General features: G+C 70.3%; 111 protein-coding genes, 1 tRNA gene and 1 riboswitch (1 of these 113 only partly in view). Of the genes, 71 read left to right on the top strand and 41 right to left on the bottom strand.

Annotated features, from left to right (window positions below):
- The 6 genes from sdhA to AC07VM_RS00535 form a co-directional block, all read right to left on the bottom strand.
- Positions 1-1,306: the 5' portion of a succinate dehydrogenase flavoprotein subunit gene (gene sdhA / locus AC07VM_RS00560; RefSeq protein ID WP_267415263.1), read on the bottom strand. 521 nt of this gene lie to the left of the window's left edge; 1,306 of the gene's 1,827 nt are visible here — the first part of the coding sequence; the start codon lies at positions 1,304-1,306; its stop codon lies beyond the left edge, outside the window.
- 18 nt (positions 1,307-1,324) lie between these two features.
- A complete protein-coding gene (locus tag AC07VM_RS00555; RefSeq protein ID WP_267415262.1) occupies positions 1,325-1,774 on the bottom strand; it encodes a succinate dehydrogenase hydrophobic membrane anchor subunit in 450 nt (149 codons plus the stop codon).
- Positions 1,774-2,208 carry a succinate dehydrogenase, cytochrome b556 subunit gene (sdhC, locus tag AC07VM_RS00550; protein ID WP_074731658.1) on the bottom strand — a complete coding sequence of 145 codons (435 nt, stop codon included), beginning with the start codon at positions 2,206-2,208 and terminating at the stop codon, positions 1,774-1,776. The genes AC07VM_RS00555 and sdhC overlap by 1 nt, the downstream gene beginning before the upstream one ends.
- Positions 2,209-2,387: 179 nt before the next feature.
- A complete protein-coding gene (locus AC07VM_RS00545) occupies positions 2,388-3,065 on the bottom strand; it encodes a dienelactone hydrolase family protein (protein ID WP_494909573.1) in 678 nt (225 codons plus the stop codon).
- 55 nt (positions 3,066-3,120) lie between these two features.
- Positions 3,121-3,600, bottom strand: a complete 480-nt coding sequence (locus tag AC07VM_RS00540) for a hypothetical protein (RefSeq protein ID WP_494909572.1) — start codon at positions 3,598-3,600, stop codon at positions 3,121-3,123.
- 9 nt (positions 3,601-3,609) lie between these two features.
- The gene (locus AC07VM_RS00535; protein ID WP_494909570.1) at positions 3,610-3,936 is read right to left on the bottom strand and encodes a hypothetical protein; all 327 of its coding nucleotides are present in this window, start codon (positions 3,934-3,936) and stop codon (positions 3,610-3,612) included.
- A 322-nt stretch (positions 3,937-4,258) separates the two neighbouring features.
- On the opposite strand from AC07VM_RS00535, the gene AC07VM_RS00530 reads away from it, so the two are divergent.
- The 10 genes from AC07VM_RS00530 to AC07VM_RS00485 all read left to right on the top strand — a co-directional run bounded on the left by AC07VM_RS00530 (position 4,259) and on the right by AC07VM_RS00485 (position 15,753).
- Positions 4,259-5,374, top strand: coding sequence for a mannose-1-phosphate guanylyltransferase (locus AC07VM_RS00530; protein WP_267415258.1), 1,116 nt, complete (start codon positions 4,259-4,261; stop codon positions 5,372-5,374).
- A 160-nt stretch (positions 5,375-5,534) separates the two neighbouring features.
- Positions 5,535-6,656: a BMP family lipoprotein gene (locus AC07VM_RS00525; RefSeq protein WP_267415257.1), complete on the top strand. Its 1,122-nt coding sequence runs from the start codon at positions 5,535-5,537 to the stop codon at positions 6,654-6,656.
- Between the two features lie 108 nt (positions 6,657-6,764).
- Positions 6,765-8,279 (top strand): ABC transporter ATP-binding protein, encoded by a 1,515-nt coding sequence (locus tag AC07VM_RS00520; RefSeq protein WP_267415256.1) that lies wholly within the window; start codon positions 6,765-6,767, stop codon positions 8,277-8,279.
- Entirely contained in the window at positions 8,276-9,595 is a 1,320-nt protein-coding gene (locus AC07VM_RS00515) for an ABC transporter permease (protein ID WP_267415254.1), read from the top strand. Before AC07VM_RS00520 ends, AC07VM_RS00515 begins: the two co-directional genes overlap by 4 nt.
- The gene (locus AC07VM_RS00510; RefSeq protein WP_416383345.1) at positions 9,595-10,878 is read left to right on the top strand and encodes an ABC transporter permease; all 1,284 of its coding nucleotides are present in this window, start codon (positions 9,595-9,597) and stop codon (positions 10,876-10,878) included. The genes AC07VM_RS00515 and AC07VM_RS00510 overlap by 1 nt, the downstream gene beginning before the upstream one ends.
- Before the next feature lie 27 nt (positions 10,879-10,905).
- Positions 10,906-11,304 (top strand): cytidine deaminase, encoded by a 399-nt coding sequence (locus AC07VM_RS00505; RefSeq protein ID WP_017828470.1) that lies wholly within the window; start codon positions 10,906-10,908, stop codon positions 11,302-11,304.
- A complete protein-coding gene (locus AC07VM_RS00500; RefSeq protein WP_267415252.1) occupies positions 11,301-12,596 on the top strand; it encodes a thymidine phosphorylase in 1,296 nt (431 codons plus the stop codon). Before AC07VM_RS00505 ends, AC07VM_RS00500 begins: the two co-directional genes overlap by 4 nt.
- A 50-nt stretch (positions 12,597-12,646) precedes the next feature.
- A complete protein-coding gene (locus AC07VM_RS00495; RefSeq protein ID WP_267415251.1) occupies positions 12,647-13,762 on the top strand; it encodes an adenosine deaminase in 1,116 nt (371 codons plus the stop codon).
- Positions 13,763-13,764: 2 nt separating this feature from the next.
- Entirely contained in the window at positions 13,765-14,877 is a 1,113-nt protein-coding gene (locus AC07VM_RS00490) for a polysaccharide deacetylase family protein (protein WP_494909567.1), read from the top strand.
- 27 nt (positions 14,878-14,904) lie between these two features.
- Positions 14,905-15,753, top strand: coding sequence for a carbohydrate kinase family protein (locus tag AC07VM_RS00485; protein WP_494909565.1), 849 nt, complete (start codon positions 14,905-14,907; stop codon positions 15,751-15,753).
- 45 nt (positions 15,754-15,798) lie between these two features.
- Here the strand turns inward: AC07VM_RS00485 and AC07VM_RS00480 are convergent, their stop codons facing one another.
- The 10 genes from AC07VM_RS00480 to AC07VM_RS00435 all read right to left on the bottom strand — a co-directional run bounded on the left by AC07VM_RS00480 (position 15,799) and on the right by AC07VM_RS00435 (position 25,326).
- Complete coding sequence (locus tag AC07VM_RS00480) at positions 15,799-16,545, bottom strand: alpha/beta hydrolase (RefSeq protein WP_494909563.1); 747 nt, start codon at positions 16,543-16,545, stop codon at positions 15,799-15,801.
- 9 nt (positions 16,546-16,554) lie between these two features.
- The gene (locus AC07VM_RS00475; RefSeq protein ID WP_494909562.1) at positions 16,555-17,520 is read right to left on the bottom strand and encodes an SDR family oxidoreductase; all 966 of its coding nucleotides are present in this window, start codon (positions 17,518-17,520) and stop codon (positions 16,555-16,557) included.
- On the bottom strand, positions 17,520-18,470 hold the full coding sequence (locus tag AC07VM_RS00470) for a bile acid:sodium symporter family protein (RefSeq protein WP_494909561.1): 951 nt from the start codon (positions 18,468-18,470) through the stop codon (positions 17,520-17,522). Before AC07VM_RS00470 ends, AC07VM_RS00475 begins: the two co-directional genes overlap by 1 nt.
- Complete coding sequence (locus AC07VM_RS00465) at positions 18,467-19,759, bottom strand: flavin-containing monooxygenase (protein WP_494909560.1); 1,293 nt, start codon at positions 19,757-19,759, stop codon at positions 18,467-18,469. The genes AC07VM_RS00470 and AC07VM_RS00465 overlap by 4 nt, the downstream gene beginning before the upstream one ends.
- A gap of 85 nt (positions 19,760-19,844) precedes the next feature.
- The gene (locus AC07VM_RS00460; RefSeq protein WP_494909559.1) at positions 19,845-21,002 is read right to left on the bottom strand and encodes a mannitol-1-phosphate 5-dehydrogenase; all 1,158 of its coding nucleotides are present in this window, start codon (positions 21,000-21,002) and stop codon (positions 19,845-19,847) included.
- Positions 20,999-21,433: a PTS mannitol transporter subunit IIA gene (locus tag AC07VM_RS00455; protein ID WP_267415243.1), complete on the bottom strand. Its 435-nt coding sequence runs from the start codon at positions 21,431-21,433 to the stop codon at positions 20,999-21,001. Before AC07VM_RS00455 ends, AC07VM_RS00460 begins: the two co-directional genes overlap by 4 nt.
- Complete coding sequence (locus AC07VM_RS00450; RefSeq protein WP_494909558.1) at positions 21,430-23,052, bottom strand: PTS mannitol transporter subunit IIBC; 1,623 nt, start codon at positions 23,050-23,052, stop codon at positions 21,430-21,432. Before AC07VM_RS00450 ends, AC07VM_RS00455 begins: the two co-directional genes overlap by 4 nt.
- Positions 23,049-24,734: a phosphoenolpyruvate--protein phosphotransferase gene (gene ptsP / locus AC07VM_RS00445; protein ID WP_494909557.1), complete on the bottom strand. Its 1,686-nt coding sequence runs from the start codon at positions 24,732-24,734 to the stop codon at positions 23,049-23,051. The genes AC07VM_RS00450 and ptsP overlap by 4 nt, the downstream gene beginning before the upstream one ends.
- On the bottom strand, positions 24,731-25,012 hold the full coding sequence (locus AC07VM_RS00440; protein WP_267415239.1) for an HPr family phosphocarrier protein: 282 nt from the start codon (positions 25,010-25,012) through the stop codon (positions 24,731-24,733). Before AC07VM_RS00440 ends, ptsP begins: the two co-directional genes overlap by 4 nt.
- Positions 25,009-25,326 carry a PTS sugar transporter subunit IIB gene (locus AC07VM_RS00435; RefSeq protein ID WP_494909556.1) on the bottom strand — a complete coding sequence of 106 codons (318 nt, stop codon included), beginning with the start codon at positions 25,324-25,326 and terminating at the stop codon, positions 25,009-25,011. Before AC07VM_RS00435 ends, AC07VM_RS00440 begins: the two co-directional genes overlap by 4 nt.
- Before the next feature lie 168 nt (positions 25,327-25,494).
- On the opposite strand from AC07VM_RS00435, the gene AC07VM_RS00430 reads away from it, so the two are divergent.
- Positions 25,495-27,417, top strand: coding sequence for a BglG family transcription antiterminator (locus AC07VM_RS00430; protein ID WP_494909555.1), 1,923 nt, complete (start codon positions 25,495-25,497; stop codon positions 27,415-27,417).
- 9 nt (positions 27,418-27,426) lie between these two features.
- Here the strand turns inward: AC07VM_RS00430 and AC07VM_RS00425 are convergent, their stop codons facing one another.
- From AC07VM_RS00425 to AC07VM_RS00415, 3 genes are read right to left on the bottom strand one after another with little or no spacing between them, the layout of a single operon-like run.
- The gene (locus AC07VM_RS00425) at positions 27,427-27,690 is read right to left on the bottom strand and encodes an HPr family phosphocarrier protein (RefSeq protein WP_267415236.1); all 264 of its coding nucleotides are present in this window, start codon (positions 27,688-27,690) and stop codon (positions 27,427-27,429) included.
- Positions 27,691-27,692: 2 nt separating this feature from the next.
- The gene (locus AC07VM_RS00420; RefSeq protein WP_494909554.1) at positions 27,693-29,363 is read right to left on the bottom strand and encodes a phospho-sugar mutase; all 1,671 of its coding nucleotides are present in this window, start codon (positions 29,361-29,363) and stop codon (positions 27,693-27,695) included.
- The gene (locus AC07VM_RS00415) at positions 29,360-30,193 is read right to left on the bottom strand and encodes a purine-nucleoside phosphorylase (protein WP_267415234.1); all 834 of its coding nucleotides are present in this window, start codon (positions 30,191-30,193) and stop codon (positions 29,360-29,362) included. The genes AC07VM_RS00420 and AC07VM_RS00415 overlap by 4 nt, the downstream gene beginning before the upstream one ends.
- Before the next feature lie 48 nt (positions 30,194-30,241).
- Here AC07VM_RS00415 and AC07VM_RS00410 point away from each other — a divergent pair, with 48 nt between their 5' ends.
- The gene (locus AC07VM_RS00410) at positions 30,242-31,690 is read left to right on the top strand and encodes an NAD(P)H-quinone dehydrogenase (RefSeq protein WP_267415233.1); all 1,449 of its coding nucleotides are present in this window, start codon (positions 30,242-30,244) and stop codon (positions 31,688-31,690) included.
- A gap of 63 nt (positions 31,691-31,753) precedes the next feature.
- On the opposite strand, the gene AC07VM_RS00405 is transcribed toward AC07VM_RS00410, so the two are convergent.
- Both AC07VM_RS00405 and AC07VM_RS00400 read right to left on the bottom strand, forming a co-directional pair.
- On the bottom strand, positions 31,754-33,520 hold the full coding sequence (locus AC07VM_RS00405; RefSeq protein WP_267415232.1) for an acetyl/propionyl/methylcrotonyl-CoA carboxylase subunit alpha: 1,767 nt from the start codon (positions 33,518-33,520) through the stop codon (positions 31,754-31,756).
- A 78-nt stretch (positions 33,521-33,598) separates the two neighbouring features.
- Positions 33,599-34,237 carry a Maf family protein gene (locus tag AC07VM_RS00400; RefSeq protein ID WP_267418577.1) on the bottom strand — a complete coding sequence of 213 codons (639 nt, stop codon included), beginning with the start codon at positions 34,235-34,237 and terminating at the stop codon, positions 33,599-33,601.
- A gap of 23 nt (positions 34,238-34,260) precedes the next feature.
- Here AC07VM_RS00400 and AC07VM_RS00395 point away from each other — a divergent pair, with 23 nt between their 5' ends.
- From AC07VM_RS00395 to AC07VM_RS00370, 6 genes are all read left to right on the top strand, one after another.
- The gene (locus tag AC07VM_RS00395) at positions 34,261-35,508 is read left to right on the top strand and encodes a class I SAM-dependent RNA methyltransferase (protein ID WP_494909553.1); all 1,248 of its coding nucleotides are present in this window, start codon (positions 34,261-34,263) and stop codon (positions 35,506-35,508) included.
- Positions 35,509-35,549: 41 nt separating this feature from the next.
- Complete coding sequence (locus AC07VM_RS00390) at positions 35,550-36,209, top strand: response regulator transcription factor (protein WP_267415229.1); 660 nt, start codon at positions 35,550-35,552, stop codon at positions 36,207-36,209.
- Positions 36,199-37,434: a sensor histidine kinase gene (locus AC07VM_RS00385; RefSeq protein WP_494909552.1), complete on the top strand. Its 1,236-nt coding sequence runs from the start codon at positions 36,199-36,201 to the stop codon at positions 37,432-37,434. Before AC07VM_RS00390 ends, AC07VM_RS00385 begins: the two co-directional genes overlap by 11 nt.
- Positions 37,431-38,438 (top strand): hypothetical protein, encoded by a 1,008-nt coding sequence (locus AC07VM_RS00380; protein WP_267415227.1) that lies wholly within the window; start codon positions 37,431-37,433, stop codon positions 38,436-38,438. The genes AC07VM_RS00385 and AC07VM_RS00380 overlap by 4 nt, the downstream gene beginning before the upstream one ends.
- 316 nt (positions 38,439-38,754) lie before the next feature.
- A complete protein-coding gene (locus tag AC07VM_RS00375) occupies positions 38,755-39,954 on the top strand; it encodes an ROK family transcriptional regulator (protein ID WP_494910736.1) in 1,200 nt (399 codons plus the stop codon).
- Positions 39,955-40,054: 100 nt separating this feature from the next.
- A complete protein-coding gene (locus AC07VM_RS00370) occupies positions 40,055-43,084 on the top strand; it encodes an alpha-mannosidase (RefSeq protein WP_494909551.1) in 3,030 nt (1,009 codons plus the stop codon).
- A 7-nt stretch (positions 43,085-43,091) separates the two neighbouring features.
- Here the strand turns inward: AC07VM_RS00370 and AC07VM_RS00365 are convergent, their stop codons facing one another.
- The 5 genes from AC07VM_RS00365 to AC07VM_RS00345 all read right to left on the bottom strand — a co-directional run bounded on the left by AC07VM_RS00365 (position 43,092) and on the right by AC07VM_RS00345 (position 47,764).
- Positions 43,092-43,334 (bottom strand): acyl-CoA carboxylase subunit epsilon, encoded by a 243-nt coding sequence (locus AC07VM_RS00365; protein WP_494909550.1) that lies wholly within the window; start codon positions 43,332-43,334, stop codon positions 43,092-43,094.
- Positions 43,331-44,920 (bottom strand): acyl-CoA carboxylase subunit beta, encoded by a 1,590-nt coding sequence (locus tag AC07VM_RS00360; protein WP_416383316.1) that lies wholly within the window; start codon positions 44,918-44,920, stop codon positions 43,331-43,333. Before AC07VM_RS00360 ends, AC07VM_RS00365 begins: the two co-directional genes overlap by 4 nt.
- Before the next feature lie 90 nt (positions 44,921-45,010).
- The gene (locus AC07VM_RS00355; protein WP_494909549.1) at positions 45,011-45,949 is read right to left on the bottom strand and encodes a hypothetical protein; all 939 of its coding nucleotides are present in this window, start codon (positions 45,947-45,949) and stop codon (positions 45,011-45,013) included.
- Between the two features lie 78 nt (positions 45,950-46,027).
- Positions 46,028-46,720, bottom strand: coding sequence for a phosphocholine cytidylyltransferase family protein (locus tag AC07VM_RS00350; protein ID WP_267415223.1), 693 nt, complete (start codon positions 46,718-46,720; stop codon positions 46,028-46,030).
- A 348-nt stretch (positions 46,721-47,068) separates the two neighbouring features.
- Positions 47,069-47,764, bottom strand: coding sequence for a hypothetical protein (locus tag AC07VM_RS00345; protein ID WP_494909548.1), 696 nt, complete (start codon positions 47,762-47,764; stop codon positions 47,069-47,071).
- Between the two features lie 79 nt (positions 47,765-47,843).
- On the opposite strand from AC07VM_RS00345, the gene AC07VM_RS00340 reads away from it, so the two are divergent.
- The 3 genes from AC07VM_RS00340 to AC07VM_RS00330 are packed head-to-tail and all read left to right on the top strand — an operon-like array spanning position 47,844 to position 50,681.
- On the top strand, positions 47,844-48,833 hold the full coding sequence (locus AC07VM_RS00340; RefSeq protein WP_494909547.1) for an ABC transporter ATP-binding protein: 990 nt from the start codon (positions 47,844-47,846) through the stop codon (positions 48,831-48,833).
- A complete protein-coding gene (locus AC07VM_RS00335; protein ID WP_494909546.1) occupies positions 48,809-50,374 on the top strand; it encodes a hypothetical protein in 1,566 nt (521 codons plus the stop codon). Before AC07VM_RS00340 ends, AC07VM_RS00335 begins: the two co-directional genes overlap by 25 nt.
- A gap of 40 nt (positions 50,375-50,414) precedes the next feature.
- A complete protein-coding gene (locus tag AC07VM_RS00330) occupies positions 50,415-50,681 on the top strand; it encodes a DUF3039 domain-containing protein (protein ID WP_028503536.1) in 267 nt (88 codons plus the stop codon).
- A 2-nt stretch (positions 50,682-50,683) separates the two neighbouring features.
- On the opposite strand, the gene AC07VM_RS00325 is transcribed toward AC07VM_RS00330, so the two are convergent.
- Entirely contained in the window at positions 50,684-52,009 is a 1,326-nt protein-coding gene (locus tag AC07VM_RS00325; RefSeq protein ID WP_494909545.1) for a nicotinate phosphoribosyltransferase, read from the bottom strand.
- Positions 52,010-52,072: 63 nt separating this feature from the next.
- On the opposite strand from AC07VM_RS00325, the gene murI reads away from it, so the two are divergent.
- The 4 genes from murI (at position 52,073) to AC07VM_RS00305 (ending at position 55,338) form a co-directional block, all read left to right on the top strand.
- Positions 52,073-52,903 (top strand): glutamate racemase, encoded by an 831-nt coding sequence (gene murI, locus AC07VM_RS00320; protein ID WP_267415218.1) that lies wholly within the window; start codon positions 52,073-52,075, stop codon positions 52,901-52,903.
- Positions 52,904-52,981: 78 nt separating this feature from the next.
- Entirely contained in the window at positions 52,982-53,719 is a 738-nt protein-coding gene (gene rph, locus AC07VM_RS00315) for a ribonuclease PH (RefSeq protein ID WP_494909544.1), read from the top strand.
- A gap of 2 nt (positions 53,720-53,721) precedes the next feature.
- Complete coding sequence (gene rdgB / locus AC07VM_RS00310) at positions 53,722-54,315, top strand: RdgB/HAM1 family non-canonical purine NTP pyrophosphatase (protein WP_494909543.1); 594 nt, start codon at positions 53,722-53,724, stop codon at positions 54,313-54,315.
- A 102-nt stretch (positions 54,316-54,417) separates the two neighbouring features.
- Positions 54,418-55,338: a cation diffusion facilitator family transporter gene (locus AC07VM_RS00305; protein WP_494909542.1), complete on the top strand. Its 921-nt coding sequence runs from the start codon at positions 54,418-54,420 to the stop codon at positions 55,336-55,338.
- A gap of 51 nt (positions 55,339-55,389) precedes the next feature.
- On the opposite strand, the gene ligD is transcribed toward AC07VM_RS00305, so the two are convergent.
- Complete coding sequence (ligD, locus tag AC07VM_RS00300; protein ID WP_494909541.1) at positions 55,390-57,363, bottom strand: non-homologous end-joining DNA ligase; 1,974 nt, start codon at positions 57,361-57,363, stop codon at positions 55,390-55,392.
- 58 nt (positions 57,364-57,421) lie between these two features.
- Here ligD and ku point away from each other — a divergent pair, with 58 nt between their 5' ends.
- On the top strand, positions 57,422-58,231 hold the full coding sequence (gene ku, locus AC07VM_RS00295; RefSeq protein ID WP_267415213.1) for a non-homologous end joining protein Ku: 810 nt from the start codon (positions 57,422-57,424) through the stop codon (positions 58,229-58,231).
- Between the two features lie 38 nt (positions 58,232-58,269).
- Here the strand turns inward: ku and AC07VM_RS00290 are convergent, their stop codons facing one another.
- The 3 genes from AC07VM_RS00290 to AC07VM_RS00280 form a co-directional block, all read right to left on the bottom strand.
- Entirely contained in the window at positions 58,270-59,049 is a 780-nt protein-coding gene (locus AC07VM_RS00290; RefSeq protein ID WP_267418572.1) for a DedA family protein, read from the bottom strand.
- A gap of 96 nt (positions 59,050-59,145) precedes the next feature.
- Positions 59,146-59,227: transfer RNA gene (locus AC07VM_RS00285), tRNA-Leu, on the bottom strand.
- Positions 59,228-59,301: 74 nt separating this feature from the next.
- A complete protein-coding gene (locus AC07VM_RS00280) occupies positions 59,302-59,487 on the bottom strand; it encodes a hypothetical protein (protein ID WP_494909540.1) in 186 nt (61 codons plus the stop codon).
- Between the two features lie 178 nt (positions 59,488-59,665).
- Between AC07VM_RS00280 and AC07VM_RS00275 the strand changes: the two genes are divergently transcribed.
- The 7 genes from AC07VM_RS00275 (at position 59,666) to AC07VM_RS00245 (ending at position 64,130) form a co-directional block, all read left to right on the top strand.
- Positions 59,666-60,853 (top strand): TadA family conjugal transfer-associated ATPase, encoded by a 1,188-nt coding sequence (locus tag AC07VM_RS00275; RefSeq protein WP_267415211.1) that lies wholly within the window; start codon positions 59,666-59,668, stop codon positions 60,851-60,853.
- A complete protein-coding gene (locus AC07VM_RS00270) occupies positions 60,850-61,707 on the top strand; it encodes a type II secretion system F family protein (protein WP_494909539.1) in 858 nt (285 codons plus the stop codon). The genes AC07VM_RS00275 and AC07VM_RS00270 overlap by 4 nt, the downstream gene beginning before the upstream one ends.
- Positions 61,704-62,642 (top strand): type II secretion system F family protein, encoded by a 939-nt coding sequence (locus AC07VM_RS00265; RefSeq protein WP_494909538.1) that lies wholly within the window; start codon positions 61,704-61,706, stop codon positions 62,640-62,642. Before AC07VM_RS00270 ends, AC07VM_RS00265 begins: the two co-directional genes overlap by 4 nt.
- 71 nt (positions 62,643-62,713) lie before the next feature.
- Positions 62,714-62,893 (top strand): hypothetical protein, encoded by a 180-nt coding sequence (locus tag AC07VM_RS00260; RefSeq protein WP_494909537.1) that lies wholly within the window; start codon positions 62,714-62,716, stop codon positions 62,891-62,893.
- Position 62,894: 1 nt separating this feature from the next.
- The gene (locus AC07VM_RS00255) at positions 62,895-63,296 is read left to right on the top strand and encodes a TadE/TadG family type IV pilus assembly protein (RefSeq protein ID WP_494909536.1); all 402 of its coding nucleotides are present in this window, start codon (positions 62,895-62,897) and stop codon (positions 63,294-63,296) included.
- Complete coding sequence (locus AC07VM_RS00250) at positions 63,265-63,720, top strand: TadE family protein (RefSeq protein ID WP_494909535.1); 456 nt, start codon at positions 63,265-63,267, stop codon at positions 63,718-63,720. Before AC07VM_RS00255 ends, AC07VM_RS00250 begins: the two co-directional genes overlap by 32 nt.
- Entirely contained in the window at positions 63,717-64,130 is a 414-nt protein-coding gene (locus AC07VM_RS00245) for a pilus assembly protein TadG-related protein (protein ID WP_267415204.1), read from the top strand. The genes AC07VM_RS00250 and AC07VM_RS00245 overlap by 4 nt, the downstream gene beginning before the upstream one ends.
- A gap of 168 nt (positions 64,131-64,298) precedes the next feature.
- Here AC07VM_RS00245 and AC07VM_RS00240 read toward each other — a convergent pair whose 3' ends face one another.
- The gene (locus AC07VM_RS00240) at positions 64,299-65,024 is read right to left on the bottom strand and encodes a hypothetical protein (RefSeq protein WP_267415202.1); all 726 of its coding nucleotides are present in this window, start codon (positions 65,022-65,024) and stop codon (positions 64,299-64,301) included.
- 157 nt (positions 65,025-65,181) lie between these two features.
- The gene (locus AC07VM_RS00235) at positions 65,182-66,420 is read right to left on the bottom strand and encodes an MFS transporter (protein WP_494910735.1); all 1,239 of its coding nucleotides are present in this window, start codon (positions 66,418-66,420) and stop codon (positions 65,182-65,184) included.
- Between the two features lie 123 nt (positions 66,421-66,543).
- Here AC07VM_RS00235 and prfB point away from each other — a divergent pair, with 123 nt between their 5' ends.
- Positions 66,544-67,653, top strand: a complete 1,110-nt coding sequence (gene prfB, locus AC07VM_RS00230; RefSeq protein WP_267415201.1) for a peptide chain release factor 2 — start codon at positions 66,544-66,546, stop codon at positions 67,651-67,653.
- A gap of 48 nt (positions 67,654-67,701) precedes the next feature.
- On the opposite strand, the gene AC07VM_RS00225 is transcribed toward prfB, so the two are convergent.
- Positions 67,702-68,733, bottom strand: a complete 1,032-nt coding sequence (locus tag AC07VM_RS00225) for a DUF2510 domain-containing protein (protein ID WP_494909534.1) — start codon at positions 68,731-68,733, stop codon at positions 67,702-67,704.
- A 24-nt stretch (positions 68,734-68,757) separates the two neighbouring features.
- Positions 68,758-69,723 (bottom strand): DUF2510 domain-containing protein, encoded by a 966-nt coding sequence (locus AC07VM_RS00220; RefSeq protein ID WP_494909533.1) that lies wholly within the window; start codon positions 69,721-69,723, stop codon positions 68,758-68,760.
- A gap of 197 nt (positions 69,724-69,920) precedes the next feature.
- Here AC07VM_RS00220 and ftsE point away from each other — a divergent pair, with 197 nt between their 5' ends.
- The 3 genes from ftsE to smpB all read left to right on the top strand — a co-directional run bounded on the left by ftsE (position 69,921) and on the right by smpB (position 72,484).
- A complete protein-coding gene (ftsE, locus tag AC07VM_RS00215; protein WP_267415198.1) occupies positions 69,921-71,033 on the top strand; it encodes a cell division ATP-binding protein FtsE in 1,113 nt (370 codons plus the stop codon).
- Entirely contained in the window at positions 71,030-71,944 is a 915-nt protein-coding gene (gene ftsX, locus AC07VM_RS00210) for a permease-like cell division protein FtsX (RefSeq protein WP_267415197.1), read from the top strand. Before ftsE ends, ftsX begins: the two co-directional genes overlap by 4 nt.
- Positions 71,945-72,007: 63 nt before the next feature.
- On the top strand, positions 72,008-72,484 hold the full coding sequence (gene smpB / locus AC07VM_RS00205; RefSeq protein WP_021199784.1) for an SsrA-binding protein SmpB: 477 nt from the start codon (positions 72,008-72,010) through the stop codon (positions 72,482-72,484).
- A gap of 9 nt (positions 72,485-72,493) precedes the next feature.
- Here smpB and AC07VM_RS00200 read toward each other — a convergent pair whose 3' ends face one another.
- Together AC07VM_RS00200 and lexA are read right to left on the bottom strand one after the other, a co-directional pair.
- A complete protein-coding gene (locus AC07VM_RS00200) occupies positions 72,494-74,374 on the bottom strand; it encodes a S9 family peptidase (RefSeq protein WP_494909532.1) in 1,881 nt (626 codons plus the stop codon).
- A gap of 102 nt (positions 74,375-74,476) precedes the next feature.
- A complete protein-coding gene (gene lexA, locus AC07VM_RS00195; RefSeq protein WP_267415195.1) occupies positions 74,477-75,163 on the bottom strand; it encodes a transcriptional repressor LexA in 687 nt (228 codons plus the stop codon).
- 288 nt (positions 75,164-75,451) lie between these two features.
- Here lexA and AC07VM_RS00190 point away from each other — a divergent pair, with 288 nt between their 5' ends.
- From AC07VM_RS00190 to AC07VM_RS00165, 6 genes are all read left to right on the top strand, one after another.
- Positions 75,452-75,820 carry a LysM peptidoglycan-binding domain-containing protein gene (locus AC07VM_RS00190; protein WP_267415194.1) on the top strand — a complete coding sequence of 123 codons (369 nt, stop codon included), beginning with the start codon at positions 75,452-75,454 and terminating at the stop codon, positions 75,818-75,820.
- Between the two features lie 46 nt (positions 75,821-75,866).
- The gene (locus AC07VM_RS00185; protein WP_494909531.1) at positions 75,867-76,961 is read left to right on the top strand and encodes a histidinol-phosphate transaminase; all 1,095 of its coding nucleotides are present in this window, start codon (positions 75,867-75,869) and stop codon (positions 76,959-76,961) included.
- Complete coding sequence (gene hisB, locus AC07VM_RS00180) at positions 76,958-77,575, top strand: imidazoleglycerol-phosphate dehydratase HisB (protein WP_494909530.1); 618 nt, start codon at positions 76,958-76,960, stop codon at positions 77,573-77,575. The genes AC07VM_RS00185 and hisB overlap by 4 nt, the downstream gene beginning before the upstream one ends.
- Positions 77,572-78,207 (top strand): imidazole glycerol phosphate synthase subunit HisH, encoded by a 636-nt coding sequence (hisH, locus tag AC07VM_RS00175; RefSeq protein WP_494909529.1) that lies wholly within the window; start codon positions 77,572-77,574, stop codon positions 78,205-78,207. The genes hisB and hisH overlap by 4 nt, the downstream gene beginning before the upstream one ends.
- A gap of 103 nt (positions 78,208-78,310) precedes the next feature.
- Positions 78,311-79,057: a bifunctional 1-(5-phosphoribosyl)-5-((5-phosphoribosylamino)methylideneamino)imidazole-4-carboxamide isomerase/phosphoribosylanthranilate isomerase PriA gene (gene priA, locus AC07VM_RS00170; RefSeq protein WP_091030386.1), complete on the top strand. Its 747-nt coding sequence runs from the start codon at positions 78,311-78,313 to the stop codon at positions 79,055-79,057.
- Positions 79,041-79,838, top strand: a complete 798-nt coding sequence (locus AC07VM_RS00165) for an SseB family protein (RefSeq protein ID WP_267415187.1) — start codon at positions 79,041-79,043, stop codon at positions 79,836-79,838. Before priA ends, AC07VM_RS00165 begins: the two co-directional genes overlap by 17 nt.
- Positions 79,839-79,995: 157 nt before the next feature.
- Here AC07VM_RS00165 and AC07VM_RS00160 read toward each other — a convergent pair whose 3' ends face one another.
- Complete coding sequence (locus AC07VM_RS00160) at positions 79,996-80,394, bottom strand: DUF1844 domain-containing protein (protein WP_267415186.1); 399 nt, start codon at positions 80,392-80,394, stop codon at positions 79,996-79,998.
- Positions 80,395-80,649: 255 nt separating this feature from the next.
- On the opposite strand from AC07VM_RS00160, the gene infC reads away from it, so the two are divergent.
- From infC to argH, 23 genes are all read left to right on the top strand, one after another.
- The gene (gene infC / locus AC07VM_RS00155) at positions 80,650-81,270 is read left to right on the top strand and encodes a translation initiation factor IF-3 (RefSeq protein ID WP_416383344.1); all 621 of its coding nucleotides are present in this window, start codon (positions 80,650-80,652) and stop codon (positions 81,268-81,270) included.
- A 73-nt stretch (positions 81,271-81,343) separates the two neighbouring features.
- Positions 81,344-81,538: a 50S ribosomal protein L35 gene (gene rpmI / locus AC07VM_RS00150; protein ID WP_017828564.1), complete on the top strand. Its 195-nt coding sequence runs from the start codon at positions 81,344-81,346 to the stop codon at positions 81,536-81,538.
- 32 nt (positions 81,539-81,570) lie between these two features.
- Positions 81,571-81,957: a 50S ribosomal protein L20 gene (rplT, locus tag AC07VM_RS00145; RefSeq protein ID WP_045252681.1), complete on the top strand. Its 387-nt coding sequence runs from the start codon at positions 81,571-81,573 to the stop codon at positions 81,955-81,957.
- Between the two features lie 84 nt (positions 81,958-82,041).
- Positions 82,042-82,854: a TrmH family RNA methyltransferase gene (locus AC07VM_RS00140; protein WP_267415183.1), complete on the top strand. Its 813-nt coding sequence runs from the start codon at positions 82,042-82,044 to the stop codon at positions 82,852-82,854.
- A gap of 36 nt (positions 82,855-82,890) precedes the next feature.
- Positions 82,891-83,562 (top strand): response regulator transcription factor, encoded by a 672-nt coding sequence (locus AC07VM_RS00135; protein ID WP_267415182.1) that lies wholly within the window; start codon positions 82,891-82,893, stop codon positions 83,560-83,562.
- Positions 83,563-83,565: 3 nt separating this feature from the next.
- Positions 83,566-84,939 (top strand): sensor histidine kinase, encoded by a 1,374-nt coding sequence (locus AC07VM_RS00130; protein ID WP_267415181.1) that lies wholly within the window; start codon positions 83,566-83,568, stop codon positions 84,937-84,939.
- Positions 84,936-85,898: a TAXI family TRAP transporter solute-binding subunit gene (locus tag AC07VM_RS00125; protein WP_267415180.1), complete on the top strand. Its 963-nt coding sequence runs from the start codon at positions 84,936-84,938 to the stop codon at positions 85,896-85,898. Before AC07VM_RS00130 ends, AC07VM_RS00125 begins: the two co-directional genes overlap by 4 nt.
- A 252-nt stretch (positions 85,899-86,150) precedes the next feature.
- The gene (locus AC07VM_RS00120) at positions 86,151-86,900 is read left to right on the top strand and encodes an amino acid ABC transporter ATP-binding protein (RefSeq protein WP_494909527.1); all 750 of its coding nucleotides are present in this window, start codon (positions 86,151-86,153) and stop codon (positions 86,898-86,900) included.
- A gap of 67 nt (positions 86,901-86,967) precedes the next feature.
- Complete coding sequence (locus tag AC07VM_RS00115) at positions 86,968-87,882, top strand: glutamate ABC transporter substrate-binding protein (protein ID WP_494909526.1); 915 nt, start codon at positions 86,968-86,970, stop codon at positions 87,880-87,882.
- A gap of 80 nt (positions 87,883-87,962) precedes the next feature.
- On the top strand, positions 87,963-88,610 hold the full coding sequence (locus AC07VM_RS00110) for an amino acid ABC transporter permease (RefSeq protein WP_494909525.1): 648 nt from the start codon (positions 87,963-87,965) through the stop codon (positions 88,608-88,610).
- Entirely contained in the window at positions 88,607-89,518 is a 912-nt protein-coding gene (locus tag AC07VM_RS00105; RefSeq protein WP_267415176.1) for an amino acid ABC transporter permease, read from the top strand. Before AC07VM_RS00110 ends, AC07VM_RS00105 begins: the two co-directional genes overlap by 4 nt.
- A gap of 42 nt (positions 89,519-89,560) precedes the next feature.
- On the top strand, positions 89,561-90,601 hold the full coding sequence (pheS, locus tag AC07VM_RS00100; RefSeq protein WP_267415175.1) for a phenylalanine--tRNA ligase subunit alpha: 1,041 nt from the start codon (positions 89,561-89,563) through the stop codon (positions 90,599-90,601).
- A complete protein-coding gene (gene pheT, locus AC07VM_RS00095; RefSeq protein ID WP_494909524.1) occupies positions 90,601-93,111 on the top strand; it encodes a phenylalanine--tRNA ligase subunit beta in 2,511 nt (836 codons plus the stop codon). The genes pheS and pheT overlap by 1 nt, the downstream gene beginning before the upstream one ends.
- Positions 93,112-93,177: 66 nt before the next feature.
- Positions 93,178-93,906, top strand: coding sequence for a DUF402 domain-containing protein (locus tag AC07VM_RS00090; RefSeq protein ID WP_494909523.1), 729 nt, complete (start codon positions 93,178-93,180; stop codon positions 93,904-93,906).
- 46 nt (positions 93,907-93,952) lie between these two features.
- Positions 93,953-94,957 (top strand): NAD-dependent epimerase/dehydratase family protein, encoded by a 1,005-nt coding sequence (locus AC07VM_RS00085; RefSeq protein WP_494910734.1) that lies wholly within the window; start codon positions 93,953-93,955, stop codon positions 94,955-94,957.
- Positions 94,958-94,963: 6 nt separating this feature from the next.
- A riboswitch (TPP riboswitch) is annotated at positions 94,964-95,058 on the top strand.
- Positions 95,049-95,897 (top strand): hydroxyethylthiazole kinase, encoded by an 849-nt coding sequence (gene thiM / locus AC07VM_RS00080; protein ID WP_494909522.1) that lies wholly within the window; start codon positions 95,049-95,051, stop codon positions 95,895-95,897. It overlaps the preceding riboswitch by 10 nt.
- On the top strand, positions 95,894-98,044 hold the full coding sequence (locus tag AC07VM_RS00075; protein ID WP_494909521.1) for a bifunctional hydroxymethylpyrimidine kinase/phosphomethylpyrimidine kinase: 2,151 nt from the start codon (positions 95,894-95,896) through the stop codon (positions 98,042-98,044). The genes thiM and AC07VM_RS00075 overlap by 4 nt, the downstream gene beginning before the upstream one ends.
- 239 nt (positions 98,045-98,283) lie before the next feature.
- On the top strand, positions 98,284-99,336 hold the full coding sequence (argC, locus tag AC07VM_RS00070; RefSeq protein ID WP_494909520.1) for an N-acetyl-gamma-glutamyl-phosphate reductase: 1,053 nt from the start codon (positions 98,284-98,286) through the stop codon (positions 99,334-99,336).
- Between the two features lie 16 nt (positions 99,337-99,352).
- A complete protein-coding gene (argJ, locus tag AC07VM_RS00065) occupies positions 99,353-100,510 on the top strand; it encodes a bifunctional glutamate N-acetyltransferase/amino-acid acetyltransferase ArgJ (RefSeq protein WP_494909519.1) in 1,158 nt (385 codons plus the stop codon).
- Positions 100,507-101,424: an acetylglutamate kinase gene (gene argB / locus AC07VM_RS00060; RefSeq protein WP_267415168.1), complete on the top strand. Its 918-nt coding sequence runs from the start codon at positions 100,507-100,509 to the stop codon at positions 101,422-101,424. The genes argJ and argB overlap by 4 nt, the downstream gene beginning before the upstream one ends.
- Positions 101,421-102,626, top strand: coding sequence for an acetylornithine transaminase (locus AC07VM_RS00055; protein ID WP_267415167.1), 1,206 nt, complete (start codon positions 101,421-101,423; stop codon positions 102,624-102,626). The genes argB and AC07VM_RS00055 overlap by 4 nt, the downstream gene beginning before the upstream one ends.
- Positions 102,623-103,552, top strand: a complete 930-nt coding sequence (gene argF / locus AC07VM_RS00050; RefSeq protein ID WP_267415165.1) for an ornithine carbamoyltransferase — start codon at positions 102,623-102,625, stop codon at positions 103,550-103,552. The genes AC07VM_RS00055 and argF overlap by 4 nt, the downstream gene beginning before the upstream one ends.
- Positions 103,552-104,982, top strand: coding sequence for an argininosuccinate lyase (gene argH / locus AC07VM_RS00045; RefSeq protein WP_267415164.1), 1,431 nt, complete (start codon positions 103,552-103,554; stop codon positions 104,980-104,982). Before argF ends, argH begins: the two co-directional genes overlap by 1 nt.
- A gap of 28 nt (positions 104,983-105,010) precedes the next feature.
- Here argH and AC07VM_RS00040 read toward each other — a convergent pair whose 3' ends face one another.
- Positions 105,011-105,595: a DUF1349 domain-containing protein gene (locus AC07VM_RS00040; RefSeq protein WP_494909518.1), complete on the bottom strand. Its 585-nt coding sequence runs from the start codon at positions 105,593-105,595 to the stop codon at positions 105,011-105,013.
- Positions 105,596-105,655: 60 nt separating this feature from the next.
- Here AC07VM_RS00040 and AC07VM_RS00035 point away from each other — a divergent pair, with 60 nt between their 5' ends.
- Both AC07VM_RS00035 and AC07VM_RS00030 read left to right on the top strand, forming a co-directional pair.
- A complete protein-coding gene (locus AC07VM_RS00035) occupies positions 105,656-106,300 on the top strand; it encodes a SatD family protein (protein WP_494909517.1) in 645 nt (214 codons plus the stop codon).
- A complete protein-coding gene (locus tag AC07VM_RS00030; protein ID WP_494909516.1) occupies positions 106,297-107,142 on the top strand; it encodes a hypothetical protein in 846 nt (281 codons plus the stop codon). Before AC07VM_RS00035 ends, AC07VM_RS00030 begins: the two co-directional genes overlap by 4 nt.
- A gap of 8 nt (positions 107,143-107,150) precedes the next feature.
- Here AC07VM_RS00030 and AC07VM_RS00025 read toward each other — a convergent pair whose 3' ends face one another.
- A complete protein-coding gene (locus AC07VM_RS00025; protein ID WP_494909514.1) occupies positions 107,151-107,507 on the bottom strand; it encodes a MerR family transcriptional regulator in 357 nt (118 codons plus the stop codon).
- 53 nt (positions 107,508-107,560) lie between these two features.
- Here AC07VM_RS00025 and AC07VM_RS00020 point away from each other — a divergent pair, with 53 nt between their 5' ends.
- From AC07VM_RS00020 to AC07VM_RS00010, 3 genes are read left to right on the top strand one after another with little or no spacing between them, the layout of a single operon-like run.
- Positions 107,561-108,514 carry an aldo/keto reductase gene (locus tag AC07VM_RS00020; RefSeq protein ID WP_494909513.1) on the top strand — a complete coding sequence of 318 codons (954 nt, stop codon included), beginning with the start codon at positions 107,561-107,563 and terminating at the stop codon, positions 108,512-108,514.
- Positions 108,515-108,553: 39 nt separating this feature from the next.
- On the top strand, positions 108,554-109,855 hold the full coding sequence (gene tyrS / locus AC07VM_RS00015) for a tyrosine--tRNA ligase (protein ID WP_494909512.1): 1,302 nt from the start codon (positions 108,554-108,556) through the stop codon (positions 109,853-109,855).
- Positions 109,856-109,865: 10 nt separating this feature from the next.
- A complete protein-coding gene (locus AC07VM_RS00010; protein WP_494909511.1) occupies positions 109,866-110,660 on the top strand; it encodes a DUF4184 family protein in 795 nt (264 codons plus the stop codon).
- Here the strand turns inward: AC07VM_RS00010 and AC07VM_RS00005 are convergent.
- Complete coding sequence (locus AC07VM_RS00005; protein ID WP_494909510.1) at positions 110,645-112,030, bottom strand: CoA transferase; 1,386 nt, start codon at positions 112,028-112,030, stop codon at positions 110,645-110,647. The two genes, AC07VM_RS00010 and AC07VM_RS00005, sit on opposite strands and share 16 nt — an antisense overlap.
- Between the last annotated feature and the right edge of the window lie 413 nt (positions 112,031-112,443).

Raw genomic sequence — 112,443 nt, 5'->3', positions numbered from 1 at the left:
CGGCGGTCTTGACGTACTCCACGGCGTTGCGGCCGCTGCGCTTGCCGAACACGTTGATGTCGAGCAGCGAGTTGGTGCCGAGGCGGTTGGCGCCGTGCACCGAGACGCAGGCGCACTCGCCGGCCGCGTAGAGGCCGGGGACGATGGTGTCGTTGTCCGCGAGGACCTCGCCGTTGTTGTTGGTGGGGATGCCGCCCATGGCGTAGTGCGCGGTCGGCATGACCGGGACCGGCTCGACGACCGGGTCGACGCCCAGGTACGTGCGGGCGAACTCGGTGATGTCGGGGAGCTTGGTCTCGAGGACCTCCGCGCCGAGGTGCGTGCAGTCCAAGAGGACGTAGTCCTTGTGGGGACCGGCGCCGCGGCCGTCGAGGACCTCCTGCACCATGCAGCGCGCGACGATGTCACGCGGAGCGAGGTCCTTGATGGTCGGGGCGTAGCGCTCCATGAAGCGCTCACCCGAGGCGTTGCGCAGGATCGCGCCCTCGCCTCGTGCGCCCTCGGTGAGGAGGATGCCGAGACCGGCGAGGCCGGTGGGATGGAACTGGAAGAACTCGAGGTCCTCCAGGGGGAGGCCCTTGCGCCAGACGATGCCGACGCCGTCGCCCGTGAGGGTGTGCGCGTTCGAGGTCGTCTTGAAGATCTTGCCGAAGCCGCCGGTCGCGAAGATGACGGCCTTGGCCTGGAAGACGTGCAGCTCGCCGGTGGCGAGGTCGTATGCGACCACACCGGAGACCTGCGTCTTGCCGTCGGCATCCTTCACCGTGAGCAGGTCGAGCACGTAGAACTCGTTGAAGAAGTTGATGCCGAGCTTGACGCAGTTCTGGAACAGCGTCTGCAGGATCATGTGGCCGGTGCGGTCGGCGGCGTAGCAGGCGCGGCGGACCGGGGTCTTGCCGTGCTCCGCCGTGTGCCCGCCGAAGCGACGCTGGTCGATCTTGCCCTCGGGCGTGCGGTTGAAGGGGAGGCCCATGTTCTCGAGGTCGATGACCGCGTCGATGGCCTCCTTCGCCAGGATCTCGGCCGCATCCTGGTCGACGAGGTAGTCGCCGCCCTTGACGGTGTCGAAGGTGTGCCACTCCCAGGAGTCCTCTTCGACGTTCGCGAGGGCCGCGGCCATACCGCCCTGTGCCGCACCGGTGTGCGAGCGGGTGGGGTAGAGCTTGGAGATCACGGCGGTCTTCGCGCCGGGACCGGCCTCGATCGCGGCGCGCATGCCGGCGCCGCCGGCACCCACGATGACGATGTCGAACTGGTGGTAGTGCACGCCGTCACGGACGACGGAATCCTGCGTCTCGGTAGTCACTTCTTCTTAGCCTTCTTCTCAGTTCCCGACCAGCGCGGCGCATTCGTTCCACAGGACGCTGCTCTCCGTCACACCCAGGCACGGGTCGAACGTGAACACGACGAGCGTGCCGAGCAGGATCAGCAGGCCGGCGGCGAGGCCGAGCGCCCAGGTGAGCGCCTTGCGGGCGGTGTTGTTCGTGACGTAGTCGTTCACGATCGTGCGCATGCCGTTCGCGCCGTGGATGAGTGCGAGCCACAGCATCAGCACGTCCCACCACTGCCAGAACGGCGTGGCGAACTTGCCGGCGATGAAGGCGAAGTCGAGGGCGTGGATGCCTTCGCCGACCATGAGGTTGACGAACAGGTGGCCGAAGATCAGCACGACGAGCACGACGCCCGAGACGCGCATGAAGACCCAGCCCCACTTCTCGAGGTTGACTCCGCGCCGACGGCGGACGGGGGTGGCGGCGATGGTCTGTGCGGACATCAGTGACCCCCTCCGAACCCGGCGAACGCGAGCATCAGGTGGCGGGGCACGAAGCCGGCCATGATGATGCCCCACACCAGCAGCACGCCCCAGAAGAGCTGACGCTGGTACTTGGCGCCCTTCGACCAGAAGTCGACCGCGATGATGCGCAGGCCGTTCATGGCATGGAACACGATGCCGGCGACGAGCACGACCTCGCCGAGCGCCATGACGGGGTTCTTGTACGTGCCGATCACGGCGTTGTACGCCTCCGGCGAGACCCTGATCAGTGCCGTGTCGAGCACGTGCACCAACAGGAAGAAGAAGATGGCGACTCCGGTGATGCGGTGAAGCACCCACGACCACATGCCTTCGCGACCCCTGTAAAGGGTGCCGCGGGGGGTCTTGGACGTGGTTTCCGAAATCGACGGTGTCAAGCGAGCGCTCGTGGACACGGTCGTCCTCCCTGATCGATGTGCGTCGGTCGCGTGCACTGCTCTCGTTCAAGTGTGAGCCTGTCGAAGTCTCAGGCACGCCCGATCGCTGTCCATCCTATTCCTGTCAGATCACTGGGAGCGACGAAGGGGAACCTAAGTATCTCGATGTCGAGAGTTCTTCCCGGACCAGCGCGGCCTCAAGGGTGAGGCGCTGGATCCTCCATGTTCTGGTTCGAGAAGCCGTCGCGGTGCTCGAGCCAGTCGGCTGCGCGGAGAGCCACGTCCTTCGCGGTCTCTTCGTTCCATTCAGGGCTCTGTGTGTCCAGCGCTTCATCGGCGACCTCCCCGTACACGACCACCTGGTGCAGGACCCCCGCATCGGACATCGCTTCGTGGACATCGTGATGGCTGTCGCTGGCGATTCGGTCAGTCTCCAAGTTCAGCGAGAGCGTCGCGACCGCCAGGCCTCGGTTGAAGTCCAAGTTAGGAATTCCGGGCACGTCGACGGTGACAGCGGCGACGAGGCCGTCAGGTGGAGAGGCCAGAACCCTCCAGACCTCCGCCGCGTCATGGCCGACAGCGAGGAGAGCGACAAGATGATCGCGTGTGGTGCGGTCCCGGTCGAGCGCCCGCATCGCCTCCTCGATGGATTCTCTGATCGTGGACGCATCGGCCGCGTCCCGGATCGGCACGATTCGCATGCCCCGGGATTCGATCTCTTCGATCATGTAGCCGATGTCGGCCGGTTTCTCCCCAGGGCCGTGCACGTTCGCCACGATGACAATGTGATTCGAACTGGCGACGGCGTGTTCTGTCTGCCCTTCTTTCGGGGAGGGACCGGCGGCGGTGCAGCCCGACAGGATCAGACCTGTCATGACTGCGGCTGCGGCAGCCGCACGAACGCGCGATGCGGACCGACGAAACCCCACGTCAATCCACCTCCTCGTCGTGCTCGGCGCGCTCGAAGCCGACCTGCACCGTGGGTGGAATGTTCCGGCGTTTGGCCGTTGTCCCGGCATGGACTGCAAGACCTACGACGACATTCCCGTCGGACCAGTTGGACCACACCTCGTCGGACGGGAGGGAGTCGAATCTACGAACCGTCAGAAGGTGGTTCAAGATCTGCTCTCGCAGCATCTCAGCCGCGGCGACGGTTGAAGCCTCGATGATGAGGCCGAGCTCGATCCCACGTTCCGGTGAGGATGTTGTCCACAGGGAGGCGCCGAGCGACCTCACGCCCGGCGCCTCCGGAGCTCTCCAATGCCGTTCCTCTTCGACACGGTCGGAACTGGTGGGGGCCGGTGTCCATCCGAGCGCAGTGAGCGTAGCGGACACGCGCTCCTGTCCCCGACGTTCTTCCGGGGCAAGGGCGAGGTCGAGGACGGGTTGCACGTCACGGAGAGTCAGCATGCGAATCCTCTACACGCCTTCAAGCGTCAAGAGGCGGCTGTCGCTGTCCTTGACGACCATGGTGCCGTTGACCACTCGATCAGTGCTGCAGAACCCGTACACGTACAGCCAGAAGCGTCCGTTGTCCTGCTTGACCGATGTGCACCAGTAGTTGTCGATATTGTGGCCCACGTCGCGAAGCCACTTCCCTCGGTTCTCGCACGTCTGCTTGCTGTAAAAGTGGTTCTCGTAGAGTCGGTACCCCGACGGCGGACGGCTGTTCGCCGGCACTCTGATCGATGCGGGGTCGACGACGGTCTGTGTGCCCGCCGGGACGAGGTTCGATTGGCTTGACACGATAGAAACCCCCGTCGAGGCGGGTGGCTTCTGATCGGCTGAGGCCGGTGTGGGTGTCGCGGGTCCGGTGAGGACTATCGCCGCGAGCACGAGGGCACCCGCTCCATGAGCTGTGACACTGCGAATACGCATTGCATTTCTCCTTTCGACCACGTCTGCGTGGCGTCGTGACAGCCGCCGTCATCGGCGGCTTGCGGGCGAGTGTGCGCGTTGTCGACGCGATTCGTGTTTTTTGGTCATATTGGTCTCGGGAGGACGGACGGTGGAGTGCGAGCCCCGGGCGGTCTGAGCCGGTCAGAACGGTGCGGGCTACCCTGGCAGGGTGAGCGCACCCATCAAGGATTTCTACGCAGTGATTCCCGCCGGCGGCATCGGCAGCCGGCTGTGGCCGCTGTCCCGTGCGGACGCCCCGAAGTTCCTGCACGACCTCACCGGCTCGGGCCACTCCCTGCTGCGCGACACCTGGGACCGTCTCGAACCGCTCACCGGCGCCGACCGGATCGCCGTCGTCACCGGACGCGCGCACCGCGCCGCCGTCGAGGCGGAGCTCCCCGGCATCGCCGACCTCAACGTCTTCCTCGAGTCCGAGCCGCGCGAGTCCGCTGCAGCCATCGGGCTCGCCGCTGCCATCCTCCATCGCCGCGAACCCGACGTGATCATCGGCTCCTTCAGCGCCGACCACGTGATCCGCAGCACCCGCGTTTTCGAGTTCGCCGTGCGCGACGCCGTCGAGGTCGCCCGCGAGGGATACATCTGCACCATCGGGATCACGCCGACCGAGCCCGCGATCGGCTTCGGCTACATCAAGAAGGGCCCGGAGCTCGTGGTCGACGGCGCACGCGAGGCCGCGCTCGTGGAGAGCTTCGTGGAGAAGCCCGACCTGGAGACGGCGAAGGAGTACCTCGCCGACCGCGGGTACCTCTGGAACGCGGGCATGTTCATCGCCCGGGCGAGCGTGCTGCTGGACGAGCTCGCCGCGAACGAGCCGGAGCTGCATGCCGGGCTCCTGGAACTCGCCGAGGCGTGGGACGACCGGGACCGCCGCGGACCCGCGGTCGATCGGATCTGGCCGCGGCTGAAGAAGATCGCCATCGACTACGCGGTCGCCGAGCCCGCGGCCCGTCGCGGACGCCTCGCCGTCGTCCCCGGTCACTTCGACTGGGACGACGTGGGCGACTTCGCCTCGCTGACCAAGCTCATCAACAATGGCAGGAAGAACGACCTCGCCGTCCTCGGCCCGAACGCGCGCGTGCTCACCGACGGCGCGAGCGGGATCCTGGTGAGCCAGACCTCGCGGGTCATCAGCCTCGTGGGGGTGCAGGACATCGTCGTGGTCGACACCCCGGACGCCCTGCTGGTGACCACCGTCGAGCACGCGCAGCGCGTGAAGGGCGTGGTGGAGTCGCTGAAGCTCACCGGTCGCGGCGACGTGCTCTGACACCTGCGCCGATGAGCACCGCCTCACGCTCATCGGCTGGCTTGATTTCAGCTTGGTAACCATTGGTCAGCACTCACGGCGCGAGCGTGCACAAAAGCCGAAACAGTAGGTAACTTTGAGCGATCCGCGATGGCCGCGGTTTCGTTGAGGGAGGCATCAGTTGACCATCTCCACCACCAAGAAGCTGCTCGGCGTCACCGTCGCCGCGGGCGTCATCTTCGCACTCGCCGGCTGCGGCCAGGCGCCGACCGACAAGCCCGCAGGCTCTGAGAAGCCGGTCGACTCCGACTTCCTCCCCTGCCTCGTCTCCGACGCGGGCGGCTGGAACGACAAGTCGTTCAACCAGTCGGCCAAGGAGGGCATGGACAGCGCCGCCAAGGAGCTGGGCATCAAGCCCCTCGAGTTCGAGTCCGCGAACGACAACGACTACGCGCCGAACCTCGAGACCGCGGTCTCCGAGGGCTGCTCGCTCATCGTCTCCGTCGGCTTCAAGCTCTCGGCCGCCACGGTCGAGTCCGCGCTCGCGAACCCCGACCTCGACTACGCGATCATCGACGACTGGGCCGACAACGACTTCGACGGCACGGTCGACGCTCCGAACATCAAGCCGCTGGTCTTCGACACGGCTCAGGCTGCTTACCTCGGTGGCTACGCCGCCGCGTCCTGGTCCGCCCAGAGCGGTGTGAACAAGGTCGGCACCTTCGGCGGAATGCAGATCCCGTCGGTCGCCGTGTTCATGGACGGCTACCAGCTCGGTGTCGAGAAGTACAACGAGGACAAGTCCGCATCGGTCCAGGTCTTCGGCTGGGACGAGGCGACGCAGAAGGGCTCCTTCACGGGTGGCTTCGACGCGAACGACACGGCCAAGCAGACCGCACAGGGCGTGCTCGACCAGGGCGTCGACGTGATCCTCCCGGTCGGCGGTCCCGTCTACCAGAGCGCGGCTGCGGCGATCGCCGACAGCGGCAAGGACACGCTGATGCTCGGCGTCGACAGCGACCTCGCGGTCGCCGACCCGAACGTCGCCGGCATCACGCTGGTCTCGATCATGAAGGCCATCGACGTGGCTGTGAAGGACGCGACCATGGCCGCGGCCAAGGGCGAGTTCGACCCGGCCCCGTACGTGGGCACGCTCGAGAACGAGGGCGTCAAGCTCTCCGGCTTCGGCGACTTCGAGTCGAAGCTCCCGGAGGGGCTGACCGACGAGCTCAAGACCCTGCAGGAGCAGATCATCTCGGGCGACATCAAGGTGGAGTCCCCGAACTCCCCGACCTCCAAGTAAATCCGTCGCAGTTCCCGCACGGGGCGAGTGGTGAGCAGGCTGCCACTCGCCCCGTGCCGTGGACGGACGATGATTCTCCTGGATGACTCTTCTGGATAAGGTGCAGATATGAAGCTCGAACTTCGCGGCATCACCAAGCGATTCGGCACCCTCGTTGCCAACGATCACATCGATCTGGTGGTCGAACCGGGTGAGATCCACGCGCTGCTCGGTGAGAACGGCGCAGGCAAGTCCACCCTCATGAACGTGCTCTACGGCCTGTATCAGGCCGACGAGGGCGAGATCCTCCTCGACGACGAGGTGCAGCGCTTCCGCGGTCCCGGTGACGCGATGGCTGCGGGGATCGGCATGGTCCACCAGCACTTCATGCTCGTCCCGGTGTTCACCGTGGCCGAGAACGTGATGCTGGGTCACGAGCAGACCAAGGCGCTCGGCACGCTCGACATCGCGAAGGCGCGAGAGCATGTGCGATCGGTCGCGGCCCGGTTCGGATTCGACATCGATCCCGACGCGCTCGTCGGCGATCTCCCCGTCGGCGTGCAGCAGCGCGTCGAGATCATCAAGGCGCTGTCGCGCGACGCGAAGGTGCTCGTGTTCGACGAGCCGACCGCGGTGCTCACGCCGCAGGAGACCGACGAGCTGATGGGCATCATGCGCCAGCTCCGCGACGAGGGCACGGCGATCGTGTTCATCACGCACAAGCTCCGCGAGGTCCGCGAGGTCGCCGACAAGATCACGATCGTCCGCCTCGGCAAGGTCGTGGGCGAGGCTTCCCCCACGGCGACGAACTCCGAACTGGCATCGCTCATGGTCGGCCGCGCGGTCGAGCTCACGGTGCACAAGGAGCCGCCCCGCCTGGGTGAGGGCGGTTTCGAGGTGAAGGACCTGCGCGTGCTGACTCCCGCGGGCGCGATCGTCGTCGACGGCGTCGACTTCGCCGTCCGCCCCGGAGAGGTGCTCGCGATCGCGGGCGTCCAGGGCAACGGCCAGACCGAGCTGGTGGAGGCCATCGTCGGTCTCGCCGCCCGTGTCGAGGGCAGCATCCAGCTCGACGGCAAGGAGCTCGTCGGCCGGAGCGTGCGCGCCATCCTCGACGCCGGTGTCGGCTTCGTCCCGGAGGACCGCACGGAAGACGGCCTCGTCGCCGGCTTCTCGGTGGCGGAGAACCTGATCCTCGACCGCTCCGACGACCCGGCGTTCAGCCGCGCGGGCACGCTGCGCCGCTCGGCGCTCGACGAGTTCGCCCGGGCGCGCATCGCGGAGTACGACATCCGCACGCAGGGTCCGGAGACTCCCGCGGGCACGCTGTCCGGCGGAAACCAGCAGAAGGTCGTGATCGCCCGCGAGATGAGCCGCGACCTGCGGCTGCTCGTCGCGGCGCAGCCGACCCGTGGAGTGGACGTCGGCTCGATCGAGTTCATCCACAAGCGGATCATCGAGACCCGGGATGCGGGCGTGCCCGTGATCGTCGTCTCCACGGAGCTCGACGAGGTCGCAGCTCTCGCCGATCGGATCGCGGTCATGTACCGCGGCACCATCGTCGGCATCGTCCCCGGCGACACGCCTCGGGAGACGCTCGGACTCATGATGGCCGGAGCGGCCGAAGGGGAGGTGGCCGCGTGAGCGGTACGACGCCCGGCGCAGGTGATGTGACCAAGGGGATCCCTCCGCAGGAGCTCGCGACGAGCACCGGAACGGTCCCGCGCGATCCCGCCGACGTGCCTCCGCCCCCGCGCGGCAACGTCATCCTCAAGGAGATCCTCCGCGGCAACGCGGTCACCACGATCCTCGCGATCGTGCTGGCGCTGATCGTCGGCGGCATCCTCATCGCCTTCACGAACGAAGACGTGCAGGCGGCATCCGTCTACTTCTTCGCGCAGCCCGGTGACACGTTCGTCGCCGCCTGGAACGCCGTGTACAACGGCTACGAGGCGCTCTTCCGCGGTGCGATCTTCAACGCCCGCGGCGCGGACTTCGCGGCGCAGATCCGCCCGCTGACCAACACGCTCGGCTTCGCGGCCCCGCTGATCGCGGCCGGCCTCGGCGTCGCGCTGGCGTTCCGCGTCGGCCTGTTCAACATCGGTGCGCGCGGCCAGATGCTCATCGGTGTCGCGGTCGCGGCGCTGCTGACGTTCTCGCTCGACCTGCCGATCTGGCTGCACATCCCGGTCACGCTGATCGCGGGCATCGCCGGCGGTGCGCTCTGGGGCGCCATCGCGGGACTCATCAAGGCGCGCACCGGCGCGCACGAGGTGATCCTCACGATCATGCTCAACTACATCGCGTACTACCTGCTGCTGTGGATGATCCGCACTCCGGGCCTGCTGCAGAAGCCGGGGACGAACCAGGCACTCGGCTCCGCGACGCCGCAGAGCGCGCAGTTCCCGACGCTGCTCGGACCGCAGTTCCCGCTGCTCGACCTGGGCTTCGTGATCGTGATCGTGGCGACCCTGTTCGTGTGGTGGCTCATCGAGCGGTCCTCGCTCGGCATGCGGATGCGCGCCGTGGGCGAGAACCCGCACGCCGCACGCGCCGCCGGCATCAGCGTGCAGCGCATCTACGTGTACGCGATGCTGTTCGCCGGTGGACTGGCGGGCCTCGCCGGGATGAACCAGATCCAGGGCGCGGTCACCACGGGTGTCACCGAGACCATCGACGCCGGCATCGGCTTCGACGCGATCACCGTCGCCCTCCTCGGACGCAGCCGCGCCTGGGGGACCTTCGCCGCCGGCATCCTGTTCGGCGCGCTCAAGGCGGGTTCCTTCTCGATGCAGGCGCAGAACATCCCGGTCGACATCGTGCTCGTGGTCCAGTCCCTCGTCGTGCTGTTCATCGCCGCGCCGCCGCTGCTGCGCTCGGTGTTCTTCCTTCCGAAGACCGACGTGGAGAAGGCGGCCAGGCTCAGAGCCAAGGCCGCGAAGAAGGCGGTGACGGCATGATGTCCCTCGTGCAGACCCAGGCGGCTGACGGCACCGTGCAGCTCGCCACCGTGAAGGAGCGTCACCTCAAGGCGCCGATCGTGCTCGCCGCGGCCGCCGCGCTGCTGGCGCTGCTCTTCCTCGCCGTGCCGCGTGACGGCATCAGCACCTTCCGGCTCTCCGACCCCTCGTCGGCGCTCGCGCTGCCGGACGTGGCGCTGCCGACGGCCTCGACCTTCTGGGTCGTGTTCGGCATCCTGGTGGTCCTGACGGTCGGAGCGTTCCTCCGGGCGTGGACCTACCGTGCACCCGGGCTCTGGCTGGTCATCGCCTACAGCGTCCTGGCCGTCTTCGCGTTCCTCGTGTGGGCCTCGGCCGGCGGACTCGTTCCCGTCACCAGCCTGCTGTTCGGTGCGGTGTCGCTGTCGGTGCCGCTCGTGTTCGGCGCCCTGGGCGGCGTCATCGGCGAACGTGCCGGTGTGGTCAACGTCGCGATCGAGGGGCAGCTGCTCCTCGGCGCGTTCTCCGCCGCACTGCTCTCCAGCATCACCGGCAACCCGTTCGTCGGCCTCGTCGGAGCGATGATCGGCGGTGTCCTGGTGGCCAGCGTGCTCGCCGCATTCGCGATCAAGTACCTCGTCGAGCAGGTCATCGTCGGTGTCGTGCTGAACGTCCTCGTCACCGGGCTCACCGGGTTCCTCTACGGCGCGCTGCTCGCGCCGAACGAGCAGACGCTGAACACCCCGGTGCGGTTCCCGCGCTTCGAGATCCCGCTGCTCAGCGACATCCCGATCATCGGACCGGTGCTGTTCAACCAGACGTTCATCGGGTACCTGATGTTCATCACCGTCGCCGTCGTGGCCTGGGGCCTGTACCGCACCCGCTGGGGTCTGCGGCTGCGTGCCGTCGGCGAGCACCCGCAGGCCGCCGACACGGTCGGCATCAAGGTCAACCCGACGCGCTTCTGGAACGTGCTGCTCGCCGGTGCGATCGCGGGCATGGGCGGCGCGTACTTCACGCTGGTCTCGGTGCCGCAGTTCGGCAAGGACATGACCGCCGGGCTCGGCTTCATCGCCCTCGCCGCGGTCATCTTCGGACGCTGGGACCCGATCCGTGCGACGCTCGCGGCACTGCTCTTCGGCTTCGCGACCAACCTGCAGAACCTGCTGTCGATCCTGAAGACGCCCATCCCCGGCGAGTTCATGCTGATGCTGCCCTACGTCGTGACGCTGCTCGCGGTCGCCGGGTTCGCCGGGCAGATCAAGGCCCCTGCCGCCGACGGCAAGCCGTACATCAAGTCCTAGGTCGGTCGGGAAGAGAGAAGCATCGCAATGACGGACATCGACTGGGACGAGCTGCGCCAGGTCGCCACGGATGCCATGACGAAGGCGTACGCGCCGTACTCGCGCTATCGCGTGGGGGCGGCGGCGCTCGTCGGCGACGGACGCATCGTGGCCGGCTGCAACGTGGAGAACGCGTCGTACGGCGTGACGCTCTGCGCCGAGTGCGCGCTGGTGGGCGACCTGCACATGTCCGGCGGCGGCCAGCTCGTCGCCTTCGTGTGCGTCAACAACGAGGGGCAGACGATCATGCCGTGCGGACGCTGTCGCCAGCTGCTGTTCGAGCATGCGATGCCCGGGATGCTCCTGGAGACGGTCTCCGGCATCCGCACGATCGACGAGGTGCTGCCCGATGCGTTCGGGCCGCGCGACCTGGAGGAAGCACGATGACGACGGTGGAGCCTTTCGACGCGGTGGACGTGATCCGCGCCAAGCGCGACGGCGGTGTCGTCCCCGAGGCGGCGCTGCGCTGGATGATCGACGCGTACACGCGCGGCTACGTCTCCGATGCGCAGATGGCCTCGTTCGCGATGGCGATCTTCCAGCGCGGCATGGAGCGCGACGAGATCCGCGTGCTGACCGACGCGATGATCGCGTCGGGGGAGCGGATGAGCTTCGCGTCCCTCGGCAAGCGCACGGTCGACAAGCACTCGACGGGCGGGGTCGGTGACAAGATCACCCTTCCGCTCGCTCCTCTGGTCGCGGCGTTCGGCGTGGCCGTGCCGCAGCTGAGCGGACGCGGCCTCGGTCACACCGGCGGCACGCTCGACAAGCTCGAGTCGATCCCGGGCTGGCGCGCGGCGCTCAGCAACGAGGAGATGTTCGCGCAGATGCAGGGCGACGTCGGCGCGGTCATCTGCGCCGCGGGTTCGGGCCTCGCCCCCGCGGACAAGAAGCTCTATGCGCTCCGCGACGTGACCGGCACGGTCGAGGCGATCCCGCTGATCGCGTCGAGCATCATGTCGAAGAAGATCGCGGAGGGCACCGACGCTCTGGTGCTGGACGTGAAGTTCGGCTCCGGCGCCTTCATGCAGGACATCGATCGCGCCCGCGAGCTCGCTCGCACCATGGTCGCGCTCGGCACCGACTCCGGCGTCGCGACGACCGCCCTCCTGACCGACATGAACGTCCCGCTCGGCCTCGCGATCGGCAACGCCAACGAGGTGCGCGAGTCGGTCGAGATCCTCGCCGGCGGCGGTCCCGCCGACGTGCGCGAGCTGACGCTGGCCCTCGCCCGGGAGATGCTCGCCCTCGCCGGACAGCCGGACGCCGATGTGGAGGCCGCGCTCGACGACGGCCGCGCCATGGACAGCTGGAAGGCCATGATCCGCGCGCAGGACGGCGACCCGGACGCGGCGCTGCCGACGGCGAGGGAGACGCACGTCGTGACGGCTCCGGCCGACGGCGTGATCACGCGCATGGACGCGCTCCCGTTCGGCGTGGCCGCATGGCGGCTCGGTGCCGGACGTGCCAGGGCCGAGGACCCGGTGGTCTTCGAGGCCGGCATCGACCTGCACGCGAAGCCGGGCGACCGCGTCGTCGCCGGGCAGCCGCTCTTCACGCTGTCCGCCGCGGATGAGGCGCGTTTCCCGCGTGCTATCGACGCGCTCGACGGCGCGTGGGAGATCGGCGACGAGGCACCGGAGACCGGTCCCATCGTGCGGGAGCGCATCACGGCGTGACGGCGGACCGCTAGCCTGAACTGAGCACATCCGCGACCGAGAGGATCACCATGTCGATCGATGCGAACGGCGACGTCACGCTGCAGGGCGTCTCCCTGCGGAGCCTCCCGAAGGTGTCGCTGCACGACCACCTCGACGGGGCTCTGCGCCCGGCGACGATCATCGAGCTCGCGGACGCGATCGGACTGGAGACCCCGGAGACCGATCCGGCCGCCCTCGGCACCTGGTTCGCGAAGCAGAGCGACTCGGGCTCGCTGGTGGAGTACCTCAAGACCTTCGACCTGACGACGGCCGTCATGCAGACGAAGGAGGGCCTGACCCGCGTCGCGCGCGAGTTCGTGCAGGACCTCGCTGCGGACGGCGTCGTGTACGGCGAGGTGCGCTGGGCGCCGGAGCAGCATCTGTCCCGTGGCCTCACGCTCGAGCAGACCGTCGAAGCCGTGCAGCAGGGGATCGAGGAGGGTGAGGACGCCGCCGACCGCGACGGCCGCAGCATCCGCGTCGGTCAGCTGATCACGGCCATGCGTCACACCGATCGTGCCCGGGAGATCGCGGAGCTCGCGGTCGGCTTCCGCGGACGCGGTGCGGTGGGCTTCGACATCGCCGGTCCCGAGGACGGCTTCCCGCCGTCGAACCACCGCGCGGCCTTCGACTACCTCGCCGAGAACTTCTTCCCCGTGACGGTGCATGCCGGTGAGGCGGCCGGGCTCGCCTCGATCCGCTCGGCGCTCCTGGACGGCCGCGCCCTCCGGCTCGGCCACGGCGTGCGCATCGCCGAAGACCTCCAGGTCGTCACGCAGGAGGGCGACGAGGTGCAGGTGCAGTTCGGCGACCTGGCCCGCTGGGTGCGCGACCGTGAGATCCCGCTGGAGCTGTCGCCGTCCTCGAACCTGCAGACCGGCGCGATCTCCGCGTGGGGCAACACGCTGGTCGATCACCCGTTCGATCTGCTGTACCAGCTCGGATTCGCGGTGACCGTGAACGTCGACAACCGCACGATGAGCGCCACGTCGCTCACGCGCGAGCTGGCCCTGCTCGTGGAGGCCTTCGAGTACGACCTCGACGACCTCGAGACCTTCCAGTTCAACGCCGCCGCGGCGGCGTTCCTCCCCGTGGAGGAGCGGGAGGAGCTCGTGGAGATGATCGCCGAGGGATTCGACATCTGATCGTGGCTTCCGGGGGGAGGCGACGCGGGGGCGTCATCGCGATCATCACGGCGGCGGTCGTCCTCGTCGGGGGCGGAGCCGCGGCGTTCGCATGGTTCCACCGTGCTCCCGCGGAGGCCGAGGCGAAGCCGACCCCGACGACGAGCCCCTCGCCGACCCCGCCGCCGCTGACCCCCGCGGAACAGCTCCTCGCGGACGCCGACGATCCGCTCGCGTGCGCCGTCACCTTCATGGGCGAGGGTGCCCCGGCCGACCCGCAGCTCCAGTCGCAGGCGGGCCTCTACCAGGCGCTCCCGATCCCGCTCGTGGACGGACGGGTGTTCGCCGGCTGGTACGCGAGCGCGGCGGACGCGACCGCCCTCACGGTCGCCGCCCGGGTGAACGGCGCCGATCCGGTCGTGTGCGACGACCAGCAGATCGAGCTGTTCGCCGCGTGGAAGACCCCGGAGCAGAATGTCGCCGACGGCGTGCACGTGCCGATCCTCATGTACCACCAGTTCACCGAGAATCCGGACGGCGAGAAGGGCTGGCTGCGCGGGAACTACGCGTACATCGGCGACTTCGACGCCCAGATGAACCACATCGCCACCACCGGCTTCTACCTGCCGACGTGGGACGAGCTCAGCGCCTTCATCGACGGTCGGCTCTCGCTCCCCGCCCGCAGCGTGATCATCACGGACGACGACGCCGACCAGACCTGGTTCGATCTCGCGGCGCCGGTCGTGGCGAAGCACAAGCTCCTCTCGACATCCTTCATGGTCACGGCCTACCGCTCCGACCCGCCTCCGTCGATGTACGTGCTTCGTCGCTCGCACACGCACGACATGCACCGCGCCGGCGACAACGGCGACGGACTGATGGTGAACTGGAGCGCCGACCAGATCGCCGCCGACCTGAACCTCTCGGGCGACACCCTGGGTGTGCGCGAGGTCATCGCCTATCCGTTCGGGCACTACAACGACACGGCGAAGCAGGGCGTCCGGCAGGCCGGCTATGAGATGGCGCGGACCATCGAGCCGGGCACGGTGCAGATCGGCACGGACAAGCTCGCACTCCCCGTCGTGCGCATCGACTACGGCATGGGGCTGGACGCTCTGGTGTCGCGCATCGGCTGACCCGGGCGGAGACGGCAGGATGGTCGCATGCCCGCCTCCGTCTTCCTCGCCGGTCCCGCCTCCTGGAACCGGATCGTCGTGCTCGATCATCTGCCCGAGCCCGTGCCGCACATGCAGTTCGCGGAGGAGAGCTGGGAGACGGTCGGCGGGACCAGCGCCGGCAAGGCGCTCAGCCTGACCGGGCTGGGCAGGTCGACGCAGCTCTACGCCCTGGCGGGGACGGATGCCGAGGGCGACGCGGTGCGCGCAGCCCTGCAGACGGCCGGGGTCCCGGTGCACTGGGGTTCAGGTGTCACGGAGCGGCACCTGAACCTGATGACCCGTGCGGGCGCCCGGGTGTCGCTGTACCTCTCGACGCCGGAGGCGACCACCGGCGAGGACGACGCCTGGGTGCGGGGCGCGATGGCGGCGGCCGATGCGATCGTGCTCGACCTCGCGGCGGAGCCCCTGCGCCTCCTGCCGCTCGCCGGGGAGACCGGCACACCCCTCTGGGTGGACGTGCACGACTACGACGGAGCGGCCGCGTTCCACCGGCCGTTCCTGGAGGCCGCGGACGCGGTGTTCTGCAATGCGGACCGCCTCGGCGATCCGATCGCCTTCCTGCGCTCGCGCATCGCGGCCGGCGCGCGGCTCGCGGTGTGCACGCTCGGTGCGGACGGCGCCGTCGCGATCGACGAGACGGGCGCCGAGTACCGGGTGCGTGCCGTGCCCGTCGAGGTGGTCGACACCAACGGCGCGGGGGACGCCTTCCTCGCCGGGGTGCTGGATGCGCGGCTGCACGGCACCGATGTCGCGACCGCGCTCGAAGCCGGGGCCCGCACGGCCGCGACGGTCCTCGGCTCACGGCACCTGCATCCGCTGCTGGACGCGCGCTGACGAACCTCCGCTGCCGGCGCGCTCGTACCGGTGCGGACCTACGGATCAGCGGGCGAGAGGCTCGAGGAAGGCATCGGCGAGGCGGGTGACCTCCGCATGCATGTCCTCGGTCGAGATCGTCGGAGTGCCGTCCCCGGCCTGGGGTCCGTAGTCCCCGAAGGACGCGTGCGAGGCACCGTCGATCTCGACCATCTCGGCGTCTGCGGGCAGCTGGTCCCGCGCGTCGGCGATCTTCTCCGGTGTGGACAGGCCGTCGTCGCTGCCGGACAGGCTGAGCACGGGAAGGCCGCTCTCCGAGAGATCGTTCGCGCAGTAGGACGCGAACAGCAGCAGCGCATCGGCGTCCTCCGCGAGCTGGCACGCGCGCACGCCGCCGAGCGAGTGCCCTCCCACGCCCCAGACGTCGATGTCGGGCGCGGCCGAGGTGAAGGCGTCGAGTCCGCGCGGGTCGAAGAATGCGAGGTTGAGCCACGGGCGGGTGATCACGACCGTGGTCCCGTCCTCCGCGAGTCCCTGGAGGATCGCGGCGTACGCCCACGGGTCGACCTTCGCGCCGGGGATGAACACCAGTCCGAGGTCGGATTCCCCATCGGCGGGAGCGAGCACGATGCCCTGCTCGGCGTCCGTCACCGTGATCGCCGGGTTCTCCCGCACGCTCGCGAGCGGGTCGGGCTCCGCGGCCATGACGCCGATCTGGGTGTAGGCCAGGGTGCCCCCGACCGCGAGGACGAGCACGATGGCGACAGCCCATAGCACCCGTCTCAGGATCCGGCCGCGACGCTTCTTCTGCACGGGTCAACGCTACTCGGTGATGCGGTCCTCGCGGACGACGCCGGGATGTGTGCGCAGGTACTCCTCGAACGCCTCGTGCGTCGTGCGACGCGGCGTCCATCCGAACTCCTCCTTCAGACGCCGATTCGCGAGCACCGGGCGGTACCGGAGGAACGGGACCTTCTCCGGCCCGTGCGGCGTCAGGCGCAGCGACCGTCCGATGCGCAGCGCGGTCGACAGCGCCCACGCCGGGAGGACGAGCTGCGGCTTGCCCAGACGCGCGGCGATCTCCGGAACGGTCATGCGCCCGTCACCGGCGACGTTGTAGATGCCGGGAGGGCCTTCGGTCGCGGCACGCACCATCGCCGCCGCGACGTCGTCGACCCAGATGAAGACGAAGGGGGACGCGGAGCCGGCGATGCGGAGGATCCGCCTCCCGTCCCAGAGCGCGGTGATCTGGTTGCGCACGGTCGGGCCGAGGATCGTGCCGATGCGGAAGATCACCTGCTCGAGCTCCGGATGCGCGACGCGGTGTTCGGCGAGCATCTCCTCGACCAGGCGCTTGTGGCGGGAGTACGGGAACGCGTCGTTGCCGCGCAGAGGCTGCGTCTCGTCGACCCAGTCCGGGTTGTCGGCGTGGTACCCGTAGGCGGCGCCGGAGCTGGAGACCACGATCCGGCGGACACCCGCGTCGACGCACGCGGCCAGCACGTTCGCCGTGCCGGTCACGTCGACGCGGTACTCCTGTGCGACGTCGCGGCCCGGATTCACGATCGCCGCGAGGTGCACCACCGTGTCGATGCGGTGCTGCCGGAGCAGGGGCGCGATCGCCGCGGCATCCGTCACGTCGAGGAGCGCGCCGGTCACGCCGTCGCCGGACGTCTCGGCGCGGAGGTCGGCCGCGACCACGAGCTCGACGTCGGTGCGGGCGGCCAGCGCCCGCGCCACGTGCGAGCCGAGGAAGCCGGCGCCGCCCGTGATCAGGATCCGCGGCATCACGCGGCCTCGACCGTGGTGCGGCCGCTGGCGTCGCCGGTCGACGATCCTGTGCGCCTCCGGGTGTGCCGTGCCCAGAGTCCGGCGAGGACGAGCCCGGCGATGATGTCCCAGATGCCCCACCATCCGGCGACGACGGCCATCCCGCCCAGCCCGTCGAAGAACAGGAACACCAGACCGAGCCCGAGCCCGGCGTTGCGGATGCCCACCTCGAAGGTCATGGCCTTGCGCTCCCGGGTGCCGAGGCCGCCGACGACGGCCGTGCCGTAGCCGAGGGCGAGGGCGACCGCGTCGTGCACCGCGACCACCAGGAGGATGATGCCGAGGACCTGCACGAACACCGCCCAGTTGCCGACCAGGGCGGCGATGATGAACCCGAGCAGCGCGAGGAGGCTGAACCATTTCACGAACGGCTGCACGCGGGCGCTGAAACCCGGGGCCTTCGCGCGCAGCAGGAGCCCGAGCGCGAACGGCAGGCCGACGATGAGCAGGATCTCGAGCAGCATCCGCCACGGGTCGACGGCGACATCGCGCAGCAGCGTGCGCGCGGTCGGGTGCAGCGAGCCCCAGAACGTGATGCTGAGCGGCATCGCGAAGATGTAGATGAGGTTTCCCACCGCGGTGAGCGAGACGGACAGGGCGACGTTGCCGCCCGCGCGATGGGTGAGCACCTGCGAGATGTTGCCCGGCGGGCAGCAGGCGACCAGCAGCATCCCCAGCGCCATCGACGGCGGGACCGGCAGCACCAGGGTCAGCAGGAACGTCGCGATCGGCAGCAGGAGCAGCTGCGCGAGGATCGCGATGGCGAACGGCTTCGGATGCTTCGCCACGACCCGGAAGTCGCTCGGCGAGGTGTCCAGAGCGATGCCGAACATGATCAGCCCGAGCACCACGTTGAGGATCGTCAGGGTGCCGGGCGTGAACGAGAGGACGACGTCGTCGACGTTCATGCCGACGCCTCCAGCGCGCTCTTCTCGCGCCGCACCGCGCCGCGGTACGCGTCTTTGTTCACGTAGTACGCCATCCGGTCCAGGCCGAGGTAGTGGTAGCCGCCGGTCACGTCGGGCCAGGCCGTCCCCGTCACACGGTCGCGGAAGCGCGCGGCGCGGGACGCGTCGTTCTCTGCGGCGTCCAGATACGCCGCGAGGAGCTCCGCCTGCTCGTACCGCCCCTGCCAGCCGATGCCGGACGCCTCGATCATGCCCATCACGTAGAGGCCGTTGAACGATGCGGGGAACACGTTCAGGAACAGCCGGGGAGAGGCGCCCTGCCAGTGCAGGTGCTCCCGGTCGACGAACGGGTAGTCAAGGGTGTAGCCGGTGGCGAGGAGCACGAGGTCGTAGTCGTCGGCGCTGCCGTCGCGGAAGTGCACGGTCGATCCGTCGAAGCGGTCGATGTCGGGGCGGATGCGCAGATCGCCCTGTCCGAGGTGGTTCAGGATCAGGGTGTTCACGATCGGGTGCGATTCGTAGATGCGGTAGTCGGGCTTCGGGAAGCCGAACCGCACGGGGTCGCCGGTGAACGCCCGCAGCACCCGGCTGTCGACCGCCTGCTTGATCCGCGCCGGGAGCGGACGGCCCTGGTTCAGGGTGTCGCTGGGCTTGCCGAACAGGTAGCGGGGCACGAAGTAGTACCCGCGGCGCACGCTCATGTCGACCGAGACGGCATGGTGCACGGCGTCCACCGCGATGTCGCAGCCGGAGTTGCCGGCGCCGATCAGCAGCACGCGCCTGCCACGGAGCTGCTCGGGGGACTTGTAGGCGCTGGTGTGCAGGAGCTCGCCGGTGAACGAGCCCCGGAACGTCGGCACGTTCGGCTCCGCGAGCGTCCCGTTCGCGAGGACGACGCCGGCGTACCAGCGGGTCTCCTCGCCTTCGGGGCCGACGCCGGTGAGATCCCAGCCGCCGTCCCGCGGCTCGAGGCGCGTGACCCTCGTGTCGAACCGGAACAGCGCGGTCAGTCCGAAGCGGGCGGCGTACTCCGCGAAGTACTCCCGCAGCACCCGGTGTCCGGGATAGTCGACCCGCGACCTCATCGGGAACTCGGCGAACTCGGTCGTCGTGCGCGACGAGATCAGGTGCGCCGACTCGTACATGGTGCTGCGCGGATTGGTGATGTCCCAGAGCCCGCCCACTCCGTGCGAGGCCTCGTAGCCGTCGACGACGATCCCGCGCTTGTGCAGCGCACGCGCCGCAGCCAACCCGGACGGACCCGCGCCGATCACGGCGTATCTGCTCATACTGCTCCCCGCACGTCGCTGTGCTCGAAAAACGCCCCCGCCCACCGATCGTATCGGGTGAGCGGGGGCGTCGACGTGTGCCGGATCAGGCGGTCCCGAGGTGCTGTCGCCGAGCCGCGACGGCCTCCCGGATCAGCGGGAACAGCGGATGCTCGGGGTCGAGCCCCGTCGCCCGGGCCGTGAACGCGGTCGGATCCTCCGCGCGGAGCAGCTCCTGCAGCTCGACCGACTGCTCGTCGGCCGGGTCGTCGAACTCGAGCGCTGCCGAGACCGCCGCGACGAGGGCCGCGGTGGGCAGTCCGCGCTCCGCCGCCATCGCGGCCGGGCCGATGAAGCGCTCGTGCCGCGAGATCTTGCGCAGCGGCTGACGGCCGACCCGCTGCACCGTGTCGACGAGAGCGGGGTTGCGGAACCGGTCCAGGATCGTGGCGCGGTACACCGCGAGGTCCGCCGGGTCCAGGCCGTGCTCGGCGACCAGCACCGCCGAGGTCTCCTCCAGCGCCGCGGACACGCTCGCCGCGATGCCCGGGTCCGCCAGCGCGTCCGAGATGCGTTCGATGCCCGCCCGGGCCCCGAAGTATGCGGTCGCGGCATGCCCCGTGTTCACCGTGAAGAGCTTGCGCTCGATGTAGGGCGCCAGGTCGTCGACGAAGTGCGCGCCGGGGATGTTCGGCAGGGCGCCACCGAACGGGCCGGACTCGATCGCCCATTCGAAGTAGGGCTCGACGGTGACGTCGACCCCCGCCCCCTCCGGTTGCGCGGGCACGATGCGGTCGACCGCGGTGTTGGCGAAGACCGCGCGGGCGAGCAGCTGCTCGGCATCCGCTCCCGCCGCCGCGACGATCTCGCGGCGCAGCTGATCGGTGGCGCCGATCGCGTTCTCGCACGCCATCACCTGGAGAGGCGCGGCGTCGGGGGAGCGGAGCGCGAGTCCGGCGACGATCGACGGTGCGACGAACCGCAGTACCGTCGGCCCGACGGCGGTGGTGACGACGTCCGCGGACGCGACCTCCTCCGCCACCGCCGCAGGGTCGGTCCGGCTGTTCACCGCCCGGAAGCCGGTGACGACGTGATCGGTCCCTCCGGGGCCGGCCTCGTGCACGGTGTACGAGTCGACCGCGTTGATCGCGTCGACCAGCGCATCCGCGACATCGGAGAACACCAGCTCGTACCCGCCCTGGCGCAGCAGCAGGCCGACGAACCCCCGTCCGATGTTGCCCGCCCCGAAGTGGACCGCCTTCATCCTTCGTTCACCTCCGACAGGAGGGCGTAGAGCTCCTCCGGGGTCTGCGCCGCCGCGAGCCGCGCCACGTCGTCCTCCTCCGAGAACAGGATGGCGATGCGGGAGAGGATCTCCAGGTGCTCGTCGCCGACGCCGGCGATGCCGATCACGAACGTGGCCGGTTCCCCCGCCCAGTCGACGCCGCCGTCGTAGCGGACGACCGAGAGGGCCGAGGCGAGGATCGTGTCCTTCGCGTCGTTCGTGCCGTGCGGGATCGCCAGGCCGTTGCCCATGAAGGTCGACACCGTCTCCTCGCGCTGACGCATGGCGTCGACGTAGGCGGGGGTGACCGCTCCCGCCGCGACGAGGATGTCCGTCGCCTCCTGGAGGGCGTCATCCCGCGTCGCACCTCCGGGGTGGATGCGGACCTGCTCGGGGGAGAGAACGCTCATTCTGTTTCCTTTCGCTGCGCTCGGACCATCTCGACGACCTCTTCGTACTTGGGCGAGTTCATGAAGTTGTCGACGGACACGTGGATCGAGTTCGGCGACTTCGAGGTCGCGCGCTCGGTGAGCTGCTGCTGCGTGATCACGACGTCGGCCGTTCCGTCGAGGTTCGCGATCGCCTGGTTGGTGACGTTCACGTCCTCGATGCCCGCCTTCTTGAGCTTGTTGCGCAGCACGCTGGCGCCCATCGCGGACGATCCCATGCCGGCATCGCACGCGAACACGATGCGCTCGATCGGCGTGGTGGCGATGGCCGTCGTGGCCGGTGCCGAGCCTTCCGGAGCGGCGCCCGCCGTCGACGTGCGCAGCGCGTCCATCGCGGCGGAGGACTTGCCCTTGTTGGCCTCGGTCTGCGCGATCGCGGCGCCGAACGTGTCACCCTCGGCCTCGAGGTCGCGCTTGTGGGAGGCCCGCAGGAACACGGCCGTCAGCAGGAACGTCACGGCAGCGGCCAGCACGACCGACAGGTACACGACGAGGAGGTTGCCGAGCCCGCCCGCCGCCGGTGCCACCGCCGCGGCGGTGACCGCGATGATGCTTCCCGGGGCGGCGGGGAAGGCGAGGCCGCCGTTGAGCAGCATGTTCGTCGTGACACCCGTGGCACCACCCGCGATGAGCGCGAGGATGGTGATCGGCTTGCTCAGCGCGTACGGGAAGTAGATCTCGTGGATGCCGCCGAAGAACTGGATGATCGCGGCGCCCGGCGCGGACGCCTTCGCGGCACCGACGCCGAAGAAGCTGAACGCGAGCAGCAGACCGATTCCGGGGCCGGGGTTCGCCTCGATGAGGAACAGGATCGACTTGCCGGCCTCCTCGACCTGCTGGAGACCCAGGGGAGTGAACACACCGTGGTTGATGGCGTTGTTGAGGAACAGCACCTTCGCCGGCTCGACGATGACCGAGAGCAGCGGCAGCAGCTGGTAGCTCACGAGCCAGTCCACGATCGTGCCGAGGAACGTGCTCACCGCGAGCATCACCGGGCCGAACACGAAGAACCCGACGATCGCGAGCAGCATGCCGAGGATGCCGGCGGAGAAGTTGTTCACCAGCATCTCGAAGCCGGGGCGGATCTTCCCGTCCCACAGCCTGTCCATCTGCTTGGTGATCCAGGCCGCGAGCGGGCCCATGATCATGGCGCCGAGGAACATCGGGATGTTGGTGCCGACGATCACGCCCATCGTGGCGATGACGGCGACCACGCCGCCGCGCTCGCCGTAGATCATGCGTCCGCCGGTGTTGGCGATCAGCAGCGGCAGCAGGTAGGTGACCATCGGTCCGACCAGACCGACGTACTGCGGGAAGGTGCCGCCGTCCTCGGCCTCGGCGAGGGCCGTCATGGCTCCCTGCCAGCCGACCACGTCGGCGTTGCCGAAGCCGCCGAGGAGGTCGGCGACCGGATGCCACCATCCCAGCCAGCCGACCGCGATGAACAGCATCGTGATGAAGCCCCAGGCGATGAAGGCTGCGATGTTCGGCATGACCATGCCGGAGAGGAACGTGCCGAATCGCTGCACGCCCACGCGGAGACCGCCGGGTTTCGTGGCGGCAGGTGACGTCGTCGTCATGATGTCGTCTCTTTCTTGTGAGGGGGGAGGTCCGCGGCGAGTGCCGCCACGGCGGTGCGGGCGGATGCCGCGCCGTCTGCGGCGAGGGCGACCTCGGCGAGACGTCGGGCACCGTCCAGGGTGTGTGCGGAGAGGGTGTGCCGCACATCGGCCAGGGCCGAGGGCGCCATCGAGAGGCTCGTCGCTCCGAGGCCGACGAGCACGACCGCGAGCAGCGGATCGGCCGCGGCCTCGCCGCAGATGCCGACCGGCTTGTCCAGACGTGCGCCGGCATCGCCGACCTCGCGCACCAGGCGGAGGACGGCGGGGTGCCAGGGGTCCTGGAACCCGGCGACGGAGCCGAGCATGCGGTCGGCCGCCATCGTGTACTGGGTGAGGTCGTTGGTGCCGATCGAGGCGAAGTCCGCGTGCGCGAGCACCCGGTCGGCGAGCAGGGCGCTCGCGGGGATCTCCACCATCACGCCCGCCGTCTTCAGCCCGTACTCCCGGGCGAGGGTCGTGAAGTACACGGTCTCCTCGACCGTGGCCACCATCGGCGCCATCACCCAGAGATCGGCCCCGGTCTCGGCATCCGCCTCCGCGAGCGCGGTGAGCTGCTCGCGCAGGATGTCCTCGCTGGCCCGCAGGGCACGGAGGCCGCGGAGTCCGAGCGCCGGGTTCTCCTCGTGCGCGTCGTTGAGGAACGCCAGCGGCTTGTCGGCACCGGCGTCCAGCAGCCGCACCACGACCTTCTTGCCCGGGAAGGCGGCCAGCAGCTCCCGGTAGGACTCGCGCTGCTGGGCGATCGTCGGCGCCTGGGCCGAGGAGAGGAACAGGAACTCGGTGCGGAACAGCCCGACGCCCTCGGCCCCCCGAGCGACCGCATCGGCGGCGTCTGCAGGCTTTCCCAGATTCGCGAGCAGCGCGACAGGCGTGCCGTCGGCGAGGGCGCCGGGAGTCAGGGGAGCGCTGTCCGCCGACCGGCGGGCGGCCGCGCGCTCGGTGGCGCGGGCCTTCTCGTCGTCGGTCGGCTCGCGCGTGACCACGCCCGCGGCAGCGTCGACGATCACGGTCTCGCCGGTGGCGAGCGCGCCGCCGTCGGTGACCCCGACGATCGCGACGATCCCCTTCTCCCTGGCGAGGATCGCGGTGTGCGAGGTGGGCCCGCCGTCGGTCGTGATGAGCGCGAGGACCTGATCCAGATCGAGCAGGGCGGTGTCGGCGGGAGCGAGGTCCCGCGCCACCAGGACGAAGGGATGCCCGGGATCGGGGACGCCGGGTGCGTCGACCCCGCGGAGGTGCGCGAGCACCCGCTGAGCGATGTCGTCGAGGTCGGCGGCGCGCTCGCCGAGGTAGCCGCCGACGGCTTCGAGCGTGGCCCGGAAGCCGGCGAACGCATCGTGCACGGCCCATTCGGCGGTCGCGCCGGCGTCGATCCGGGTGTCGACCTCGTCCTGCAGGGTCGGGTCCTCGGCGATCATGGCCTGCGCCTCGAGCACCTCCTGCGCCGATCCGCCCGCCGCTGCGCCGCGCTCGTTGAGTTCGCGTGCGACGATCTCGACGGCCGAGCGCACGCGGGTGCGCTCGGCTTCGGCGCCTGCCGTGCTCGGGGTGTTCTCCGGCGCGGGCATCGCCTCGGCCATGCGGACGATCGGCCCCTGTGCGACACCGAGACCGATCCCCACCCCGCGCAGCTCGCTCATCCGGCGGCGTCCTGATCGTGGTCGGTGGTGAGCAGCTCGGTGAGCGTGTCCAGCACGTTCTCCGCGCCGTCGCCGTCCGCCGTGAGAGTCACGTAGTCGCCGTACTCGATCGCGAGCGCGATGACGCCGAGGATGCTGGCCGCGTTGACCGGCTTGCCCGAGTCCTTGGCGATCGTGACGGCGATGCCGGAGTCCTTCGCCGCCTGCGCGAACAGCTTCGCGGGGCGGGCGTGCAATCCGTGCGAGGAGCCGATCCGGACGGTGCGGGTGGCGGTCATGATGTTCCTTTCGGGGTGTCGCCGGCGGCGGCGAGGATCGATCGGGCGAAGTCGAGCGTGCGGGATCCGTCACGGTCGGCGAAGACGTCGTCCGGCAGCACCGCGACGGGCGCGCCCGCGCTGCTGCGGATGGCGTCCAGGCGGTCGCTCAGGTGGGGGCCGACGAGGACGAGGTCGTGATCGGAGTCGGAGAGGGAGGCCTCCATGCCGGCCGCCGCGTCCCAGTCGAGACCGGCCGCTGCCGCCGCACGGCGGAGTCGTTGCGCGACGAACGTGCTCGACGCACCGGCGCCGCACACCACGAGGATCCTCATCGATGCCACCTTCCTGAGAACAGTCTGTGAACGGAGGGACCTCGTCCGCCAACACGTTCCTTTCCGCCCCCGCGGAACGGTGCTTTCCGCCTGAGCATCGCGGCATGCTGACATGATGGAGAGCACGTCGAGACAGCGCGGTCAGCACGCGGGGAAGTCGGAGGGATCATGTCGCGCCAGCGCCAGGACCAGCTCCTCTCGACCCTGCTGCGCCAGGAGGGGTGGGCGACGGCGTCGAGCCTCGCCGACCTGCTGGGAGTCACTCCTCGCAGCATCCGCTCCTACGTGGCCGCCCTGAACGCGCGCACACCGGGGGCCGCGGTGATCGAGTCCGGACCGGCCGGATACCGCGCGGGACCCGGTGCCCGCGGCGCGCTCCGCATGCGTCAGTCGGGGGAGTCGGCGCCCCGCGATCGCCTGCACGCTCTCGTGCGGCTGCTGCTGGACGAGCCGGCCGGGATCGATGTCTTCGACACCGCCGATGAGCTGCACGTCAGCGAGGCGACGGTGGAAGCCGACCTGGTGCGGGTGCGGGGGCTGCTCGACGGCACCGATCTCGCGCTCGAGCGCGACCGGGAGAACGTGCGCCTGCACGGCAACGAGGCGGCGCAGCGGCGCCTGCTCAGCCGTCTGGCGCACGATGAGATGGACGTCGCCTCCTTCCACCCGGAGACCTTCCGCCGCGCGCTCTCCGGCTCCGCCGTCGCCGCCAGCGCGGTCGGTCCGTTCAAGTCGGCGCTGGTGCGGGAGCTCGGCGAACTCGGCTACTACGTCAACGAACTGGCGATCGCGGACGTGCTGCTCCATATCGCCATCGCGGCGGAGCGGGTCGCGGCCGGACACGCGCTCGACTCCTCGCCTGCCGGCGCCCGCGAGGAGATCCCGCGCGTGGGGGCGGTCATCGCGCACCTGGCCAAGGAGCACTTCTCGGTCGTCCTCGGCGACGGTGACAGCGGGCACCTCGCCTCCTTGGTGCTGACCCGCATCGTCGCGCCCGGCGAGGCCGCCACCCGCGAGGTCGCGCGCAGCGGCGTGGACCCGGCGGTCGAGGCGGCGGTGCGCGCGGAGATCGCCCGTGCCGCCGAGGACTTCCAGGTCGATCTCGTCGACGAGACGTTCGTGCTCCGGCTCGCGCTGCACGTGCAGAACCTGCTGCGCCGGGCGGAGGAGAGCGCGCTGACGCGCAATCCGCTCACCCGCTCGCTCAAGACGACCTACCCGATGATCTTCGAGGTGGCCGTCTCGATCGCGAGCGGTCTGCACGATCGGGTGGGCACGCCCATCCACGACGACGAGATCGCCTACATCGCCATGCACGTGGGCGGGCGCCTGGAGCGCAGCCGCAAGGCCGAGTCGATCCTCACCGCCACGATCGTCTGCCCCGGCTACCACGAGCTGCACGAACTGCTCCGCTCCAGCGTCGACCGCTCCCTGGGGTCGGCCATCGAGGTCACGACCGTCGTCACGAACGTCGACCCCGACTGGGCGTCCTTCGACACCGATCTCGTGCTGAGCACGATCGAGCCGGGCGGTGCGGGCGACCGGTTCGTGCGCATCCAGCCGTTCCTCACCGACGCCGACGTCGACCGGATCCAGCAGGCGGCGGCGCGCGTCCGCCGGGGACGCCGGCTCACCCGTCTCCGCGGCGAGCTGGCGCGCTACTTCCTGGCGGACGCGTACGTCTTCCCGCTCCCGGACGAGGGGGAGGAGGCGATCATCCGCCGTCTCGGAGGGCTCCTGGTGCAGGCGGGCCTGATCGGCGAGGACTACATCGACAACACCATCGTGCGCGAGCAGATGTCGTCGACGGCGTTCACCGACGCCCTCGCGGTGCCGCACGCCCTCCAGATGACGGCCACCCGCACCGCGATCGCGATCGGCGTGGCCGACGGGTCGGCCGCGTGGGGCGGCGGGCGCGTGCAGGTCGTCGCCCTCGCCGCGTTCAGCGAGAGCGACCGCGCGGCGTTCCAGACTGTCTTCGAGCAGCTCGTCGAGGTGTTCAGCGAGCGCGACAGCGTGCAGCGGATCGTCCGCAGGGGAACGACCTTCGAGGCGTTCCTCGACGAGCTGGTCGCCGTGATCGACGGCTGACCGCCGACCTCACTCGCGCGGGTCGAGCACCTCGGCGAGCTGGTCGAGGACGGCCTCCGACGTGTCGGAGGCCGCCGTCTCGAGCACCACCGCGTCGCCGGAGGCGATCCCGAGGTCCATCACCGCCAGCACGCTGCTCAGATCGACCGTCGTGCCGTCGACCGTGCGCAGGGTCACCGGGGACCCGTGCGACTGCGCCAGGCGCACCAGCTCCGCCACCGGGCGGGCATGGGCGCCGTTGTGCGCGCTGACGACGACGCGACGGACCGGCATGATCAGGAGCGCTCGTCGAGCAGGGCACGCACCCCGGCCTCGAGCTCCGCCACGGCGGTCCGGGCGTCTGCGGCGGATTCGGCCCGTGCGTCGATGTACACCTTGAGCTTCGGCTCGGTGCCGCTCGGGCGCACGATCACGCGGGAGCCGTCGCCGAGCCGGTACCGGAGCACGTCGCCGGACGGCTGTCCCGGTGCCGCCTGCAGCAGATCCTCCGCCGAGGCGATCGAGCGCCCCGCGATGTGCGTCGGCGGCAGCGAGCGCAGCGCGAGCATGACGTTGCCGATGACCGAGAGGTCTTCGACGCGCACCGATACCTGGCCGCTGGCGAAGTGCCCGTACGTCTCGCCCAGTTCGTCGAGCAGGTCCACGAGCGTCGCTCCGCGGTCGCGGGCCTCGGCGGCGAGGCCGAGGATCGCGACGGCGGCCGAGACGCCGTCCTTGTCGCGGACGGTCTCCGGGTTGACGAGGTAGCCGAGGGCCTCCTCGAAGCCGAAGACGATCCCGGGAGCACGCGAGATCCACTTGAAGCCGGTGAGGGTCTCGTGGAAGTCCAGCCCGTGATGGGCCGCCACGGCGCCCAGGCCGGGGGAGGACACGAGCGAGCACGCGAGCGAGGCGCCGGGGGTTCCGGCAGCCGCGCGGGCGGCCCGCGCTCCGAGCAGGAGTCCGACCTCGTTGCCGGTCAGGCGGCGCCAGCCCTCCGGCGCGGATGCGTCCGGGACGGCGACGGCCAGGCGGTCCGCATCGGGGTCGTTGGCCAGGATGAAGTCGGCCTTCACCCGGCGGGCCTTGGCGAAGGAGAGATCCATCGCCCCCGGCTCCTCCGGGTTCGGGAACGACACCGTGCGGAAGGTGGCATCCGGGGTGAGCTGCTCGTCGACGACGAACGGCTGCGGGTAGCCGGCATCCCGGACGATGCGCGAGAGCGTCTCCCAGCCCACGCCGTGCATGGCCGTGTAGACCCATCGCATGCCCGAGGTCCCGGCGGGGGCGGGAGCGACGGCGGCGGTCGCGGCGATGTACGCCTCGACGACGTCCTCACCCGCGGTCTCGTAGTCCGTGGAGCGGGGCAGCGTCGCGACCGATCCGGCATCGGCCGTGCGCTGGATGTGCGCCGCGATCTCGGCGTCCGCCGGAGCGACGATCTGCGAGCCCTGGTCGGCACCGCCCAGATAGACCTTGTAGCCGTTGTCGTTGGGTGGGTTGTGACTCGCGGTCACCATCACGCCCGCGTCGGCGCCGAGGTGGCGCACGGCGAACGCGAGGACGGGGGTGGGCAGCAGTCGGGGCAGCAGGATCGCGCGCAGACCGGCGCCGGCGAAGAGCTCGGCGGAGTCCGTCGCGAACACCCGCGAGTTGCGGCGTCCGTCGTAGCCGATCACGACCGTGGGCGTCCCGCCGTGCGCCTTCTCGCGCAGGTAGGCGGCGAAGCCCGCGGCGGCCTGGGCGACGAGCACGCGGTTCATCCGGTTGCTGCCGGCACCGAGCTCGCCGCGGAGTCCGGCGGTGCCGAAGGCGAGACGCGTGCGGAAGCGGTCGTCGAGTTCGGCGACCGCGGCATCCTCCCCGGCGGCCGCGCGGGTGATCAGGCCGGCCAGCTCATCGCGGGTCTCGTGATCCGGGTCCTGTCGCAGCCAGGCGCGTGCCTGCGCGAGCCGCTCCTCGCTCACAGCGCCTCGACCACCCGGGCCAGGAGCGCGGAGATCACCGGCTCGGCCTCCCGTCCGGCTTCGATCACCTCGGCGTGGCTGAGCGGGGTCTGCTGGATGCCGGCGGCGAGGTTCGTGATCAGCGAGAAGCCGAGGATCTCCATGCCCGCCTCACGGGCGGCGATCGCCTCGAGCGCGGTCGACATGCCGACGATGTGACCGCCGATGTGCTTGGCCATCTGGACCTCGGCCGGGGTCTCGTAGTGCGGGCCGCGGAACTGCGTGTAGACGCCCTCGTCGAGCGAGGGGTCGATGCTGCGGGCGATGTCGCGCAGGCGCTTCGCGTACAGGTCGGTGAGGTCGATGAAGGTCGCGCCCTCGAGCGGGGAGTCGGCGGTGAGGTTGATGTGGTCGCTGATCAGGACCGGCTGGCCGGGCTTCCAAGTCTCGCGGATGCCGCCGGCACCGTTGGTGAGCACCATGATCTTGGCGCCCGTGGCCGCGGCGGTGCGGACGCTGTGCACGACGCGACGCACGCCGTGGTCCTCGTAGTAGTGGGTGCGCGCGCCGATGACGAGGACGTTCTTGCCGTCGGGGGTGCGGATGCTGCGGAGCGTGCCGACGTGGCCCTCGAGAGCGGGCTTGGAGAAGCCGGTCACCTCGGTGGCGGGGACGGTCGCGACGGTCTCGCCGATGATGTCGGCCGCCTTGCCCCAGCCGCTGCCGAGGGTGAGGGCGATGTCGTGCTTCTCGACTCCGGTCAGACGTGCGATGTCGGCGGCGGCCTGCGCGGCGACCTCGAACGGGTTCGCGGTCGGGTCGTCGAGGGGGTTGCTGTGCGTTTCGGGCATGGATCCACTCTAGGAAGGTGCAGGCTCGGGGGCCAGGATTGGGGAAGAATGGATTCCATGTCTTCCACCACTTTCGAGCGCACTCAGCGCGTCGCCGTCCTCGGCGGCGGTCCCGGCGGTTACGAGGCGGCCCTCGCGGCCGCTCAGCTCGGGGCCGAGGTCACCCTGGTCGAGCGGGTGGGAGTCGGCGGATCCGCCGTCCTCACCGACGTGGTGCCCTCCAAGAGCCTGATCGCCACCGCCGATGCCGCGGTCGCGATCTCCGAGGCGAGCGACCTCGGGGTGAACTTCTACGCCAAGGGGGAGAACGGCAAACCGCTCAAGCCCGAGATCGCGATCAACCTCGCCGCCGTCAACAAGCGTCTCCTGGCGCTCGCCGGGCAGCAGTCCGAGGACATGCGGGCGACGCTCCTCGAGGCCGGGGTGCGCATCCTCTCCGGACACGGGCGGCTCGAGGGTCCGACCGCGATCGTCGTGTCCACGGGCCAGGGGGGCACGGACTTCGACCGGGTCGAGGCCGACACGATCATCGTGGCCGTCGGCGCCTCGCCGCGCGAGCTCGACTCCGCCAAGCCCGACGGCAAGCGCATCCTGACCTGGACGCAGCTCTACGACATGAAGGCGCTCCCCGAGCACCTCATCGTGGTCGGCTCCGGGGTCACCGGCGCCGAGTTCGCCTCCGCCTACATGAACCTCGGAGCGAAGGTCACGCTCATCTCCAGCCGCGAGCAGGTGCTGCCGGGCGAGGACAAGGATGCCGCCGGCGTCCTGGAGAAGGTGTTCAAGCGCGGCGGGATGCAGGTGCTCTCGAAGTCCCGCGCCGACAAGGTCGAGGTCACGAAGGACGGCGTGACCGTCACGCTCTCCGACGGGCGTACGGTCGACGGCAGCCACTGCCTGATGGCGGTCGGCTCGATCCCGAACACCGCGGGGATCGGCCTCGAGGAGGCCGGCGTCGAGCTGGACGACTCGGGTCACGTGCGCGTGAACCGCGTCGCACGCACCGCGGTGCCGAACATCTACGCGGTCGGCGACTGCACGAACTTCTTCCCGCTGGCATCCGTCGCCTCCATGCAGGGGCGCACCGCGGTGTTCCACGCGCTCGGCGACATCGTGATCCCGCTGGAGCTCATCAAGATCACCTCCAACATCTTCACCGCCCCCGAGATCGCGACGGTCGGCTACGGCGAGAAGGATGTCGAGGACGGCGTGGCCGACGGTCTCGTCTACAAGCTCCCGCTGGCGGCGAACCCGCGGGCGAAGATGATGGGCATCAAGGACGGCTTCGTCAAGCTCATCGCGCGCAAGGGCTCGGGCACCGTCATCGGCGGCGTGATCGTGGCGCCGAAGGCCTCGGAGCTGATCTACCCGATCGCGGTCGCGGTCGAGCGCCGGCTCACGGTCGACCAGGTCTCGCGCGTGTTCGCGGCCTACCCGTCGCTGTCGAGCAGCATCACCGACGCGAGTCGCGCGATGCACCTCGTGAACATCTCCTGACCTCAGGAGAGATGCGAAAGGCGCCCCACCACGGTGGGGCGCCTTTCGCGTGTGCGGGGAGTGTCAGCTGATGGTGAGCAGCTGGTGCCCGGCCGACACGGTGGCTCCGGCGCTCGCGTTGATGTTGCCGATCACGCCGTCCTTGTGCGCCTGCAGCGGCTGCTCCATCTTCATGGCCTCGAGCACGACGACGAGGTCGCCCTTGACGACCTGCTGTCCGTCCTCGACCGCGATCTTGACGACGGTCGCCTGCATGGGCGACTTCACCGCATCGCCGGAGGCGCCGGCGTTGGCGGTGGTGGCGTGGCTGCGACGCGACGGCGGCACGGCGGCGGGGCGACCGGCGGTGCCGGCGGCGACCGCGACCCGGTCGGGCAGGCTCACCTCGAGGCGCTTGCCGGAGACCTCGACGACGACGGTGTGGCGCGAGTCGGCGGACGACGGTGCTTCGAGCTCGCCGTCCCACGCGGGGATGTCGTTGACGAACTCCGTCTCGATCCAGCGCGTGAAGATGCCGAACTCACCGTTCTCGGCCGTGAATGCGGGGTCGCGGACGACCTTGCGGTGGAACGGGATGACGGTGGGGAGACCGGCGACCTCGAACTCGTCGAGCGCGCGGCGCGAGCGCTCCAGGGCCTCGGCACGGTCCTTGCCGGTCACGATGATCTTCGCGAGTAGCGAGTCGAACGCGCCGGAGACCGCGTCACCGGCGGTCACGCCGGAGTCGAGGCGGATGCCGGGGCCGCCGAAGGTCTTGAAGACGTGGATGGGTCCGGGCTGGGGGAGGAAGCCGCGGCCGGGGTCCTCGCCGTTGATGCGGAACTCGATCGAGTGCCCCTGCGGCTTCGGGTCGTCGTAGTCGATGGTGCCGCCCGCGGCGATGCGGAACTGCTCGCGCACCAGGTCGATGCCGGTGACCTCTTCGGAGACCGGGTGCTCGACCTGGAGACGGGTGTTCACCTCGAGGAACGAGACCGTGCCGTCGGCGCCGATCAGGAACTCGCAGGTGCCCGCGCCGACGTAGCCGACCTCCTTGAGGATGGCCTTGGACGCCGAGTACAGCTGGTCGTTCTGCTCCTCCGTGAGGAAGGGCGCCGGCGCCTCCTCGACGAGCTTCTGGTGGCGGCGCTGCAGCGAGCAGTCGCGGGTGGAGATCACCACGACGTTGCCCTCGGCGTCCGCCAGGCACTGGGTCTCGACGTGACGCGGCTTGTCGAGGTACTTCTCGACGAAGCACTCGCCGCGGCCGAAGGCGGTGACCGCCTCGCGCGTGGCGGACTCGAAGAGCTCGGCGACCTCGTCGAGCTCACGGGCGACCTTGAGGCCGCGACCGCCGCCGCCGTAGGCCGCCTTGATGGCGATGGGCAGGCCGTACTCCTGCGCGAAGGCGATGACCTCGTCCGCTCCGGAGACCGGGCCGGGCGTTCCGGGAGCGAGCGGGGCGCCGACCTTCTCTGCCACGTGACGCGCGGTCACCTTGTCGCCGAGGGCCTCGATCGCCTCGGGCGACGGGCCGATCCAGATCATCCCCGCGTCGATGACGGCGCGGGCGAACTCGGCGTTCTCCGCGAGGAAGCCGTATCCGGGGTGCACGGCGTCGGCACCGGCGCGACGGGCGACCGACAGGATCTTCTCGATCTGCAGGTACGTCTCGGCGCTGGTCGAGCCGCCGAGCGCGTACGCCTCGTCGGCGAGACGCGAGTGCAGGGCGTCGCGGTCCTGGTCGGCGTAGACCGCGACCGAGGCGATTCCGGAGTCACGGGCGGCGCGGATGATGCGGACGGCGATCTCGCCGCGGTTGGCGATGAGCACCTTGGCGATAGCAGGCATGCTTGCCAGCCTAGCGAGAAGGGACCCGATCCCTTTGACGACTCCCCACAAGAAAGAGGCGAAAACGTGGAGGGGAGTCTACGACCACAGATCCGTCCAGCGGACGCCGAGCTCCGCCGCCAGGCGCCGCACGGTCGACAGCGACATCCCGACGACCGTCGAGGGATCGCCGTCGACGCGGGTGATGAAGGCGCCGCCCAGGCTGTCGACGGTGAAGGCCCCCGCCACGTGCAGCGGCTCCCCGGAGGCGACGTAGGCGGCGATCTCGTCGTCGGACACGTCCGCGGCGAAGGTGACGGCGGCCTCCGCGACGGCGGTCGCCTCGACGGGCTCTTCGCCGGGCGCGACCCGATACACGGAGTGCCCGGAGTGCAGGATGCCGGTGGCGCCTCGCATCTCCTGCCAGCGCCGCGTGGCCTCCTCCGGCGTGTAGGGCTTGCCGTAGACCCGCCCGCCGAGCGCGAACATCGAGTCTCCGCCGATGACGAGTCCGTCGAACTCGCCGGCGTCGGCCAGCTGCTGTGCGACGGCCGCGGCCTTCGCCCGGGCGAGCAGCAGCACCAGCTCGGCGGGGGCGAGCGGTGCACCCCGCTCCGCCTCGGCGGCCGCGGCGACCGCGTCCTCGTCCACGTCGGGCGACAGCGTCAGCGGCTCGATCCCGGCCTGCCGGAGCAGCATCAGTCGAGCGGGGGAGGTGGAGGCGAGGCAGACGCGCATGTCCACCACCGTATCCTCGAAGGATGACTTCCTCCCCAGCCGACGTGCTCGAGCTCGACATCACCGGCATCGCACACGGGGGCACGTTCATCGCCCGCCACGAGGGACGCGTGGTCTTCGTCTCCGATGCGATCCCCGGTGAGCGCGTGCGCGCCCGGGTGATCGCCCCGCAGGAGGGGGCGGACGCGTCGACGCGCAGCTTCTGGCGAGCCGAGACGATCGAGGTGCTGGACGCCTCGGAGCACCGGCGACCGCACCTGTGGCCCGAGGCCGATGTGTCGCGCGATCCCGCCGAGCGCCCGGGTGGTGCCGACCTCGGGCACATCGCGCTCGACCACCAGCGGGTGCTCAAGCGCCAGGTGCTGGCCGAGGCGCTCGACCGGTTCGCGGGCACGGGTCTCGTCGCGCCGGAGATCGAGCCCGTCGAGTCCGGAGACGGCAGCGGATGGCGCACCCGCGTCACGCTGCACGTCGACGACGCGGGTGTCGTCGGGCCGTTCGCGGCCCGCAGTCACCGTGTCGTCCCGGTGACCTCGTATCCGCTCGCCCGACCCGCGATCGCCGAGGCCGCGCTCGCCCTGCACGGAGAGGCGCCCGGTCGGATCGAGCTCGTGGAGCCCGCCGACGGCGACGTGCGCGTCATCCGGCGCGAGGAGACGGAGCGCCCGGCCCGGGTCGCCCGCGGCTTCCGCCGTCGCCCGACGCCCGAGGTCATCCACGAGGTGGTCAACGACCGCCGCTTCGAGGTGGACGCCACCGGATTCTGGCAGGTGCACCCGCGTGCGGCCTCCGTGCTGGACGCCGCGGTGTACGGCATCCTCGACGGACACGTCGACGACGAGAAGACGCACTACGACCTCTACGGCGGCGTCGGGCTCTTCGCCGCGACCCTCGCCGACCTCGGCGGCACCGACATCGTGACGGTGGAGTCGAGCGCCCGCGCCACCCAGCACGCCGCCGCGAACCTCGCTCCGCTCGAGGTGACGGCGGTGACCGCCCGCGTGGACCGGTTCCTGGCCGCGCAGAAGAGCACCGGTCGCACCGGTGCCGTGATCCTCGACCCGCCGCGCGCCGGTGCGGGTCGCCAGGTGGTCGAGGCGGTGCACGCGCTCGCTCCCGAGGTCATCGCGTACGTCGCGTGCGATCCGGTGGCACTCGCGCGCGACCTCGGCACCTTCCGGACGCTGGGCTGGAACGTGGACCGGCTCCGTGGATTCGACCTCTTCCCGCACTCGCATCATTTCGAGGTGGTCGCACTGCTCACCCGATGAGCCGGCCGCGTGTCGTAGAGGGGACTCACTAGGCTGGACGGATGAGCAGGGTCGCACTCATCGACGATCACGAGTCCGTTCGCCTCGGCCTCGAGGCCGCGTGCGCGCGCGACTCGCAGACGGTCGTGTTCTCCGGGAGCACCGTCGTCTCGTACCTCGAGTGGCGTGCGGCATCCGCCGAGCCGCCGGCCGACGTGGTGGTCCTCGACCTCACGCTGGGCGACGGCACCACCGTGACGGAGAACGTGACGTCCCTGGTGACGGATGGCGCGAGCGTCGTCATCCACAGCGTCGCCGACCGTCCCGCGGCCGTCCGCGAGGCGCTGTCGGCCGGTGCCGCCGGAGTCGTCAGCAAGTCGTCCGCCCTCGACGACGTGCTGGACGCGATCCGGACCGTCGCGCAGGGAGAGGCGCTCAACAACGTCGAATGGGCGAGTGCCGTCGACGGCGACCGCGCCTTCGCCGACGCGCAGCTGTCCACCCGTGAGCGCGAGGTGCTCCGGCTGTACGCCACGGGCCTGCCCCTGAAGGCCGTCGCCGAGCGGCTCGGCGTCGCCTACTCCACGGCCAAGGAGAACATCACCCGCATCCGCGTCAAGTACGTCGACGTCGGACGCCCCGCCCCGACCAAGGTCGACCTCCTGCGCCGAGCCATGGAGGACGGGATCGTCGCGGCCGACGGGGCGCCGAGTGCCCTCTGACCCGCTCAGCATCCGCGACGCCTGGAGCAAGATCCCTTCTCCCGGCAGCACGGAGACCGAGTTCGAGCGCTTCACCGGCAAGCGCATGGAGCGCATCCTCGCCATCGTCGTCGCGATCGGATCCGCGGTCCTCGGCGCACAGGCGCTCATCGCGGCGCTGAACTCGCTCTCTCGCGCCGACGCCGTGCACATCGTGATGCTCGTCGTGGTGTTCGTCCCGCTCGCGGCCATGCTGGTGGCGTGTCTGATCGGGCGCGGCGTGCGCACGTTCTCCGGTCTCTTCGCCGTGGTCTACGTGCTGGCGCTCGCGGCCTGGCCGATCGTCGCCGATCCCGCCGACAAGGCGGCCGGCGAGCAGCCCTGGATCTTCTTCCTGGTCAACGTGGGCGTCGTCGCGGCGATGCTCGCGTTCCCGCTGCGGCTCCAGTTCGCCTGGGCGGCCGGGATGCCGTTCGTCTACGGCTACGTGCGCCTCGTGCAGGGGGAGTTCTCCCGCGAGTTCTGGGTGACCACGGCTTTCGACGTGTCGTTCACCCTCATCCTCGGCGTCGTCATCATCTCCCTCGGCTGGATGTTCCGCTCCGTCGCCGCCGGAGTGGACGAGGCCAGGGGGCAGGCGGTCTCGTCGTACTCGACCGCGGCCGCGGCCGCCGCGGCCGAGGAGGAGCGGGTGGCCATGTCGGCGCTGATGCACGACAGCGTGCTCGCGGCGCTGATCGCCGCCGAGCGTGCCGAGGGCGACCGGGCGAAGGAGCTCGCCGTCGCGATGGCGCGCGAGGCGCTCACCCGTCTCGCGAACACCGAGGCCGCGGTCGCCCAGGAGGGCAGCGACGAGCCGGTCGGGACCGCGCAGATCGTGGTCGAGCTGCGCCGATCGCTGTCGGAGCTCGGCGCGGACGCCATCGTGGAGGAGCGCGGGGGCATCGGACTCATCCCCGGACGCGCGGCCCGGGCGCTGGTGCTCGCCGCACGACAGGCGATCGGCAACGCCGTGACCCACGCCAACGGGCGCGGGCTGCACATCATCGCCGAGGGGCACGGTGACGAGGGCATCGGCGTGACCGTGTCTGACACCGGGCCCGGCTTCGACATCGAGGCGATCGGGGCGGATCGCCTCGGCATCCGCGCGTCGATCTTCGCGCGCATGGCGGGCGTCGCCGGCACGGCCGACATCCGTTCCGACGAGCACGGCACCACCGTCACGCTGGGATGGGAGCGCTCGTGAACCGCACGGTCCGCAGTGTCGCCACCTCCCTCGCGGTGGGATTCGCGCTGTACTTCGTCGCGCGCGGCGTCTGGTGGATCGAGCAGCCGACCGCTCCGCTGCTGATGGTCCTCGCGATCGCGACGTACCTCGTCGTGATCAATCTCGCCATCCTCGGCGACTCGTCGTCCGTGCGGATGCCGCTCTGGTCGGCCGTCCTCGCACTGCTCGCGAGCATCCTCGTCCCGGTCCTGGTCACGCTCTCCCTCGAACCCGCCGATCGCACCGCTCCGTTCGCGACCTGGTACATCGGCGGTCTCGGGCTGCTCGGCGTGGTGTGCGTGGTCCGGCGTCGGTCCCTGTTCGGCTGGCTGGTGCTCGCCGTGCTCGTGGGGGCGTCCGCGGCTTTCCTGGGGTTCGGGGTGGCGCTCAACCTCGGCCTGGTCGGTTCGATCATGTGGGTCGCCGTCGCGCGACTCCTGGTGATGTTCTGGGACCGTGCCGTCCGCGACACCGAGCGTCTCGCCGAGATCCAGCAGGCGGTGTCCGCCTGGCACGCCACGCAGCGGGTGCGTCAGCGGGAACGGCGTCTGCGCACCCAGTTCGCGCTGGCCGTGGCCGGTCCGGTGCTGAGCCGGGTCGTGGCCTCACGCGGTGCTCTCGACGATCAGGAGCGTCTGGAGGCCCGTCTAGCAGAGGGTCGGCTCCGCGACGAACTGCGCGGTGCGGATCTGCTCAACGACGCGGTGCGCAACGCGATCGACGCCGCACGCCGACGAGGCGCCGTCGTCACCGTGTTCGACGAGGGCGGCTTCGACGGCATCGACGAGGCGCGTCGGGGCGAGATCCGGGATGAGCTCGCGGGCGTGCTCACGCGTGCCGAGAGCGGACGTCTGATCATCCGGTCCGCGCGGGACGGCGGCATCGCGGTCACGGTGGTCGGCCGTGCGGGCACCCGCGCGTCGGGGGACGACGACTCGGTCGATCTCTGGCACGAGATCACGCGGGACCGGATGGCGGACTGACGTCGACGCCGGCCTCGCGCGCTCGTCCTCGGCCCCGGTCGGGGGAGGGCGACCGGAGTCGAGGATGCTGAGAGTGGGCGAGGGGCGGCGAATCCGCCTGCCCCTCGCCATGCGGACAGTTACCCGAAAACCATCCGCTGGTGGCCGATCAGCGTCTGTCTACCCTGGGACAGAGAGACCAGCCGAACGCGAAGCGTCTCCCTCAGTCTGATCGGTCGCGCAAACATTGTCTGTAGGTATTTTGGGGGACACGATTTCTCCGTCGATGCGGGATCATTGGACGATGGGAACGCGTCGGGGCACCAACCTCCCGCGGATGGGCGACTTCAACCAGTCCGTGGTCCTGGAAGCCATCCGCCAGTCGGGTGACGGCCTGAGCCGGATCGAGCTCGTGACGGCGACCGGGCTCTCGGCGCAGACCGTCACGAACATCACGCGCCGGCTCCTCGACGACGGCTTCATCCGGGAGGCCGGGCGCACCATCAACGGTCCGGGCAAGCCGCGGGTCACGCTGCGTCTGATCCCGGACAGCCGCTTCTCCGTGGGCGTGCACCTCGACCCCGCCATCATGACGTTCGTGCTGCTCGACCTGTCCGGCGCGGTCGTGCGGCGCGTGAGCATGCGCACACCGGCGAAGGATCCTCGGCGGATCGTGGAGGCCATGGCGTCCACGATCGACGCCCTGATCACGGCCTCCGGCGTGGACAGGGCCCTGATCGCCGGCGTCGGGGTCGCCGCTCCCGGTCCGCTCGACGCGGACAAGGGCACGGTGATCGACCCGCCGAAGCTGGTCGGCTGGCACCGTGTCCCGCTCCGGGCCGTGCTCGCGGAGGCGACCGGGTTCCCCGTGGCGCTGGAGAAGGACACGACCTCCGCGGCGGTCGGCGAGCTGTGGCGGCGACGGGCTTCGGCGGACGACTCGTTCGTGTTCGTCTACCTGGGCACCGGGATCGGTGCGGCGCTGGCCCGCGACGGCGAAGCGGTCCACGGGAGCACGCACAACATCGGCGAGGTCGGGCACATCATCGTCGACCCGGACGGGCCCTCGTGCACGTGCGGCTCCCGCGGGTGCGTCGAGGTGGTGTGCACCCCGCAGGCGATCGTCGAGCAGGCCGAGCGCGCCGGGGTGTTCGACGACGACCGGGAGGTGAGCGACGTCGAGGCCGTCGACGCGCGTCTCACCGAGCTGTGCGAGCGCGCGGCGAACGGCCACGCGCCCGCGGTCGGGGTGCTGCGCCAGGCCGCGGCGCACATGGCGGTGCTGACCGCCGTGCTGACGAACATGCTGGACGTGGATCGCGTCGTGTTCGGCGGCCCGTTCTGGTCGCGCCTGGCCGACGTGTACCTGCGGGAGATCCCCGACCGCCTCGAGCGGGCGAGCGCGACCCGCGCGGTGCGATCGCTGCCGGTCGACGGCACGGTGGTGGGCGACGACGTCGGGGCGGTGGGGGCCGGCTGCGTGGTGCTCGACTCGGTCCTCGGGCCACGCGCCTCCGCACTGCTCCTGGATCACTGAGGGCTCGTCGGGCCGGCGGCACGGTCGGAGCACGGGGCTCGCGCAGATAAGTCGAATCGATGTATTATCTGTCTTTCCCCCCTTCAGCGATCGGATCCCGGTGCACGACGACTCCGCCCTCATCGAAGCGCGCATGGAGCGTTTCGTGGTGGAGCGACTTCGTCCGGCCCTCTACGCGAGCACGACCCCGGTCTCCCTGGAGGCGTGGACGGCCCCCGCCGAGCCGGTGCCGTTCGAGGAGGCTCGCGCTCAGGCCTATGCGCCCTTCGCCGTCGGCTCGCCCTGGGGACGCGCCTGGAGCACGATGTGGCTCCGGCTCACGGGGATGATCCCGGAGGTCGCGGAGGGACGACGGGCCGAGCTGCTGATCGATCCGGGGTTCGACGCCGCGGAGCCCGGTTTCCAGGCCGAGGGCACGGTGTACCGGCCCGACGGCTCGATCGTCAAGGCCGTCGAACCCCGCAACGCGCACGTCCCGCTCGAGGGCGCGGCCGGCACCGCGTTCGAGCTCTACCTCGAGGCCGCGGCGAATCCCGACATCGCCCAGGGCTTCCAGTACTTCCCACCGACCGCGCTGGGCGAGTGGCAGACGGCGGGGGACTCACCGCTGTACACGTTCCGCCAGGCGGACATCGGGATCCTGGACGAGACGGTGTGGGAGCTCCTGCAGGACGTGGCCGTGCTGCGCTCGCTGCACGCCGAGCTCCCCGTGCACTCGTCGCGCCGGGCGGAGATCCTCCGCGCGCTCGAGCGGATGATCGACGCCTGCGACCCGGACGACATCGCCGGCTCCGCATCCGCCGCGCGCGACGAACTCGTGGACGTGCTGTCGCGCCCGGCCGCGGCTTCGGCGCATCGCGTGCACGCCGTCGGCCACGCCCACATCGACTCCGCCTGGCTGTGGCCGGTGCGCGAGACCCAGCGCAAGGTCGCGCGGACCTTCTCGAACGTGCTCTCGCTCCAGCAGGAGGACCCCGACTTCGCCTTCGCCGCCTCCTCGGCGCAGCAGTACGCCTGGATGAAGCGCCATCAGCCCGAGCTCTTCGCCCGGATGCGGGTCGCGATCGCGGAGGGGCGGTTCGTGCCGGCAGGCGGCATGTGGGTCGAATCCGACACGAACCTGCCGGGTGGCGAGTCGCTGGCGAGACAGTTCCTCCGCGGGAAGAGGTTCTTCCTGGAGGAGTTCGGTGTCGAGCCGCTCGACGTGTGGCTGCCGGACTCGTTCGGATACTCCGCAGCGCTGCCGCAGATCGCCAGGAGCGCCGGGGCGCGCTGGATGCTGACGCAGAAGATGTCGTGGAACGAGACCAACCGGATGCCGCACCACACGTTCCAGTGGGAAGGGATCGACGGCACGCGGATCTTCACGCACTTCCCGCCGGTGGACACCTACAACGCGCAGCTCACCGGCGAGGAGCTGGCCCGCGCCGAGCGCCAGTACGCCGAGAAGGGACGGGCGAACACGTCGCTCGTGCCCTTCGGCTACGGGGACGGCGGCGGTGGGCCGAACCGGGAGATGCTGGCCGCGGCCGCACGGCTGCGGTCGCTCGAGGGATCGCCGACCGTGACCCTGTCGACGCCGCGCCGCTTCTTCGAGGCGGCCGAGGTCGAGTATCCGGAACCGCCCGTCTGGACCGGGGAGATGTACCTCGAGTTCCACCGCGGCACGTACACGTCGCAGGCGAGGACCAAGCGCGGGAACCGGCGCAGCGAGCACGCGCTGCGGGAAGCGGAGTTCTGGGCGACGGCCGCCGCGCTCCGTGGCGGCGCCTACCCGTACGACGAGCTCGACGGACTCTGGGAGACCGTCCTGCTGCAGCAGTTCCACGACATCCTCCCCGGCAGCTCCATCGGCTGGGTGCACCGGGAGGCGGAACGGCGCTACGACGAGGTGCTCGCCTCGACGGAGCGCATCATCGCGGGGGCGCTGGCGACCGTCGCCGGTTCGGGGGAATCCGAACTGGTGGCGAACGCGGGGCCCTTCGCAGGGGAGGGAGCGGCGGCGATGGGGATCGCCGCCGTGCAGGGCGCTGGGGTCCCTGCGACGGTCGCGCGGACGACGAGCGGCTTCGTGCTGGAGAACGAGCACCTCTCGGTGTCGGTCGACGGCTCGGGCCTGGTGACGTCGCTCGTCGCCCGCGCGACCGGGAGAGACGCGATCGCGGCGGGGGAGCGGGGGAACCTCCTCCAGCTGCATCGTGATACGCCGACTCGATGGGATGCCTGGGACATCGACGAGCACTACCGCCGTCACGTCATCGACGTGACGGACGTGGTCTCGATCGACATCGTCCCGCATCCCTCGTCGGCGATCGTCTGCGTGGTCCGTGATCCGGGGGGCTCACGGATCACGCAGACTCTGACTCTCGCGGCCGGATCCACGGCACTCGACATCGAGACCACGGTGGACTGGCACGAGCGCCAGAAGCTGCTGAAGCTGGCGTTCCCCTTCGACGTGCACGCCGACCGGGCGACCTCGGAGATCCAGTTCGGCCACGTGCACCGCCCGACGTACGCCAACACCTCCTGGGACGCCGCGCGGTTCGAGACGGTGGCGCATCGCTGGGTGCACGTCGGCGAACCGGGCTTCGGCGTCGCGGTGGCGAACGACGCCACGTACGGCCACGACATCACCCGGACGCCGCGGGCGGGAGGCGGCACCACGACGACGGTGCGCCTGTCCCTGCTCCGCGCGCCGCTGTACCCCGATCCGGAGGCCGACCAGGGCGAGCACACGTTCCGCGTCAGCGTGCGTCCGGCATCCTCCCTCGCCGATGCCGTCCGCGAGGGGTACCGGGTGAATCTGCCGGTGCGTCCGCTGCGCGGCACCGGCCCCGTCGAGCCTCTCCTCACGGTGTCCTCCGACGCCGTGGTGGTGGAGGCCGTGAAGCTCGCCGAGGACCGCAGCGGCGACGTCGTGGTGCGGCTCTACGAGGCGCACGGCGGGCGTGCCGCGGCGACTCTGCGCTCCGCGTTCGACTTCGACGCGGTCGTCGCGACCGACCTCCTCGAGCGTGAGACCGCGGAGTCCGCGATCCGCACGGTCACGCCGCAGGCCGTGCAGCTCGAGCTGCGGGCCTTCCAGCTGGTGACGCTCCGCTTCCGCCGGCCTTCGCTCCCCGGCGTCTGAGGCGCCGTCAGCCCGAGAACCGTCCCCAGGGGATGTCGCGGCGCAGCGGACGGCGCAGCGGGCGCTGCGTGCGCGTCCAGGCCGACACCGCGGGCTCGTCTGCGACGGCATCCGCGGCCTCGGTCGCATACGCCTCGCTGATCACGGCGATGAGGGCTGCGAGCTCCTCCTCGGTCGCCTCGCCGCGCGTGATCTCGAGCATCGGCGCGACCTGGTCCGCCGCGCCGGCCTGTGCGTCGTCCCCGGTCACAGCGGGATGTTCCCGTGCTTCTTCGGGGGCAGCTCGGCGCGCTTACCGCGCAGCGCGCGCAGTGCCTTCGCGATCGAGACGCGGGTGTTCGCCGGCTCGATGATGCCGTCGAGCTCGCCGCGCTCGGCCGCCAGGAAGGGCGACGCCACGTTGTAGGTGTACTCGTTCGCGAGGCGGGTGCGCACGGCCGCGACGTCCTCGCCGGCCTCCTCGGCCTTCTTGATCTCGCCGCGGTAGAGGATGTTGACGGCACCCTGGCCGCCCATGACCGCGATCTCGGCCGTCGGCCACGCGAGGTTGACATCCGCGCCGAGCTGCTTCGAGCCCATCACGATGTAGGCGCCGCCGTAGGCCTTGCGCAGGATGACGGTGACGAGCGGCACCGTCGCCTCGGCGTAGGCGTACAGCAGCTTGGCGCCGCGGCGGATGACGCCGGTCCACTCCTGGTCGGTGCCGGGCAGGTAGCCGGGCACGTCCACGAGCGTGACGATCGGGATCGAGAAGGCGTCGCAGAAGCGCACGAACCGGCTGGCCTTCTCGCCGGCCTCGATGTTCAGCGTGCCGGCCATCTGCGAGGGCTGATTGGCGATGATGCCGACCGAGCGGCCCTCGATGCGCCCGAAGCCGATCACGATGTTCGGAGCGAACAGCGGCTGGACCTCGAGGAAGTCGCCCTCGTCGACGACGTGCTCGATCACGGTGTGGATGTCGTAGGGCTGGTTGGTCGAGTCGGGGACGATCGTGTTGAGGACGCGATCCGCGTCGGTCGTCTCGAACTCGAAGGCGCTCTCGTACGAGGGCAGCTCCGCCATGTTGTTGTCCGGCAGGAAGCTGAGGAGCGTGCGGGCGTAGTCGATCGCGTCGTCCTCGTCCTCGGCGAGATAGTGCGCGACGCCGGAGCGGGTGTTGTGCGTGTAGGCGCCGCCCAGCTCCTCCATGCCGACGTCCTCGCCCGTGACCGTCTTGATCACGTCGGGGCCGGTGACGAACATCTGGCTGGTCTTGTCGACCATGATCACGAAGTCGGTGAGGGCGGGGGAGTACACCGCACCGCCGGCCGCCGGGCCCATGATGATCGAGATCTGCGGGATGACACCGGAGGCGCGGGTGTTCAGGCGGAAGATCTCGCCGTACTTGCCGAGCGCGACGACGCCCTCCTGGATGCGCGCGCCGCCCGAGTCGAGGATGCCGATGCAGGGCATGCCGCCGGCCAGCGCGAACTCCATGATCTTGACGATCTTCTCGCCCGCGACTTCGCCGAGCGAGCCGCCGAACGTCGAGAAGTCCTGCGAGTACACCGCGACGGTGCGACCGTTGATCGTTCCGACGCCCGTGACGACCGAGTCGCCGTAGGGACGGGAGCGATCCATGCCGAAAGCGGTGGTGCGGTGGCGCACGTACTCGTCGAACTCGACGAAGCTCCCGGGGTCGACGAGCAGCTCGATGCGCTCGCGGGCGGTCATCTTGCCCTTGGCGTGCTGCTTCTCCTTCGCCTTCGCTTCTGCGTCGACGACGGCTTCGGTGTAGCGAGCGCGCAGGTCCGCGATCTTGCCGGCGGTGGTAAAGAGGTCGGGCTTGTCCGTCACGGATTCCACCCTAGCGTCGCCTCGGCCCCGTCTGTTGGATGCTCGGCACAACGGGTCGGCCGATCCTTTGGCGACGTGCGCGCAGTGCCGTCACTCCTCGGCGTCGCCCTGCTCCAGCTCCGGGTCCGTCTTCGGGCGGCGGCCGACGGACAGCGCCTTGCGTCCGACCCACTCCACACCGCGCACGGTCGTGCCTGCGGCGCCGACGACCGCGTTGCCGGCGTAGCGTGCGCCGCGCAGCATCCGCATCTCCATCTTCTCGGCGCCGGGCACCGGTTCCAGCTCGAGGGGCAGGTCGATCGGTGCCGCTCCGAAGGCCCGGTGCGAGGTGGTCAGCACCCGACGCCCCAGGATGTGGTTGCCGGCCCCTCCGATCGCGGCGCCGATCCCGAACGGGAGAGCCTTGCCGATGACGGAGGCCCCGCCTTTGGCGGCGAACTGCTTCACGAACATGCTCTTGAGCTGGTCGACCAGCGGACCGACCGCGGCGCGGGGGAGCGACTTCGTGACGAGCTCGCCCCAGTACGACGATCTGCTCCCGCCACGTCCGGCCACCTGTCCGGCGAGCTGTCCGACCAGGTCGACGCCCTCCTTGCCGAGCATCAGCGTCATCACCAGAGCCCGCGCGCGGTCGGGGTTCGCGACCGCGATGCCGTGCACCTCGGCGACCGACTGCGCGAACAGGGCGGTCGACTCCACGAAGCCGACGGTCTCGACGCCGGAGAGGGCGAGCGTGACGCCGGTCCCGATGCCCGGGACGACGGCGGTCGCACCCACTGCGGCCCCGCCGGTGGTCACGGCGGCGAGGTAGCGCCGTTCCAGGATGCGGATGATCTCCGCCGGCGACGCGTGGGGGTTCCGCAGGCGGATGCTGCGGATGTGCGCCAGGACGAGGGGGCGCTGGATGGACAGCACACGATCGAGGCCGCGCACCATCATCGGGTGCTCCGCCGAGCCTGTCGGCGGCACGCCCTTGTCCCACGGAGAGTCGTCCGGGAGGGAGTGGATCTTGTGCACCTTGGGAGCCATGGTGTGATCCTAGGGAGCCAGACCGCGAAAACGCCGAACGCCCGGCTCCGCGAGGGAGCCGGGCGTTCGTGAGACGGATCAGACGAAGAGGTTCGCCCGCTCGAGGTCTTCCGCGAAGTCGACCTCGACCGCGTACAGGTCGGAGACGTCCATCGGCTCGAGCAGCAGGCCGTCCTCGGCGATCGCGAGCTCGAGGCCGCGCTCGAAGTAGTCCTGGTCCTCGACGCGCTGCAGCTGGCGCATGAACGCCTTCTTGTGCGTGGAGGAGATGTAGTTGATGCCGACGGCCTCGCCGAGACCGCCCTTGACGGTCTTGGACAGCTCGTTGATGTAGCCCTCGGCCGTGATCGTGTACTTGACCTCTTCGTCACTGACCTTGGAGGTGTTGACGGTCACGAAGGACTGGTCGCGCTCGATGTACTCGAGCGCGCGGCCGAGGATCATCGGGTCGAACACCACGTCGCCGTTCATCCACAGCACGCCGCCACGCCCCGTCGCGCCGAGGGCGCGGAGCAGGCTCTTCGAGGTGTTGGTCTCGTCGTAGCGCTCGTTGTGGACGTAGTTGACCTGCGGGAAGGCGTCGATAATGGTCTCGGCGCGGTAGCCGACGACGGTGGTGATGCGGGCGTCGGACCCGAAGGCGGCGCGGATGTTGTCGTGCTGCTGGCCCATGATCGTGCGGCCGTCGCTCAGTTCGGTGAGCGGCTTCGGCAGCGCGCGGCCGAGGCGCGAGCCCATTCCGGCGGCGAGGATGACGGTCTGAAGAGTCACGAGTGCTCCTAAAGGAAGTTGTGTTCACGGTCGATTAACCGACCAGACACTTCGTCGTGCCGCGTTCATGCTAGCGATCCAGGCTGGGAAGCCCCGGGTCAGGGGCACCCCTGTTGCCATTTCGTGACCGAGTACACACCGGACGCACAGGCTTCCGCTCGTCGCTCGATCCCCGCCGATTCTCGCGATACGAGGGCAGTTTATTGCGCGGCGGGCTCGGGATGCAGCCACCCGTTGATACCGTAGGACGGTGACTGCCTCCCCTGACGACCGCACCGCCCAGGTGGAAGATACCGAGACCACGCCGCAGAAGGCGTCGGTGAAGAGCGCGCCGACGGCGAAGCCGGCTCAGGAAGGCGCATCGGACGCCGAGAAGACCACGCCGAAGCCCGCCGCGAAGAGCCCGGCTGCCAAGAAGTCGACCGCGCCGCGCACGCCCGCGAAGTCCGCTGCGGCGAAGCGCACGCCCGCCATATCGGCGACGTCGAAGACCACCGCGGCGAAGACATCAGCGGCGAAGTCCTCCGCGGCGAAGACATCAGCGGCGCGGACCAGCACCGCGAAGACCAGCACCGCGAGGGCTGCTGCCGAGAAGGCTGCTCCGACCGCGGACGTGGTGGTGGAGCCCCTTCCCCAGGCACTGGCCGACGGTGCAGGCGACACGCCCGTCGCGTCGCCTGCTCCGAAGCGCACGGCCTCGACCGCGCGCAGCGCGGCGGCGAAGAACACCGCGGCGAGGACCGCAGCGGCGAAGACCGCCTCCTCCACGACGGCCGCAGCGCGCGCGTCCTCCGCGAAGCCGGCGTCGGCGAAGTCGACCGCTGCCAAGACCACGGCCGCGAAGTCGACCGCTGCCAAGACCACAGCGGCGAAGACGGCCGCCGCCAAGACCGCCGCGGCCAAGGCTGCGGCGGCGAAGTCGACCGCACGGACGGCGTCCGCGAAGACCGCATCCGCGAAGACCGCTGCGGCGAAGACCGCTGCGGCGAAGACGGCCGCGGCGAAGGCTGCGGCCGCCAAGGCGGAGAAGGCTGCGGCGGACAAGGCGGCGAAGGAAGCGAAGGCGAACGCGGAAGCGGCTCCGGTCGTAGAGCAGGTTTCGGTCGTCGAGCAGGCTCCGGTCGTGGAGGCTCCCGTCGTCGTGGAGGCTCCCGTCGTCGTGGAGGCTCCGGTGGTCGAGCAGGTCCCCGCGGCGGAGGCGCCGGTGCCGACCAGGGACGAGGCTGCTGAGCCGCTGGTCGTCGTCGATGCCGAGCCGGTGCGCGAGGCGGAGTCCGTCGAGGTCGTGGAGGCCGTCGCGGATTCCGACGATGCGGCCGCGGAGGCCGCCGGTCACATCGATCACACGTCAGGCAGCGAGGCGATCCGCATCCGCGGTCTCGTCAAGCAGTTCGGCGACAACCGCGCCGTCGACGGGATCGACCTGACCGTCCCCGCCGGATCGTTCTACGGGATCGTCGGGCCCAACGGCGCCGGTAAGACCACCACCCTCTCGATCGTCGCCGGTCTGCTGCGCGCCGACGAGGGCAGCGTCGTGATCTGCGGCGTCGATCAGGCCGCGAAGCCGCAGGCGGCGAAGCGGCTGATGGGTGTGCTGCCCGACCGGCTGCGGACCTTCGACCGGCTCACCGGTCGCCAGCTCCTCTACTACTACGGTCTGCTGCGCGGCCTCACCGCGGATGTGATCGAGAAGCGCGCGGCCGATCTCGCCCGGGCGTTCGATCTCGGCGATGCGCTCAGCCGCGTGGTCTCGGACTACTCGGCCGGCATGACGAAGAAGATCATGCTCGCCGGCGCCATGATCCATTCGCCGCGCGTGCTCGTCCTCGACGAGCCGTTCGAGTCGGTCGACCCGGTGTCGTCCGCGGTCATCCTCGACATCCTGCGCGCTTACGTCTCGCACGGCGGTACCGTCATCCTCTCCAGCCACGGCATGGACCTGGTCGAACGCGTCTGTTCACGGGTGGCCATCATCGTCGGCGGAGAAGTGCTCGCCGAAGGCACGATCGACGAGGTGCGCGCGGGGCAGACCCTCGAGGCGCGCTTCGTCGAACTCGCCGGTTCCAGCGGAGAGGTGGAGGGGCTCGAGTGGCTGCACACGTTCTCCGACTGAGGTTCGCGCTCCTTGTCGGCTCGTTGCGCGGCGATCGTCGGGTCCGGGCGCTCCTCGCGTTCGCGGCCGTGGCCGCCGTCACGGTCGCGGTGTGCCTCGCCGTGTTCAGCCTCGCGGGAGCATCGGTGCCCGTCGCCCGCGCCGTCATGGTCCTGGGTGGGGCGGCACTGCTCCTCGGCTTCCTCGTCGGGCCGATCCTCGTCGGCGCGGTGGATCAACTCGACCCGCGACGTTTCGCCGTCTTCGGCGTGGATGAGCGCCGGATGCCGGGTGTGCTCGCGCTGGCGGCGTTCATCAGTGTGCCCAGCCTCGCGCTCCTGGCCGTGTACATCAGCGTCTGCATCGTCGCGATCGGTGCGGGCACGCCCTGGCCGCTCGCCGTCCTGATGACGCTCGTCGGCGTGATCACGACCGTCCTCGTCTCCCGGATCGGCATGGCGGTGAACGCGCTCCTGCTTCCGGAGCGCCGTTCGCGCGAGCTCACCGCGCTGTTCGCTCTCGCGCTGATCGTGATCGCCTTCCCTGTCGCGGTCTTCTTCGGCTCGCTGCGCTGGGACGGTCATGTGCCCGACGCGCTGGCGACGCTGTCGACCGCGTTCGGCTTCACCCCGCTCGGAGCCTCGCCCGCGTTCCTCTTCGCCGCGGCCGTGGGTGACACCGCGGGCGCCTGGGTGAGCGGTATCGTCGCGATCCTCACCGTCGGCCTCCTGTGGCTGGCCTGGTCCTGGCTGGTCCGGCGTCTGCTGACGACCACGGAGCGCCCGGTGGCCGCGCGCGAGCGCACCGGCCTCGGCTGGTTCGGACTCTTGCCCTCCAATGCGTTCGGTGCGATCGCGTCCCGGAGCCTCGTGTACTGGCTCCGCGACCGCCGCTACATCATGAACCTCATCGTCGTCCCGGTCGCGGGTGTGCTCACCGTGCTGCCGCTCGTCGTCGCCGGCGTCCCGATCGAGATCGCCGCGCTCGTGCCGGTCCCCGTGATGGCCCTCTTCTTCGGATGGCTCCCGCACAACGACGTCGCCTACGACTCGACGGCGCTGTGGACCCACGTGGCGAGCGGTGTCCGTGGACTCCCCGACCGTCTCGGTCGCCTCATCCCCGTTCTCCTCGTGGCCGTCCCGGTCCTCGCGATCGCGGTGCCGCTCTCCCTGCTCCTGGTGGGGAGCTGGGGCCTGCTCCTGCCGCTCGTCGGCCTCGGAGCGAGCCTGCTGTTCAGCGCGCTGGGCATCTCGAGCATCGTCTCTGTCGTGGCTCCGTACGCGGTCTCCCGTCCCGGCGACAGCCCGTTCCAGCAGCCGCAGCGCCCGACCTCGCGCGGAGCCTACGGCCCGGCCGCGGCGTTCCTCGGAGCGATCGTCCTGAGCGTGCCGACCATCTGGCTGTTCGCGGCCACGATCGTCGAGGGCTCCGCCTACGCCCCGGCGACGTTCTGGGTCGGACTCATCGTCGGCCTGCTGGCACTGGCGGCCGGCGCGGCGATCGGCGGGCGCATCTTCGAGCGCAGCGGCGAGCGGCTGATGGAGTTCGTCGAGACCGCGTGACAGCCGCCCGCGAGGGGCTCGACGCCGCTAGACTCACGGGATGAGTACTCCGCTGGACAGCCCCGATCAGGGCGGCGTGGCAACGCTTGATCGCGAACTGGAAGAGCTCCTCCGCGAGGAGAATCTCGAACCGGGCGACCATGAGCGCTTCTCGCATTACGTGAAGAAGGACAAGATCCTCGAGTCCGCGATCACCGGCAAGCCGGTGCGCGCACTGTGCGGCAAGAAGTGGACCCCGGGCCGCGACCCGGAGAAGTTCCCGATCTGCCCCACGTGCAAGGAGATCTACGAGTCGATGGTCGGCTGAGGTCAGTCGGCCTCGACGTACACGGTGGGAATCGCCGGGTCGGACTTGCTGAGCGCGAGAGCGCGCACCGGAAGCTCCTCGCGCACGCGCAGATGATGCGCCCGCGCCGCTGACGTCCCCTCGACACCCTCGTGCGCGGTGTCGATGTCACCGGCTTCGACGAACGTCACCTGCAGCGGGCGACCGTCGGGGTGCTCGGACGGGGTGTCGAGCTCCTCGAAGCCGTCCGAGACGACGACGGTCTCGGCCGTCGCGACACCGTCGAGGAGCGTCCGGAACGCGGCCTTGCGTCCGCCGTACGAAGCCTTGTCGGCCGAGGCCTTGGCGACGCCGATCCAGGCGCCGCCGGCATCCTGTCGGGCCACCAGCTTGTAGACCATGCTCGCGGTCGGGTAGCCCGATCCGGTGACCACGGAGGTCCCGACGCCATAGGCGTCCACCGGCGACGCCGCGAGGGCCGCGATCGCATACTCGTCGAGATCGCTGGTCACGGTGATGCGGGTCTCGGTGGCGCCGAGCTCGTCGAGCTGCGCGCGCACGTCGCCGGCGACGATCGGAAGGTCGCCCGAGTCGATGCGGACACCGCCGAGTCCGGTGCCGGCGACCCGGATCGCGGTCTCCACGCCGGTGCGGATGTCGTAGGTGTCGACGAGCAGGGTCGTGCCGACGCCCATGCTCTCGACCTGGGCGCGGAACGCCTCCTCCTCCGTGTCGTGCAGCAGCGTCCACGAGTGGGCGGCGGTGCCCATGGTCGGGATGCCCCAGCTCCGTCCGGCCTCGAGGTTGCTCGTCGCGCCGAATCCGGCGATGTATGCGGCACGCGCCGCGGCGACGGCCGAGCGCTCGGCGGCGCGGCGCGAGCCCATCTCGGCCAGGGGCCGCTCACCCGCGGCGATGCTCATCCGCGACGCGGCCGTGGCGACCGCGGAGTCGTGGTTGAGCACGCTCAGGGCCAGGGTCTCCAGGACCACGGCGTCGGCGAACGTCCCCTCGACGGTGAGGATGGGGGAGCCGGGGAAGTAGAGCTCGCCCTCGCGGTAGCCGCGGATCGAGCCCGTGAACCGGTAGTCCTCGAGGTGCTTGATGGACGCGGCGTCGACCACCTCCTCGTCCCGGAGGAATCGCAGCTCGTCCTCGCCGAAGCGGAAATCACGGAGCAGACCGAGCAGGCGCCCGGTGCCGGCGACGACGCCGAAGCGGCGCCCTCCGGACAATCGTCGCGAGAACAGCTCGAAGACACTGGGGCGGAAGGCGGTCCCGTCCCGGAGCGAGGCGGCGAGCATCGTCAGCTCGTAGCGGTCGGTGAGCAGCGCCGTCGACGTGGTCATGCGCTCAGCTTAGTGAGCGTGCGGATGCACACGGCGGTGCGCACGCGGGTAGGCTGGGGAGTCATGAACGACGCGCCGATCGGGATCTTCGACTCCGGTGTCGGCGGGCTCACGGTGGCGCGGGCCATCCGCGCCCAGCTGCCCCGTGAGTCGTTCGTCTACATCGGCGACACCGCGCACTCGCCGTACGGGCCCAAGCCCATCGCCGACGTCCGTCGCTACTCCCTCGAAGTCCTCGACACGCTCGTTGACCAGGGCGTGAAGATGCTGGTGATCGCCTGCAACACCGCATCGGCAGCCATGCTCCGCGACGCCAGGGAGCGCTACGACGTCCCGGTCGTCGAGGTGATCGGACCGGCCGTGCGCCGTGCCGTCTCCACCACGCGCAACGGGCGCGTCGGCGTGATCGGAACCGTCGGCACGATCGGATCCCGCGCGTATCAGGACATGCTCGAGGTCAACGAGCGGCTGCAGGTCTTCACGGCCGCCTGCCCGCGCTTCGTCGAGTTCGTCGAGGCGGGGATCACGGGAACGCCCGAGGTGCTGGCGGTCGCCGAGGAGTACCTGGCGCCGCTGCGCGAAGCCGAGGTCGACACGCTCGTGCTCGGCTGCACGCACTACCCGTTCCTGCGCGGCGCCATCAGCTACGTCATGGGCGAGGGTGTCACGCTCGTCTCGAGCGACGACGAGACGGCGGGCGACGTGTACCGTCAGCTGGTGCGGGGCGACCTCCTCGCGTCGCCCGATGCCACGGCGACCTACGTCTACGAGGCCACCGGCGCCTCGACCGACGACTTCACCGCGCTGGCCAACCGACTCATGGGGCGCGAGGTCCGTGACGTGCAGCTCGTCCAGACCGGCGTGATCACGCTCCCCGAGACCGTCTTCGAGTAACCCGTCCTCGCACGTCCTCTGTTCCACCCCTCCGTTTCACCGACACCGACTTCACCGACACCGACCCGAGAGAAGCACATGACCGACATCGTCCGCGTCGACGGCCGTTCCACCGATCAGCTGCGCGAGATCACCATCGAGCGCGGCTGGAGCGCACAGGCCGAGGGATCGGCCCTGATCAGCTTCGGCGGCACGAAGGTGCTGTGCACGGCATCCTTCACCAACGGCGTGCCGCGCTGGCTCACCGGCAAGGGCAAGGGCTGGGTCACGGCGGAGTACGCCATGCTCCCTCGCGCCACGAACAGCCGCAACGACCGCGAGAGCGTGAAGGGTCGCATCGGCGGGCGCACGCACGAGATCTCCCGCCTCATCGGCCGCGCCCTGCGCGCCGTCGTCGACACGAAGGCGCTCGGCGAGAACACCATCGTGATCGACTGCGACGTCCTCCAGGCCGATGGCGGGACGCGCACCGCGGCCATCACGGGCGCCTACGTGGCCCTGGCCGACGCGATCGAGTGGGGCCGGGAGAAGAAGTTCATCGGCAAGAACTCCACGCCGCTGCTCGACTCCGTCGCCGCCGTCTCGGTCGGGATCATCGACGGCGAGCCCATGCTCGACCTGGCATACGTCGAGGACGTGCGCGCGGAGACCGACATGAACGTGGTCGTCACCGGACGCGGACTCTTCGTCGAGGTGCAGGGGACGGCGGAGGGCGCGCCGTTCGACAAGCGCGAGCTCGATGCGCTGCTCGAGCTCGGCGTGGCCGGCTGCGCCGACCTGAAGGGCATGCAGCTCGCCGCGCTGGCGGGGGAGTGACGATGCAGGTCGTCCTCGCGACCCACAACCCGCACAAGGTCGCGGAGTTCCAGCAGATCGTCGCGCAGGCGCGTCCCGATCTCGAGATCATCGGCTACGACGGTCCGGAGCCCGTGGAGGACGGCGTGACGTTCGCCGAGAACGCGCTCCTCAAGGCGCGGGCGGCCGCGGCGCACACCGGACTCGCCGCCCTGGCGGACGACTCCGGCATCTGCGTGGACGTGCTCGGCGGCTCGCCCGGAGTGTTCTCCGCGTACTGGGCGGGGCAGAAGAAGGATGCGGCGGCGAACCTCGAGCTCCTGCTCGATCAGCTGCACGACATCGCCGATCCGCACCGGGCCGCGCACTTCACGTCCACCATCGCGCTCGTCTGGCCGGACGGCCGCGAGCAGGTCGTGGAGGGCCGCTGGCCCGGTCGCCTGGCCCACACGGCCTCGGGCGGAGGCGGGTTCGGCTACGACCCGATCTTCATCCCCGACGGCCAGCCCGAGGGACGGGAGCGCACGGTCGGCGACTTCACGGCGGAGGAGAAGCAGGCGCAGTCGCATCGTGCCCGTGCCTTTGCCGAACTGGTTCCGCTCCTCGCCGGGCTCTGAGCGCGGTGCTCCGGTGAACCGCAGGTGACGGTGAGAATCGTTACCCTTCCCGACTAGCCGGAACGGGCCTCCTGGCCCGGATTCCCGGTCTAGCCTGGTGGCATGCACGATCACGCACCCGCCCCCGGCGGCATCCGCTCGGCCAGCAGCCGACGCCTGCTGGCGATCTCGCTGTCGCTCACCGCGACCGTGATGGTCGTGCAGGTGGTCGGAGCGATCCTGACCGGTTCACTCGCGCTCCTCGCGGACGCCGCGCACATGTTCACGGATGCTTCGGCGCTCGTGATCGCGCTCATCGCGGCGACCGTCGCCGCACGGCCGGCGGATGATCGACGCACGTTCGGCTATCAGCGCGCCGAGGTGTTCGGGGCGCTGATCAATGCGGTGATCCTGATCGCACTCGCGTCCTGGGTGGCGATCGAGGGCATCGGACGCCTGGTGAACCCGGGTGACGTGGAGGTCGCCGGCGGACTCATGCTCGTCGTCGCGGTCGTCGGTCTGCTCGCCAACGCCGTGTCGATGTGGCTGCTCAGCCGCGCCCAGCGCACGAGCATCAACGTCCGCGGTGCCTACCTCGAGGTCATGGGAGACCTGATCGGGTCGGCCGCGGTCATCGTGGCGGCGGTGGTCATCCTGCTGACCGGATGGATGCCGGCCGACGCCATCGCCTCCCTGTTCATCGCGGCGATGATCATCCCGCGCGCGATCTCGCTGCTGCGGGAGGTGTTCTCCGTGCTCGCCGAGTCCGCGCCGAAGGGGACGGCCGTGAGCGATATCCGCACGCACCTCCTCGGCTACGAGGGCGTCACCGGGGTGCACGACGTGCATGTCTGGCAGCTCACGCGCGGGGCGCCGGTGTTCACGGCCCACGTCAGCGTCGACCCGCAGCTGCTCGCCGACGGACGCTCGACGCAGCTGCTCTCCGACATGCAGGCGTGTCTCGCCGACCACTTCGACGTGGAGCACTCGACCTTCCAGATCGAGCCCGCCGAGCAGTCGGACTGCGAACCGCACCACGCCTGACGCATCCGGCTGGGGCACCCGCCTGGGGCACCCGCCCGAGGCGCCCGCGGGTCAGTCCTCGACGACGATCTCGTCCGGGCTCTTGTCGGGACGGAGACCCCGCCACCGGGCATGGCGGAGCACCCCATCGGGAGTCCAGTTCGCGAACTCGACCTCGCCGACCAGTTCGGGGCGCACCCAGAGCGCATCGGAGGCATCGGGTCCGGGAACCCCGTCCAGAGGAGCCTTCGGCACGCGCAGAGGTTCGAGCCGGGCGAGGAGGTCGTGCAGGATGCGGTCGGTGAATCCGCTGCCCACGCGTCCGACGTAGCGCAGCCGGGTCGGACCGCCGCCGCTCCCTGACGGATCCGGCACGGCCAGGAGCAGCGAGCCGAGTGTGCTCTCACGGTCGCCCTTGCCCGGACGGATCCCCACGATCACGGCCTCCTGCATCCGCGTGTGCTTGAGCTTGAGCCAGGCGGGGGATCGCTGCCCCGGCCGGTACCTCGATCGCGGGTCCTTGACCACCACGCCCTCGAGGCCGAACTCGCGGCTCGCGTCGAGGGCGGCGTCGACGTCGTCGAACACGGGAGGGATCTGCAGCGGAGCGTCGAGGTCGGCGATGACGTCGTCGAGCAGCGTCCGGCGCTCGCGCAGCGGCATGTCCGTCAGGTCGTGGCCGTCGAGGCGCAGCAGGTCGAACAGCATGTACACGATCGGGGTGCGCACGACCTCGCGCTCGATCTCGCGGGGGCGGGTCAGATGCATCCGGTTCTGCAGCAGCGAGAAGCTCGGCCGGCCGTGGGCGTCGAAAGCGACGATCTCCCCGTCGACGACCGCATCCGCGACCGGGAGGAAGGGCGCGCCATCGGCGGTGAGCTCCGGATACCGGTCGGTGATGTCGGTGCCGCGGCGGGCATGGAGGCGCATCCGTCCGTCGGCCCAGGTGCCCATCGCGCGGATGCCGTCCCATTTCACCTCGACCCAGGAGGGGGAGCTCAGGCTGCGCGCGATCGCGGGCGTCCCGTTCTCGGCGAGCATCGGGTCCAGGGTCGGGACCGTGGCCCCGGCTGCGGGCGCGGGCGCGCTCCGTGGGCGATGCGAGGCGCGAGGGGGTGCTGCAGAGGGTGTCGCGGGAACCGGAGCGGATGCGGCGGCGAGCGGACGCAGCCCCGCCAGTGGATCGATGCCCGCGGCCGCACGGGCGAGCACCTCGTCGAGGTCGAGCTGAGCGAGGGCGGGGTCGTCGAGCTCTTCCCAGGTGCGGGGCGCGGCCACCCAGGGCTGGGCGCGCCCGCGGAGCGAGTACGGCGAGATCGTGGTCTTCTTGCCGTTGTTCTGGCTCCAGTCGAGGAAGACCCGGCCTCCGCGCACCGCCTTCGACATGACGCTCGTGGCGAGGTCCGGGTGATCGCTCTCGATCAGGCGTGCGAGCTCCTTCACCACGGCCGAGATCTCGTCGCTCGTCTGCTCGCCGGGCAGTGCCGCGTAGAGGTGGATGCCCTTGCTGCCGCTCGTGACGGGGAGGGGATCGAGCCCCATGTCCGTCAGGAGGCCGCGGGCGAAGCGGGCGACCTCGGCGCACTGCGCGAGCCCCACGCCGGGGCCGGGATCGAGGTCGAGGACGAGGCGGTCCGGACGGCCGGGTCGCCCGTCGGGGGCGAAGCGCCACTGCGGCACGTGCAGCTCGATCGCCGCGACCTGTGCGAGCCAGACCAGGGTCGGCACGTCGTCGACCAGCGGATACTCCTTGGGGCCGTCGGAGTGCTGGATGGCCTGCCGCGGGATCCAGTCCGGGGCTCCGGGCTCGAGCTGCTTGGTGAAGAAGGCGTCCGCCGGCGCATCCGCGGTCCCGACCCCCTCGACCCAGCGCTTGCGGGTGACCGGACGCCCGTGGAGGAGGGGCAGCATGAGCGGGGCGATGGCGCTGTAGTAGGCGATGATCTCGCCCTTGGTGGTGCCGGTCTCTGGGTACACGACCTTGTCGAGGTTGGTCACGCGCAGACGGCGACCGTCGACCTGCACGATCTGCCCTTGTCCGACCATGCAGCCAGCGTAGTCAAGGGTCTGGCCCGGACCGCTCCGCCTGGTGTTCACTGGTGTCATGAGGACGATCTGGAAGGGCGCGCTGACGTTCGGGCTCGTGAACGTGCCGGTGAAGGTGTATTCCGCGACCGAGGATCACGACGTGCCGCTGCATCAGGTGCACGAGAAGGACGGCGGGCGCATCCGCTACCAGCGCACCTGCGAGGTGTGCGGCGAGACGGTCGCGTACGCCGACATTGATCGCGCCTACGTGGACGACGGCCAGACGGTCGTTCTCACGAAGGACGACCTCGCCGCTCTCCCGGCCGAGAAGAGCAGGGAGATCGACGTCGTCGAGTTCGTCCCCTCCGATCAGGTCGATCTGCTGACGCTGGACAAGCCGTACTACCTCGAACCGGACTCGAAGTCCCCGAAGGCCTACGTGCTGCTGCGCAAGACGCTGGAGCAGACCGACCGCACCGCGATCGTGCGCTTCACGCTGCGGCAGAAGACGCGTCTGGCCGCGCTCCGCGTGCGGGGGAAGGTGCTCGTGCTGCAGACGCTGCTGTGGGCGGATGAGGTGCGCGAGGCGGCGTTCCCCGCACTAGACGAGGACGTGCGGATCTCGAAGAAGGAGCTCGAGCTTTCGGCGTCCCTCGTCGACAGCTACTCGGCCGACTTCGATCCCGAGGAGTTCGTGGACGAGTACCAGAAAGAGCTCCGTACCCTCATCGACGCGAAGATCGATGCCGGGGACACCTTCGACGTCGCCGAGACTTTCGGCGAGGCGGAGAAGGCCGCGGAGGGCGGAGAGGTCATCGACCTGATGGAGGCGCTGCGCGCCAGCGTCGCGCGCACCAAGGAGGAGCGGGCGAAGAAGTCCGGCTGAGCCACCGGCATCGGGTGGACCCGGCGCCGGTCGGACGCTCAGTGCTTGCCGTCGCCGTCCAGGTCGGGGGCGCGGTCGAAGACGTCGGCGTCGAGGACGAGTTCCTGCGCCTCCTCGGCGTCCGTCACCACGTCGTCACCGGCGTCCGCGGCCTTCTTGGCCTTGTAGCGCTCGGAGAAGTAATGCCAGACGGTGATGAGTGCGGTGCCGCCGACAGCGGCCAGCAGGATCAGGTCGATGTAGTCCTCGACGAACGTGGCCACCGGCGGGATGAAGCCGATCGCGTAGCCGAACATCGTGAGGCCGAAGCCCCAGAGGATCGCGCCGATGAGGTTGTAGAGCGTGTATTTGCGCCAGGGCATGTGGCCGACGCCGGCCGCGACCGGGGCGAACGTACGGACGATCGGGACGAAGCGGGCGAGGATCACGGTGATGCCGCCGAAGCGCTCGAAGAACGCGTTCGTGCGCTCGACGTTCTTCCGGCTGAACAGTCCCGATTCCTTCCGCTCGAAGATCGCGGGGCCGCCCTTGTGGCCGATGACGTAGCCGACCTCGCCGCCGATGAACGCCGCGAGTCCGATCAGGAACGCGACGATCCAGACGTTGATGCCGAAGACTCCGTGCTCCGAGGCGCCGATCGGGTGCGAGAGCAGACCCGAGATCACGAGCAGCGTGTCGCCCGGAAGCAGGAATCCGACCAGGAGCCCGGTCTCGGCGAACACGATGAAGCACACCACCAGGAGCGCCCAGGGGCCGGCCGCACCGATGATCGTCTGGGGGTCGAGCCAGGGGATGAGGGCGTTCGGCGCGTGCAGCATGGATTCGAGCACTGAGGGGTTCCCGTCGGTCGTGATTGGTCGGCGGTGCAACTGAGCGACAGCGCGGCACCCCCAAGAAGGCACCGTCGTCTCTCGTGCGGAAGGTGGGACTTGAACCCACACGCCCTGAGGCACAGGAACCTAAATCCTGCGTGTCTGCCAATTCCACCACTCCCGCGCGGTGGAACAAGTCTACTGACCGCGGAAACCTCCTATCTGGGGATCAGCCCGCAGTTCGCGCCGGCATCGTCGTCAGGCGTACGGGCCCGGCACGCGCGGCTCCTCCGGGTTCGGGGCCAGAGGCTCCGCGGGGTTCGGGGCGAGCGGCTCCTCGGGGTGCGGCGCGAGGGGCTCCTCGGGGTGGGGAGCCGACGGCTCGGTCGGGAAGAGCGGGGACGGCTCGTCGGGCTCGGTCGGAGTGGGAGTGGGATCGGACATGTGTGCTCCTTCGTTGGGGTGCGTGCCGTGCGGATGTGTGCGTGCGGTGTCGAGTCCAGCAGGGAGCGGGCGCGGCGTCTGCACCCTTGCGCTCTGGTGCGGGGTGTGGTGTCGAGGTGTCGCGGCGGGCTGTGGAGAACTTCACGGGCGGGTGACGGATTCTTGCGAGGATGCGGGTGTGAGTCATCCCTCCCTCCTGGTCGCCGAGCGGGTGCGGCTGCGCCTGCGTGCGGAGGGCATCGATCCCTCGATCGATCCGGATGCCGCCCGGCGCATCACCTACGCCGAGGTGCGCCGCTACGACGATCTCGCCCTCGCCCGCGGTGAGGCGCTGATCGAGGACGAGACGGCGTGCGTGCGCGACGTGCTCGCCGCGCTCAGCGGCTTCGGGGCGCTGCAGCCCCTGCTCGACGATCCCGGGATCGAGGAGATCTGGCTGAACGGCACGGGGCACGTCCACGTCGCGCGGGGCGGAGTGGCGGAGCGGACCGGGCTCCGCCTCGACGAGACCGCGGTGCGCGACCTCGTGGAGCGGATGCTGCAGTCCACCGGGCGCCGCGTCGACATCAGCCAGCCGTTCGTGGATGCGTCGCTGCCCGACGGATCGCGCCTGCACGTCGCGATCGCCGATGTCGTGCGGGGCTCCTGGGCGGTGAACATCCGCAAGTTCCTGCCGATGTACCGGTCCCTCGAGGCCCTGACGGACCAGGGGATGATGCCGCGGGCGGTGGCGGAGATGCTCCGGGCGGCGATGATCGACGGGCGCACGGTGATCGTGTCCGGTGCGACGCACGCCGGCAAGACCACGGTGCTCGGAGCGCTGCTCGCCGTCTGCGCCCCGTCCCAGCGCATCGTGACGGTCGAGGAGACGTTCGAGCTGGCGGTGGAGGGCCCGGATCTGGTGGCTCTGCAGGGACGTCAGGCCGGCCTCGAGGGCACCGGGGAGATCACCCTGCGACGACTGGTGAAGGAAGCGCTGCGCATGCGACCGGATCGGCTGGTCGTCGGTGAGGTGCGCGATGCGGAGGCGCTCGACCTGGTGCTCGCTCTCAACACCGGGGTTCCGGGGGCCTGCACGGTGCACGCGAACTCGGCGACGGAGGCGCTCGAGAAGCTCAGCATCCTGCCCCTGCTGGCCGGCCGCAACATCGATCGCGCGTTCATCGCCCCCGCCCTCGCGTCGTCCGTCGACCTCGTCGTGCACTGCGCCCGTGATCGCGCGGGGCAGCGACAGGTGCAGGAGATCATCGCCCCCACCGGCGAACTCGTCGACGGACGCATCCAGACCCGCCGCGCCTACCTCGACCCGACGGCGGCCGCACGCGCCGGGGACCTCGATCATCGGCGTCTCGGAGTCGCATCATGACGTTCCTCGTGGGGGCGCTGCTCGCGGCGGGCGTGCTGCTCTGCCTGTCCCCGTGGATGTGGCCGGCACGGGGCGACGAGGAGCGGATCGTCCGACGCGGTCGGCTGGTCCGTCTGATCGAGGAGGCGGGGCTCGACGCCCTCCCGTCGCGGGCGCTCATCGGTGTCGTGATCGCCACCGCCCTGATCGCCGCCTCCGCCGTCTGGCTCCTGACCGGTCTCGCCGTGCTCGCGGTGCTGAGCGGGGTCGCGGGAGGCGTCGCACCGATCGCGTTCCTGCGAGGACGGCGACTGCGGCTGCGACGGCTGCGGCGGCAGCTCTGGCCCGATGTCTGCGATCTCCTGATCGCGTCCATCCGCGTGGGACTGTCGCTCCCGGACGCGGTGGCGAGTCTGGCCGAGTCCGCACCGTCGGCGCTGCGCCCCGCGTTCCTCGTGTTCTCGCGGGATCTCCGGGCGAGCGGGCGGTTCGAGACGAGCCTCGACCGGCTGAAGTCCACGCTGGCCGACCCCATCGGCGATCGGATCGCAGAGACCCTGCGCATGGCGCGTCAGGTCGGCGGCACCGAGCTGATCAGCGTGCTCCGCGCCCTCTCCGCCTCGGTCCGTGCGGATGCCGCGCTGCGCGGCGAGGTCGAGGCCCGGCAGTCCTGGATCCGCGGCGCCGCGGTCCTCGGGGCGATCGCGCCGTGGGTCATCCTCGGACTGCTCGTGATGCGTCCCGAAGGAGCGTCGGCGTACGGCACCCCGGAGGGCATCGTCGTCATCTGCGTGGGCGCCGCGGTGTCCGTCGTCGCGTTCCACATCATGGTCCGCATCGGCCGGCTCCCCGAACCGCGGCGGTGGTTCGGGTGAACGACGTCTCGGCCGTCGCCGCGGCCGTGCTGATCGGTGGCGCCTTCACGGTCGGGGTGCTGAGCATGCTCTCTGCGCTGCCGCGGTGGCGGGCTGCTTCCCTGACCCTCCGGATCGGGCCCTATGTGCGCGACGTCGTGTCGGACGAGCTCCTGCCGCAGGGCATCCTCCCCGCGACGGGCGTGCTCCCCGCGAGCGCCCGCACGCTGTGGCACGGCGCCCGGGATGGATTCGAGCGGATGCTGGGCGGGGGAGAGGCACTCCGTCGACGCCTCTCTCGGGCGGGGCTGAGGAGGGAACCGGCGGCGTTCCGCGGACGACAGCTCGGCTGGGCGCTCGCCGGCATCGGTGTGGGAGCCGTCCTCCTCATCGTGCTGGCGCTCCTGGGCCGGCTTTCCGTCCCGACCAGCGTCATGCCGCTGCTGTGCGGCGCGTTGGCGGCCGCGGCCTACGACATGCAGCTCTCGGCGCGTGCCCGGGCCCGGCGGATCCGGCTCGCCGATGAACTCCCGACGACCCTGGAGTTCCTGGCGCTGTGCCTCTCCGCCGGTGAGGGATTCCTCGACGCGCTGCGCCGGGTGGCGGCTGTCGGCTCCGGCGAGCTGACGGCCGAGCTCCGGCAGGTGGTGCTCGCTGTCGGCACCGGGTCGCCCCTGGCCGACGCGCTGGGGGAGATGGCCGCCCGCCTCCAGCTCCCCGGACTGTCGCGTGCCGTGGACCAGGTGATCGCCGCCCTCGAGCACGGGGCGCCGCTCGCCGCGGTGCTGCATGCGCAGGCGGGCGATGCCCGGGAGGATGCGAAGCGCACGCTCATCGAGCAGGCCGGACGGAAGGAGATCCTCATGCTCCTCCCGCTGGTGTTCCTGATCCTGCCGCTGTCGGTGCTCTTCGCGATCTACCCCGGCCTGTTCATCCTCCGCCTCGGGATCGGCTGACGGCGACCTCGCGGCGGTGCGCCTGTGGATAACTCCGGGGTGGGAGGAGCGCCTCCGGGCAGACTTGCCGGATGATCACTCACGCGCGCTCGGCAGTCCGGAATCTGATGCAGGACGAGGCGGGTGACGTCCCCGGCTGGGTGCTCGTGACACTCATGACGGCGGGCCTCGTGGTGCTCATCTGGGCTGTCGCCGGACCGGCGCTGACGTCCCTGTTCGAGCAGGCGATCCAACGGGTCTCGGGGCTCTGAGGTGCGCGGCGATCGCCCGCTCGCAGACGATCGGGGCTCCAGCCCGGTGGAGTTCCTGCTGGTGGGGACCCTGCTCACGGCGCTCACCCTCGCGGTGCTCCAGCTGGCGCTCGCCGTGTACGTGCGCAATGTGGTCCATGACGCGGCCGTGGAGGGCGCTTACCATGCGGCCCTGGCCGACACGAGCCCGCAGGAGGGGATCGACCGCACCCGCGAGGTCATCTCCCGGGCGGTCGGCGGCGCCTACGCCGAGGACATCCGGGTCGGTACCTCGGGTGCGCCGCCGCGCGAGATCGTCGACGTCCGCGTCCGAACGACATTCCCGCTGCTCGGGCTGATCGGCGTCCCTTTCGCGATGGAGGTGGAAGCGCATGCTCCCGTGGAGACGTTCGGCGAGCGATGAGGAGGGATCGGCGGCACTCGAGTTCATCGCGGTCGGCGTCATCCTCCTCGTGCCGCTGGTGTACCTCGTGATCGCGCTCGGGACGATCCAGGAGCAGACTCTCGGCACGGAGGCGGCAGCGCGCCACATGGCCCGCGTCATCGCCGAGGCGCCCGACGCCGCCTCGGCATCGGAGCGGAGTGACGCGGTGCTCGCGGCCGTCGTCGACGAGTACGGCCTCGATGCCGCCGCGGTGGATGTATCGCTCTCCTGCACACCGGCCGGCGCCGGATGCCCCTCCGCCGGAGCGACCATCCTCGTCACCGTCGCGACGCGGGTGCGCCTCCCTCTGATGCCGGAGATGCTCGGCCTCGATCGATCGACGGCGGTCCCCGTGCAGGCCGACGCCGTGCAGAAGATGTCGCGGCTGTGGGGAGAGGAGTGAGGTCCCGGGGGAGCGAGGACGGCAGTGTCCTCCTGCTCACGCTCGGCTACGTGCTCCTCGCCCTCGCGGTGATCTTCGTGTGCGTGTGCGCCACAGACCTCTACATCGCCCAGAAGCGGCTGGACGCGCTCGCCGACTCCGCCGCGCTCGCCGGAGCGGACGGGTTCACGGTCGTCGCGGGCGACGGAGCCGTCCGCGCCGCACTCTCGGACGCCGGGGTCGAGGAGCAGGCGACCGCCCTGGTGGCGGAGCTGCCGGGAGAGGCGGCGGTCGTCAGGGCCGGCACGCCGGACGGTGTCTCGGCGCGGGTCACGGTCACCGCGGACTGGCACCCGCCGCTGCTCACCCTGTTCGTGCCCGACGGCGTCGCCCTGGAGTCGACCGCCACGAGTCGCACCGCGCTGTGGTGACGGCCCCCGCGGCGATGGTGTCGCGGGAAGACGTGAAGCGGCGGGGCGCGCATGGGGAGAGCCTTGGCGCATCGGGGATCGAGGCGTGGCAAGGGCGGCTCCGCCGCTTCACTGGGGGCGTCTGGCCGGGGCCTGGAGGGCAAGACCAGACGGGTCGGGTCCCGCGCCTCACTCCGGGGCGGGCTCGATGTGGAAATGGTCGGTGACCCCGGGCAGGGGTACGCGCGACCAGGAGGCGACGAATTCGGCGGGCACGACGGCGCTGCCCGCGGGAATCGTCGACAGGTCCGGGTTGATGTATGCCCGCGAGTACAGGATCTGTCCCGGGATCTGGAGCACGCCGTTGACATAGCGCCGATCGGCGACGGCGCCGGTCGGATTCAGCGTGAAGTACACCGTGCTCGAGGTCTGCCCGGTGGCCAGCGGCAGCTGGTAGCGGAACCACACCGGGTACGACGCATCGGTCGAGGTCGCCGCGTGCTGCGGGGTGCCGGTGGCCACGAAGGTCCAGTTGTTGTTGTTCGCACCGCTGATCCGGAAGAGGTCCTGTCCCGCGGCGTTCTTCGCGGCCGAGGTCAGGAGACCCTCGATGTAGATCTCGCCGGCCTGCAGCGGGTCGCCGAGGTTCGTGAACGAGAGCCCCAGCACGACCGGCGAATACGGCACGAGCAGCTTGCCCACGCCGTACTGCTCGTCGTCCCAGGTCGGATCGCCGGCCGGAGGCACGGAGACGCGGCTCGAAGCACTGACGGTGCGCGTCGGTTCACCGCTCGCGGCCGCGAGCGGTGTCGCGATCGCCGCCGCGACGACGGGCACCGACCAGGCGGCCGTGACGAGGACGGTGCGACGATCGAGGCCGCGCCGGCTGTCGGATGATGGTGTGGAATCGGGCATCTGCGTCTCCCCCAGAGTCAGGTACGGAGACACGGTAGGCGCGCGGATCCGTCCGTGGCGAGCGGTCGGAGCGGATCCGACGCCGGACGGCCAGATGTGACAGCACCGGCCACACCTGCCCGGACGGGCGGCGGGGGAGGAGGCGCCCCGTCGAGGCTCAGTCGGCGGGATCCTCCGGCCGCTCGCGCGGCACGAACCGCGGGATCCACCGCACGAAGCCGACCGCGCCGACGAGACCGATCACGCCCATCGCGCCGGCCGCGATGGACAGCGTCGCCACAGCGGTGATCGCGGACACGAGCAGCGGGGCGACAGCGCCACCGGCATCCGTGAGCGTACGCCATGAGCCGAGGAACGCCGCGGGTTCGCGTTTCGGGGCGACATCCGCGCCGAGGGTGAGCAGGATGCCGCTGGACAGTCCGTTCCCGACGCCCAGCACGGCGGCGAACATGCCGAACCACAGCACCGCGGAGTCGAGATCGTGCGTGAACGACAGTGCGAGGAACCCTGCGCCCATTAGCACCATGGCGGGCATCGCCGCCCACAGCCGTCCGAAGCGATCCATCACCTGACCGCTGGCGTAGAAGAGCGCGAAGTCGATCGCTCCTGAGATGCCGACGACGAGCGCGATGGTGGACGCGTCGAGTCCCAGCGACAGTCCCCACAGCGGGAGGACCACCTGCCGTGCCGACCGCACTGCCGACAGGGAGGCGGCGGCCAGTCCGAGCCGGCCGAGCACCGACCGCTGGCGCCACATCGTCTGGAAGATGCCCGCTCGTTCGATCGTCGGGATGGATCCGCTTACCGCCTCGCCGGAGTCCTCGACGAAGCGCTCGCGGGTCGTCGGGGCGATCGGAGGGATCGTCTTCTCCGGGTCGGGACCGAACAGGACGAGCACGACCATGACGACCAGGCATCCGAGGAAGAACCAGATCGCCGCGCTCTCGCTGCCGAAGAGCTGCAGGAGTCCGGCGGCGACGAAGGGACCGATGAAGATGCCGAGGCGGAAGCTGCCACCGAGCAGCGAGAGCGAGCGCGCACGGAATGCCACCGGCACCCGCGTGGTCATGAAGGCGTGCCGGGCGAGGCCGAAGGCCGCCGCACAGATCCCGAGGAGGAAGACCGAGGCCGCCAGGACACCGAGACTCGGGGCGAGCACCATGCCCACGGCGGCGGCGATCGCGATCACGCCCGCGATCACCATCGTGAAGCGCTCGCCGATCCGTCCCACGGCCCATCCGGCGGGGAGGTTGCCGCACAGCTGCCCGATCACGAGCGCCGAGGCGACGAGCGCCGCGAACGCGACATCGGCGCCCATCGACGCGGCGAGCACCGGGATGAGCGGGATGACGGCGCCCTCGCCGAGGGAGAAGAGGATCGTCGGCAGATACACCATGGGCCCGAACTGCTTGAGGACCGACGATGCACTGCTGCTCACGCCTTCACGCTACTCCTCGTGCGGAGGGCTCCTTCGTGCGGGGTCCCCGCGCGGGCAGACGGCACGTTAGGCTGAGGTGTCATGCTCGAACTAGATCTCTCCGCCGAAATCCAGGCGCTCAGGCACACCTTCGGCGACATCAGCGAGGTCGTCGATGTCTCCCGTCTCCGCGACGACATCGCGCGTCTCAGCGAGGAGGCCGGTGCCCCCGACCTCTGGGACGACACCGAGAACGCGCAGAAGGTGACCAGCGCCCTCAGCCACCGTCAGTCCGAGCTCGCCCGCATCACCGGGATCGCTCAGCGTCTCGACGACCTCGAAGTGCTCGTGGGCCTCGCCAACGAGATGGAGGACGAGGACTCCGCGCAGGAGGCGCGCACCGAGCTCGCCGCACTCACCGACCTCATCAACCAGCTCGAGGTGCAGACGCTTCTCGACGGCGAATACGACGAGCGCGCCGCGATCATCACGATCCGCTCCGGCGCGGGTGGCGACGACGCCACCGACTTCGCCGAGATGCTCATGCGCATGTACCTGCGCTGGGCCGAGCGGCACAAGTACCCCGTCAAGGTCATGGACACGTCCTACGCAGAGGGCGCCGGTATCAAGTCCGCGACCTTCGAGATCGACGCGCCCTACGCCTTCGGCACCATCTCCGTCGAGGCCGGCACGCACCGCCTCGCCCGCATCAGCCCGTTCGGCTCCGCCGACAAGCGCCAGACGTCGTTCGCGGCGGTCGAGGTCATCCCGCTGATGGAAGAGGCCACCGAGGTCGACATCCCGGAGAACGACATCCGCGTCGATGTGTTCCGCTCCTCGGGCCCCGGCGGTCAGTCGGTCAACACGACCGACTCCGCCGTCCGCCTGACGCACCTTCCGACCGGCATCGTCGTCTCGATGCAGAACGAGAAGTCGCAGATCCAGAACCGCGCCGCCGCCATGCGCGTGCTGCAGACCCGACTCCTGCTGCTGCAGAAGGAGCAGGAAGCGGCGAAGAAGAAGGAGCTCGCGGGCAACATCACCGCGAGCTGGGGCGACCAGATGCGCTCCTACTTCCTCTACGGCCAGCAGCTGGTGAAGGATCTCCGCACCGGGCAGGAGTCGGGGAACCCGGCCGCCGTGTTCGACGGCGACCTCGACGACTTCATCTCCGCGGGCATCCGCTGGCGCAAGCGCAAGATCGAGGACTGACCACACGAAGAAGGCCCCGGATCTCTCCGGGGCCTTCTTCGTGCCGTGTCAGTACCCCGCGTCGCGAAGGCTCCCGGTCACGTCGTCGTAGCTGACGGCGACACACTGCACGGTGCGGTCGTCCGCGCCGATCCACGAGCCCTCCGTGGGCCAGTACGGATAGAAGTCCAGCGCGGAGTCTTCGTAGGAGACGCCCACGAACTTCTCGAATTCCGTGAGACAGCGATCCCAGGCGGCCTCCTCCACGACGTCGGCTCCGGGGAACTTGCCGTCCTCGAGGTCGAAGATGAAGTACACCTCGTCCGTGTGCGGCAGGTCGCAGGGCACGACGGGGACCTCGGAGATCTCCTCCTCGTCGCCGTAATCGAACAGGGGGATGCAGTCGCCCACCTCGAGCTCGGCGAAGGGGACCATCTCGGCGCCCTCGATCGCGGAGGAGTCGGTAGGCGGTCGCTCGTCGGAACCGGAGAGAAGACCCCGATCTTCCGCCGCTGCCGAGACCAGCCCGACCACGAGCGACACGGCGAGGGCGAGGAACGCGCCGACGACCGCGACCACCATGCCGGTGATGCCCGGCCAGCGGCGTCCCCGCAGGAACAGCGAGACCAGCGAGAGCACGAACCCGACGGCGAGGAGACCCCAGCCGACGATCGTGATCAGCGGGATGCCCACGCACACGACGCCGAGGACCACGGCCGCCAGGCCCACGACCCCCAGCACGGACACTCCCGGTGCCGGGGCGGGAACCGGTGCGGGCGCCGCCCACGGAGCTCCGTATGCGGATGCCGGTGCCGATGCCCATGCGACGCCGGCCTGCGGCACGCTCGCGGGTGCGATCGGCGCAGCGGACGGAGCCAGGTACGGCGGGGCGAACGGCTCGGGCTCAGGCTCGGCGGTAGACGACGCCTCCTCGGCAGCGGACGACGCCTCCTCAGGGGCGGCGTCGACCACCGCCGGTTCCGTCGCCGACTCTGCTGCGGTCGTCGCCGGGGCGGTGACGACGTGCGCGGTCCACTGCACGCCGTCCCACCACCGTCGACTTCCCGCGCCGTCGTCGTACCACCCGGGAGGCGTCGTCATCAGAGGGGTTCCGCTTCGCCGAGGTCAGCCGGCGAAGCAGGCGGTGATGGCCTCGGTGTCGCCGAGCACCTCGGCGAACCCGTACGCCGCGTCGACATCCGTGAGGGTGCCGTCGCTCTCGGCGATCGCGCGCAGGGTCGAGTTGTCGAGATCGGAATCCACCAGCAGGCCCGAGAGGCACGTGATCTGTCCCTCGGTGTAGTTCTCGGCGCCATCCGCGGTCAGGATTGCGGTCAGGCCGACGGCGACCTCCGCCGTGGTCGGACGGACGCCTTCGTCGGCGCCATCCGTGCCGTCGGTGTCGCTCGGCTCGGTCGCCTCGATCGACGGCGAGGAGCTGGGCAGGTTGTCGATCTCGCTGCTCACGCCCTGCGCGATGGCGAAGAAGTAGACGAAGGCCATGATGATGCCGATGATCGTGCCGACGACCGCCAGGCTGAGACCGGCGATCCCCGGCCACTTCTTGCCCTTGAGGAACAGCGAGACGATCGAGACGACGAAGCCCGCGGCGAGCAGGATGAACCCGACGAAGCCGACCACCGGGATGAACACCAGGATCGTTCCGAGAACCGACAGGCCGAGGCCGACCAGTCCGAGGATCGAGAGCTTCTTGGGCCCCTCCGGGACGGGCTGCTGCGCGTAGGAGGAGGTGGCCGGGTAGCCCGCCGGCGCGCCGGCGCCGGGATAGGCCGGCGCGGCCCCCGGGTATCCGGCAGCGGGCTGCGCGGAATCCGCCACCGGGTAGGTGGGGTAGGCGGAGGTCTGCGACTCGACGGCGGCCTGGTCGGCTGCTGCCGGCTCGGTCGCTGCCACGTCGGCCGCTGCCACGTCGGCCGCTGCCACGTCGGTCGCTGATTCCGGCGTTCCGGCCTCGGTCGCCGCGGACTCGGGCGTGCCCGTCTCCGGGGCGAAGTTCTCCGTCCACTGCTGTCCGTCCCACCACCGCTGGCGTCCGGATCCGTCGTCGTACCAACCGGCAGGTGTCGTCATCAGGGTCCCCCTCGAAGTCTCTCCGTCGCGCTGTCCGCGCGACGGGCAGCTTCCTGTATATCAGTGCACGGGGACGCGCCGGTGGACTCGGGATGGGGAGCAATCCCCATCCCGTCGCCGGAGGACGTCGCAGAGGACGCACCGCGCGGGGTGTCGCTCGCGGCAAGGGGAGGGCCCGCGCTTAGGCTCGAACAGCCATGATTCGGTTCGAGAACGTCACGAAACGCTACCGCGGGACGTCGAAGCCCGCCCTCTCCGGTGTCGACTTCGAGGTGCAGCGCGGGGAGTTCGTCTTCCTCGTCGGTGCCTCGGGCTCCGGCAAGTCCTCCTGTCTGCGCCTGATCCTGCGCGAAGACGTGCCCACTGCGGGACGCGTCGCCGTGCTCGGTCGAGACCTGCGCTCGCTCGCCAACCGCAAGGTGCCCTACTTCCGGCGCCACATCGGCTCGGTGTTCCAGGACTTCCGTCTGCTCCCGTCGAAGACCGTCTACCAGAACGTGGCCTTCACGCTCCAGGTGACCGGTTCGTCGCGCGGGTTCATCCAGCAGGCCGTGCCGGAGGCGCTCGCACTCGTCGGGCTCGACGGGAAGCAGAAGCGGATGCCGCACGAGCTCTCCGGTGGTGAGCAGCAGCGCGTCGCGATCGCCCGCGCGCTCGTGAACCGTCCGCAGGTGCTGCTCGCCGACGAGCCGACCGGAAACCTCGACCCGGCCACGTCCGTCGACATCATGCAGCTCCTCGCCCGCATCAACGCGGGCGGCACCACCGTGCTGATGGCCACGCACGAGGCCGGCTTCGTCGACCAGATGCAGCGCCGCGTGATCGAGCTGCGCGACGGGGAGATGGTGCGCGACGAGGTGCACGGCGGATACGGCGACACCTCGAACATCCCGCGCCTGGTGCCCGAGGAGGTGCGGGGAGCTGCGGCCGCCGCGGCCCTCACCGCGGTGCAGGAGGTGCAGCGGCAGACCGCGGATCTCTCCGTGGTCCGTGCCGCCCTCGCCGAAGAGCTCAGCACGCAGCGCAAGGCCGCCGCGCCCGCTGCCGAGCCCGTCGCCGCCACGGGCGAGGACGCCCCGGCGCCGCGCACCGTTGAGCCCCCGCGCACCGTGGAGCCCCCGGAGCAGCCGCGGGACGTCGACGACCCGGCGAACATCGTGGAGCCGCCCGCCGTGGTCGAACCCCCCGCCGTCGTCCGGCCGCGCACGCACCCGATCACCCTGCCGACGGTCGACGTCGCGGAGCTCGGCGTCGCGGACCGCCTCGGACTGTCCGACGAAGACGACGAGGAAGTGGGCCCGACCTCATGAGAATCGGTCTCATCCTGACCGAGGCCCTGGGTGGGCTTCGGCGCAACATCTCGATGGTCATCTCCGTCGTGCTGGTCACTTTCGTGTCGCTGACCTTCGTGGGAGCGGCGATCCTGATGCAGGGCCAGATCGGCGTCATGCGCGGCTACTGGGCCGAGCGTGCCCAGGTGGCGGTGTACATGTGCTCGGCCGTCTCGGAATCCGACACCTGTGTCGACGGCGCGGCGAGCGAGGAGCAGGTCGCCGCCGTCCGCGCTCAGCTGGAGGGGGACGCCCTGGCGCCTCTCATCAGCTCGATCACGTTCGACACCAAGGAGGAGACCTACGCCAAGCTCGTCGAGCAGCTCGGTGAGGACCAGGCGAGCGTGCTCACGCCCGACCAGGCGTTCGAGGTCTTCTTCGTCACGATGAAGGACCCCGGTCAGTCGCAGGTGCTCGCCGAGGCGTTCAGCGGCCAGGCCGGCGTGGAGCAGGTCAAGGATCAGCTGCAATACCTCGAACCTCTCTTCTCCGCTCTGACGGTCGCGACCTACATCGCGGTCGGCATCGCCGTTCTGATGCTCATCGCCGCGACCCTGCTCATCGGCACGACCATCCGATTGTCGGCGTACGCGCGCCGCAAGGAGATCGGGATCATGCGCCTGGTCGGCGCCTCGAACCGCTTCATCCAGACACCCTTCGTCCTGGAAGGCGTGTTCGCCGCGTTCCTCGGGTCGGCATTCGCCAGCGCCGCGGTCGTCGCGGGCGTGCACTTCGGCGTGAACGGATACCTGCGCGGACGGGTACCGTTCATCACGACCTGGGTGACGATGCAGGACGCCGCCCTGGTGGTGCCGGTCCTGATCGGCATCGGCATCGTGCTCGCCGCGCTCTCCGCCGGCTTCGCGATCCGACGCTGGCTCCGTACCTGATAGCCTGAAAGGCTGCTCGATCGGAATGATCGATCGAGCTCATCACGGCAACAGGAGAGCATCATGCCCAGGGAACGCGGAGAGAAGGTCGTCGCGACCAATCGTCGCGCACGTCACGACTACACGATCGAGAAGTCGTACGAAGCGGGGATGGTGCTCACCGGCACCGAGGTCAAGTCACTGCGCCAGGGGCGCGCCAACCTCAGCGACGGATACGCCTTCGTCAAGGGCAACGAGGTCTTCCTCGACTCGGTGCACATTCCGGAGTACTCGCAGGGGCACTGGACGAACCACTCGGCCAAGCGCATCCGCAAGCTGCTGCTGCACCGCGAGGAGATCGCCAAGATCGCGCACGCCGTGTCGGCGGGCGGATACACGCTCATCCCGCTGAAGCTGTACTTCTCCGATGGCCGCGCCAAGGTCGAGATCGCTCTGGCGAAGGGCAAGCGCGAGTACGACAAGCGGCAGACCCTGCGCGAGCGTCAGGACACCCGCGAGGCCGACCGCGCCATGCGTCTGCGCAACCGCGTGGGGGAGTAGCCCCGGTCGTCACAGCCGCGGTTCGAAGCCGAACGCGCGACCGAGGAACGTCAGCTCGCGCTCCAGCGCATCGACGATCGACTCGGCGCTGCGGAATCCGTGTCCCTCCGTCGGATACAGCACGTACTCGTGATCGATGCCGCGCGCCGCGAGTGCATCGCGGATCGCCTCGGACTGCGACGGCGGCACCACCCGGTCCTCGCCGCCCTGCAGCAGCAGCACGGGGACGTCGATGCGATCGGCATGCGTCAGCGGTGAGCGCTCGATGTACACGTGCTCGTACTCGGGGAGCGGCCCGACCAGGCCGTCGAGGTAGGACGCCTCGAAGTCGTGGGTCTCGGCGGCCAGCATCCGCAGGTCGGCGACGCCGTAGCGACTGATCCCGGCGGCGAAGGTCCCTCCGCGGACCAGGGCGGACAGCACGGTCCATCCGCCGGCCGATCCGCCGCGGATCGCGATGCGGGCGGGATCCGCGAGCCCGGCGTCGGCGAGGCCGCGGGCGGCGGCGATCACGTCGTCGACGTCGACGACGCCCCACTGCCCGTCCAGGCGCTCCCGGTAGGCGCGGCCGTACCCGGTCGACCCGCCGTAGTTCACGTCGAGCACGCCGATGCCGCGGCTCGTGTAGAAGGCGACCGCCGCAGAGGTCGCGCCCGTGACGTGGGCCGTCGGCCCCCCGTGCACGAGCACGACGTAGGGCGGGAGCTCGTCTTCGGGCGCTGTCGCCTCCGGATGGGCCGGGGGATACGCGAAGGCGTGCACGGCACCGTGCGGACCGTCGACCTCGATCGACAGGGCAGGGGGCATCCACTGCGGATCGACGGGCTCGCCGCCGCGCACCGCGAAGACCTCTCCGGAGTCGGTGTCGACGCACCAGAGTCCCGGTGCGACGCGGGAGCCGTTCCCGGAGAGGAGCACGCGCGTCCCGTCCACGTCGTCCACGCTCACGTGTCCATCGGCGGGGAGGTCGACCAGCACCGTGCCGCCGTCGTCGTCGAAGACCACGACCTCGTCGCGGCCGTTCGTGCGGACGGCGACGATGCGTCCGTCGTCGAGGGGACGGAACCAGCGGTTGCCGAGCACCCACAGGCCGTAGCCGGTGTCGGCGTCCGCCGGCGCGTCGGCGGGGGCGAGCGGCTGCGGAGCGCCGGAGGGCTCGACGCCGTCGACCGTCAGGCGGTACAGCTCCCAGCGGTCGTAGGGTGCGTCGGCGAAGAGCAGCTCCGTGTCGCTCGTCCACTCGGGCTGCAGCGCCGTCCGCGACGGGACCGTGTGCGGGTGCCCGCCATCGACCTCGGCGATCTGCACGCGGGCGTCTTCCCACGGCATCCGTCCGCGCTCCCACGCCACCCAGGCGGCGCGGGTCCCGTCGGGGGAGAGCGCGGGGTGGGCGAAGAACCCGTCCCCCTGTGCGATCACCCGGATGGCCGTCGGGTCGTCGGAGGCGGAGCCGTCGATCGGGATCTCGACGACCGCGCGCGTGTGCGGGGTCGTCGACAGGTCTTCGCGCACCGCCAGCAGACGGCCGTCCTGCACGCGCAGACCACCGTGGGAGGGCCCGGGCGGCGTGAGGGGCACGGGAAGGTCGCCGGACGCCAGGCGATGCACGCGCTGGTCGCCGGCGTCGACGAAGTACAGCGTGCCGTCGGCATCGGCCGTCCAGGCGCCGCCGCCGTACTCGTGCACCCGGGAGCGCGCACTCCAGGGGGCGGGGAGGATCTCGGCGCCGGAGGAGCTCCGCACGGTCACGCGCCCCTTCTCGGCCGGGACCGACTCTCCCCACCAGATTTCCGCGCCGACGAAGCGTGCACCGTCGATGCGGGGGGAGGAAGCCGCGACGGACGTGGCGGAGAAGGGCGAGGACCAGGAACCGTACGGGGACGACGACATGCTTCGAGCCTATGGGCCGACGGCACGCGGCGTCACACTCGTGCCCGGGACGACGAAGGCCCTCCCGGAGCTCCGGGAGGGCCTTCGTCGTTCCTTGACGGGTCAGACCGCGCGGAGCACCGCCACGATCTTGCCGAGCACCACGGCCTCATCGCCGAGGATGGGCTCGAAGGCCGAGTTGCGGGGGAGGAGCCAGGTGTGCCCGTCGCGGCGACGCAGCACCTTGACCGTGGCCTCGCCGTCGAGCATCGCGGCGACGATCTCACCGTTCTCGGCGTTGCTCTGCGAGCGGACGACGACCCAGTCCCCGTCGCAGATGGCGGCGTCGATCATCGACTCGCCGGAGACCTTGAGCATGAACAGGTCGCCCTTGCCCACGAGCTGCCGCGGGAGGGGGAAGATCTCCTCGACCTGCTGATCCGCGGTGATCGGCACTCCGGCCGCGATCCGCCCGACCAGGGGCACGAGCGCGGCGTCGCCGACCGGAGTCGCGACGTCAGCGGGGTTCTCGGTGCTGGTGCCGGGCAGGTCGATGAGCACCTCCATCGCCCTGGTCTTGCCGGGGTCGCGCCGCAGGTAGCCGCTCAGCTCGAGCTGGCCGAGCTGGTGGGTCACGCTGGAGAGCGACTTGAGACCGACGGCATCGCCGATCTCGCGCATGCTCGGCGGGTAGCCGTGGTTCGCGATCGAGCTCTGGATGACCTCGAGGATCGCCATCTGCTTGGGGCTCAGGCTCTTGCGCCGGCGCGTCCGCGGTGCCTCCGACTCGGGGGCAGAGTTCTCGCTCATGGTGCTCCTTAAGTGCGTGATCCGACGTCCCTCTTCGAATGTCGGAGGCCCGTGGTGGGGTGTTCTTATCGAAACCGTATCCGAGAATCGACCGGATCTGGAAGATCTGTTCGAGCGTGTCGGCCGATTTTCGGAGGTGGTTTCGAAGAATACTTGACAGATGTTCGAACTCGAAGATATCTTCGGTACGTAGCTTCGCATTCACGGCTCCCGGCCGAGACGCGAATGCGAACGCTACGCCAACTTCCCCGGGGCTTCCCCGCTTCGGGACAGGCTAAGGAGCACGACATGAGCAGCATCAGCTTCAGCACCGCAGCAGTCATCCCGGCGTCGGCCCGTCCAACCACGCGTCTCCGGCTGACGATGCGAGGTCGGGCCGTGCTGCTGGCGTTCGCCTCCGTGCCCCTCGCCGTGGGCATCGCCTTCGCCGCCCTCAGCGGGGGCAGCGCGATCGCCTCCGGTTCTGATGCGCCGGCGGCGAGCATCGAGACCGTGACGGTCATGCCGGGGGACACGCTGTGGTCGATCGCGACCTCGGTCGCTCCCGACGCCGACCCGCGCGACGTCATCGGCGACATCAGCCGGATGAACCTGCTGCGCGGCGGCGGTCTCCAGATCGGTCAGGAGCTCGCGATCCCGGCTCAGTACGGGAACTGAGCCGCCCGCGGCAACTTTGCGTCATCCGCTCGACGAGCGGCTTAACATGGGAAGGGTGACCCTCTCCCTCAATGATCTGCCGTTGCGTGACGATCTTCGTGGACTGACTCCGTACGGAGCACCGCAGGCGCCGCTCCCGATCGCGCTCAACGTGAACGAGAACACGCATCCGATTCCGGATGCCGTCGCGAGCGACATCCTCGACGACATCGCCGTGGCGATCCACGAGGTCAACCGCTACCCCGACCGGGAGTTCACCGCGCTGCGCGAGGCGTTCGCCGACTACCTGGGCCACGGCCTCTCGGCCGAGCAGATCTGGGCGGGCAACGGCTCCAACGAGGTCCTCCAGCACATCCTGCAGGCCTTCGGGGGTCCCGGCCGAACGGCCTTCGGCTTCGCGCCCACGTACTCGATGTACCCGCTGATCGCGCAGGGGACCGGCGCGCGCTGGATCGCGGGCACCCGGCAGCCCGACTACACGATCACCCCGGAGGAGGCGGCGGAGCAGGTGCGCGCCGCCGACCCCGACGTGGTCATCCTCTGCTCGCCCAACAATCCGACGGGCACGCCCCTCGGCCTCGACGTCATCGAGGCCGTCTACGAGGCTGCTCGCGGCATCGTGATCGTCGACGAGGCCTACCAGGAGTTCGCTCCGCACGACGCGGTCTCTGCTCTGACCCTGCTCGAGGGGCGTCCCCGGCTCGCGGTGTCCCGCACCATGAGCAAGGCGTTCGCCTTCGCCGGGGCCAGGGTCGGCTACCTCGCGGCCGACCCGGCCTTCATCGACGCGCTGCGTCTGGTGCGCCTGCCGTATCACCTGAGCGCGCTCACGCAGGCGGCTGCCGTGGCGGCGCTGCGCAACGCCGACGTGATGCTCGGGATGGTCGAGGAGATCATCGAGCAGCGCGATCGGATCACGGCGACGCTCGAGGCTCTCGGCTACACGCCGCATGAGTCGTGGTCGAACTTCGTGCTTTTCGGCGGGGTCGCCGACCCGAAGGCGACCTGGCAGCAGCTGTTCGATCGGGGCGTGCTCGTGCGCGATGTCGGCATCCCCGGTCACCTCAGGGTGAGCGCCGGCACCGAGGCCGAGACCACTGCATTCCTGGACGCACTGGCCTCGATAGGATCGGCTTCATGAGCACCCCCGCACTGACCCCGCGCACCGCGAGCCGCGTGCGCAGCACGTCGGAGTCCACCGTCGAGCTCGAGCTGAACCTCGACGGCACCGGTGCGAGCCGCATCGACACCTCGGTGCCCTTCTTCGACCACATGCTCACCGCGTTCGCGAAGCACTCGCTGACCGACCTGACGGTCCGTGCCTCGGGCGACACGAACATCGACGCACACCACACCGTCGAGGACGTGTCGATCGTGCTGGGTCAGGCGATCCTCGAAGCGCTCGGCGACAAGTCCGGCATCTCGCGCTACGGCGACGCCCTCGTCCCGCTCGACGAGGCTCTCGCGCAGGCGGTCGTCGACATCTCCGGCCGCCCCTACCTCGTGCACACCGGGGAGCCGGCGGGCTTCGAGCACCACCTCATCGGCGGGCACTTCACGGGTTCGCTGGTGCGCCACTCCTTCGAGGCCATCACCTTCAACTCCGCGCTGACCGTGCACGTCCGCGTGCTCGGCGGCCGCGACCCGCACCACATCGCGGAGGCCGAGTACAAGGCGTTCGCCCGGGCGTTCCGGCAGGCCAAGGCCCTCGACCCCCTCGTCGACGGCATCCCGTCGACCAAGGGTGCGCTGTGAGCAGCAGTCCCCGCGTCGCGGTCTTCGACTACGAGTCGGGCAACGTCCACTCCGCGGTCAAGGCGCTCGTCGCCGCCGGAGCGGATGCCGTGCTCACGCGGGACCGCAAGGAGGCTCTTGAGGCCGATGGCCTCCTGGTCCCCGGCGTCGGCGCGTTCCAGGCGGTCCGCGATGCGCTGCTCGCGCACGGCGGAGACGAGATCATCGACCGTCGGCTGGCCGGTGGCCGTCCGGTGCTCGGGATCTGCGTCGGCATGCAGGTGCTGTTCGAACACGGCGTCGAGCGCGGTCATGACACCGCGGGCCTCGGAGAGTGGCCGGGAGCGGTCACCGAGCTGAATGCCCCGGTGCTGCCGCACATGGGCTGGAACACGGTCGAGCCGGGGGCGAACAGCGTCCTCTTCCGGGGCATCGAGCACGAGCGCTTCTACTTCGTGCACTCCTATGCCGCGCAGTCGTGGGAACTCGACGTCATCCCTCCGTTCCCCGAGCCCGCGCTCACCTGGACGACGTACGGGGACCCGTTCCTCGCCGCCGTCGAGAACGGCCCGCTGTCGGCGACCCAGTTCCACCCCGAGAAGTCGGGGGATGCCGGCATCCAGCTGCTGCGCAACTGGGTGGGGAGTCTCTGACCTCGCGCTCAGGCGTCATCCGTTTTGTCCCCCGCCCTCCGGCGGGCTACCCTCGGTTCTCGTGCCCGCACCGGGCCGCCGACCTTCCCGATACAAGGACCCCATGAACGACTTCGCGCAGTCCCCCTCGCTCACGCTCCTTCCCGCGGTCGACGTCGCCGGGGGCAAGGCGGTCCGCCTGACCCAGGGCGAGGCCGGAACCGAGACGAGCTACGGCGACCCGCTGGACGCCGCGGGGGAGTGGGCCGCGCAGGGCGCGAAGTGGATCCATCTGGTCGACCTCGACGCCGCCTTCGGCCGTGGCAGCAACGCGCCGATCCTCCGCAAGGTCATCAAGCAGTTCAAGGGCGTCAACATCGAGCTCTCCGGCGGCATCCGCGACGACGCGACGCTGGAAGCGGCACTCGAGAGCGGCGCGACGCGCATCAACCTCGGCACCGCGGCGCTCGAGAACCCCGAATGGGCCGCCGACGTGATCGGCCGGTACGGCGAGGCGATCGCCGTGGGGCTCGACGTGCGCGGCACGACGCTCGCCGCCCGTGGCTGGACCAAGGAGGGCGGGGATCTCTGGGAGGTGCTCGACCGTCTGGAGGATGCCGGCTGCAGCCGCTACGTCGTCACCGACGTCACCAAGGACGGCACGCTCCGCGGCCCGAACCTCGAGCTCCTGCGTGAGGTGACCTCCCGCACGCCGAAGCCGGTCGTCGCGTCCGGCGGCATCTCCAACCTCGACGACATCGCCGCGCTCCGCGAGCTGGTACCGCTGGGCGTCGAGGGCGCCATCGTCGGCAAGGCCCTCTACGCCGGAGCGTTCACGCTGGCGGAGGCGCTGGATGTCGCAGGAGACTGACCCGCACGCCTGCGGGCCCGAATCGCACAACCACGGCGACTCGGCCGGCGTCCCCTGGGAGGGGCGCAGCTTCGAGTCGAACCCGCACGCCGCGGACGACGGCTCCGCCGACCCGGCTCTGCTGGCTGCGCTGCTGCGCTTCCGTGCGGGCGAGGGCAGTCAGGTGGAGGTCGTCGACGCCTTCCGCTCCGCGCGGGTGCTGATCCCCTTGATCGCCGAGAAGGGCGAGGAGGGCATCGCGCCGAGCGGTCTCGCCGTCGACAAGACGCAGGAGCTGTCGATCGTCACGGTCGCCGCGCCCGATGGCCGACGCGTGCAGCCGGTATTCTCCTCCGTCGAGGCGATGCAGAAGTGGGACCCCACGGCACGCCCGATCCCCGTGGAGGCGCTCCGTGCGGCGCTGGCGGCGTCCGCCGAGGACACCGACCTGATCGTGCTCGACCCGACGTCCGAGACCGAGTTCGTCTTCCGGCGTCCCGCGGTGTGGGCGATCGCTCAGGAGCATGCCTGGGAGCCGAGCTTCCTCTCCACCGAGGTCTTCACCGCCCTGCAGGAGAGCGTGGCGCACGAACTCGCCGTGATCGACGTGTCCGTCGCCGCGGGAGACCCCGACGCGCGCCTGCGCGGTCCGGAGCTGATCGTGATCCTGGAGCTCGTCGACGGCCTGGAGCGCGAGGTGCTCGACGCCGTGCTGTCCCGTCTCGCTCAGCGCTGGGCGTCCGATGACCGGATCGCGGTGCTCGCGGATTCCCTCACCGTGAAGCTCCGCCGCAGCGCCTGAGCGCTTCGCTACGGCAGGACGTCGCGGACGTCGTCGAGATCCGCCTCTTCGACGCCGAGGGAACCCTCATCCACGAGTCCGAGCAGTCGATCGAGGGACGCACCCGGATGCCCCCGCGGCGGTCCCTCGACCGCCGACCCGCTGGTCCTCGCCCGGCCTAGTTGACCGGACCGGTCCACTTCTCGCCCGGTCCCTTGCCGATCGGGTCCGGGATCGTGGAGGCCTCGCGGAAGGCGAGCTGCAGGGACCGGAGTCCGTCGCGCAGCGAGCGCGCGTGCATGTCGCTGATCTCCGGTGCGCCGGCGGTGATGAGCCCGGCGAGGGCGTTGATGAGCTTGCGTGCCTCGTCGAGGTCGAGCTGTGCCGCGGCGTCGGGATCGTCGGCGAGGCCGAGCTTGACGGCGGCCGCGCTCATGAGGTGCACGGCGGCGGTGGTGATCACCTCGACAGCGGGTACATCGGCGATGTCTCGGGTGGCCGACGATGCGGCCTCCTCCTGACGTGCCCAGCGCTCTTCGCGCTCGCGTGCAGCCTCGTCCGGTGCCTGGTTCGTCACTTCGCCTTGCTTTCTGTTAGACTTTGGCGGGCTTCGGAGCGTCATGCTCCGGATCGAAAGAGGATTCACTTCCCACCCGCGCTTGCCGTTCAAGGCTACCGGGTCTTGCACTCCACCGGCTCCGTTCGCAGAACGGACCCGGCAGGCAGGGTGCGGAGCCGGCGTCTGAATGCCGGTGGGCGGGGACGATTCCGATTTCGCCCGTGATGCAGACAGCGTCACGGTGGCCGAATCACATCGTCTAAGGAGTTCCGCATCAGCGATCCCCGTACCAATGAGCGCATCCGCGTCCCCGAGGTCCGCCTCGTCGGCCCCGCGGGTGAGCAGATCGGCGTCGTCCGCATCGAGGCGGCACTGCGCCTCGCGCAGGAAGCAGATCTCGACCTCGTCGAGGTCGCCCCCAACTCGAAGCCGCCCGTCGTCAAGATCATGGACTACGGCAAGTTCAAGTACGAGGCCGCCCAGAAGGAAAAGGAAGCTCGCCGCAACCAGGCGAACACGATCCTCAAGGAAGTCCGTTTCCGCCTGAAGATCGAGGCTCACGACTACACGACCAAGCTCAAGCGCGCCGAGGGCTTCCTCAAGGCCGGTGACAAGGTCAAGGCCATGATCCTGTTCCGCGGTCGCGAGCAGTCGCGTCCCGAGCAGGGTGTGCGTCTGCTGCGCAAGTTCGCCGAGGACGTCGCCGAGTTCGGCACGGTCGAGTCGAACCCGACCATCGACGGTCGCAACATGGTCATGGTCGTCGCTCCGCTGAAGAGCAAGTCCGAGGCCAAGCAGGAGCAGAACGCCGTCCGCGACGCACAGCGTGCCGACAAGAAGCAGGCCGCCCGCGAGGCGAAGAGCGACGCCCCTGCCGCAGCTCCGGCGGAGTGACATCCGCCCCCAGAACTCCCGCACCGCGGGTTGACACCGTCGCCTGAGAAGGCGCCATACGAAGGAAGAGAAGATGCCGAAGCAGAAGACCCACTCGGGTGCTAAGAAGCGCTTCAAGATCACCGGCAGCGGAAAGCTGAAGAAGCAGCAGGCCGGGATGCGCCACAACCTCGAGCACAAGTCGAGCCGTCGCACCCGTCGTCTGAACCAGGACCAGGTGCTCTCGAAGGCTGACACCAAGGTCGCGAAGAAGCTTCTCGGCCGCTGACGCGCCCGACGCACGAATAGGAACACAGGAAAATGGCAAGAGTCAAGCGGGCAGTAAACGCCCACAAGAAGCGCCGGGTCATCCTCGAGCGCGCATCCGGTTACCGCGGACAGCGTTCGCGCCTCTACCGGAAGGCCAAGGAGCAGGTCATCCACTCCCTGGTCTACTCGTACCGGGACCGTCGCAAGCGCAAGGGCGACTTCCGCCGCCTCTGGATCCAGCGCATCAACGCTGCGGCTCGCCAGAACGGCATCACGTACAACCGCTTCATCCAGGGCCTCGGCCTCGCGGGTGTCACGGTCGACCGTCGCATGCTCGCCGACCTCGCGGTCAACGACGCGGCGACGTTCACGACGCTGGTCGAGACGGCGAAGAAGGCTCTGCCCTCCGACGTCAACGCGCCGAAGTCGGCTGCGTAAGCATCTCGCTTCCTACGGGCGTCTTCCTTCGGGAAGGCGCCCGTTTCGCGTATCCGGCACCCGGCGTGACCCTAGACTGTGATCGTGCTGGAGAACCCCCGTTCGCCCCGAGTCCGAGCCGTCGCGAAGCTGACCAAGCGCAGCGCGCGGACCGAGACCGGGCTGTTCCTTCTCGAAGGTCCGCAGTCCGTCCGTGAGGCTCTCACGTATCGCCCGGAGGCGATCGTGGAGCTGTTCGCGACGCCGAACGGCTGGGAGCGGCATCCCGACATCCGGGCGAAGGCCGCCGAGGCCGAGATCGATGTCGAGTACGTGACCGAGTACGTGCTCAACGCGATGGCGGACACGGTCACCCCGCAGGGCCTGGTCGCCGTGGTCCAGCAGACGCCGACGTCGGTGCGCGACATCTTCGACGCCTCGCCGCGCCTGGTGGCGATCTGCGAGGAGGTCCGCGACCCCGGCAACCTCGGCACGATCATCCGGGCCGCGGACGCGGCCGGAGCGGATGCCGTCGTGCTGACCGGCCGCACGGTCGACCCGTACAACCCGAAGGTCGTGCGCGCGACGACCGGGTCGCTGTTCCACCTCCCGGTCTCCGTCGGAGGAGACCTCGCGGATGTCGTGAAGCGCGCGCATGCGGCGGGTCTGCACATCCTCGCAGCGGACGTGAAGGGCGACGACCTGCTGAAGGCCCGTGCGGAGGGCGTGCTCGCCGAGCCGACCGGCTGGCTCTTCGGCAACGAGGCCCGCGGTCTGGAGGACGATGCGCTCGCCCTCGCCGACCAGGTGCTGCGGCTGCCCATCTTCGGTCGCGCCGAGTCCCTGAACCTGGCGACGGCCGCCAGCGTGTGCCTCTACGAGAGTGCGTTCGCACAGCGGGCGGCATCGCTCGGCTGACGTTCGAGCCGACGAAGGAAGCGGGAAGCGGAGTCGATGAGGATTCTGATCGTCGAAGACGACGACCGGGTGGCCGGCGCGCTCGAGGCCTTCCTCGCACGATCGGGCTATGCCACGGTCCGGGCGCCGGACGGTGCGTCCGCGCTGGACCTGCTCGGCGCCGACACCGAGGTGGTCCTCCTCGATCTCGGTCTCCCCGACATCGACGGCGTCGACCTGTGCCGTCGCATCCGAGGGCGCTCCGAGGTCCCGATCGTGATCGTGACGGCCCGCAACCAGGTGGCCGAGCGCATCAAGGGGCTGCGCGCGGGTGCCGACGACTTCGTGGTGAAGCCGTACGACGTGCACGAACTCCTCGCCAGGATCGAGGCGGTGACGCGCCGCTCGCGGCCGATCCGCCCCGAGTCCGACGCCCGGGTGCAGCTGCTCGACGGGGGCCTGCAGATCGATCTGGTGGCACGCCAGGTGCTCGTGGCCGGTGCTCCGATCGAGCTCACCCGCAAGGAGTTCGACATCATCGCGGTGCTCGCCCGGTATCCGGGGGTCGCGGTGCCGAAGGAACGCCTGATCCGCGAGGTGTGGAACACCGATTGGCGCGGCTTCGGACACTCCCTCGAGGTGCATGTCGGCGCGATCCGGAAGAAGACCGGATCCCGCGGGATCATCGAGACCGTCCGCGGTGTCGGCTACCGGCTCGCTGGTTCCTGAGCCATGCGCCGGCGTCTGATCATCGTCTTCCTGGTGCCGCTGGTCGCGATCCTGGTCGCGCTCGGGGGTGCGGCGGGGTGGAGCGCGGCCGGCAGCGTCCAACAGGCGTTCTACACCCAGCAGCTCGGCGACCTCGGGTACTTCGTGACGAGTGCGCGACAGTCGCTGCGCTCCGGGAGCGCGGCCGTCATCGACGCCGAGGTCCAACGCTTCCGCGAGGTCTACGGCATCGAGGTCACCGTCTTCGATCTCGGGGGCGGTGTCTGGGCGGGGGATCGGGGCTCGGTCGTGCTCGAGGAGGAGGAGGCCGAGCGGGTCCGGCTGGCCCTGTCCGGGCGCCGTGCCGAGCCGCCCGCGACGGTCAACCCCTGGGCCGTCGCGGATGCCGCGTTGGCGGAGCCGGTGTTCGACGACGGCGACGTCATCGGCGCGGTGCTCGTCGCCGGCGACGTCGACGCCCCGCGCACCGCGATCCTGCAGCAGACGCTGCTCCTCTCCACCATCGTGCTGGTCCTGATCGCCCTGGGGATGCTGCTCGTGTTCCGTCTGGCCCGCTGGGTGCTCTCACCGGTCCGGCAACTGGACGAGGCGATGGTGGCGATCGAGCGCGGAGAGATGGACGCGCGCGTGGCGGAGGACGCCGGGCCGCCGGAGCTGCGGCGCATGGCGAGGGTGTTCAACGGCATGGCCGACGAGATCGAGCGCGTGATGACGCGACAGCAGGAGTTCGCCCTGAACGCCTCCCACGAACTGCGCAATCCCCTGAACGCCCTGCTGCTGCGCGTCGAGCACCTGGCGACCGGACTCGGGCGGGAATGGCGCGATGACGTCGAGGAGACGCGCGAGGAGGGACGGCGGATGACGCGGATCCTCGAGACCCTGCTCGGCCTGGCGCGCGGCGGTCGCGGCGACTCCACGATCTCGGCGGTGGACCTCGCCACGCTCACCGCCCGCCGCCTCGACGCGTGGCGGGACGTGGCGGCGCAGCGGCGGATCGCCCTGCGGCCCGTGGGGGAGCCATCGGTGATGAGCGTGACCGACCGGACGATCGTGGAGAGCGCGCTCGACGCGGTGTTCGACAACGCCGTGAAGTACTCACCCGACGGGGGGCTGATCGAGGCCGGCGCCCACCGCGAGCGCGACCTCTGCCGGATCACGGTCCGCGATCACGGACCGGGCCTGACGGCGGAGCAGGCGGCTGCGGCGACGGACCGGTTCTGGCGCAACACGGAGACCGGGGAGATCCCGGGGTCCGGGCTCGGGCTGGCGATCGCGAGCGACCTGCTCGCGACGGTCGGCGGCGAGGTGGTCGTGGCCTCCGCCGAGGGCGGCGGCCTCGAGGTCTCGCTGCTGCTGTGGGACAGGACGACGCCGTGAGCGCCGCCGTGCGGAGGGCCATGGCCGGTGTCGTCGCGCTCCTGCTGCTGAGCGGGCTGACCGCCTGCACCCCGCGCGCGAGCGAATGGACCACCGCGGAGTATGCGATCGCGGCGGGCGGATCGACCGGCGTCTACTACGACTACGGGAGCCACCTCGCCGCCGACCTCTCGGCGTCGCTCGACATCACGATGGTCGCGCAGGAGACGGCGGGATCGGTCGACAACCTGCTGCGGGTGAGCGCGGGGGACGCCCTGATCGGGTTCGCGCAGGGCGATGCGGCGGCGGATGCCGTGGCGGGGACCGGCGCCTTCGACGAGGCCCTGGAGGTGCGGGCGCTCGCTCGCCTCTACGACGAGTACGTGCAGGTCGTCGTGCGGGGGGACTCGGAGATCGACGACATCGGCGACCTGACCGGCCGGACCATCTCGCTCGGCGCGGAGAACTCGGGCGTGAACGTCATCGCCGGACGCGTGCTGGACGCGGCCGGGGTCGACATCGCCTCCATCCGCGATCCGCAGCTCGACCTCAGCGAGTCCATCGGCGCGATGGAGCGCGGTGAGATCGACGGCTTCTTCTGGGTCGGCGGATTGCCCACCCCGGGCATCGCGGAGCTCGCGGAGATGTCGTCGGTCCGACTGCTGCCGGTCGAGCAGGGCTGGGTCAACGAGGTGAACGAGCAGTACTCGCACGCCTATCGTCCGTCCGACATCCCGGCGGGCACCTACGGGCTCGAGGAGTCCGCGCCGACGATGGCGGTCCCGAACTACCTCGTCACCGCGGCCTCGACTCCCGACGCCGTCGTGCGCGACATCCTCGCCGGGCTGTTCGATGCCCGCCTGCGTATCGCCGGGGAGGTCCCCACGGCAGCGCTCCTCGACCGCCGCTCGGCGATCTTCACCGGCCCGGTGCCGCTGCATCCGGGGGCGATCGCTTACTACCGGGACCTGCGCGGCTGACGCCTCAAGAAATCCTCAAGAAGTCTGACAGCGGCGGCGACGCTCTGTCAGTGTGAGGTCGATCGCGCATGATCGGAGCCTGTTGCCCCGCTGTCGTTGGGGGTGAGGTGGCAGGACCATCCCGCGGCCCGTGGGGGCGGGCCGTGGGGTACCCGTGCAGAGCAGCATTGGTACCGCGATCAGGTGATTACGAACGTGTAAATCTCACCGAGGTCCCTGGAACACCAGGTACGACGTGGCTAGCTTGGAGAAATGATGACCTCTGATACACCCCTCGTCGTGGTCGAGAACGTCCAGAAGCACTACGGCGACTTCCAAGCCCTGGCCGACATCGACCTGACCGTCAACTCGGGCGAGGTCGTCGTCGTGATCGGCCCGTCCGGATCCGGCAAGTCGACGCTGTGCCGCACGATCAACCGGCTCGAGACGATCACCAGCGGCACGATCCGCATCGACGGCAAGGAGCTCCCGGCGGAGGGGAAGGGGCTCGCCCACCTGCGCGCGGACGTCGGCATGGTGTTCCAGTCCTTCAACCTGTTTGCCCACCTGACGATCCTCGAGAACGTGACGCTCGGCCCGATCAAGGTGCGGGGCCTCAAGAAGGCCGATGCCGAGAAGGAGGCGATGACCCTGCTCGAACGCGTCGGTGTGGCGCAGCAGGCGTCGAAGCTCCCGGCGCAGCTCTCCGGCGGGCAGCAGCAGCGCGTCGCGATCGCCCGTGCTCTCGCCATGCAGCCCAAGGTGATGCTCTTCGACGAGCCGACCAGCGCCCTGGACCCCGAGATGATCAACGAGGTCCTCGACGTCATGGTCGGTCTCGCGCAAGAGGGCATGACCATGATCGTCGTCACCCACGAGATGGGCTTCGCTCGGAAGGCCGCCGACCGGGTCGTCTTCATGGCCGACGGACGGATCGTGGAGGAGGCGACTCCGGAGGAGTTCTTCACGCACCCGAAGAGCGACCGAGCCAAGGACTTCCTCTCGAAGCTCCTCACCCACTGACGCACCGACCACACTGACGCACCCGACCACACAGACCCTGCACACACAGCACACGAAGGAGACGCACATGCGACGCACACGGACACTGGCAGGCATCGGAATCGCAGCGGTGGCACTGCTCGCGCTCACGGCCTGCAACAGCGGCACGCCGTCGAGCTCGGGAGCCCCGGAAGACGGCGGCGAGGGGGAGACCTCCAGCACGCCGTGGACCGTCCTCGAGGATGTCAGCATCGACGGGAGCCCGACGTTCGATCGGATCTCGTCCTCCGGCACGATCAAGGTCGGCGTGAAGGAAGACCAGCCCGGTCTCGGCTACCTCGACCCGGTCACCGGCGACCGCACCGGCTTCGACGTGGACATCGCCCGCTGGATGGCGGCCTCGCTCGGGGTCGACCCGGAGAAGATCGAGTTCCAGGCGATCGCCTCGGCGAACCGCGAGCAGGCGATCGTGAACGGCGACATCGACTACTACGTCGGCACCTACTCGATCACGGACAAGCGCAAGGAGCAGATCTCCTTCGCCGGCCCGTACTTCGTCACCGGGCAGGGCCTCCTCGTCGGCGCCGACAGCGACATCAAGAGCGTGGACGACCTGGACGCGTCGACGACGGTGTGCTCGGCGACCGGCTCCACGCCGATCCAGAACATCAAGGAGAACTACCCCGAGGTGAAGACCAAGGAGTACGACACCTACTCGAAGTGCGTCGAGGACCTCAAGAACGGGCAGGTCGATGCCGTCACCACCGACGAGGCGATCCTCATCGGCTACGCGGCACAGGACCCCGAGAAGCTGAAGGTCGTCGGAGAGCCGTTCAGCGAGGAGCGCTACGGCATCGGTCTCGCCAAGGGCGATGACGCGCTCGCCGAGTACTTCAACACGCAGCTGACCGACGGCGGAGACATCTGGCAGCAGATCTTCGACAACAACCTCGGCGCCTCCGGCGTCAAGGCGACGCAGCCCGAGGTCGACCCGATCGGTTGATCGGATGGGGCGGCCGACACCATCGGCCGCCCCATCCACCCGCGGGGTCACCGCCAGAACACGAATCGACAGGAGCACCAGTGGGCGTCATCACCGACCACCTCGACCTCTGGGGTCAAGCACTGTGGGGAACCATCCTGCTGTTCCTGGGCGGCGGGATCATCGCCCTGGTCCTCGGGCTGATCGTGGGGGCGGCGCGGGTGTCCCCGGTTCCGATCGCTCGCGCGGTCGGCGGCATCTATGTGAACTGGATCCGCAACACCCCGCTGACCCTCGTCATGTTCTTCTTCGCGTTCTGCCTCCCGATCCTGCTGGGGGAGCGGGTGAACCCCCTGCCTCTGGCAGTGGCCGCTCTCGGCATCTACACCGCGACCTACGTCGCCGAGGCGCTGCGGGCCGGCATCAACACGGTGCCGGTCGGCCAGGCCGAGGCTGCGCGAGCGATCGGCCTGAACTTCGGACAGGTCATGCGCTACGTCGTGCTGCCGCAGGCGACGCGCTCCGTCGTCCCGCCCATGATGAGCGTCCTCATCGCCCTCATGAAGAACACCACGGTGGCTGCGGGCTTCTCCGTCGCCAACCTCGGCACCATCCGGGCGGCACTGAGCGAGCAGGGTGAGAACGCTCTGGTCGTGCTGCTCTGGGTGATGGTCGTCTTCGTGGTGCTGGTGCTGCTGCTCGCCTGGGTGCAGCGCGTTCTCGAGAACAAGTGGAGGATCGCGCGATGAGTTCCGTCCTTTTCGACGTCCCCGGCCCCCGTGCCATCGTCCGCAACCGGCTCATCGGAGCCGTGACGGTCCTGGTCGTCCTCGCCGTGCTCGGCTGGGTCGTGTGGAGGCTGTTCGCCACCGGACAGTTCTCTGCCGAGAAGTGGAACATCTTCACGTTCTCCGCCGTCTGGGTCCGTTTCGGCGAAGGGCTGCTGGCCACGCTGGCCGCGTTCGCGGTCGCCGGCGTCGGGTCCATCGTCCTCGGCTTCGTCCTCGGCATCGGGCGCCTCTCGGAGCACGCCTGGGTGCGTGAGCCGGTCCGGTGGATCATCGAGGTGCTGCGAGCGGTGCCCGTGCTGATCCTCATGATGCTGCTGTACTACGGCCTTCCCGTGATCGGCGTGAAGATGCCGCCGTACTGGGCTGTCGTGATCGCGCTGATCGTCTACAACGGCTCGGTGCTGGCCGAGGTGCTGCGTGCCGGCATCGAATCGCTTCCTCGCGGACAGCAGGAAGCCGGCTACGCGATCGGACTCCGTAAGACCGGAGTGATGTACTTCATCCTGATCCCGCAGGCCGTGCGGGCCATGATGCCGGTGATCATCGCGCAGCTCGTCGTGGCGCTGAAGGACACCGCGCTCGGGTTCATCATCACGTACAAGGAGCTCCTCTACGTCATCAATCAGATCGGCAACCAGGCGCCCTACGGCTCCCCGCTGATCCCCGCCGCGATCATCGGCGGATCGATGTACGTGGCCGTGTGTCTCCTCCTCTCCTACATCGCCTACCGCCTGCAGCGTCGGGCCAAGCGCTCGCCGAAGGCAGGACCCGCGGTGCCGGACCCCCGTCAGCACGGCGGCGAGACGAACACCTCGCTGATCGTGCTGCAGAACGACGGCGGTGCCGGTGGTGGAGCACCGCGCTGATCCGCCAAAGGGACCCACGCGCCCCCGGTAGACTCGATTCTCGTGTCAGAGTCTCCTGAAATCACCCCGGAAGCGGTCGAAGCCGCTGTCGCCGACGCCCTCGCGGCGATCGCCGCAGCCACCGACACCGCCGAGCTGAAAGCGGCCCGTGCCGCCCATGTCGCCGACGGATCGCCGCTCGCGGTCCTGAACGCCTCGATGCGACAGGTCGCCCCCGAGAACAAGGCCGCGTTCGGCAAGCTCGTGGGTCAGGGACGCGGGCAGGTGACGCAGGCGCTCGCCGCCAAGGAGGCCGAGCTGGCCGCCGCGGAGGTCGCCGCGCGGCTCGAGGCCGAGCGGGTCGACATCACCGCCGTGCCCTCGCGCACGCGCGTCGGCGCCCGGCACCCGCTCACGCTCCTCCAGGACCAGGTCTGCGACATCTTCGTCGGCATGGGCTGGGAGATCGCGGAGGGACCGGAGCTCGAGCACGAGTGGTTCAACTTCGACGCCCTGAACTTCGACGTCGACCACCCCGCCCGCCAGGAGCAGGACACGTTCTACGTCGACCCGCCCTCGCGCCACCTGGTGATGCGCACGCACACGAGCCCCGTCCAGGTGCGCTCGATGCTCGACCGCGAGGTGCCGATCTACGTGCTGTGCCCCGGCCGTGTGTACCGCACCGACGAGTTCGACGCCACGCACCTGCCGGTGTTCACGCAGTTCGAGGGTCTCGTCATCGACAAGGGCATCACGATGGCGCACCTCAAGGGCACGCTCGACCACTTCGCGAAGCAGCTCTTCGGCCCTGAGGCCAAGACGCGCTTCCGCACCAACTACTTCCCCTTCACCGAGCCGTCCGCCGAGCTCGACCTGTGGCACCCGACCTTCAAGGGCGGCGCGCGCTGGATCGAGTGGGGCGGCTGCGGCATGGTCAACCCGAACGTGCTGCGCGCGGCCGGGATCGACCCGGAGGTGTACAGCGGCTTCGCGTTCGGCATGGGCATCGAGCGGGGCCTGATGTTCCGCAGCGACGTCCAGGACATGCGCGACATGGCCGAGGGCGATGTCCGATTCAGCGAGCAGTACGGGATGGTGGTGTGATGCGCGTCCCGCTTTCGTGGCTGCGTGAGTACGTCGATCTGGCAGCGGATGCCACGCCCGAGGACGTCCTCGGCGCGCTGGTGACCGTGGGCTTCGAAGAGGAGGACGTGCACCGCTTCGACATCACGGGTCCCGTGGTCGTCGGTCAGGTCGTCTCGCTCGAGCCCGAGCCGCAGTCCAACGGCAAGACCATCAACTGGTGCCAGGTCGATGTGGGCGAGGCGAACGGCGGTGTCCGCGGCATCGTCTGCGGTGCGCACAACTTCACCGTGGGGGACAAGGTCGTCGTGACCCTGCCCGGCGCGGTGCTGCCCGGTCCGTTCCCGATCGCCGCCCGCAAGACCTACGGTCACGTCTCCGACGGCATGATCGCGTCGGCGCGCGAGCTGGGCCTGGGCGATGAGCACAACGGCATCGTCGTGCTGTCCGACCTCGGCATCGACGCGCCCGTCGGCACCGACGCGATCGCCCTCCTGGGTCTCGACGACGTGGCGGTGGAGATCAACGTCACGCCCGACCGCGGCTACGCCTTCTCGCTGCGCGGCGTCGCCCGCGAGTACTCGCACGCGACCGGTGCGAGCTTCCGCGACCCCGCGGAGCGCGACTTCGCCGAGCTGCAGCCGGGCAGCGGGCACACGACCGTGGTCGACGACGTCGCCCCCGTGCGCGGCCGCGTCGGCGCGAGCGAGTTCGTCACGCGTGTCGTGCGCGGCGTCGACCCCTCGCGTCCCACCCCGCCGTGGATGATCGCGCGGCTCAGCCTCGCGGGCATGCGCTCGCTGGGCGTGCTGATCGACATCACCAACTACGTGATGCTCGAGCTCGGCCAGCCGCTGCACGGCTACGACCTCGACAAGCTCACCGGCGGGATCACCGTCCGCCGTGCGCACCCGGGCGAGAAGATGACGACGCTCGACGGCGTCGAGCGCGCGCTGCACGAGGAAGACCTCCTCATCACGGACGAGTCCGGTCCGATCGGCCTCGCCGGCGTCATGGGCGGCGGCACGACCGAGATGAGCGACACCACGCGGAACGTGCTCATCGAGGCCGCGAACTTCGACCCCATCACCATCGCCCGCTCGGCGCGACGGCACAAGCTGCCCAGTGAGGCCTCCAAGCGCTTCGAGCGCGGTGTCGACCCGCTCATCCCGTTCGTGGCGGCCCGCCGCGTGGCCGACCTCATGGTCGAGCTCGCCGGTGGCACGCTCACCGAAGAGGGCGGCGCGCTGTTCGCCGAGGTGTTCGTCGCCGACGTCGAGCTGCCCGCCGGCTTCGTGCAGGGGCTCATCGGCGTCGACTACACCGACGACGAGATCACCGGTGCGCTGACCACGATCGGCGCGGACGTCACCGCGGCGGAGGACGGCTCCGGGTGGACCGTGATCCCGCCCACCTGGCGTCCCGACCTCACGGACAAGTGGACGCTCGCCGAGGAGGTCGCCCGCATCCACGGGCTCGACCGCATCCCCGCAGTCCTGCCGACGCCGCCGTCCGGACGTGGTCTCACCGCGCACCAGCAGGGCCGTCGCCGCGTGGCCGATGCCCTGGCCGCCGCCGGTCTCGTCGAGACGCCGGCGTTCCCGTTCACCACCGAGGCGCAGAACGACCTGCACGGGTCGGCGTCGGGCGAGCACCTGCCGAGCATCCGTCTGGCGAACCCGCTCGACGGTCAGGCGCCCTTCCTGCGGCGCTCGCTCATCCCCGGACTGCTGCAGACCGCGCACCGCAACATCTCGCGCGGCCTCACGGACCTGGCGATCTTCGAGACCGGTGCCGTGTTCGTGCCCGAGCCGGGCGTCGAGTACGGCACGGAGGAGGTGCCGCCGCTGGGCGTGCGCCCCTCCGATGAGACGCTCGCCGCGCTGAACGCCTCGATCCCGCCGCAGCACCGCCACATCGCGGCTCTGCTCACGGGCCATGTCTCCCCGCGTCAGCCCGGCCGCCCGGCCGAGGCGGCAGGGCTCGTCGAGGCGTTGGACGCCGTTCGGGTGATCGCGGCAGCAGCGGGCGTCGACATCGACGTCGTGCAGGCCGAGCGCGCCGCCCTGCACCCGGGCCGCACCGGATCGCTCCTGGTCGCGGGGGAAGAGGTCGGCTACGTCGGCGAGCTGCACCCCGCCGTGGCGGAGGACGCCGATCTTCCCGGTCGCGCGACCGTGCTCGAGCTCGACCTCGATCGCATCCTGACCCTGGCGAGCGGACGCGTCGTCGCCGCATCGCTGTCGACGTTCCCGGCCGCGACGCAGGACGTCTCGCTCACGCTGCCGGCGGATGTCGCCGCAGCCGATGTGCAGGCGGCCCTCGCGGAGGGCGCCGGAGCACTGCTCGAATCGGTGCGTCTCGTGGACGACTACCGGGGCGAGGGTGTGCCGGAGGGGTCGAAGAGCCTGACCTTCGCGCTGCGCTTCCGCGCCGATGACCGCACGCTCACGGCGGCCGAGGCCACCGAGGCCAAGCTCGCCGGTGTCGAGGTCGCTGCGGAGCGGTTCGGGGCGGCGCTGCGCGACTGAGTCGGACGCGGACGAACCGTGTCGCACCTCGGATGATCCGGGGCGGTGCCGGAGTAGCGTGGCGGGATGAGCATCCTCCCCCAGAGCACCCCGGCCGCCGTCCCGGATGACGCGCGACCGCTGGGAGAGGGACCGTTCCTCGCGCCCGGTGCGCAGATCGACTGGCACTACCGGAAGCCGGGCTGGCAGCCGGGGGAGCCGTCCACGATCTCTCCCATGCGGGTGGTCCGCGACGACGAGCGCGGGCTCGTGGCGTGGCTCGCCCCCGGGACGCTGCAGGAGTCGCAGGGGGCGCCGGACGGACAGCGGGTGCGTTCGGTGCCGCTCGCTCGCCGCTGGCTCGAGGCGCGCACGCGCATCGTCGAGGAGTGGTGGGGCAACGGTGTGCTGCGCATCGCGCCGGCGGGCCTGCCGTGGTCGGTCTGGCTCTTCTGGAGCGACACCACCGGCCCGGTCTGGGAGTTCGCGGGGTGGTACGTGAACCTCGAGAACGCGCACCTGCGCACCGATCAGGAGACCTACTCGTCCGATCACATCCTCGACGTCGAGATCGACCCCGACGGCGGCATCCATCTGAAGGACGAGGACGAGCTCGCCGCTGCCATCGACCAGGGGCGGCTCAGCGCCGAACAGGCCGCGCAGGTCGAGCGGCACGCCGACGCCGCGATCGCCTCGTTCCGGGCCGGGGACTGGCCGTTCGACGACGAGTGGCGCGGGTGGCGGCCCGACCCGTCGTGGACGACTCCGGTGCTCGACGGCCTCGATCGACTCGGGCAGGACGTCGGTCTGCTCTGAGCGGAAGGACTTCCGTGCGGCTCCGGATGCTGGTGACATGGGACGCATGACGGACGTGTTGATCCTCGGCGGAACAGGCTGGCTCTCGGGGCGCATCGCGCGGCGCTGGCGGGATGCCGGCGCGGCGGTGACGTGCCTCGCCCGCGGGACGCGCCCCGCGCCGGACGGAGCGGTGCTCGTGCGCGGCGACCGGGAGGATCCGGACGTGTACGCCGAGCTCGCCCGCCGGGAGTGGGACCACGTCGTCGACATCTCCTCGCAGGCGACGCAGGTCGCCGCTGCGGTCGATGCCCTCGGCGACCGCGCCGCGCGGTGGACGTACGTCTCATCCCTGTCCGTGTACGCGGACGACGTGACCGTCGGTGCGGACGAGTCCGCGCCCCGGCATCCGGCCGCGCGTCCCGGTGACGCGTACGAGTACGGGGCGCAGAAGGTCGCGGCGGAGGATGCCGTGGCCACGCTCGGTGAGCGCGCCCTCCTCGTGCGCCCGGGGCTCATCGTGGGCGACGGAGACCCCAGCGACCGCTTCGGCTACTGGGGCGCGGCTTTCTCCCGAGCCGGTGACGGTCCGGTACTGCTGCCCCCGCTGGACGGTCGGAGCACGCAGGTCGTCGATGTCGACGACCTCGCCGCCTACGTCGTGCAGGCGACGCGCAGCGGGGCGGTCAACGCGATCGGCGACCGGCATCCCCTCGCCGACGTGCTGCAGACGGTCCGTGCTGCCTCCGGGCACACCGGCGACGGGGTGGTCGCCGAGGAGGAGTGGCTCGTCGACCACGGGGTCGAGTACTGGGCAGGTCCACGCTCGCTGCCGCTGTGGCTGCCCGCCGGGATGACCGGGTTCATGACCCGCTCGAACGACGCCTTCCGCGAGAGCGGGGGTCGACTCCGCCCCCTCGCCGAGACTGTCGAGCGCATCGTGGCGGACGAGCGGGAGCGCGGGGTCGACCGCGACCGTCGGGCCGGCCTCACGCGGGCGGAGGAGCTGGCCCTCCTGGCCGATCGGGAGACGCCCCAGGCCGATCGCTCGTCATTCCAGGCCCATCGCTAGACTCTGAGCAGTGACACGGGGTGCCGCGAACCGCGGCTGAGAACAGACCCGTCGAACCTGATCTAGTTCGTACTAGCGAAGGGATGTCGCATTGAGCGATCTTCTGCGTCCTGATTCCACCATCGACCTCGCCGGCTCGGCCGCGACGCTGCTGGGGGTGCTGCGACAGGCGCCTCCGCTGACGCACTGCATCACCAACGCCGTCGTGACCGGATTCACCGCCAACGTGCTGCTGGCCCTGGGAGCCGCCCCCGCCATGGTCGACATCGTCGGCGAGGCCGAGATGTTCGCCGGCGTCGCCTCCGGGCTGCTGGTCAACCTGGGCACCCCCACGCCCGAGCAGCGGACGGCGACCCTGGAGGCGGTCGCGGGTGCGACCGCATCCGGCACCCCCTGGGTGCTCGACCCGGTCGCCATCGGCGTGCTGCCGGTCCGCACGGCCCTGGCCCACCGGCTGGTCGAGCTGCGCCCGACCGCGATCCGCGGCAACGCGTCCGAGATCCTCGCCCTCGCCGGTCTCAGCGCCGGCGGCCGTGGAGTGGATGCCACCGACAGCACGGATGCCGCGGCCGATGCCGCCGGCGTTCTCGCGCGACGCGTCGGCGCCATCGTCGCCGTGTCCGGGCCGGTCGACCTCATCACCGACGGTGAGCGGGTCCTCCGCATCGCGAACGGGCATGAGCTGCTGACCCGCGTCACGGGCGGCGGCTGCGCACTCGGCGCCGTGATGGCCGCCTTCCTCGGGGCCGCCAGGGACACGGGGCACGATGCGCTCTCGACCGTCGCGGCCGCGAGCCTCGTGTACACGATCGCGGCCGAGCGAGCGGCGGAGGACTCCCGCGGACCGGGCAGCTTCGCCGTCGCCCTGCTGGATGCGCTCGCCGCGGTGACCGGGGACGACGTCCTCGCCGGCGCGCGTGTCGAGGAGGACGTGCGGTGATCGCCGACCTCTCGCTCTATCTCGTCACGGACGCCGCGCTCTGCGGAGAGCGCGGCGTCGTCGAGACCGTCCGCCGGGCCGTCGACGGCGGGGTGCGCATCGTGCAGCTGCGCGACAAGGCCGCGACCGACGCCGAGACCGTCGAGCAGCTGGTCGCCCTGTCGCAGGCGATCGACGGGCGGGCGCTGCTCGTCGTGAACGACCGCCTGGAGGCCGCACTGGTCGCCCGCGAGCGCGGTGCGCGCGTCGACGGGGTGCACCTCGGACAGGGCGACGAGTCCGTGCTCCGCGCCAGGGAGGCGCTCGGGCCGGACGCGCTGATCGGTCTGACCGCGAACACTCCGGCACACCTCGAGGCGGTCCGCGCGCTGCCCCACGGCACCGTCGACTATCTGGGCGTCGGGGTGATCCGTCCGACCGCCACGAAGCCGGACCACCCGGCGCCGCTCGGCGTGGACGGGTTCGCCGCCTTCGTCGCGAGCAGTCCCGTCCCGTGCGTGGCCATCGGCGGGGTCGGCATCGACGACACCGAGGCCCTGCACGCGGCCGGCGCGGCCGGACTCGCCGTGGTCTCGGCGCTGTGCGCGGTCGAGGATCCCTCGGCGGCAGCGGAGGCGTTCCGACGCCGTTGGCTCGCGGGGTCCGTGCCGCGCGTGCTCAGCATCGCCGGCAGCGACCCCTCGGGCGGCGCCGGCATCCAGGCCGACCTCAAGTCCATCGCGGCGAACGGGGGCTACGGCATGGCCGTGCTCACCGCGCTGACGGCGCAGAACACCCGCGGTGTGCGCGACGTGCACGTGCCCCCGACGGCCTTCCTCCGTGCGCAGCTCGATGCGGTGTCGGACGACATCGCCGTCGACGCCGTGAAGATCGGGATGCTGGCCGATGCGGAGGTGATCCGCACGGTGGGGGACTGGCTCGAAAAGGTCCGCCCGCCGATCGTGGTGCTGGACCCCGTGATGGTCGCCACGTCGGGCGACCGGCTGCTGGCGCCGGACGCGGAGCGGGCGCTGCGGGACCTGCTCGGGCGCGCGAACCTGATCACCCCGAACCTCGCCGAACTCGCGGTGCTCTCCGATCGCGAGATCGCCGACTGGGCCGACGCCCTCGCCGCCGCGGAGGAGCTCTCCGCCGAGATCGGCGCGGCCGTGCTCGTCAAGGGCGGCCACCTCCCGGGCGACGAGGCGCCGGACGCACTGGTCGACGCGCGTCGGGGACTGCGCCAGGAGTTCCCGGGGGCCCGCATCGCCACGGCGAACACGCACGGGACCGGCTGCTCGCTCTCGTCGGCGCTCGCGACCCTGCTCGCCCGGGGCGAGGAGCCGCGTGCCGCCGTGCGCGCCGCCCGCACCTGGCTCCGCGAATCGATCCGTGCGGGGGCCGGACTCCGCGTGGGGCAGGGCAACGGCCCGATCAGCCACTTCGCCGGGCTCTGGGAGCGCGGGGGAGCGGCTGCCCGACCCGAGGCCGCCGACATCGCGGCGGAGTGGTGGGAGGGCATCGCCGGCATCCGGGCGGGGATCGACGATCTGCCGTTCATCCGGGGCCTCGCCGACGGCTCGCTGGAGCGGGAGCCGTTCCTGTCGTACCTGGCGCAGGACGCGCTGTACCTCCGCGAATACGCCCGCGTCCTCGCGGAGGCCGCGCGCCTCGCCCCGACATCCGACGAGCAGGCCTTCTGGGCCGAGTCCGCACACGGCTCGATCGTCGGGGAGCTCGAACTGCACGCGTCGTGGTTGACGCCGGCGCAGGGCGTCAGCGCGGCGACCTTCGCGACGGAGCCGGGACTGGCGACCACCGCCTACCTCGACCATCTGCGCTCGGTCGCCTTCGGCGGTGACTACGCGGAGATCGTCGCCGCCGTCCTCCCGTGCTTCTGGCTCTACACCGACCTCGGGCGACGCCTGCACGCGGGGGAGTTCGGGGAGGATGCCCGCGATCCGCGGCATCCGTACGCCTCGTGGCTCGCGACCTACGCCGATCCGTCCTTCGAGGAGGCGACCCGGACCGCGATCGCCCACGCCACGGAAGCCGCGAGCCGAGCGGATGCCGAGACGCGCGCACGGATGCACCGCGCGTTCGCGGTGTCCAGCGCGCACGAGCTGGCGTTCTTCGCGGCACCGCTGGAGTCGCGCGACCGCGGATGACGCGTCGGATTTGCGGTGGCTGCCGAGGCCGCGCTACTGTCGCGACATGCCTTCGGCCGCCACCGCTTCTTCGACGCTCGCTCCGAGCGTCATCGCTGTGCGCCGACGCCGCGGCCGCCGACTGTAGGCGACCCCGCCCTCCTGCCTGTGCACGCACGGCGGTCGAGTGCCGGTGTCGCCGCCTCCGGCCCCGTCCCCGGTCCCGATTTCCTCGTGGGCCCGACCGTTAAGGTAGAAGCATGACGTATTCCGTCGCCGTCTCCGGCGCATCCGGCTACGCAGGCGGCGAGATCCTCCGCCTCCTGGCCGATCACCCCGACATCGAGATCCGCACCGTGACGGCGCACTCGAACGCCGGACAGCCTCTCGTCGACCATCAGCCGCACCTCCGCTCGCTGGCGCACCTCACCCTGCAGGACACGACGCCCGAGATCCTCTCCGGCCACGACATCGTGTTCCTCGCCCTCCCGCACGGCCAGTCGGGGCAGTACACCGACGCTCTCGGCGACGCTCCGCTGGTGATCGACGCGGGGGCCGATCACCGGCTCACCTCGGCGTCGGCCTGGGACGCGTTCTACGGCGGAACCTTCCACGAGGCGTGGACCTACGGCGTCCCCGAGCTCCTGGTCGACGGGGTCAAGCAGCGCGAGCACCTGCGCGGGGCGACGCGCATCGCGGCCCCGGGCTGCAACGCGTCGACGGTGAGCCTCAGTCTCGCTCCCGGTGTCGCCGCCGGCGTGATCGACCCGTCCGACATCGTCTCGGTGCTGGCGGTCGGCCCCTCGGGCGCGGGAAAGAGCCTCAAGACGAACCTCCTCGGCAGCGAGATCCTCGGTACCGCGAACCCCTACGCGGTCGGCGGCACGCATCGGCACATCCCCGAGATCCGCCAGGCGCTCGCCGCGGCCTCCGGGGCCGACGCCGACGGGATCCGCATCTCCTTCACGCCGGTGCTGGTCCCGATGTCGCGGGGCATCCTCGCCACCTCGACCGCGCCGATCGTCGAGGGCGTGACGGACGCGCAGATCCGCGACGCCTGGCAGAGCGCATACGGCGAGGAGACCTTCGTCCAGCTGCTGCCGGAGGGACGCTTCCCGCGCACCGCCGACGTGCTCGGCGCCAACACCGCGCTGATCGGTCTCGCGATCGATCGCGCCGCGAACCGCGTGACCGTCGTCGCCGCGGTCGACAACCTCGTCAAGGGCACCGCCGGCGCTGCCGTCCAATCCATGAACATCGCGCTGGGTCTTCCCGAGTCCCGCGCCCTCTCAGTCAACGGAGTCGCACCATGATCGTCGAGGCAACGCAATGAGCGTCACCGCCCCCGCAGGATTCGAGGCGGCCGGCGTGGCCGTGGGGCTCAAGTCCACCGGCAAGCCCGATGTCGCCGTCGTCGTCAACCGCGGACCGCGCAAGGTCGGAGCGGCCGTCTTCACGAGCAACCGCGCCAAGGCGAACCCGATCATCTGGTCGCAGCAGGCCGTCGCCGACCGTGTGGTCGAGGCCGTCGTGCTCAACTCCGGTGGAGCGAACTGCTTCACCGGGTCCTTCGGGTTCCAGACCACGCACCAGACGGCCGAGAAGGCGGCCGAGCTCCTCGGCGTCAGCGCCGGCGACGTGCTGATCTGCTCCACGGGCCTCATCGGCACCGGCGACGAGACCTTCCGCGCTCGGGTGCTCGCCGGCACCGAGCAGGCGATCGCCGAGCTCAGCGCCGACGGCGGGGAGCTCGCCGCACAGGCCATCATGACCACCGACACGGTCGCGAAGACCGCCGTGATCAGCCGCGACGGCTGGACGATCGGCGGCATGGCGAAGGGCGCCGGCATGCTGGCGCCCGGCCTCGCCACGATGCTCGTGGTCATCACGACCGATGCCGTCCTCGAGCCGCTCCAGGCCGACGAGGTGCTGCGCCGGGCGACGGGGAAGACCTTCGACCGGCTCGATTCGGACGGCTGCATGTCGACGAACGACCAGGTCACGCTCCTCGCCAACGGGGCCTCCGGGGTCGTGCCCGACCTCGACGACTTCGCCGCCGCCCTGATGGACCTCTGCCAGGAGCTCGCGGTCAAGCTGCAGGGGGATGCCGAGGGCGCGAGCCACGACATCACGATCGAGGTGCAGCACGCGGTCTCCGAGCAGGATGCCGTCGAGGTGGGCCGGTCCGTGGCCCGCAACAACCTCTTCAAGGCCGCGATCTTCGGCAACGACCCGAACTGGGGCCGCGTGCTCGCCGCGATCGGCACCACGAGCGCGCAGTTCGACCCCTACGACGTGGACGTCTGGATGAACGGCGTCCGCGTGTGCACCGAGGGCGGCCCCGACCGTCCGCGCGAGGAGGTCGACCTGACCCCGCGCGCCACGCACCTCGTGATCGACCTGAAGACGGGTGACGCCACCGCGACCGTCCTCACGAACGATCTCACCCACGACTACGTGCACGAGAACAGCGCCTACGCCTCATGACCGACATCCAGGACACTCCGGCCGAGGTCGCCGCGCAGAAGGCCACCACGCTCATCGAGTCGCTGCCGTGGCTCAAGAAGTTCCGCGACCAGATCGTCGTGATCAAGTACGGCGGCAACGCCATGGTGTCGGAGGAGCTGCAGGACGCCTTCGCGCAGGACATCGCGTACCTCCGCTACGTCGGGGTGCTGCCGGTCGTCGTGCACGGCGGCGGCCCGCAGATCTCGAACATGCTGCAGCGGCTCGAGATCCCCAGCGAGTTCAAGGGCGGATACCGGGTCACGAACACCGAGGCGATCAGCGTCGTGCGCATGGTGCTCACCGGGCAGGTGAACCCGCAGCTCGTCTCCAAGATCAACTCGCACGGTCCGATCGCGACCGGCCTCAGCGGGGAGGACGCCGGGCTCTTCGGCGGCCGCCGCCGCGGCGTCGTGATCGACGGCGAAGAGGTCGATCTCGGTCGCGTCGGCGATGTCGTCGAGGTCGACCCGACCCCGGTGCTCGACCACCTCGCGGCCGGCCGCATCCCCGTGGTCTCGAGCATCGCGCCCGACCTCGACCACCCCGGTCAGTCCCTCAACGTCAACGCGGATGCCGCGGCCGCGGCTCTCGCGGTGGCGCTCAAGGCCCGCAAGCTCGTGATCCTCACTGATGTGCCGGGGCTCTACGCCGACTGGCCGAACCGCGATTCGCTCGTGTCGCACCTGACGTCGGAAGCCCTCATCGAGATGCTGCCGAAGCTCGAGTCGGGGATGATCCCGAAGATGCGCGCGTGCCTGGACGCGGTCGAGGGCGGCGTCGACGCGGCGGCCATCATCGACGGACGGGTGCCGCACTCGGTGCTCGTCGAACTGTTCACCAGCAAGGGAATCGGGACCGAAGTGGTCCTGGGAAAGTCGGAGGTGACGGGATGACCGTCTGGCAGGACGATGCGGCACGCGATCTCGTGCTCAACGCGGGGGAGCGGCTCGCGCTGCTGGTCCGCGGTGAGGGCTCGTACCTGTGGGACGCCGACGGCCGACGCCACCTCGACTTCCTCGCCGGCATCGCGGTCACCTCGCTCGGCCATGCGCACCCGGCCTTCGTCGAAGCCGTGTCGACGCAGGCGGCGACGCTCGCCCATGTGTCGAACTACTTCGCGACCCCGCCGCAGCTCGCGCTCGCCGCACGGCTCAAGCGCCTCGCCGGCGCCGGCCTCGACGGGCGCGTGTTCTTCTCGAACTCGGGCGCCGAGGCCAACGAGGCGGCCTTCAAGCTCGCCCGCCTCCACGGCGGCGCCGAGCGTCCGCGCATCCTCGCGCTGGAGAACGGCTTCCACGGCCGCACGATGGGCTCGCTCGCGCTGACCGCGAAGGCGTCCATGCGTGCACCGTTCGAGCCGATGCCCGCCGGCGTCGAGCACATCCCGGCCACGATCGAGGCGCTGGAAGCGGCGATGGACGACCGCGTCGCGGCCATCATCGTCGAGCCGATCCAGGGCGAGGCCGGTGTCGTCGAGCTGCCGGAGGGCTACCTGGCCGCCGCACGCTCGCTGACCCTGGCGCACGGCGCACTGCTCATCGTGGACGAGATCCAGACCGGCGCCGGTCGGACCGGCGAGTGGTTCGGCTTCAGCCACGAGGGCATCACGCCCGACGCCATCACGCTCGCCAAGGGCATCGGCGGCGGCTTCCCGATCGGCGCCCTGGTCACCTACGGTGCGGCCAGCGCGCTCTTCACCCCCGGTTCGCACGGCTCCACCTTCGGCGGCAACCCGCTCGCGACCGCCGTCGCCGACGCGGTGCTCGCGGAGATCGAGCGTGCCGGGCTGGTCGAGAACGCCGCCCGCCGCGGTGCGGAGCTGCGCGAGCTGCTGCTCGGCATCGGCTCCCCGCTGATCGCCGGTGTGCGCGGTCGCGGTCTGCTCGTCGGCGTCGCGCTGACCGAGCCGGTCGCCGGTGCCGTCGTCGCAGCCGCGCAGGAGCGCGGTCTCATCGTCAACGCCGCCAACCCCGAGACCGTGCGCATCGCGCCGGCGCTCACCATCGGCGACGCCGAGCTCGCGGAGTTCCGCGAGCTGTTCACGGCCGCCCTCGCCGACGTCCAGGCCTCTGTAGCCGGAAAGGTATCCGCATGACCCGCCACCTGCTGCGTGACGACGACCTGACGCCCGCCGAGCAGGCCGAGATCCTCGATCTCGCGCTCGAACTGAAGAAGGATCGCTGGGCCGACAAGAGCCTCGCCGGGCCGCAGACGGTCGCCGTCATCTTCGACAAGTCCTCCACGCGCACCCGCGTCTCGTTCGCGGTGGGCATCGCGGACCTCGGTGGCTCTCCGCTGATCATCTCCACCGCGAGCAGCCAGCTCGGCGGCAAGGAGACCCCCTCCGACACCGCCCGGGTGCTCGAGCGGCAGGTCGCGGCCATCGTGTGGCGCACCTACGCGCAGTCCGGGCTCGAGGAGATGGCCGCGGGCACGCGGGTGCCGGTCATCAACGCCCTGTCGGACGACTTCCACCCGTGCCAGCTGCTGGCCGACCTGCTCACGATCCGCGAGCACAAGGGCGACCTGAAGGGGCTCACGCTCACGTTCCTCGGGGACGGGCAGAGCAACATGGCGCACTCCTACGCGCTCGCGGGCGTCACCGCCGGCATGCACGTGCGCATCGCCTCGCCCGAGGACTACGCGCCCCGCGCCGACGTGATCGAGGCCGCCGACCGCCGGGCCGCCGAGACCGGTGGCTCGATCACCCTCTACACCGACCCGGTCGAGGCGGCCGCCGGTTCCGACGTCGTGGTGACCGACACCTGGGTCTCGATGGGCAAGGAGGAGGAGAAGCTCGCGCGCATCCGCGACCTGGGGGGCTACAAGGTCACGCCCGAGACGATGACCCTCGCCGACCCGGAGGCGATCTTCATCCACTGCCTCCCCGCCGATCGCGGCTACGAGGTCGACTCGTCGGTCATCGACGGTCCGCAGAGCGTGGTCTGGGACGAGGCGGAGAACCGGCTGCACGCGCAGAAGGCCCTCCTGGTCTGGCTGCTCGGCAAGAAGGACGCGTGATGGCCGACTCGACGCACGAAGGCACCAACGAGGGCGCGCTCTGGGGCGCACGCTTCGCCACCGGACCCTCGCCCGAGCTGGTGGAGCTCAGCCGCTCCACGCATTTCGACTGGATCCTCGCGCCGTACGACATCGCCGGCTCACATGCGCACGCGACGGCTCTCGAGGCCGCCGGCTACCTCGAGTCCGACGAGGCGCAGCGGATGCACGAGGGCCTCGACGCCGTGGCGCGCAAGGTCGCCGACGGCACCCTGCGCCCGGTGCCGACCGATGAGGACGTGCACGGTGCGCTCGAACAGGCGCTGATCGCGGAGCTCGGACCGGAGCTGGGCGGACGCCTGCGCGCCGGACGCAGCCGCAACGACCAGATCGCGACCCTCGTCCGCATGTACCTGATCGACCACGCGCGGGTGATCGCCCGCGACATCCTGCGCGTGATCGACGCCCTGGTGGCGCAGGCGGAGGCGCACCCCGACGCGATCCTCCCCGGACGCACGCACCTGCAGCATGCCCAGCCCGTGCTGCTGGCCCACCACCTGCAGGCGCACGGCTGGCCGCTGGTGCGCGAGCTCGAGCGGCTCGTGGACTGGCGCCGCCGCGCGGGCGTCTCGCCCTACGGCGGGGGAGCCCTGGCCGGCTCCACGCTCGGCCTCGACCCCGCCCTCGTGGCGACGGAGCTGGGCCTCGACCGTCCGGCGGAGAACTCCCTCGACGGCACCGCCGCCCGCGACGTCGTGGCGGAGTTCGCCTTCATCACGGCCATGACCGGCGTCGACCTCTCGCGCCTGTCCGAGGAGATCATCCTCTGGAACACCCGCGAGTTCGGCTTCGTGACGCTCGACGACGGGTACTCGACCGGGTCGAGCATCATGCCGCAGAAGAAGAACCCCGACATCGCCGAGCTCGCGCGCGGCAAGTCCGGTCGACTCATCGGCAACCTGTCCGGCCTGCTCGCGACGCTCAAGGGCCTCCCGCTCGCGTACAACCGCGATCTGCAGGAGGACAAGGAGCCGGTCTTCGACTCGGTGCAGACCCTCGAGGTCGTGCTCCCGGCCTTCGCCGGCATGATCGCGACCCTGCGCTTCGACACCGAGCGGATGGCGGCCCTCGCGCCGCAGGGCTTCTCGCTCGCGACGGACGTCGCGGAGTGGCTCGTGAAGCGCCGGGTGCCGTTCCGCGACGCCCACGAGATCTCCGGTGCGCTGGTCCGCGCCTGCGAGGAGCAGGGGATCGGACTGGAAGACGCCTCCGACGAGCTGCTGCTGTCGGTGTCGGCGCACCTCGTGCCCGAGGTGCGCGAGGTGCTCACGATCGAAGGATCCGTCGCCTCCCGGACCGGCGCGGGCGGTACGGCGCCGGTCCGAGTGGCGGAGCAGCGCGCCGAGCTCGTCGCTCGCGCGCAGGCCGCCGCACACGCCCTCGGCCTTTAGCCGGAGCGCGGTCGGCGGCCGTCCGGGCTCAGTGCAGCTCGGCGTCGGCCGCCGACCGCTCCCAGCGGGTGAACCGCACGGTGAGTCCGGCCCGGGTCGGCGCGGCGAGGAACGGTCCGGCCGAAGCCGCGGCCTCGCCGTCGAACGGCGCGACCCGGACCAGCCGCCAGGGGCCGTCGTCCGCGCGGGCGCGCACGATCACGGAATCCGCCCAGCGGCTCACGCGGACCGTGATCTCGCTCTCGAGCCAGTCGTCGACGTGTCCCACCGACCAGTCCGACGTGCCGGCGGTGACGACGGCGCCGAGCCCGAGGTGATCGTCGGCGTACTCCAGGCCGGTCTTCACCCAGTGCTCGTCGTCGACCCGCACGAACACGCCCGCCTGGTCGAACTGGCCGTCCCACGGGGCGCGGAACGAGACCTCCATGGCCTCGCCCACGGCGAGAGGCGCGAGCAGGGCGTGCTCGGTGTCGTGCACGAAGCCGTAGGCGGTGTGGCGCCAGGCGTCGCTGCCCTCGACGGCGGTGACGTCCAAGTGCTCGGCGTCCGCGACAGCGGCCGGAGCGTGCGTCCAGGTTCCTTCGCTCCACGGGATGATGCGCGATTCAGGCATAATTCCATTCCATAACCAAATAAGGCATAAAGCGGTGAATATTCATGATAAGGTTATCGCATGGTCATCGCCGTGATCGCCGACATCGTGGGTTCCCGTGGACTGGGGGATCGCGGGGCCGCGCAGCGCGTGCTGGATGAGACCATCGCCCGGGTCGAACAGGACCTTCCGCTCGCCGCCCAGCCGCTCACCCCCACGGTGGGAGACGAGCAGCAGGGTGTCTACCTCGATCTCGGCGACGCCCTCACCTCGCTGCTCATGATCCAGCTGCGTCTGCCCGACGGCATCGCCTTCCGCTTCGGCCTCGGCGTCGGCGAGGTGCGCGCGGTCGAGTCCGTCCACGGTGAGCTCGCCGACGGGCCGGGGTGGTACGCCGCACGTGCCGCGATCGAGACCGTCCACTCCCGCGAGCAGCGCGCCGTGCCGCGCACCCGCACCTGGATTGTCGGAGCCCCGGGGCAGGATGAGGTCATGGAGACCACGATCGCGGCGTCGAACGCGTACCTCCTCGCGCGTGACGAGCTGGTGGGCGCGATGAGCGAGCGCGAGCGGCGGCTCACCTACGGTCGGGCCGTCGGCCGGTCCCAGCAGGAGCTCGCCGCGCAGGAGGGGATCTCCCAGCCGAGCGTCTCGAAGTCGCTGCGCAGCGCCGGGGCCGCGGCGCTCATCGAAGGGCTGAGCGCCCTGCGGGGAGCGACCGAATGATCCTCGCCGGATTCGTCCTCCTCGCGGTCGGCGCCGCCGATCTCGTGCGCCAGTTCGTGCCGCGACGGTGGATCGGCTATCTCGCGGCCGCCGTCGTGCTGCTCCTGCTCGGCAGCGTCAGCGACGCCCTCCTGCCCATGGTCGTCGCGCTCGTCGCGGGCGCACTGTGGGTCTGGTGCATGCCGGACGACCGGCCGTCGCCCGCGGGGTTCTGGCCCGCCGTCGTCCTCGCCCTCGTCGTCGTCGGAGCGGTGGTCTGGACGGGCGGTCGTGCGCACGCCGGACTCGTCGGAGCGGTCTGGCAGCTGCGCTCACCGTTCGGCGAGGTCTCCTTCGACCTCGCGATGCTGGTGCTGGGGCTGTCCGCCTTCCTCCTGGAGTCCGCGAACCTCGTGGTGCGCGCGGCCCTCGACGGCGAGCACACCTGGCGCCCCGCGGAGCAGGTCGCCGACGCGCCCGTCGACGCGACGGCCGCCGGCGACACCGCTGCCAGCACAGTGACCGACACCGCTGCCACCACCGTCGCACCGGTCGCACCCGCGGGGTCCGCTGCCGGGGGAGAGCCCACCGCGGTCGCGGCGGCCCCGGACTCGCGTTCGGGCTTCAAGGGCGGACGGCTGATCGGCCCGCTCGAGCGCATCCTCATCCTCATCCTCACGCTCGCAGCGGCGTACCCGATCCTCGCGGCGATGCTCGCGGCGAAGGGCATCGTCCGATTCCCGGAGATCTCGCGCGATGGCGAGACCGGCGCCAGAGCCGAGTACTTCCTCGTCGGCAGCCTCGTGAGCTGGGTGATCGCCCTCGGCGGTGCTTTCCTCGTGTGGTGGGCCGCGCACAGCTGAGCGGCGGTTCAGTCCAACGATCGGTACCAGTCCAGCTTCTCCGTGAGACGCCGCTGCTGGGCGAGGACCTCGGCGAGCTGGATCTCGACCGTCGCCGCGTGCTCCTCGAGGAGCGCTACCCGCTCCGGGATCGTGTCCTCGCGCTGGCAGAGCTGGCCGTAGCGGCGCAGCCTCTCCACCGGCATGCCGGTCTCGCGGAGACACTTGAGGAACTCCAGGAGCCCGAGCTCGGCATCGGTGTATGCGCGATGCCCGCCGGCCGTGCGCGAGACCGCGGGGAGGATGCCCTCGCGCTCGTAGTACCGGAGCGTGTCGATGCTGAATCCGGAGCGGGCCGCGGTCTCCGCCGGCGTGTAGGTCGTCATGGCCCGAGCATAGGACTTGACCTGGAGTGCACTCCAGGTTGCACAGTGAAATCATGACCAACGCGAACAGCTCTGCATCCCCGCTCGTCCTCGGGGCGATGTCCTTCGGAACGCTCGTCGACGAAGAGACCTCCTTCGCCCTGCTCGACCGATTCGTCGACCGCGGCGGCATCTGGATCGACACCGCGGACTGCTACAGCTTCTGGTCGAGCGAGACGGGGCAGGGAGGGGCCTCCGAGGAAGTGCTCGGACGCTGGCTCGCGGAGCGACCGCATGCACGAGCGCAGGTCCGCATCTCGACCAAGGTCGGTGCCGAGCCCCTCTGGCCCGGATCGTGGCCCGAGCATCGGGCAGGGCTCTCTCCGCGTGCGATCCGCGCTGCCGTCGAAGGGAGCCTCGAACGCCTGGGCGTCGACAGGATCGACCTTCTCTGGCTGCACCAGGAGGATCGGGCGGTCGCGATCGAGGACACGGTGGATGCCCTTGCGGCGCTCACCGCCGACGCCACGGTGGGCCGCGTCGGCGCGTCGAACCACCCGGCCTGGCGCATCGAGCGCGCCCGTGCGCACGCGAGGTCCATCGGAAGCGTTCCCATCGACGCGTTCCAGTTGAACAGCACGTATCTTCGTACGCGGCCGGGGACGCTTCCTCCCGGGGTCGCGCACCCCTTCGGCGTGCTGAGCGACGAGCAGCGGGACTTCTCCCGGGCGAACGGGATCGATATCTGGGCGTACACCCCGCTGCTCTCCGGTGCCTACGACAACCTCGAGAAGCCTGTGCCCGAGGTGTACGACCACCCCGGGAGTGCGCGTCGGCTCGCGGCTCTGGACGAGATCGCCGAGGCGCGGAGCCTCGGTCGAGGGCAGATCGTGCTGGCGTGGCTGCTCGCGCGCGGCATCCGTCCCATCCTCGGAGGCAGCAAGATCCATCAGCTGGATGTCGCGATGGATGCTGCCTCGATCTCCCTGTCCGTCGAGGAGATCGCGCTCCTCGACGAGCAGGTCTGAGGCGATTCGGCGGTGCGCGGCGCTGATAGCCTGGAGCGCGTGTCAACTCCCGCTCTGACGACCGCACCCCAGGCGATCGACCCCACGTTCGAGAACGTGTGGGACGAACTCGTGTGGCGTGGTCTGGTCCACGTGTCCACCGACCAGGAGGCGCTGCGCGCCCTGCTCGCGGGAGACCCCATCACGTATTACTGCGGGTTCGACCCGACGGCTCCCAGCCTGCACCTCGGCAACCTGGTGCAACTGCTGACGCTGCGCCGCATCCAGCTCGCCGGGCACAAGCCGCTCGGCCTCGTCGGCGGATCGACCGGGCTCATCGGCGACCCGCGCCCCACGGCCGAGCGCACGCTGAACACGCGCGAGACCGTCGAGGAGTGGGTCGGTCGCCTGCGCGCCCAGGTGGAGCGGTACCTCAGCTTCGAGGGCGACAACGCCGCGCGCATCGTCAACAACCTGGACTGGACGGCGCCGCTGAGCGCGATCGACTTCCTGCGCGAGGTCGGCAAGTACTTCCGGGTCGGCACGATGCTCAAGAAGGATGCCGTCGCCGCGCGGCTGAACTCAGACGAGGGCATCAGCTACACCGAGTTCAGCTACCAGATCCTCCAGGGCATGGACTTCCTCGAGCTGTACCGCCAGTACGACTGCGTCCTGCAGACCGGCGGATCCGATCAGTGGGGCAACCTCACCAGCGGCACCGACCTGATCCGGCGTGCCGAGGGCGGGTCCGCGCATGCGATCGGCACTCCGCTGATCACCAACAGCGACGGCACCAAGTTCGGCAAGAGCGAGGGCAACGCGATCTGGCTCGACGCGGAGATGTGCAGCCCGTACCGGATGTACCAGTTCTGGCTGAGCACGGCGGACACCGACGTGATCGATCGCCTGAAGGTCTTCACGTTCCTCAGCAGGTCCGAGATCGAGGAGTACGCGCAGCTGGTGGAGACGGAGCCGTTCCGTCGCGCCGCCCAGAAGCGCCTCGCGCTCGAGGTGGTCGCGACCGTGCACGGCATCGACGCCACGGCCGCCGTGATCGCGGCATCCGAGGCCCTGTTCGGGCAGGGCGACCTGAGCGCGCTCGATGCGGACACCCTCCGCACGGCGCTGGACGAGCTCCCGAACGCGACGGTCGCGGCTGAGATATCGGTGGTCGAGGCGCTGGTCGCGACCGGTCTGGTGGCGAGCCTGTCGGAGGCCCGACGGGCGATCGTGCAGGGCGGTGTCTCGCTCGACGGCGAACGTGTCGAGGATGAGGCTGCCACGGTCCGGGGCACGCTGCCCGGGGGAGTGTCCGTGCTCCGCCGCGGCAAGAAGACCCTCGCCGGCGTCTTCCTCGGCTGAGCCCTGACAGATGCCGTTCACGCCGAGCCACGCACTGGTCGCGCTGCCGTTCATCCGCACACCGCTGGTGCCGGCGGCGATCGCGATCGGCGCGATGACGCCGGATCTCCCGCTGTTCCTGCGGGGTGTCGGACTGAACTACTCGTTCACCCACACGTTCGGCAACGTGGTGTGGACGGCGCTGCTCGCCTTCGTGCTGTTCCTGGTGTGGCGGGTCGTGCTGCGTCCCGCGGTGCCGGAGCTCTCCCCGCGATGGCTGGCTCGTCGGCTGCCGGAGGACTGGCGCGACGGGGGCATCGCCGCCGCGGGTGCCGCGGTCGGTGTGGGGCAGAAGCGCTCGTACCCGTTCCTGCTCGCCGCCTCGCTCGTGATCGGGGTGCTCTCGCACATCCTCTGGGATCTCTTCACGCATGAAGGGCGCTGGGGCGTGCAGCTGTTCCCCGGGCTCGACGAGATGTGGGGTCCGCTGCTCGGATTCAAGTGGCTGCAGCACGGCTCGAGCGTCATCGGCCTCGCCATCATCGGCATCTGGGCGCTGCTGTGGCTGCGTCGGCGCACCCCGCGTCCCGTCGTCGTGCAGTGGCTTCCGCAGAGTGTGCGCGTGGCGTGGTGGGTGTCGCTCCCGGTGATCCTCGTGGGCGCCTGGGTCGGAGGGCTCGTCGTCCTCGGTCCGCTCGATGCGGAGTTCACCGTGCAGCACCTGGCCTATCGGGTTCTGCCTCCCGCGTGTGCGCTCTGGGGTGCGATCACCCTGGTGCTGTGCGTCGTGCTGGCCGTGCGCGGCCGCCGTCACCAGACGGGTTGATCCGATCCCCAGGGGTGGGGCGCATCGAACTCGAAGCCGGCGAGAGCCGGGCCTGAGGTCACGAGTGTCTTCCCCGCGACGCGGAAGCGCGCGAGGTGGGGCTCGAGGTCGAGCACGGTCTCGGCTCCCGGCTCCCCGCGGCGTGGCATCCCGAGCAATTCTGCCGCGACCCGGCGGAGCGAGGTCCGCACATACCAGGAGCCGCCTTCGCATGAGCGGCGGTCGAGCAGCGTCGTCACCGCTGCGGCGAGCAGGTAGCCGGCGCTGTGGTCCAGCGCCTGAGCAGGAAGCGCTCCCGGGGTGTCGCCGTCCGACGATTCGACGAGCGCGATCCCGGAAGCCGCCTGCACGAGGCTGTCGAAGCCCGCGCGATCGGGCTGATCGATACCCCAGGCGCTGAGCTGCGCGACGACGAGACCCGGGTATCGATGGGCGAGAGCCTCCGGGTTCAGCCCCAGCCGGTCCAGAGCGGCGGGGCGGTATCCGAGCACGACGGCATCGGCGGCGGCGAGCAGCTCCTGCATCCTCGGTGAGCGTGCGTCGAGCAGTGCCGACCGCGTGCCGTGTCCGGTGTCGAGGTGCTGCCAGTCCGGTTCCGGCAGGTGCGGCGGATCGATGCGCAGGACGTCGGCTCCGAGCAGAGCGAGGGTGCGGGTGCAGACCGGACCCGCGATGACCCGGGTGAGATCCAGCACCCGCATGCCACGGAGGGGAAGGGCCCCGGGCTGCGGGGCGGGCGGGTGCGCGGCCCGGGACCGCGGATCGGTCGTCACGTCCACACGGGTGATCTCGAGCAGGGGATTCTCCCGGAGTGACCGGTCTGCTGCCGGGTCCTCGGCCGCGACCGGTACGGCGAGCCCGCCGGAGCTCGAGATCGACCGGACGGCTTCATCTGTCGTGCGCTCCGCGAGTGCATCGGCGACCGCAGCGGCGTCGGCGCCTTCCCCGAGCTGCAGCCCTCGGCGCAGACCGGCGGCGTGGTGCGCGTAGTTGCCGTGCGTGCGGAGCCAGCCGTCGCTCGTCCGCCAGAACCCGGAGTACGGCGACCACACCGAGGGGGCGGACCCGTCGATGGTCAGCACCCTGTCGCTCCGGTACGCGGTCGCGATCCGATCGGCGTCCAGGGATGCGGGGGAGCGCCCGGCCGCGAGCATCGCTGCGGCCACGCTCGCCCAGGCGAGCTCACCGGTGGCCAGGCGTGAAGGGAGCGGGATCGGATCCACCGATGTCGCACCGTCGCCCTCTGCGAGCAGCAGCTCCCCGCGGACCCGCGTGAGCAGAGTTTCGTCGGCCCTGCGGCCGTGGACGTCGCCGCCGATCCGCCGTCCTGAACCATGCGGGGGGAGCGGGTGATTCGCAGGTGAGCGCATGGCGCGATCGTACTCCGGGCCGTCCGACGGCCGGAAAACGGGCCTGATCCGGAGGAAACCGCCGAGCACCCGGCGGCGACACGCCCGGGTGGTGTGGCCCGATTTGCCAGAACCCCGAGATCCACGTAACTTATTACTTGTTCGCCCCACAGGGAAGCGGAGGAGCCAAGAGCTTCACCCCCCTCAAGCGGAGAACCACTCCCGATCCACTCTCACTTGAGAGATCAGGCGCTTGCGTCTAGGATAGGGAATCCACCTCTTCTGCGGCTGTCATCAGCTGCGCAGCGGATCGAAGATCCGCCCGGCGCGCCGATTTGACAAGCGAGACGGGGTGGCTAAGATAGAGAAGTTGCCCTTCGGGCCTGGCTGTGATGGCTGGGTCGTGGGAGCATCCGATCCTTGAGAACTCAACA

The organism is Microbacterium sp. GW821-FHT01D02 (assembly GCF_059422585.1).
The sequence above is the reverse complement of the archived record's forward strand: the minus strand, read 5'-3'. Positions and strand labels throughout refer to the sequence as shown.

Bases quoted from the DNA above. Each gene is read 5' to 3' on its own strand.
- AC07VM_RS00455 (WP_267415243.1), bottom strand. From the start codon at position 21,433: ATGAGCGTTCTCTCCCCCGAGCAGGTCCGCATCCACCCCGGAGGTGCG.
- AC07VM_RS00405 (WP_267415232.1), bottom strand. From the start codon at position 33,520: ATGCCTGCTATCGCCAAGGTGCTCATCGCCAACCGCGGCGAGATCGCC.
- AC07VM_RS00470 (WP_494909561.1), bottom strand. From the start codon at position 18,470: ATGAACGTCGACGACGTCGTCCTCTCGTTCACGCCCGGCACCCTGACG.
- AC07VM_RS00305 (WP_494909542.1), top strand. From the start codon at position 54,418: ATGCACGATCACGCACCCGCCCCCGGCGGCATCCGCTCGGCCAGCAGC.
- ptsP (WP_494909557.1), bottom strand. From the start codon at position 24,734: ATGAGCGAGCTGCGCGGGGTGGGGATCGGTCTCGGTGTCGCACAGGGG.
- AC07VM_RS00485 (WP_494909565.1), top strand. From the start codon at position 14,905: ATGCCCGCCTCCGTCTTCCTCGCCGGTCCCGCCTCCTGGAACCGGATC.
- AC07VM_RS00240 (WP_267415202.1), bottom strand. From the start codon at position 65,024: ATGCCCGATTCCACACCATCATCCGACAGCCGGCGCGGCCTCGATCGT.
- smpB (WP_021199784.1), top strand. From the start codon at position 72,008: ATGCCCAGGGAACGCGGAGAGAAGGTCGTCGCGACCAATCGTCGCGCA.
- AC07VM_RS00325 (WP_494909545.1), bottom strand. From the start codon at position 52,009: ATGACCACGTCGACGGCGCTGCTCACCGACCGCTACGAGCTGACGATG.
- lexA (WP_267415195.1), bottom strand. From the start codon at position 75,163: ATGAGCGAGAACTCTGCCCCCGAGTCGGAGGCACCGCGGACGCGCCGG.
- AC07VM_RS00235 (WP_494910735.1), bottom strand. From the start codon at position 66,420: ATGGTGTATCTGCCGACGATCCTCTTCTCCCTCGGCGAGGGCGCCGTC.
- AC07VM_RS00330 (WP_028503536.1), top strand. From the start codon at position 50,415: ATGAGTACTCCGCTGGACAGCCCCGATCAGGGCGGCGTGGCAACGCTT.
- AC07VM_RS00220 (WP_494909533.1), bottom strand. From the start codon at position 69,723: ATGACGACACCTGCCGGTTGGTACGACGACGGATCCGGACGCCAGCGG.
- AC07VM_RS00390 (WP_267415229.1), top strand. From the start codon at position 35,550: ATGAGCAGGGTCGCACTCATCGACGATCACGAGTCCGTTCGCCTCGGC.
- ftsE (WP_267415198.1), top strand. From the start codon at position 69,921: ATGATTCGGTTCGAGAACGTCACGAAACGCTACCGCGGGACGTCGAAG.
- ftsX (WP_267415197.1), top strand. From the start codon at position 71,030: ATGAGAATCGGTCTCATCCTGACCGAGGCCCTGGGTGGGCTTCGGCGC.
- AC07VM_RS00270 (WP_494909539.1), top strand. From the start codon at position 60,850: ATGACGTTCCTCGTGGGGGCGCTGCTCGCGGCGGGCGTGCTGCTCTGC.
- AC07VM_RS00120 (WP_494909527.1), top strand. From the start codon at position 86,151: ATGATGACCTCTGATACACCCCTCGTCGTGGTCGAGAACGTCCAGAAG.
- AC07VM_RS00395 (WP_494909553.1), top strand. From the start codon at position 34,261: ATGACTTCCTCCCCAGCCGACGTGCTCGAGCTCGACATCACCGGCATC.
- AC07VM_RS00450 (WP_494909558.1), bottom strand. From the start codon at position 23,052: ATGACGACGACGTCACCTGCCGCCACGAAACCCGGCGGTCTCCGCGTG.
- AC07VM_RS00135 (WP_267415182.1), top strand. From the start codon at position 82,891: ATGAGGATTCTGATCGTCGAAGACGACGACCGGGTGGCCGGCGCGCTC.
- AC07VM_RS00055 (WP_267415167.1), top strand. From the start codon at position 101,421: ATGACCGTCTGGCAGGACGATGCGGCACGCGATCTCGTGCTCAACGCG.
- AC07VM_RS00375 (WP_494910736.1), top strand. From the start codon at position 38,755: ATGGGCGACTTCAACCAGTCCGTGGTCCTGGAAGCCATCCGCCAGTCG.
- AC07VM_RS00510 (WP_416383345.1), top strand. From the start codon at position 9,595: ATGTCCCTCGTGCAGACCCAGGCGGCTGACGGCACCGTGCAGCTCGCC.
- AC07VM_RS00025 (WP_494909514.1), bottom strand. From the start codon at position 107,507: ATGACGACCTACACGCCGGCGGAGACCGCGGCCCGCTCCGGATTCAGC.
- AC07VM_RS00085 (WP_494910734.1), top strand. From the start codon at position 93,953: ATGACGGACGTGTTGATCCTCGGCGGAACAGGCTGGCTCTCGGGGCGC.
- AC07VM_RS00415 (WP_267415234.1), bottom strand. From the start codon at position 30,193: ATGCCCGAAACGCACAGCAACCCCCTCGACGACCCGACCGCGAACCCG.
- AC07VM_RS00035 (WP_494909517.1), top strand. From the start codon at position 105,656: ATGGTCATCGCCGTGATCGCCGACATCGTGGGTTCCCGTGGACTGGGG.
- rpmI (WP_017828564.1), top strand. From the start codon at position 81,344: ATGCCGAAGCAGAAGACCCACTCGGGTGCTAAGAAGCGCTTCAAGATC.
- rph (WP_494909544.1), top strand. From the start codon at position 52,982: ATGACCGACATCGTCCGCGTCGACGGCCGTTCCACCGATCAGCTGCGC.
- AC07VM_RS00500 (WP_267415252.1), top strand. From the start codon at position 11,301: ATGACGACGGTGGAGCCTTTCGACGCGGTGGACGTGATCCGCGCCAAG.
- AC07VM_RS00545 (WP_494909573.1), bottom strand. From the start codon at position 3,065: ATGACAGGTCTGATCCTGTCGGGCTGCACCGCCGCCGGTCCCTCCCCG.
- hisB (WP_494909530.1), top strand. From the start codon at position 76,958: ATGAGCACCCCCGCACTGACCCCGCGCACCGCGAGCCGCGTGCGCAGC.
- AC07VM_RS00185 (WP_494909531.1), top strand. From the start codon at position 75,867: ATGGGAAGGGTGACCCTCTCCCTCAATGATCTGCCGTTGCGTGACGAT.
- ligD (WP_494909541.1), bottom strand. From the start codon at position 57,363: ATGGTCGGACAAGGGCAGATCGTGCAGGTCGACGGTCGCCGTCTGCGC.
- argF (WP_267415165.1), top strand. From the start codon at position 102,623: ATGACCCGCCACCTGCTGCGTGACGACGACCTGACGCCCGCCGAGCAG.
- AC07VM_RS00020 (WP_494909513.1), top strand. From the start codon at position 107,561: ATGACCAACGCGAACAGCTCTGCATCCCCGCTCGTCCTCGGGGCGATG.
- priA (WP_091030386.1), top strand. From the start codon at position 78,311: ATGAACGACTTCGCGCAGTCCCCCTCGCTCACGCTCCTTCCCGCGGTC.
- AC07VM_RS00520 (WP_267415256.1), top strand. From the start codon at position 6,765: ATGAAGCTCGAACTTCGCGGCATCACCAAGCGATTCGGCACCCTCGTT.
- AC07VM_RS00250 (WP_494909535.1), top strand. From the start codon at position 63,265: ATGCTCCCGTGGAGACGTTCGGCGAGCGATGAGGAGGGATCGGCGGCA.
- prfB (WP_267415201.1), top strand. From the start codon at position 66,544: ATGCTCGAACTAGATCTCTCCGCCGAAATCCAGGCGCTCAGGCACACC.
- AC07VM_RS00475 (WP_494909562.1), bottom strand. From the start codon at position 17,520: ATGCCGCGGATCCTGATCACGGGCGGCGCCGGCTTCCTCGGCTCGCAC.
- AC07VM_RS00130 (WP_267415181.1), top strand. From the start codon at position 83,566: ATGCGCCGGCGTCTGATCATCGTCTTCCTGGTGCCGCTGGTCGCGATC.
- murI (WP_267415218.1), top strand. From the start codon at position 52,073: ATGAACGACGCGCCGATCGGGATCTTCGACTCCGGTGTCGGCGGGCTC.
- AC07VM_RS00115 (WP_494909526.1), top strand. From the start codon at position 86,968: ATGCGACGCACACGGACACTGGCAGGCATCGGAATCGCAGCGGTGGCA.
- AC07VM_RS00460 (WP_494909559.1), bottom strand. From the start codon at position 21,002: ATGAAGGCGGTCCACTTCGGGGCGGGCAACATCGGACGGGGGTTCGTC.
- AC07VM_RS00105 (WP_267415176.1), top strand. From the start codon at position 88,607: ATGAGTTCCGTCCTTTTCGACGTCCCCGGCCCCCGTGCCATCGTCCGC.
- AC07VM_RS00435 (WP_494909556.1), bottom strand. From the start codon at position 25,326: ATGAGGATCCTCGTGGTGTGCGGCGCCGGTGCGTCGAGCACGTTCGTC.
- argH (WP_267415164.1), top strand. From the start codon at position 103,552: ATGGCCGACTCGACGCACGAAGGCACCAACGAGGGCGCGCTCTGGGGC.
- ku (WP_267415213.1), top strand. From the start codon at position 57,422: ATGAGGACGATCTGGAAGGGCGCGCTGACGTTCGGGCTCGTGAACGTG.
- AC07VM_RS00425 (WP_267415236.1), bottom strand. From the start codon at position 27,690: ATGCCGGTCCGTCGCGTCGTCGTCAGCGCGCACAACGGCGCCCATGCC.
- AC07VM_RS00290 (WP_267418572.1), bottom strand. From the start codon at position 59,049: ATGCTGCACGCGCCGAACGCCCTCATCCCCTGGCTCGACCCCCAGACG.
- AC07VM_RS00280 (WP_494909540.1), bottom strand. From the start codon at position 59,487: ATGTCCGATCCCACTCCCACTCCGACCGAGCCCGACGAGCCGTCCCCG.
- AC07VM_RS00465 (WP_494909560.1), bottom strand. From the start codon at position 19,759: ATGAGCAGATACGCCGTGATCGGCGCGGGTCCGTCCGGGTTGGCTGCG.
- rdgB (WP_494909543.1), top strand. From the start codon at position 53,722: ATGCAGGTCGTCCTCGCGACCCACAACCCGCACAAGGTCGCGGAGTTC.
- AC07VM_RS00430 (WP_494909555.1), top strand. From the start codon at position 25,495: ATGTCGCGCCAGCGCCAGGACCAGCTCCTCTCGACCCTGCTGCGCCAG.
- AC07VM_RS00010 (WP_494909511.1), top strand. From the start codon at position 109,866: ATGCCGTTCACGCCGAGCCACGCACTGGTCGCGCTGCCGTTCATCCGC.
- argJ (WP_494909519.1), top strand. From the start codon at position 99,353: ATGAGCGTCACCGCCCCCGCAGGATTCGAGGCGGCCGGCGTGGCCGTG.
- AC07VM_RS00030 (WP_494909516.1), top strand. From the start codon at position 106,297: ATGATCCTCGCCGGATTCGTCCTCCTCGCGGTCGGCGCCGCCGATCTC.
- pheT (WP_494909524.1), top strand. From the start codon at position 90,601: ATGCGCGTCCCGCTTTCGTGGCTGCGTGAGTACGTCGATCTGGCAGCG.
- AC07VM_RS00090 (WP_494909523.1), top strand. From the start codon at position 93,178: ATGAGCATCCTCCCCCAGAGCACCCCGGCCGCCGTCCCGGATGACGCG.
- AC07VM_RS00505 (WP_017828470.1), top strand. From the start codon at position 10,906: ATGACGGACATCGACTGGGACGAGCTGCGCCAGGTCGCCACGGATGCC.
- AC07VM_RS00555 (WP_267415262.1), bottom strand. From the start codon at position 1,774: ATGTCCGCACAGACCATCGCCGCCACCCCCGTCCGCCGTCGGCGCGGA.
- AC07VM_RS00355 (WP_494909549.1), bottom strand. From the start codon at position 45,949: ATGGCTCCCAAGGTGCACAAGATCCACTCCCTCCCGGACGACTCTCCG.
- AC07VM_RS00040 (WP_494909518.1), bottom strand. From the start codon at position 105,595: ATGCCTGAATCGCGCATCATCCCGTGGAGCGAAGGAACCTGGACGCAC.
- argC (WP_494909520.1), top strand. From the start codon at position 98,284: ATGACGTATTCCGTCGCCGTCTCCGGCGCATCCGGCTACGCAGGCGGC.
- AC07VM_RS00225 (WP_494909534.1), bottom strand. From the start codon at position 68,733: ATGACGACGCCTCCCGGGTGGTACGACGACGGCGCGGGAAGTCGACGG.
- rplT (WP_045252681.1), top strand. From the start codon at position 81,571: ATGGCAAGAGTCAAGCGGGCAGTAAACGCCCACAAGAAGCGCCGGGTC.
- AC07VM_RS00165 (WP_267415187.1), top strand. From the start codon at position 79,041: ATGTCGCAGGAGACTGACCCGCACGCCTGCGGGCCCGAATCGCACAAC.
- AC07VM_RS00005 (WP_494909510.1), bottom strand. From the start codon at position 112,030: ATGCGCTCACCTGCGAATCACCCGCTCCCCCCGCATGGTTCAGGACGG.
- argB (WP_267415168.1), top strand. From the start codon at position 100,507: ATGACCGACATCCAGGACACTCCGGCCGAGGTCGCCGCGCAGAAGGCC.
- AC07VM_RS00440 (WP_267415239.1), bottom strand. From the start codon at position 25,012: ATGACCGCCACCCGCACCGTCCGGATCGGCTCCTCGCACGGATTGCAC.
- AC07VM_RS00190 (WP_267415194.1), top strand. From the start codon at position 75,452: ATGAGCAGCATCAGCTTCAGCACCGCAGCAGTCATCCCGGCGTCGGCC.
- AC07VM_RS00400 (WP_267418577.1), bottom strand. From the start codon at position 34,237: ATGCGCGTCTGCCTCGCCTCCACCTCCCCCGCTCGACTGATGCTGCTC.
- AC07VM_RS00410 (WP_267415233.1), top strand. From the start codon at position 30,242: ATGGATTCCATGTCTTCCACCACTTTCGAGCGCACTCAGCGCGTCGCC.
- AC07VM_RS00495 (WP_267415251.1), top strand. From the start codon at position 12,647: ATGTCGATCGATGCGAACGGCGACGTCACGCTGCAGGGCGTCTCCCTG.
- AC07VM_RS00540 (WP_494909572.1), bottom strand. From the start codon at position 3,600: ATGCTGACTCTCCGTGACGTGCAACCCGTCCTCGACCTCGCCCTTGCC.
- AC07VM_RS00200 (WP_494909532.1), bottom strand. From the start codon at position 74,374: ATGTCGTCGTCCCCGTACGGTTCCTGGTCCTCGCCCTTCTCCGCCACG.
- AC07VM_RS00260 (WP_494909537.1), top strand. From the start codon at position 62,714: ATGATCACTCACGCGCGCTCGGCAGTCCGGAATCTGATGCAGGACGAG.